Annotated in this window: 89 protein-coding genes, 1 pseudogene and 1 other annotated feature (2 of these 91 only partly in view); of the genes and pseudogenes, 15 read left to right on the top strand and 75 right to left on the bottom strand. The window is 45.6% G+C overall.

The window, feature by feature from the left end; all coding sequences use genetic code 11:
* The 7 genes from PPA03S_RS00905 to PPA03S_RS00875 all read right to left on the bottom strand — a co-directional run.
* Window positions 1-978, bottom strand: the 5' portion of a protein-coding gene (locus PPA03S_RS00905) for an aminotransferase class III-fold pyridoxal phosphate-dependent enzyme (RefSeq protein WP_062318891.1). 303 nt of this gene lie to the left of the window's left edge; only the first 978 of its 1,281 coding nucleotides appear in the window; the start codon lies at window positions 976-978; the stop codon falls past the left edge of the window.
* A 34-nt stretch (window positions 979-1,012) separates the two neighbouring features.
* Entirely contained in the window at window positions 1,013-2,167 is a 1,155-nt protein-coding gene (locus tag PPA03S_RS00900) for a glycosyltransferase family 2 protein (RefSeq protein WP_062318889.1), read from the bottom strand.
* 354 nt (window positions 2,168-2,521) lie between these two features.
* Window positions 2,522-3,088 (bottom strand): TetR/AcrR family transcriptional regulator, encoded by a 567-nt coding sequence (locus PPA03S_RS00895; protein ID WP_062318888.1) that lies wholly within the window; start codon window positions 3,086-3,088, stop codon window positions 2,522-2,524.
* Window positions 3,089-3,300: 212 nt separating this feature from the next.
* Window positions 3,301-4,779: an Lsa family ABC-F type ribosomal protection protein gene (locus PPA03S_RS00890; RefSeq protein ID WP_062318887.1), complete on the bottom strand. Its 1,479-nt coding sequence runs from the start codon at window positions 4,777-4,779 to the stop codon at window positions 3,301-3,303.
* Between the two features lie 539 nt (window positions 4,780-5,318).
* The gene (locus PPA03S_RS00885) at window positions 5,319-7,019 is read right to left on the bottom strand and encodes an NAD-dependent malic enzyme (protein WP_062318886.1); all 1,701 of its coding nucleotides are present in this window, start codon (window positions 7,017-7,019) and stop codon (window positions 5,319-5,321) included.
* A gap of 338 nt (window positions 7,020-7,357) precedes the next feature.
* Window positions 7,358-7,894, bottom strand: coding sequence for a GNAT family N-acetyltransferase (locus PPA03S_RS00880; RefSeq protein WP_062318885.1), 537 nt, complete (start codon window positions 7,892-7,894; stop codon window positions 7,358-7,360).
* A gap of 16 nt (window positions 7,895-7,910) precedes the next feature.
* Window positions 7,911-8,765, bottom strand: coding sequence for a MerR family transcriptional regulator (locus PPA03S_RS00875; RefSeq protein WP_062318884.1), 855 nt, complete (start codon window positions 8,763-8,765; stop codon window positions 7,911-7,913).
* A gap of 110 nt (window positions 8,766-8,875) precedes the next feature.
* On the opposite strand from PPA03S_RS00875, the gene PPA03S_RS00870 reads away from it, so the two are divergent.
* Window positions 8,876-10,381: an MFS transporter gene (locus PPA03S_RS00870; protein WP_062318883.1), complete on the top strand. Its 1,506-nt coding sequence runs from the start codon at window positions 8,876-8,878 to the stop codon at window positions 10,379-10,381.
* A gap of 143 nt (window positions 10,382-10,524) precedes the next feature.
* Here PPA03S_RS00870 and PPA03S_RS00865 read toward each other — a convergent pair whose 3' ends face one another.
* The 16 genes from PPA03S_RS00865 to PPA03S_RS00790 form a co-directional block, all read right to left on the bottom strand.
* Window positions 10,525-10,908 (bottom strand): hypothetical protein, encoded by a 384-nt coding sequence (locus PPA03S_RS00865; protein WP_062318882.1) that lies wholly within the window; start codon window positions 10,906-10,908, stop codon window positions 10,525-10,527.
* 138 nt (window positions 10,909-11,046) lie between these two features.
* Window positions 11,047-11,652, bottom strand: coding sequence for a pentapeptide repeat-containing protein (locus PPA03S_RS00860; RefSeq protein ID WP_062318881.1), 606 nt, complete (start codon window positions 11,650-11,652; stop codon window positions 11,047-11,049).
* A 189-nt stretch (window positions 11,653-11,841) separates the two neighbouring features.
* On the bottom strand, window positions 11,842-12,306 hold the full coding sequence (locus PPA03S_RS00855) for a hypothetical protein (RefSeq protein ID WP_062318880.1): 465 nt from the start codon (window positions 12,304-12,306) through the stop codon (window positions 11,842-11,844).
* The gene (locus tag PPA03S_RS00850) at window positions 12,303-14,336 is read right to left on the bottom strand and encodes an alpha/beta hydrolase family protein (RefSeq protein WP_062319860.1); all 2,034 of its coding nucleotides are present in this window, start codon (window positions 14,334-14,336) and stop codon (window positions 12,303-12,305) included. Before PPA03S_RS00850 ends, PPA03S_RS00855 begins: the two co-directional genes overlap by 4 nt.
* A gap of 26 nt (window positions 14,337-14,362) precedes the next feature.
* Window positions 14,363-15,268: an ABC transporter permease gene (locus PPA03S_RS00845; protein WP_411835328.1), complete on the bottom strand. Its 906-nt coding sequence runs from the start codon at window positions 15,266-15,268 to the stop codon at window positions 14,363-14,365.
* A 39-nt stretch (window positions 15,269-15,307) separates the two neighbouring features.
* Window positions 15,308-16,225 (bottom strand): ABC transporter permease, encoded by a 918-nt coding sequence (locus PPA03S_RS00840; RefSeq protein WP_062318878.1) that lies wholly within the window; start codon window positions 16,223-16,225, stop codon window positions 15,308-15,310.
* Between the two features lie 98 nt (window positions 16,226-16,323).
* Window positions 16,324-17,889: an ABC transporter substrate-binding protein gene (locus PPA03S_RS00835; protein WP_062318877.1), complete on the bottom strand. Its 1,566-nt coding sequence runs from the start codon at window positions 17,887-17,889 to the stop codon at window positions 16,324-16,326.
* Window positions 17,886-19,097 (bottom strand): M20 metallopeptidase family protein, encoded by a 1,212-nt coding sequence (locus PPA03S_RS00830; protein WP_062318876.1) that lies wholly within the window; start codon window positions 19,095-19,097, stop codon window positions 17,886-17,888. Before PPA03S_RS00830 ends, PPA03S_RS00835 begins: the two co-directional genes overlap by 4 nt.
* Window positions 19,097-19,846, bottom strand: coding sequence for a FadR/GntR family transcriptional regulator (locus PPA03S_RS00825; RefSeq protein WP_062318875.1), 750 nt, complete (start codon window positions 19,844-19,846; stop codon window positions 19,097-19,099). Before PPA03S_RS00825 ends, PPA03S_RS00830 begins: the two co-directional genes overlap by 1 nt.
* A gap of 217 nt (window positions 19,847-20,063) precedes the next feature.
* On the bottom strand, window positions 20,064-20,777 hold the full coding sequence (locus PPA03S_RS00820; RefSeq protein WP_062318874.1) for a glycosyltransferase family 2 protein: 714 nt from the start codon (window positions 20,775-20,777) through the stop codon (window positions 20,064-20,066).
* A gap of 139 nt (window positions 20,778-20,916) precedes the next feature.
* A complete protein-coding gene (locus PPA03S_RS00815) occupies window positions 20,917-22,014 on the bottom strand; it encodes a Gfo/Idh/MocA family protein (RefSeq protein WP_062318873.1) in 1,098 nt (365 codons plus the stop codon).
* Window positions 22,015-22,026: 12 nt separating this feature from the next.
* The gene (locus tag PPA03S_RS00810) at window positions 22,027-22,950 is read right to left on the bottom strand and encodes an AraC family transcriptional regulator (protein WP_245683478.1); all 924 of its coding nucleotides are present in this window, start codon (window positions 22,948-22,950) and stop codon (window positions 22,027-22,029) included.
* Window positions 22,951-22,970: 20 nt separating this feature from the next.
* The gene (locus tag PPA03S_RS00805; protein ID WP_245683477.1) at window positions 22,971-23,975 is read right to left on the bottom strand and encodes a Gfo/Idh/MocA family protein; all 1,005 of its coding nucleotides are present in this window, start codon (window positions 23,973-23,975) and stop codon (window positions 22,971-22,973) included.
* 329 nt (window positions 23,976-24,304) lie between these two features.
* Window positions 24,305-29,500: a S8 family serine peptidase gene (locus PPA03S_RS00800; RefSeq protein WP_062318871.1), complete on the bottom strand. Its 5,196-nt coding sequence runs from the start codon at window positions 29,498-29,500 to the stop codon at window positions 24,305-24,307.
* Between the two features lie 738 nt (window positions 29,501-30,238).
* Window positions 30,239-31,459 carry an RICIN domain-containing protein gene (locus tag PPA03S_RS00795; protein ID WP_062319856.1) on the bottom strand — a complete coding sequence of 407 codons (1,221 nt, stop codon included), beginning with the start codon at window positions 31,457-31,459 and terminating at the stop codon, window positions 30,239-30,241.
* A gap of 257 nt (window positions 31,460-31,716) precedes the next feature.
* The gene (locus PPA03S_RS00790) at window positions 31,717-33,174 is read right to left on the bottom strand and encodes an alpha-L-fucosidase (protein WP_062318870.1); all 1,458 of its coding nucleotides are present in this window, start codon (window positions 33,172-33,174) and stop codon (window positions 31,717-31,719) included.
* 123 nt (window positions 33,175-33,297) lie between these two features.
* Between PPA03S_RS00790 and PPA03S_RS00785 the strand changes: the two genes are divergently transcribed.
* Window positions 33,298-34,131, top strand: a complete 834-nt coding sequence (locus PPA03S_RS00785) for an AraC family transcriptional regulator (protein WP_157283887.1) — start codon at window positions 33,298-33,300, stop codon at window positions 34,129-34,131.
* A 298-nt stretch (window positions 34,132-34,429) separates the two neighbouring features.
* Here PPA03S_RS00785 and PPA03S_RS00780 read toward each other — a convergent pair whose 3' ends face one another.
* The 9 genes from PPA03S_RS00780 to PPA03S_RS00740 all read right to left on the bottom strand — a co-directional run bounded on the left by PPA03S_RS00780 (window position 34,430) and on the right by PPA03S_RS00740 (window position 44,073).
* Window positions 34,430-35,779 (bottom strand): glycoside hydrolase family 30 protein, encoded by a 1,350-nt coding sequence (locus PPA03S_RS00780; RefSeq protein ID WP_062318869.1) that lies wholly within the window; start codon window positions 35,777-35,779, stop codon window positions 34,430-34,432.
* Window positions 35,780-35,801: 22 nt separating this feature from the next.
* A complete protein-coding gene (locus tag PPA03S_RS00775) occupies window positions 35,802-37,445 on the bottom strand; it encodes a type 2 periplasmic-binding domain-containing protein (protein WP_062318868.1) in 1,644 nt (547 codons plus the stop codon).
* Window positions 37,446-37,475: 30 nt separating this feature from the next.
* The gene (locus tag PPA03S_RS00770) at window positions 37,476-38,363 is read right to left on the bottom strand and encodes a carbohydrate ABC transporter permease (RefSeq protein WP_062318867.1); all 888 of its coding nucleotides are present in this window, start codon (window positions 38,361-38,363) and stop codon (window positions 37,476-37,478) included.
* A 15-nt stretch (window positions 38,364-38,378) separates the two neighbouring features.
* The gene (locus PPA03S_RS00765) at window positions 38,379-39,368 is read right to left on the bottom strand and encodes an ABC transporter permease (RefSeq protein WP_174532098.1); all 990 of its coding nucleotides are present in this window, start codon (window positions 39,366-39,368) and stop codon (window positions 38,379-38,381) included.
* 118 nt (window positions 39,369-39,486) lie between these two features.
* Window positions 39,487-40,509, bottom strand: coding sequence for a LacI family DNA-binding transcriptional regulator (locus tag PPA03S_RS00760; protein WP_062318866.1), 1,023 nt, complete (start codon window positions 40,507-40,509; stop codon window positions 39,487-39,489).
* A gap of 86 nt (window positions 40,510-40,595) precedes the next feature.
* Window positions 40,596-40,934 carry a thioredoxin family protein gene (locus PPA03S_RS00755; protein WP_062318865.1) on the bottom strand — a complete coding sequence of 113 codons (339 nt, stop codon included), beginning with the start codon at window positions 40,932-40,934 and terminating at the stop codon, window positions 40,596-40,598.
* Window positions 40,935-41,356: 422 nt separating this feature from the next.
* A complete protein-coding gene (locus PPA03S_RS00750) occupies window positions 41,357-41,650 on the bottom strand; it encodes a DUF3817 domain-containing protein (RefSeq protein ID WP_062318864.1) in 294 nt (97 codons plus the stop codon).
* Between the two features lie 174 nt (window positions 41,651-41,824).
* Window positions 41,825-43,018: a macrolide family glycosyltransferase gene (locus PPA03S_RS00745; protein WP_062318863.1), complete on the bottom strand. Its 1,194-nt coding sequence runs from the start codon at window positions 43,016-43,018 to the stop codon at window positions 41,825-41,827.
* An 86-nt stretch (window positions 43,019-43,104) separates the two neighbouring features.
* Window positions 43,105-44,073, bottom strand: coding sequence for a LacI family DNA-binding transcriptional regulator (locus PPA03S_RS00740; protein ID WP_062318862.1), 969 nt, complete (start codon window positions 44,071-44,073; stop codon window positions 43,105-43,107).
* A gap of 163 nt (window positions 44,074-44,236) precedes the next feature.
* Between PPA03S_RS00740 and PPA03S_RS00735 the strand changes: the two genes are divergently transcribed.
* Window positions 44,237-45,670, top strand: a complete 1,434-nt coding sequence (locus PPA03S_RS00735) for a glycoside hydrolase family 1 protein (protein ID WP_062318861.1) — start codon at window positions 44,237-44,239, stop codon at window positions 45,668-45,670.
* Between the two features lie 123 nt (window positions 45,671-45,793).
* Here the strand turns inward: PPA03S_RS00735 and PPA03S_RS00730 are convergent, their stop codons facing one another.
* The 3 genes from PPA03S_RS00730 to PPA03S_RS00720 form a co-directional block, all read right to left on the bottom strand.
* Entirely contained in the window at window positions 45,794-46,798 is a 1,005-nt protein-coding gene (locus PPA03S_RS00730) for an ROK family protein (protein ID WP_062318860.1), read from the bottom strand.
* 112 nt (window positions 46,799-46,910) lie between these two features.
* Entirely contained in the window at window positions 46,911-48,074 is a 1,164-nt protein-coding gene (locus tag PPA03S_RS00725) for an MFS transporter (protein WP_062318859.1), read from the bottom strand.
* A 102-nt stretch (window positions 48,075-48,176) separates the two neighbouring features.
* Window positions 48,177-48,935 (bottom strand): TrmB family transcriptional regulator, encoded by a 759-nt coding sequence (locus tag PPA03S_RS00720; RefSeq protein ID WP_062318858.1) that lies wholly within the window; start codon window positions 48,933-48,935, stop codon window positions 48,177-48,179.
* 192 nt (window positions 48,936-49,127) lie between these two features.
* On the opposite strand from PPA03S_RS00720, the gene PPA03S_RS32120 reads away from it, so the two are divergent.
* The gene (locus PPA03S_RS32120) at window positions 49,128-49,256 is read left to right on the top strand and encodes a DUF4023 family protein (protein WP_082703947.1); all 129 of its coding nucleotides are present in this window, start codon (window positions 49,128-49,130) and stop codon (window positions 49,254-49,256) included.
* A 248-nt stretch (window positions 49,257-49,504) separates the two neighbouring features.
* Here the strand turns inward: PPA03S_RS32120 and PPA03S_RS00715 are convergent, their stop codons facing one another.
* From PPA03S_RS00715 to PPA03S_RS00705, 3 genes are read right to left on the bottom strand one after another with little or no spacing between them, the layout of a single operon-like run.
* Window positions 49,505-51,118 (bottom strand): type 2 periplasmic-binding domain-containing protein, encoded by a 1,614-nt coding sequence (locus PPA03S_RS00715; protein ID WP_062318857.1) that lies wholly within the window; start codon window positions 51,116-51,118, stop codon window positions 49,505-49,507.
* A 39-nt stretch (window positions 51,119-51,157) separates the two neighbouring features.
* Window positions 51,158-52,069 carry a carbohydrate ABC transporter permease gene (locus PPA03S_RS00710; protein ID WP_157283917.1) on the bottom strand — a complete coding sequence of 304 codons (912 nt, stop codon included), beginning with the start codon at window positions 52,067-52,069 and terminating at the stop codon, window positions 51,158-51,160.
* 25 nt (window positions 52,070-52,094) lie between these two features.
* Window positions 52,095-53,018: an ABC transporter permease gene (locus PPA03S_RS00705; RefSeq protein ID WP_062318855.1), complete on the bottom strand. Its 924-nt coding sequence runs from the start codon at window positions 53,016-53,018 to the stop codon at window positions 52,095-52,097.
* Between the two features lie 335 nt (window positions 53,019-53,353).
* On the opposite strand from PPA03S_RS00705, the gene PPA03S_RS00700 reads away from it, so the two are divergent.
* Window positions 53,354-55,105 carry a sensor histidine kinase gene (locus PPA03S_RS00700; protein ID WP_062318854.1) on the top strand — a complete coding sequence of 584 codons (1,752 nt, stop codon included), beginning with the start codon at window positions 53,354-53,356 and terminating at the stop codon, window positions 55,103-55,105.
* Complete coding sequence (locus PPA03S_RS00695; RefSeq protein WP_062318853.1) at window positions 55,086-56,696, top strand: response regulator; 1,611 nt, start codon at window positions 55,086-55,088, stop codon at window positions 56,694-56,696. The genes PPA03S_RS00700 and PPA03S_RS00695 overlap by 20 nt, the downstream gene beginning before the upstream one ends.
* Window positions 56,697-56,842: 146 nt before the next feature.
* Here the strand turns inward: PPA03S_RS00695 and PPA03S_RS00690 are convergent, their stop codons facing one another.
* The 6 genes from PPA03S_RS00690 to PPA03S_RS00665 all read right to left on the bottom strand — a co-directional run bounded on the left by PPA03S_RS00690 (window position 56,843) and on the right by PPA03S_RS00665 (window position 68,032).
* A complete protein-coding gene (locus PPA03S_RS00690) occupies window positions 56,843-58,486 on the bottom strand; it encodes an extracellular solute-binding protein (protein ID WP_062318852.1) in 1,644 nt (547 codons plus the stop codon).
* 118 nt (window positions 58,487-58,604) lie between these two features.
* Window positions 58,605-60,263: a response regulator transcription factor gene (locus PPA03S_RS00685; protein WP_062318851.1), complete on the bottom strand. Its 1,659-nt coding sequence runs from the start codon at window positions 60,261-60,263 to the stop codon at window positions 58,605-58,607.
* A gap of 4 nt (window positions 60,264-60,267) precedes the next feature.
* Window positions 60,268-62,076 carry a sensor histidine kinase gene (locus tag PPA03S_RS00680; RefSeq protein WP_062318850.1) on the bottom strand — a complete coding sequence of 603 codons (1,809 nt, stop codon included), beginning with the start codon at window positions 62,074-62,076 and terminating at the stop codon, window positions 60,268-60,270.
* A 19-nt stretch (window positions 62,077-62,095) separates the two neighbouring features.
* Window positions 62,096-62,986, bottom strand: a complete 891-nt coding sequence (locus PPA03S_RS00675) for a carbohydrate ABC transporter permease (protein ID WP_062318849.1) — start codon at window positions 62,984-62,986, stop codon at window positions 62,096-62,098.
* 15 nt (window positions 62,987-63,001) lie between these two features.
* Window positions 63,002-63,907, bottom strand: a complete 906-nt coding sequence (locus tag PPA03S_RS00670) for an ABC transporter permease (protein ID WP_062318848.1) — start codon at window positions 63,905-63,907, stop codon at window positions 63,002-63,004.
* A gap of 357 nt (window positions 63,908-64,264) precedes the next feature.
* The gene (locus PPA03S_RS00665; RefSeq protein ID WP_062318847.1) at window positions 64,265-68,032 is read right to left on the bottom strand and encodes an alpha-L-arabinofuranosidase family protein; all 3,768 of its coding nucleotides are present in this window, start codon (window positions 68,030-68,032) and stop codon (window positions 64,265-64,267) included.
* A gap of 386 nt (window positions 68,033-68,418) precedes the next feature.
* On the opposite strand from PPA03S_RS00665, the gene abnB reads away from it, so the two are divergent.
* Window positions 68,419-70,833, top strand: a complete 2,415-nt coding sequence (gene abnB, locus PPA03S_RS00660; RefSeq protein ID WP_062318846.1) for an arabinan endo-1,5-alpha-L-arabinosidase AbnB — start codon at window positions 68,419-68,421, stop codon at window positions 70,831-70,833.
* Between the two features lie 97 nt (window positions 70,834-70,930).
* On the opposite strand, the gene PPA03S_RS00655 is transcribed toward abnB, so the two are convergent.
* Complete coding sequence (locus PPA03S_RS00655; RefSeq protein ID WP_062318845.1) at window positions 70,931-71,485, bottom strand: helix-turn-helix domain-containing protein; 555 nt, start codon at window positions 71,483-71,485, stop codon at window positions 70,931-70,933.
* 130 nt (window positions 71,486-71,615) lie between these two features.
* Here PPA03S_RS00655 and PPA03S_RS00650 point away from each other — a divergent pair, with 130 nt between their 5' ends.
* On the top strand, window positions 71,616-72,197 hold the full coding sequence (locus PPA03S_RS00650; protein ID WP_062318844.1) for a LysE family transporter: 582 nt from the start codon (window positions 71,616-71,618) through the stop codon (window positions 72,195-72,197).
* Window positions 72,198-72,261: 64 nt separating this feature from the next.
* Here the strand turns inward: PPA03S_RS00650 and PPA03S_RS00645 are convergent, their stop codons facing one another.
* Window positions 72,262-73,236, bottom strand: coding sequence for an MBL fold metallo-hydrolase (locus tag PPA03S_RS00645; protein WP_411835327.1), 975 nt, complete (start codon window positions 73,234-73,236; stop codon window positions 72,262-72,264).
* Between the two features lie 169 nt (window positions 73,237-73,405).
* Here PPA03S_RS00645 and PPA03S_RS00640 point away from each other — a divergent pair, with 169 nt between their 5' ends.
* Window positions 73,406-73,939 (top strand): DUF1572 family protein, encoded by a 534-nt coding sequence (locus PPA03S_RS00640; RefSeq protein WP_062318842.1) that lies wholly within the window; start codon window positions 73,406-73,408, stop codon window positions 73,937-73,939.
* A 109-nt stretch (window positions 73,940-74,048) separates the two neighbouring features.
* A complete protein-coding gene (locus tag PPA03S_RS00635) occupies window positions 74,049-75,026 on the top strand; it encodes an alpha/beta fold hydrolase (RefSeq protein ID WP_062318841.1) in 978 nt (325 codons plus the stop codon).
* A 145-nt stretch (window positions 75,027-75,171) separates the two neighbouring features.
* On the opposite strand, the gene PPA03S_RS00630 is transcribed toward PPA03S_RS00635, so the two are convergent.
* The 4 genes from PPA03S_RS00630 to PPA03S_RS00615 all read right to left on the bottom strand — a co-directional run bounded on the left by PPA03S_RS00630 (window position 75,172) and on the right by PPA03S_RS00615 (window position 80,194).
* Window positions 75,172-76,653: a DHA2 family efflux MFS transporter permease subunit gene (locus PPA03S_RS00630; protein ID WP_062319850.1), complete on the bottom strand. Its 1,482-nt coding sequence runs from the start codon at window positions 76,651-76,653 to the stop codon at window positions 75,172-75,174.
* 63 nt (window positions 76,654-76,716) lie between these two features.
* A complete protein-coding gene (locus PPA03S_RS00625; RefSeq protein ID WP_062318840.1) occupies window positions 76,717-77,304 on the bottom strand; it encodes a TetR/AcrR family transcriptional regulator in 588 nt (195 codons plus the stop codon).
* A gap of 387 nt (window positions 77,305-77,691) precedes the next feature.
* The gene (locus tag PPA03S_RS00620; protein ID WP_062318839.1) at window positions 77,692-78,909 is read right to left on the bottom strand and encodes an MFS transporter; all 1,218 of its coding nucleotides are present in this window, start codon (window positions 78,907-78,909) and stop codon (window positions 77,692-77,694) included.
* Window positions 78,910-79,264: 355 nt separating this feature from the next.
* The gene (locus PPA03S_RS00615) at window positions 79,265-80,194 is read right to left on the bottom strand and encodes an NAD(P)/FAD-dependent oxidoreductase (protein ID WP_062318838.1); all 930 of its coding nucleotides are present in this window, start codon (window positions 80,192-80,194) and stop codon (window positions 79,265-79,267) included.
* Window positions 80,195-80,592: 398 nt separating this feature from the next.
* Here PPA03S_RS00615 and cyoE point away from each other — a divergent pair, with 398 nt between their 5' ends.
* Window positions 80,593-81,516 (top strand): heme o synthase, encoded by a 924-nt coding sequence (gene cyoE, locus PPA03S_RS00610; protein ID WP_411835326.1) that lies wholly within the window; start codon window positions 80,593-80,595, stop codon window positions 81,514-81,516.
* Between the two features lie 106 nt (window positions 81,517-81,622).
* Here the strand turns inward: cyoE and PPA03S_RS00605 are convergent, their stop codons facing one another.
* From PPA03S_RS00605 to PPA03S_RS00585, 5 genes are all read right to left on the bottom strand, one after another.
* A complete protein-coding gene (locus PPA03S_RS00605) occupies window positions 81,623-83,392 on the bottom strand; it encodes an ABC transporter ATP-binding protein (protein ID WP_062318836.1) in 1,770 nt (589 codons plus the stop codon).
* A complete protein-coding gene (locus tag PPA03S_RS00600) occupies window positions 83,389-85,134 on the bottom strand; it encodes an ABC transporter ATP-binding protein (RefSeq protein WP_062318835.1) in 1,746 nt (581 codons plus the stop codon). The genes PPA03S_RS00605 and PPA03S_RS00600 overlap by 4 nt, the downstream gene beginning before the upstream one ends.
* A 137-nt stretch (window positions 85,135-85,271) precedes the next feature.
* Window positions 85,272-86,003, bottom strand: coding sequence for a Stf0 family sulfotransferase (locus PPA03S_RS00595; protein WP_062318834.1), 732 nt, complete (start codon window positions 86,001-86,003; stop codon window positions 85,272-85,274).
* A gap of 452 nt (window positions 86,004-86,455) precedes the next feature.
* Window positions 86,456-87,274 (bottom strand): copper amine oxidase N-terminal domain-containing protein, encoded by an 819-nt coding sequence (locus PPA03S_RS00590; protein ID WP_082703946.1) that lies wholly within the window; start codon window positions 87,272-87,274, stop codon window positions 86,456-86,458.
* 126 nt (window positions 87,275-87,400) lie between these two features.
* Complete coding sequence (locus PPA03S_RS00585) at window positions 87,401-88,636, bottom strand: MDR family MFS transporter (protein WP_062318832.1); 1,236 nt, start codon at window positions 88,634-88,636, stop codon at window positions 87,401-87,403.
* 149 nt (window positions 88,637-88,785) lie between these two features.
* Between PPA03S_RS00585 and PPA03S_RS00580 the strand changes: the two genes are divergently transcribed.
* Window positions 88,786-90,552, top strand: a complete 1,767-nt coding sequence (locus PPA03S_RS00580) for an ABC transporter substrate-binding protein (RefSeq protein ID WP_062318831.1) — start codon at window positions 88,786-88,788, stop codon at window positions 90,550-90,552.
* 72 nt (window positions 90,553-90,624) lie between these two features.
* Here PPA03S_RS00580 and PPA03S_RS00575 read toward each other — a convergent pair whose 3' ends face one another.
* The 8 genes from PPA03S_RS00575 to PPA03S_RS00540 all read right to left on the bottom strand — a co-directional run bounded on the left by PPA03S_RS00575 (window position 90,625) and on the right by PPA03S_RS00540 (window position 100,951).
* Window positions 90,625-91,500 carry an SDR family oxidoreductase gene (locus PPA03S_RS00575; protein WP_062318830.1) on the bottom strand — a complete coding sequence of 292 codons (876 nt, stop codon included), beginning with the start codon at window positions 91,498-91,500 and terminating at the stop codon, window positions 90,625-90,627.
* A gap of 31 nt (window positions 91,501-91,531) precedes the next feature.
* The gene (locus PPA03S_RS00570; RefSeq protein ID WP_062318829.1) at window positions 91,532-92,011 is read right to left on the bottom strand and encodes a hypothetical protein; all 480 of its coding nucleotides are present in this window, start codon (window positions 92,009-92,011) and stop codon (window positions 91,532-91,534) included.
* Between the two features lie 121 nt (window positions 92,012-92,132).
* A complete protein-coding gene (locus PPA03S_RS00565; RefSeq protein WP_062318828.1) occupies window positions 92,133-92,690 on the bottom strand; it encodes a MarR family winged helix-turn-helix transcriptional regulator in 558 nt (185 codons plus the stop codon).
* A 230-nt stretch (window positions 92,691-92,920) separates the two neighbouring features.
* Window positions 92,921-95,557 (bottom strand): PAS domain S-box protein, encoded by a 2,637-nt coding sequence (locus PPA03S_RS00560; RefSeq protein ID WP_062318827.1) that lies wholly within the window; start codon window positions 95,555-95,557, stop codon window positions 92,921-92,923.
* A gap of 192 nt (window positions 95,558-95,749) precedes the next feature.
* Window positions 95,750-98,134, bottom strand: a complete 2,385-nt coding sequence (locus tag PPA03S_RS00555; RefSeq protein WP_157283883.1) for a polyprenyl synthetase family protein — start codon at window positions 98,132-98,134, stop codon at window positions 95,750-95,752.
* A 188-nt stretch (window positions 98,135-98,322) separates the two neighbouring features.
* Complete coding sequence (locus PPA03S_RS00550) at window positions 98,323-99,120, bottom strand: sulfite exporter TauE/SafE family protein (protein WP_062318825.1); 798 nt, start codon at window positions 99,118-99,120, stop codon at window positions 98,323-98,325.
* Between the two features lie 471 nt (window positions 99,121-99,591).
* Window positions 99,592-100,347, bottom strand: a complete 756-nt coding sequence (locus PPA03S_RS00545) for an SDR family NAD(P)-dependent oxidoreductase (protein WP_062318824.1) — start codon at window positions 100,345-100,347, stop codon at window positions 99,592-99,594.
* Between the two features lie 130 nt (window positions 100,348-100,477).
* A complete protein-coding gene (locus PPA03S_RS00540) occupies window positions 100,478-100,951 on the bottom strand; it encodes a DUF6376 family protein (RefSeq protein WP_062318823.1) in 474 nt (157 codons plus the stop codon).
* 144 nt (window positions 100,952-101,095) lie between these two features.
* Here PPA03S_RS00540 and PPA03S_RS00535 point away from each other — a divergent pair, with 144 nt between their 5' ends.
* A complete protein-coding gene (locus PPA03S_RS00535) occupies window positions 101,096-102,064 on the top strand; it encodes a bile acid:sodium symporter family protein (RefSeq protein WP_062318822.1) in 969 nt (322 codons plus the stop codon).
* A 330-nt stretch (window positions 102,065-102,394) separates the two neighbouring features.
* Here PPA03S_RS00535 and asd read toward each other — a convergent pair whose 3' ends face one another.
* The 6 genes from asd to PPA03S_RS00505 form a co-directional block, all read right to left on the bottom strand.
* Window positions 102,395-103,480 carry an aspartate-semialdehyde dehydrogenase gene (asd, locus tag PPA03S_RS00530; RefSeq protein WP_082703945.1) on the bottom strand — a complete coding sequence of 362 codons (1,086 nt, stop codon included), beginning with the start codon at window positions 103,478-103,480 and terminating at the stop codon, window positions 102,395-102,397.
* 117 nt (window positions 103,481-103,597) lie between these two features.
* Window positions 103,598-103,876: a binding site (T-box leader), on the bottom strand.
* Between the two features lie 191 nt (window positions 103,877-104,067).
* Window positions 104,068-104,913: a class I SAM-dependent methyltransferase gene (locus tag PPA03S_RS00525; protein WP_062318821.1), complete on the bottom strand. Its 846-nt coding sequence runs from the start codon at window positions 104,911-104,913 to the stop codon at window positions 104,068-104,070.
* A 148-nt stretch (window positions 104,914-105,061) separates the two neighbouring features.
* Window positions 105,062-105,934: a UTP--glucose-1-phosphate uridylyltransferase GalU gene (gene galU, locus PPA03S_RS00520; protein WP_062318820.1), complete on the bottom strand. Its 873-nt coding sequence runs from the start codon at window positions 105,932-105,934 to the stop codon at window positions 105,062-105,064.
* A gap of 1 nt (window position 105,935) precedes the next feature.
* On the bottom strand, window positions 105,936-106,373 hold the full coding sequence (locus tag PPA03S_RS00515; RefSeq protein WP_062318819.1) for a GtrA family protein: 438 nt from the start codon (window positions 106,371-106,373) through the stop codon (window positions 105,936-105,938).
* Entirely contained in the window at window positions 106,366-107,352 is a 987-nt protein-coding gene (locus tag PPA03S_RS00510) for a glycosyltransferase family 2 protein (protein ID WP_062318818.1), read from the bottom strand. The genes PPA03S_RS00515 and PPA03S_RS00510 overlap by 8 nt, the downstream gene beginning before the upstream one ends.
* Window positions 107,353-107,392: 40 nt before the next feature.
* Window positions 107,393-109,636, bottom strand: coding sequence for an ArnT family glycosyltransferase (locus PPA03S_RS00505; protein ID WP_245683476.1), 2,244 nt, complete (start codon window positions 109,634-109,636; stop codon window positions 107,393-107,395).
* Window positions 109,637-109,839: 203 nt separating this feature from the next.
* Between PPA03S_RS00505 and PPA03S_RS00500 the strand changes: the two genes are divergently transcribed.
* Window positions 109,840-110,523, top strand: coding sequence for a response regulator transcription factor (locus PPA03S_RS00500; protein WP_062319844.1), 684 nt, complete (start codon window positions 109,840-109,842; stop codon window positions 110,521-110,523).
* On the top strand, window positions 110,523-112,052 hold the full coding sequence (locus PPA03S_RS00495; RefSeq protein ID WP_062318817.1) for a sensor histidine kinase: 1,530 nt from the start codon (window positions 110,523-110,525) through the stop codon (window positions 112,050-112,052). Before PPA03S_RS00500 ends, PPA03S_RS00495 begins: the two co-directional genes overlap by 1 nt.
* Before the next feature lie 153 nt (window positions 112,053-112,205).
* On the opposite strand, the gene PPA03S_RS00490 is transcribed toward PPA03S_RS00495, so the two are convergent.
* The 6 genes and pseudogenes from PPA03S_RS00490 to PPA03S_RS00465 form a co-directional block, all read right to left on the bottom strand.
* Window positions 112,206-112,586 carry an HAD-IA family hydrolase gene (locus PPA03S_RS00490; protein WP_062318816.1) on the bottom strand — a complete coding sequence of 127 codons (381 nt, stop codon included), beginning with the start codon at window positions 112,584-112,586 and terminating at the stop codon, window positions 112,206-112,208.
* 131 nt (window positions 112,587-112,717) lie between these two features.
* Complete coding sequence (locus PPA03S_RS00485; protein WP_062318815.1) at window positions 112,718-113,293, bottom strand: GNAT family N-acetyltransferase; 576 nt, start codon at window positions 113,291-113,293, stop codon at window positions 112,718-112,720.
* A 27-nt stretch (window positions 113,294-113,320) separates the two neighbouring features.
* A pseudogene (locus tag PPA03S_RS00480) lies at window positions 113,321-113,669 on the bottom strand (VOC family protein).
* Window positions 113,666-114,241 carry a GNAT family N-acetyltransferase gene (locus PPA03S_RS00475; RefSeq protein WP_062318814.1) on the bottom strand — a complete coding sequence of 192 codons (576 nt, stop codon included), beginning with the start codon at window positions 114,239-114,241 and terminating at the stop codon, window positions 113,666-113,668. The pseudogene PPA03S_RS00480 and the gene PPA03S_RS00475 overlap by 4 nt, the downstream one beginning before the upstream one ends.
* A gap of 185 nt (window positions 114,242-114,426) precedes the next feature.
* A complete protein-coding gene (locus PPA03S_RS00470; protein WP_062318813.1) occupies window positions 114,427-114,726 on the bottom strand; it encodes a hypothetical protein in 300 nt (99 codons plus the stop codon).
* Window positions 114,727-114,824: 98 nt separating this feature from the next.
* On the bottom strand, window positions 114,825-115,343 hold the end of the coding sequence (locus tag PPA03S_RS00465) for an ATP-binding cassette domain-containing protein (RefSeq protein WP_062318812.1). It continues 1,242 nt past the right edge of the window; the window shows 519 of its 1,761 coding nt (coding positions 1,243-1,761); its start codon lies beyond the right edge, outside the window — the gene reads right to left on this strand; its stop codon occupies window positions 114,825-114,827.

Genomic DNA, 115,343 nt, shown 5'->3' with positions numbered 1-115,343 from the left:
AGCCTCCCGCCAGCTTGGCCATACTTTCGCGCTTTTCATCAATCGCTCACATGCAATGGCTGCTGCGAGTGCAGTCGTTTCGCTGGAATGAGCATTGCTGAACCGGACTTGTCCTGATAGCGACATCAAATGCTCTGGTCCCATCACGGCTGCGAGGGGCATTCCATTCGCCATACCTTTGGAGATACAGAGCAGATCAGGCCAGATGTCATACTCCCCTGCTGTAGCCTGCTTCCCCATTCGAATACCCGAAGTCACTTCATCAAAGATAACAATAATATCCAGCGAACGGCATAAGGATACGACTTTCTCCAACGGTTCACGTTTCCATTCATTTGGACACAGGACAATGCAGGCGATATCTTCAGGAGAGGCTGAAATTTGTGCTTCAATTCGCTCTGGCGACGGCTTGTCCACCCAGATGGTTGTGCGTTCAATATCGACCGGAATACCTCGCTCTTTCGTTTCGCGACCATAATACCCATAAGCAGACCAGTCATGCCATCCATGATAGGCAGTGGCAATGACCCTGCTTTTGCCGCTTCCGGCACGGGCCAGACGCACGGCTCCACTGACTGCATCGGCACCGCTCTTGGTGAAACGCAGTGAAGGATAGCGGCCTTCAAATCGCTCCAAAATCAGTTCAGCGCATTCAAGTTCAATATCAGCAGGAATGGAATAACTTGTCCCTTTTTTCAGCTGATGGATGACGGTCAGTTGAACTTCGTGCCGCGCATGTCCCCATGGTGCCGTACCCATGGCCATCTCGCAATCCAGCCATTCATTTCCATCGATATCTATAAACCGGGAATTACGCGCTTCGGCGCAGCATACTGGCGTATATCCCGGAAACAATCGTTCAGGTGCTTTGGCCAACGTACTGCATCCGCTCGGAATGACCTTTTTGACATGTTCCAACCACTCCAGATTCCGGGTAAATCTTACGGCACGATCCAGCGTGCTCTCTTTTGAATTCACCTTTGGTTCCTCCCTTGTTTACTTGGTTTATGAGTTATCGAACTTTGGTGCCAGGCCAGCAGCCATCATATATGCGATCCATCGTGATGACATTGCCATACAGATCAATAATCAAATCTTTGGCCCGATGGGCATGTCTCATTTCAATCCAGTAGCGGTTCTCCAGCAAACGGGCGAAGTTGTCCACCAGAAACAATAAACGGTTCTCGCTATGAATCAGTTCCTTGCCCAAGACCTGCGGCAGCCAGATGGCTCCATTAGAGTTAAAACGGTTGGAATAGTCACGCACCTCAGCCACAGGTGCAATGCCCGCTTCCTCCAGTTTGGTCCAGAACGTATCGGCGTCACTGCGAACTTCCGCAAGGTCAATTCCGATGATTGGCAGATGTTCGTATTCACTTTGGCGATCCAGCTGTTCTTTCAGATGACTGAAAACAAATGGCCAAACATCAGCCTCAATTTCCCCGCCCCACTTTTTCCAGAAACGTGCCAGATTGTTTTTCCGGTTGAAATTTCGGTGAATACCGCTGCTCCGCTCCCAATGATACGCACGAATATTCGGGTTAATGACCGTATCGTATCCGGCCGCTCGTGCCCGCATCTGATAATCAAAATCCTCATATCCGTTAAAGAACTTCTCATCCAGATTGCCAATGGTCTCATAAACTTCCCGCTTCATGCCAAACATCGCGAATACCACCAGTTGAACAGAGAAGGTGTCCTTCGGGATATCTTCAGGCGATGCGTTCAGGAACAGGTGCCTGCCGATGGTATCCGCAAAAGCAATGCCGCAATGCTGCACGCCTCCTGTCTGCGGATACAACAGAACCCCTCCAATCATGCCAATCGTGATATCGCTGTCCAGTGTCTCTTTCATCATCGGTTGCCAGTCCGGCTGGAGAATGGTGTCGGAATCCAGAAAGAAAATATATTCCCCCTTGGCAAGACTTAATGCGCTATTGATCGACACGGCGCAGCCGAGTGGAAAATCATGCTGAAGAATCTCGATGGTCACACCTTCTTTTACTTCTTGCTGCAATCTATCCAGATGTTGAAAGACTGCTGAGCCGGAACCGTCATTGATAAAAATAATCTGGGTGGATGGACTTACCGTCCGAAGCAGCGAATCCGTGAACAGGTTCAAAATGTTATAGTCCTGGTTGACGGGCACAATAATGGTGTAAAGCATGGAATCCCTCCTGTTGGATATGATGGAATGAGTACAAAAGCGGGTTAACACAGTAATCCGTTCAGCGCAGATGATCGACCTCCTTCTCGCAAATTCACTGTCTTAATTTGGTAAGTATTTGAATCTACTAGAAATTTATATCATTTTTTGTAAGTTTAAAATCTTAAATTCTGAACTCTGTTAAAATTTGAATATGTTCCCAGAAGAAAACTCAGCCCCCTTGGAGCAATCACGTTAGTTTTCCATACAAAAAAAACACGCCTAGAGCCATTCCGTATCTATTGATACGGTTGACTTCCAGACGTGCTTCCAATGCAATAATACATAATTTCATAAATGGAGCGGCTACTTATCTTATTTGGCTCTGAAGCCATGATAGAATGTATCCACGACCAATGAGGCTGCCGATTTACGAGCAATATGACCACTTACAACCTGCTGCCAGGTCAGGAACAAAATCGAATACAATACATCTACAATCCAGCCCTTGTCCACATGTTGACGGAAATATCCCTTTTGCTGCAACAAATCGACGGCATGCAGTATGGGCTCTCTCAGTTTCAGATCCGCTCCTTCTATGTCAGAATTGTATTGAATGGTTGCATCATGGGTAAGGAAATAGATCTTATCTCCTAACGGAATAAGCACTTCAATCAGCTCGGGAATATACGTTTCACAGTTTTCCTCATCCAGATGAACGTTTTGCATGGCCTCACTTACGACTTCAATCGCACGCAAGCCCAGATAAACCATTAATTGTTCGCGGCTCTCCACGTATCGGTGCAGTGTTGCAATGCCGATCCTCGCTGAATCAGCAATGTCATTCATCGAAGCATTCGGCTTTTCAATCAGCAATTTGGTCGCTTCGTCTAAAATAGAGTGAAGTCTGGTTTGCCTCATTGATGTCATTTCTTTTTTCAATGTGTGTACACCTCTTAAGGAGTATATTCTATAAATTGATTCAATGATCCATCATATGATGGAATATGACTATAAAAATTATAGCACAACACCTTTCAATACCAATGCCTGATGCAACAAGCGCCCCCTATTATTAGGTATGACCTTTCAAAAGTGTAAAACATAAAAGCCGCCATACGGCGGCTCTTCACATTTATATCATTTCCCGTTGCTTATAGCTCAATAATTCTCGTTGCGATATTTTCGCAAAATTCACTGTCATGTTCTACAAAAAGAAGGGTTGGAGAATACTCCAGCAGCAGCTCTTCGATTTGCATGCGAGAGATCACATCGACAAAGTTGAGAGGTTCATCCCAGATATGCAAATGAGCTTGTTCACTCAGACTTTTGGCAATCAGCACCTTCTTTTTTTGGCCTGCGCTAAATGTCGAGATATCTTTCTCCAATTGCAGCCTGGAAAAATCCAGCTTTCTTAGAATGGATTTAAACAGGCTTTCATCGATTCCCTGCATGACAGCATAATCTGATAACCCGCCTCCGAGATCAGAGGTGTCCTGTGAGACATACGAAATTTTAAGCTGGTGATCCTTTCGAAAATGACCTGTATAAGGGATAGGTTCATCACAGATCAGTTTGAGGATACTTGATTTTCCAGACCCGTTTTTACCGTAAAGCGCAATACGATCCCCTTTTTCAACGGTAAAACTGACATCCTCACATACCGTATTGGAGCCGTATGCAATCGATACATGATCCAATTCAACAAGTTCCTTCTTGTGAAAATCCAGTTGATGAATCTGGAGGCGTTCCGCATTTTCAATATTTTTGAGCAGTTTGGACTTTTCATGAATGGCAGATTGCTGCCTCTGCTCGATATGTTTGGAACGTTTCATCATTTTGGCAGCCTTGTGTCCAATATAGCCTTTATCCACCTTTGATCCGGAGTTTCTCGTACCATTTTTCGTTTTTTCGACTTCATGCGACCATCCCCCCGTCCGTTTGGCCGAGTCGGATAAACGTTTGATGTCTTTTATTAATTTCTCATTACTTGCAAGTTCGTACTGGTCCTGCCTTTGTTTGTTTTCCCACCAAGCGGAGAAGTTCCCCTTCTGAATCTCGATGTTATTTTTATTGATGGACAGAATGTGGTCTACGCTGTTATCCAGAAAGGATCGATCGTGGGATACCAAAATAAATCCACTTTTGCTGCGAAGATAATTACTGACGAGTTTTCTCGCATGCATGTCGAGATGATTGGTAGGTTCATCAATGAGCAGGAATCGATTATCCTTCAGAAACAAGGCAGCCAGCATGACCTTCGTTTGTTCTCCATTGGATAAGGAATCGAAAGGCCGATACAGTACATCTTCTGAAACCTTTAACAAGTTAAGCTCTCGTACCAGCTGCCAGTGCAGATATTCAGGATAAACCTCATCGATGACGTCGAGGGTCATTGCACCTTTGTTCTCAACCTGAAAAGGAAAGTACTCAAAGCTGACATTCGCAGAAATAGTTCCGCTGTATTCATATTTACCAAGCAACAGATTGAGGAAAGTCGTTTTGCCTCTGCCGTTCCTTCCGGTAAAACCCAGTTTCCAATCGGAGTCCAACTGAAAACTCACATTTTCAAATATATTATCGTAACTGCCATCATAGGCAAAGGTTAGGTTTGTAACATTGATTAAAGACATAAAGATCATCCTTTTTATGTGAAATATAAAAGTTAACCGACGGGATATTAACCACGACATGGTCCCTCACTTTATATTTGAACATAATCAGAATTTCAATCCGCTCTGAAAGAATGACATACTTCTCAATGTCTGATGGATCAGTATATCCTCGGATGAAAAAACGCAAAAAAGCCCCAGTTCACCGGTGCTTTTTATGCGTTACATCAACCTGACTATACGATAAAGGAACTTAGCGACATCCTATTCGGGCGCCAAGTGATCTATGCATAGGAGGATAAAGGGCCGGATTCTGATTAGTTATGTTGTGAACCATGCCAGTCTTCATGTTCGTTGACAGGTCCACATAAACATCTACAACCTCTAATTCAGTCATCGCGCTATCCCCCTTTAAAAACTCAACAATTTAATACCAAAAACTTAACATGGAATAAACCAGGGGTCAAGGTGAGAAATCAAGTAGACCTCCTTCTTCAAGTCCCCCTTAACAGACTCATATGGATTAAATAGCCACATGCACTGATTTAATTATTCAATGATTAAACAGCTGCATACAGTGGTTTGTACACCGGATGCCACATAGCAGCCTGGACAGCCTCTTCCACATCCTTGAGCTCCACACGTGCTACGCCATCTTCCACAGCCGCTTTGGCGACCGCGACTGCAACTTTGTACGAAACAGCTTGCAGTTCCTTGACTCTTGGCAGAAGCGGAGCGCCTGGAGCTGAGGGATCTACAGCACCAGCAACAGCTAATGCAGCAGCGGTAAACATGTTTTTTGTGAATCTGGAGGCCTTCGTCACAATAGCTCCCAGACCCAAACCGGGGAAAACAAAAGCATTATTGGATTGACCAATTTCATATAAAGTTTCGTTAAACATGACAGGTTCGAATGGACTTCCTGTTGCAATTAACGCTTTGCCATCAGTCCACTCAATCAGACTTCTTGGCGCAGCTTCGGCAAGTGATGTCGGGTTGGACATAGGCATAATGATCGGACGATTCACATGCTTCGCCATTTCTTTGACAACCTGTTCGTTAAAGGCACCTGTCACACCGGACGTCCCGATCAGGATCGTTGGTTTAATCTGTTTAACGGCTTCAAGCAGACTTACCTGTCCCTGCTCATCCAGAGCCCAATCCTTAATTTCAACAGCTTTACGTGCATAAGGTTTCTGGAATTCAAACAGACCTTCCGTCTCATCGGTAAGAATTCCGCGGTAATCGAATGCCCAGAACCGGTTCTCCGCTTCCTCCTGGCCAAGACCTTCTTCCATCATGGCATCACGAATCTGATCCGAATTGCCGATTCCGGCCGCCCCTGGACCAAACACAAGAACACGATGCTCGCGAAGAGGTACACCCGTCACTTGAACCCCGGACATAATCGCCGCAAGCGTTACTGCACCCGTCCCCTGTATATCGTCATTAAACGTAAGGAGTTCTTCCCCATACTTCTGAATAATATGTCTGGCATTCACGCTGCCGAGGTCTTCCCAGTGAAGAAGAACATCCGGGAACCACTTTGTTGTTTCTTTCACAAAGGCTTCGATAAATTGATCATATTTCTCCCCGCGGATCCGTTCATGTCGGTTTCCCACATACAATGGATCATTCAGCAATTTGGGATTATTGGTTCCAACGTCCAGCACGACAGGCAGTACGCGGCTTGGATCCACACCTACTGCTGCTGTGTAAACAGCCAGCTTGCCAATAGCAATATTAATACCGCCAACGCCCCAGTCTCCGATACCCAGAATACTTTCCGAGTCGGTCACCACAATCAGATCCACATCTCCAGCATGCAATCCACTGTTGCGGAAAGCTTCTTCCAGCCCGTCCATATCATTAATGGATAAATATAGACCACCGGGTCTATGGTACTGATGGCTATATTCCTGGATCGCTTGTCCGACCGTAGGGGTATACACAATCGGCAGCATTTCACTAAGATGATCCTTCATTAGACGGTAGAATAGGACAATATTTCGGTTGAACAGATCACTCAGCATGATGCTCTTGCGCAAATTATCTGATTCATTCTGCAATTGCTGATATACCCGACTTACTTGTTCTTCAATATTTAAAACCATCGGCGGCAGAATACCGTTTAGATTAAGCTCTCTTCTCTCTTCTTCGGTAAAAGCAGTACCCTTGTTCAACATGGGATTGGACAGAACATCCTTGCCTTTCAAAGAGGTTTTTACGTTTCCATTGGAATCTACAAAAAATGAGTTCATTTTACGGATTGCCTTCTTTCATGATGTCTTGGCGTTATAACGCTTTTGTATTCTTTTTAATTTATTTTTGATATTTAATAACTTTTGGTTAGCATCTAATCTTCCGATGACAATTATATGACATTTTTTATATCATGTAAACGAACTCATGAAACTTTCATGATTGCAATTCCATTTCAATTCGATAAACAAAATTTATCACTCGTCACCATTTCAACAAATTCATTTTATGATTGTATTGACATGATGCCAAAAAAGCCACGATTCTCGTGGCTCCAACTTTGCTCCATCTGATGTGTAATTCCTCCTGAAACTTCTCATGAGGTTCTCACCCGAAGTCAGTATAAATAGCCCAAGAAATCGAGTTCTCCCTCACTCCATGACAAGGTTCCAACTTCTTTTATCATTAATCCTTCAACCTTTTGGCATCCAATTCCGATGGTTGCTAAGGTTTCATGGTCAATTTTTAGCCATTTACATGTATTGTTTACCGCTTTGTATCCATGTTTACTATATAATTTCTCATGATCTGCAAATAAAAGTACAAAATCACTACTCTCCCGAGATCGTTTTTCCGCTTCAGAAAGCAACAGGGAACCGAGTCCTTGTGAGCGATGTGCAGTAGAGACACATAGATCGATGATGCCCATTACTCGTACTGCTTTTCCATTTAAATTCATCATTCTGTAATCTAATCCTACATGCCCAATCAGTTGATTATCTGAGGTGAATGCTAATATTCTGCAATGTGGAATTTGCTTGAAAAACAATCGCTCTTTCGGGTAAACCTCTGGAAAACTGGCAATGAGCAATTCCTGAAGATGCGTTGACCATTCTTCGTTCAAATCCATATCATAAGTTTTAATTAATTTCAAAAAGTATCCCCCTGGATTAAATCGATTTCTGTTCTGTATTTGTCTCAACAACCTTACACACTTCTACGTATATCTTGATGATATACTCATCCGGATTATTTTTCGCAAAATAACTGAGCAGATCCATGGCATACACGTTTCCACAGATTTCAAATCCCTCTCGTTCGATATGCTCTTTGATGATTAAATATGTTTTGGGCATGCTTTCATATGATCCTCGATGATTCAAAACAGCATACAGTCCTTTGGGCTTGACCAGCATCGATTCGCCAGGAATCGGTGCTTTTATTTGGTTGCAAAAGTAGTCCGGGTAGAAGTGTCCCGTCTCAAAACTCTCCTGACAAACTACAGTCCATACCGGAAACTCATATTCGATCATTCGCTCTTCACAATGGTTTCGATATTCGACAAACTTGCGGGTAAATTCCTTGTCTCCATCTCCCCGTTCCAGTTGAACGGCAATAAAATATTCTTTCTCGCATTCTTCAAAAGCCAGACCTTCATGTGAAGCACTCATAGCTTGTTGTGTCATGACAATGGCGCCATTCAAGAGCTTTTGCATACGTTTGATTCGGAGTTGTTCTAGCTCCAGTTCCTTCATTTTCTGTTCAAACAGCTCGATTAATAAAGGCGTATTTTGATTTTGAATAAAAGTCTTAATTTCCTCTAGAGAGCTTCCCGCCTTCTTCAGCACATGGATTATATCAAGTACATAGGTTTGCTGAATACCGTAATAACGGTAACCGTTGGAATTCGTAAACTCCGGCTTTAACAGTCCAATCTCATCATAATGAAATAAAGTATGTTTAGTGACTCCGCAGATTTTTGCAAATTCACTGGTAGTAAATTGTTGTGTATGGTTTCCCGACATAGTACAGGCCTCCGCTAGAATCTATAGTTCAAAATTAATTTGACTATAGGGTAACCCTATAGTTTATGGTTTAAAAATGCAAGTATCTATTTATATTGTTGGAGGAAAATATGTCAAAATTCAAACGTTGGATGATTCTTGTTATTGTATCAAGTGCACTATTACTTATTGTGATGGACATGACCATCCTGTACACTGCTTTACCCAGCTTAACCCATGATTTAGGTGCGTCAGCCTCAGAAAAATTATGGATTCTGAACGGTTACTCCCTCGTCATGGCGGGGCTTCTGCCTGCAATGGGAACGCTCGGGGACCGCTTTGGTCATAAAAAAATATTCACCCTGGGATTGCTCGTATTTTCTGTCGCTTCTCTTACTGCAGCCTTTTCTCCAGTACCAGCTGTACTGGTCATGAGTAGAATTCTTCTTGCAGTGGGCGCATCCATGATGATGCCAGCAACATTGTCGATCATCAGGGTTACTTTTACGAATGAGCGAGAACTCGCACTCGCGATTGGTATTTGGGGTTCCATTGCATCAGGTGGAGCAGGACTGGGACCGATTGTCGGTGGACTGCTTCTTCAACATTTCTGGTGGGGTTCTGTGTTTCTGATTAATCTCCCCATTGCCATCCTTGCGTTTATATTGGCCTTGAAAATGATTCCTACACATCAAGGGGATACGTCGAAAAAGTGGGATTTTACCAGTTCCAGTCAGATCATGATTGCCATGGTGGGAATTATCTATTCCATCAAGGAATTTACAAGACGTGAAGGATCTCTCACACTCGCCATCATTGCTGCAATGATAGGTGTTCTGTCCCTTATCATCTTTATTCGCCGTCAGAATAACAGTTCCAACCCGCTTCTGGATCTGACCTTGTTCAAAATCCCAAGATTCAGTACCGGCTTTATCACCGCGCTGATCGGTTTGTTTGCGCAAATGGGGGTACAATATATGGTCACTCAGCGCCTTCAGCTTGTGGAAGGCATGTCACCGCTTCAAGCTGGACTATTCACCGTGTCCATACCCGTTGCAGCACTCATTGCAGGACCCATTACCGGGTTCCTCATGCATCGTCTGGATGTCGTATATATCAAAAGTTTCTCTCTCTTGATCGCCGGTCTGGGCATAGGAATTTATCTGATGCAGTTTAATACAGGTTATACCGGGCAGATTCTCGGTTTAGCACTGCTTGGGGCAGGTCTTGGTTCAGGAATGACAGCTGCATCCCATTCCATTATGAGTTACGCTCCTCCTCATAAAGCGGGTATGGCAGCGTCGATTGAGGAAGTCGGTTATGAGTTGGGCGGAGCATCGGGTATTGCCATCATCGGAAGCATGTCGACGCTTGTCTACACACTCGCTATGAAGATTCCTGCAGGAATTAGTGTCCCCGCTAATGTGAAGGACAGTTTGGATGAAGCTCTTCTCGCTGCCGAAAGTTTACCTGCTGATTCTGCCGAATCACTTAAAATTGCCGCGTTTGCTGCTTTTGACCAATCCTTTTTTGTTGTCATTGCAGGGGTGACTTTATTTTTGCTTGTTGCTGCTCTGGTCATGGGCTTGGTAGCTTTGCACTTAAAACGATCAAAAAGCAAAGCGGCTAATGCCTGATGCACTTCACTTCATTTCATCAATAAAGCGAGGTATATAATCATGTGGTTTCCGATAACCAATGGAATTGTTATTTTAATCGGTATATTTGCTATTTTTCTGATCGTTAGAAATTTGTCAAAAGAAGAGGATTAATTATTAGTCTACGGAACATAGGCATCCTCTACCTCAACCTTTCGATCATTTCCGTTAACTATGTATCTTACGTTAATCACATTTCCTTTTTGGAATAGCGGAATATGTGTAACGGGGATATATGTCTCTACAATTGAGGGAAAGGTACGGCCGTCAACTTGGGTTACGGTCAAATCCAGTCGCACTCCAGGCCTTCCATCCATACTGGATGAAGTCTGCACAATATCATGAATAACTGCCTCTGCGGGAATTCCCTCCATCAAAATACTTTTTCGAAGGTGCTGTTTCTGTTGATTGTTACGCAGCAGTTTAAATGCCATAATCGTAGTGATCGTACCTGTAATAAGCCCAAAGCCAATAATAGCAACAATAGTAATTAATGTGGTCGTCATAATAGCCCCCCTTTTATTAGAAACGTATGTTTACTACTTCTTGTTTATATCTCTTATTCCTGCAAATTTGCTTGAACTGGAACGCCTCAATGCCAAAAAAACCGCCTTAACGGCGGTTTCTTGCTGTTTCTGTTCACCTTAATCCACTTTCGCACCATAAGAGCGTACAAACAGAACCGATTGTTCGCGATCCAAACGTACACCTTTGATATCCAATGATTTCAGGTCGATTCCTTCCAGATTAGCCCCTCTAAGATCGGCCCCTTGCAGCTTGGCTCTGCTTAAAACTGCTCTTGTGAGATCACAATCTCTCAAATCCGCTTTGGTAAAATCCGTGTCCGTAAAGTCGGCTTCATAGAAGCGAATTCCCCGCAAATCCTGTTTGCCCAATCGGGTATGTCTCAGATTCGTATAAGACCAATCGCCCTGACTTAGTGTAATACCATCCATTTGGGCACCCGAGAAGTCCGACCCCGTCATCTTGCAGGAACTGAATTTGGAAGCGAAGAGATTAGCACCACCAAACAAACAATTTTCAAAAGCCGACTCTCTATGCACGGAGCCATTCATGGATGCGCCTTTAAAGTCACATTCGATAAAACGGCAGTTGCTTGTCTCGATTTCTTCCATAGAAGCGTTCATAAAAGTACACTGTTTGAATACACAGCTGATCAGTTCTCCATAACGCAAATCACGTCCTTCAAAATGTACAGCTTCATATTCCTGATCCTTATATTGATACATCATGTACACCCCATCATTGTATAATTATCATGCGTTCACCATAAAAAGAACTTTTTATAATATACCACACGGCTGTCAAGTACCTGCTTATGAGCCTACAAAAGTCAAGATTCTTATTTTTCAAAGAAACAGTGCATTACAGTAAAAAAGCCGCGATCATCGCGGCTTTGGGCTTCCTACTATGGTTTGCTAGTACTTCAATCGGATGTGGACAGGGATGCGGGGCGATGCGTCAATGTCCTGGTCGGTATATTGCTTCTCTTTTTGCACCATCCACTGTCTGCCAACCAGCAATTGCAGCAACTCGATCTCTTTCAAGGTCAGGTGAACCTGTTTCAGTGACAGATCTTCCTGGATAAAATCCTGATCTGCCTTAAGGTCAAACCGGAAATAGAGTAATCTTTTCAAGGCATTCATATGCAAAAATTTAAACTCATAGACTCCTTCTCGTATGGCCTCTTCCCAGTTATCTCCTACTTCTGCTGCTATACCCAGTCTGTCCCCCAGATCCATCATGGGTTCCTTGACCTTGGATAACAAATGAGAAAAGTCTTTTCTCAGCAAGCCATCAATAATGACTTCACTCGGTTCTCCGCTCGTCAGTACGTTCTCTACTAACAGGGCTACAGGAATGGATAGCTGGACTCGGCTCATGCTCTGCCCTCTCCATCGCTGAGGTATTGATTAAACCAAGCATTAACCTGTTCAAAGCTATCTACACGCAGCGAGGGTTTCCCGGTTTTGAGCAAAGAATGATTGGATCCAGGATACCGAATCAGTTTGGTTGTTTTTCCATAACGCTTCAATGTCGTATATAACTCTTCCGCCTGTCCGATCGGTGTACGATAGTCCTGCTCTCCATGCATGATCAGTAATGGTGTCTCAATCTTGTGCGCATGAGCAAGCGGGGAGCGGGACCACAGCAAGTCAGCATGTTCAGCCGGATTCCCACCAATAACTCCCTCCACATAGGAGATTCCAATATCGCTGGTTCCATACATGGATAACCAATTGGATATGCATCGCTGCGTTACTGCCGCTTTGAAACGATTGCTGTGCGCCACAATCCAGTTGGTCATGACACCTCCATAACTGCCACCGCCTATGCCAAGACGTGTTTCATCCAGGAATTCGGTTGTAGCAAGTGCATAATCCACCGCCTCCAGCAGATCCCGGCAGTCTCCCCCGGCAAAATCGCCCCGGCAAGCTTTGGCGAATTCCTGCCCGTATCCCATACTTCCGCGGGGATTCACCCATAGAACAGCATACCCCTGCGCAGCAAGTGTCTGCATTTCGTGGCTGAAGATGCCTGTATACATCGCATGCGGCCCACCATGAATCTGTAATATCATCGGTACTTTCATGTTCGGTTCATCCATAACAGGCTTCAGTAACCAACCCTGAATCGGCCATCCGTCCGATGATGTGAATTCGACACGTTCAGGTACATTCACTTGCAGTCCTGCGATGAATTCATCGTTTCGCTGTGTCAGTCTGATCATATCCCCACTGTCGATATCCACACGGTACAGTTCCCCGGGGCGATCCTCAGTCAATGCGCCAATGACCAGCATCTTACCATCAGGGGACAGTGTATATTGATATACATCCTTCTCATCGCTTCCTGTCACCGATTGGCAATGACCATTTTCGGTGATTCGATACACATTGACACTTCCGCCATGAGTCCCCAGTACATAAGCCGTACGTTGCGCAAGACGGTCATCCATCAGAGGCGACGGAGATGGACTTGCCGCTTTCATGTCCCCGAGTGCTGCATTTCCCAACTGCATATCGATCTCAGGTGCAACCTGTCTTGGTATTCCTCCGGTGCTCGGCACATCATATAGTCTGTTGTGACTCCCACTGCCATACTCACGATCACTGGCGATCAGAATCAGGTGCTGTCCGTCGGGTGAATACGCGAATTGGCTCACCAGTAGGCTGGAATCCGTTACTTTGCATATCTTGCCGCTTGGCAACTGCACGGTATGTACATCTGCAAAATACAGCAGATCAGCATCCAGTTCCTCATCTTGCACTTGCTTTGAAATATAGGATATGGCCTGACTGTCCGGGGACCAGACTGGAGCAGAAACATTCCAATGTCCGGACGTAACCTGTGTAATGGTTCCATTTCCGATCTCATATACAAACAAATGGCTATAAAGACCATCCCACCAACCAGAGCCTTCCGCTTTGGGTGTTGTGCGTTCAAACACCTTACCCCTCAAGGGACTTACCTTAGGTGATTCGTCTATCTTGGATCCATTGTCTGCCTTCGCTTCTTCTTTACCTTCCACAACTTTGCTGGTGAATGCAATATATTTCCCATCCGGTGACCAGACAAATTGCGATAGCTTGCGCTCAGGCGAGATGCGATTTACAGCCGTTTGATCGTCTGATGCAATAGTCCATAGCCCCTTACCCCCGCTTTCCAATCGTAAAAAAGCGAGTTGTGTTCCATCCGGTGACCAGGCAGGAGATGAATCCTTCAATCCATCTGTTAGGGGCTTGTCCTCACATCCATCCAAGGAAACACTCCGAATATGCGTATGATACTCATTTTTCTGCGGATCAATCGTCTGTTCAACATATGCCACCTGACCATCCTGATTGATTACAGGCTGGCTAACCCAGCGGTAATGATATAAGTCCTCTGGCAAGATCGGTCTTCGGTTCATGTCCATGGCTCCCATCTCCGTTCCTCTTATTTCTTGTTCGTATCCGTACGTGGATCAAGCACATCGCGCAGCCAATCTCCCAGGAAAATGACACCCAGAACCGTCAGCGTAATTGCTAGTCCAGGGAAAGTTGCCACCCACCAGCTTGTCGCCACATATTGTCTGCCATCACTGAGCATGCCTCCCCAGGAAACGTCAGGTGGCTTAATGCCAAGACCCAGGAAACTGAGCGAAGCTTCCATAATGATCGTGGTCCCGACGTTCATCCCACAGATCACAATAAAGGAAGATAAAATATTCGGCAGAATATGTTTCAGAATCAACCTCCCATTCTTGGCACCGATGGATCGGGCAGCGTGAACAAAGTCCCGTTCCTTGATACTCAACACCTCACTGCGGACCACACGGGTGAAAGGCACCCAGTTAGTCACACCGATAACCAAAATCAGCGTCGTAATCCCTGGACCCACAATAGCCATTACAACGAGCATAAACAGAATGGTAGGGATGGCCATGAATGCATCACCTACGCGCATAATAACCGCATCCAGCCATTTTCCGTAAAATCCGGACAACAGACCAAGAATGGCACCAATGATTCCGGACACGATGACTGCACCCATGCCTACGATTAAAGAAACCCGCGCACCATATACAATTCGGCTCCACATGTCCCTGCCCAGATTATCCGTCCCCAGCCAGTATTCAGCCGTTCCCCCTTCAAGCCAAGCTGGCGGTTTAAGACGATTGAGGGGATTCACTGCACCCGGATCATGACTCGTTAACAGAGGTGCACATAGGGCAATTAACACAACCAACAAAACGAGCACAGCGCCAAATATTCCGGTCTTGCTGATGATCAGTTGTTTCCAGATATAGCGAAGTCCTGTTGGTGTACGTACATTCTCATGTTCCTGTTCTGTACCCGGCATTGGCATTTCATTGCTGCCTGTCATCGATTGCACCTCCATCTAATCGTATTTAATGCGTGGATCTAGCAGCCGGTAGGCCACGTCCGTCAAAATATTGGTTACAACGACGATAAACGCAATAACAAAAACAGCCGCCTGTACAATCGCCATGTCATGGGTGTTGACGGCAACAACCAGCAGCTGACCCAGCCCGGGCCAGGAGAATACCGTCTCCGTAATCAATGTCCCACCGATCAGGCTTGTAAACTGCAGACTCATAATCGTCACGACCGGGATCAAGCCGTTGCGAAACGCATGTCTGCCAATTACGACCATCCGGCCAAGCCCCTTGCTCCGTGCAGTACGGATGTAATCCTGACTCAGAATTTCCAGCATGCTGGAACGAATCAGACGAGTCATCTGTGCAGCCAAACCAACGCCAAGCGTAAAAGCTGGCAATATCAGATGTGATACACCTCCGCGGCCCGATACGGGCAGAACTCCCCACATGACGGAGAATAACAAAATGAGCATAATGCCCATCCAAAAGTTCGGCATGGCTTTACCAATGACCGATATCCCGGAGATGATCAGATCGGTAAATGTATTTCGTTTGACTGCTGAGGCAACTCCAAGCGGTACAGCCATAACAATGGCAAAAAACATCGCAGCGACAGCCAGTTCAAAGCTGGCCGGCAATCGTTCCAGTACAAGCTGTAAAGCTGGTTCTCCGTAACGGAAGGATTGACCAAAGTCTCCCTGCAATGCGCTGCCCAGGAACTTCATATACTGTGTGTATAATGGCTGGTCCAGTCCGAGTGCCTGCGTTAATACAGCGCGGTCTTCTGCAGTAGCTGTTTCAGGCAGCATTAGAGCAACCGGATCACCCGTGACGCGGACCAGTATGAACACGATTAATGAAACAATGAACAGAACCGGTATAACCTGCAGTAGTGACTTAAGTACATATTTGCCCATTCTCTGTCCACCTCCTTTTAAAAAAGAACGACAGGAACGTGGTACAGTCCCTGCCGTTCACGGCTTACCTTTGTCATAACAGGTTGTTCTATCTGATGTTACTGTGCAGATGTGATCTCGTCAGCATAGAACATCTCGTCACTACGCGGCTGGAAGTTCACACGACTATCTGTTCCATAAACCCCTTCCATCTGGTACAAATACACAGCCGGGCGATCTTCAGCAAGAATTTGCTGAACTTGCTGGTATTCCTTCTCCCTGGAAGCCGGGTCCATGTTAACCAGCGCAGACTGGAGCAATTTCTCCACTTCCGGATTGTTATAATCCGACTCTCCTTTGGCCTCTTCCAACATGTAACGATTGTAGTTATTGGAAGCATCAAAGAGGGAGTTACCAATGCCGATCATGAAAATTTCCTTGAATGATTTGGAACTGTAACGCTCACTGAAAGCACTTGGCTCAAGCACGTCCAGATTAATTTTGAAGCCCACTTGCTCCAGCATCGCTGCCACGACTTCGGCAGGCTCTTTGTACTGGGAGGATACCGAGATGGTCATCTCCGCTTCACCTTCCGCATACCCTGCTTCCTGCAACAGCTGCTTCGCCTTCTCTTGATCATACAGCGATGTTTTGTACAATGAAGGATCTGCCCCAAAGTTGCCTGGTGTCACGGATGTACGGGTAACGATACCTGCACCTCCGGCAATGCTGTCTACAATGCCCTGCTTGTCAATCGCCAGATCAATAGCCTCACGAACTTTCGGATCAGCTGTGACGCTGCCTTCTGTTTGACGGAAAATCAACTGAAGTACACGTTGGATCGGCGCTTTGACGATCTTCTTGTCCGCTTCGCCTTCAATACGAGCAATGTCTGTGGATGGTATGGATGCAGCGATATCAACTCCACCTGCCAGCAGTTCGGATACTCGTGTGGAAGCTTCCGGGATGACACGGAATACAACCTCATTCCATTTCGGTTCACCATCGAAGTAATTTTCATTTTTCACAAGTTCAACACGATCATCCTTTGTCCATTTGCTAAATTGGTATGGACCCGTGCCAACAGGTTGTTTCAGGAATTGATCAAAACCTTTGTCCTCAATATATTTTGCCGGCAAGATGCCTGCTCCCATTTTGGACAGGCGATTAAGCAGCAGCGGATCTGGCCCGTCTGTAATAATATCTACCGTATATTCATCGACCGGTTTGACTTCAACGATGTTTTTGAAGTAGCTGTTTTGTTTCAGAGTGCTGTCTTTGGCTACACGCTCAAGCGTATATTTCACATCCGCCGAGGTGAATGGATCTCCATTATGGAAAGTCACCCCTTCACGCAGCTTGAAGCGCCAAGTTGTGTCATTCACCTGTTCCCATGAAGTCGCGAGTCCTGGAACTTTCTTCTGTTCACTGTCATTTTTGATCAGGTAATCAAATACGTTGACCAGTACTGCTTCACTGGACGTATTATTGTTGTTATGGGGATCAAAGCTCTCAATATCTGTAGCAGCTGCGATGGTAAGCGTAGTGCTGGCAGAGGTTCCGCTTCCTGATTCACTTGATGCCGAATTGCTATCTGTACCAGTGCTCTTTCCACCGCAAGCGCTAAGCACCAGTACTACAGCCAATAATGTGATCCACATGCTTGTCCATTGTCTTTTTCTCATTGTCCATGCTCCCCCTTAGAAGTTGTGTTTCTTGCCAAAAATTCAAGCGCTACGGCGGACAGCATACCCACACCATAAGGCATTACCGTCTCATCGAGATCGAACATTGGATGGTGAAGCGGGTAACGGGTTCGCTCTTCCTCATTCCCTGAACCCAATCGAAAGAAAACACCTGGAATCTGTTCACAGTAGAACGCAAAATCCTCGCCGCCCGTGGAAGGCTGAATGCTGCTCCACCCCTTCGCCCATTCAAGACTATCAACGGTCTCCGCAAGCAGGTCCACCATGCCCAGATCGTTAACTACAACCGGGTAGCCATCGCCATAGATGACTTCGTAACCGGCGCCGAACGAACTGCATACCCCACTAACGACCTGTTCAATCAAGGCTGGCATGCGTTCACGAATGGACGGAGAAAGCGTCCGAACTGTACCAATCATCTCGACCTCTGGAGCAATCGCTGTCCCCATGTAGCCACCGGTGATTTTACCGATCGTTACCACAACCGGCTCAAGCGGGTCTACCATACGACTAGCCAGGTTCTGAAGTGCGGTGATGACCTGAGCAGATACGGCAATGGCATCGATACCTTCATGCGGACGGGCAGCATGTCCACCTTTGCCAAGTATCCGAATCACCAGACGGTCTGCCGAGGCAAACGCCACGCCTTTGCTTACCCCGACAGTACCCGTATCTTGCCCAGGAGTCATATGTAACCCTGCGATCGCGTCGACTTTCGGATTCTCCAGTACCCCATCCTGAATCATGGCACGTGCACCTGCCAATCCTTCTTCGGCAGGCTGGAACACAAACTTGATGTTGCCCGATTTCGGTCTGCCGAGGCTTGTTAGCAGCTCAGCCGCACCCATCAGAATGGTTGTATGCGCGTCATGTCCACACAGATGGGCTTTGCCTTCTACCTGGGAGCTGTAGTCAGCAACCTTTTGATCCTGAATTGGTAATGCATCCATATCTGCCCGAAGTGCGAACGTAGGCCCTTCCGTTTCTCCCCGCAGCACTCCCACGACTCCGGTTTTCCCGACATTACGTGTTACTTCAAGACCCAGACTTTCCAAATGTTTGGCTACAATCTCTGACGTTCGAAATTCTTCATACCCTATTTCCGGATGGCGATGGAAATCTCTCCGCCAGGCAATAAGTTGGGGCTGAAGCGCTTGTGCGCGCTGATATAGTTGTGATTGGTCCATTAGCTCTCATTCCCTTCTTTTTCATCGGATTCTGAAACGAGCCTGGCATAGATGGCGTCAGCCGAGAATTCGATATGTCTTTTCATCGTCTCCCGGGACTTGATGCTGTCATGTGCTCTCAATGCTTCCAGAATCTCCATATGTATCCCATGATTGACGGAGCGAATTCGGTCATCATAGGGCATCAAGTCCAATGCCGGATTAATTTTTGTCCGAATTTGTCTAACAGCGGCCTCACAGTAAGGATTACCGGACGCCTTGGCAATGGTCAGATGAAATTTCACATCCAGGGCCCGAAACCTTTCCCTCGTACAGTGAGGCTCAATACTTTGCTCCACATAAGCTTCAAGCAGCTCCAGCTCGCCTGCGGTGATCCGCTCAGCAGCCAAAAAAGCTCCCTCCGGCTCAATAATGGTCCGGTATTCAAATACTTTGAGCATCTGATCCCAATCTCGCATAATTTCTTCTCTTGTCCGTTTATGAGAATTCGTTGTCAGAGGCAACACAAAAGTGCCGCCTTTGGCCCCCACGCGTTTCTCGATCAAGCCTTTTTCCTCCAGCACAGATAACGCCTCGCGAACCGTAATTCGACTGGCATTAAATATCTCGGCAAGATCTCGTTCGGAAGGAAGTTGTTCTTCACTCATTAATTCCTTAAGAATGATGGCTTCTTCAAGTTGTTCCCTTATAAATTCACTGACCTTTTTGGTAGATACTTTCTCAAAACGAAATGGAAACGTACTGGACATATAAGCACTCCGATCTGTATATGGTCTAGACCTTATACCATTAATATAATTCCGACTAAACAGATATGCAATAGTTTTTTTCGTAAATGTACAAATCGTTGATAGCCTGGCCGGATTTCCAAGCAAAAAAAAGACGCATCTGCATAAGACAGATACTTCTTTTGATTGACTTTTCGTCGTTAATATTACTTTTTTCATTCCATTGAATCTCTCTTCTCTAGATCTCTTTATCTGCAAACGATCTGAAATCTTTCGTAATCGCTAACCGTTTGCTGCCTTCGAGGTAGAAGTGATCATCTGCCCTCCAGGTATGGCTTTTTTTATTTTGTCTCCGGTGATACACATAGTTATATGGTGATGTAGCATAGGTTTTGAATCCTCTTTTTCTGCACTGCCTCAGAAAGGTTACATCTTCTCCAATGGAACGGTCCGTGAACCAAACCTTCTTTAGTACCTCTTTTTTGAACAGAAGCGTACCGCCTTGTACAAATTCCACATATTTATTCTTTTCACTGGGGGATCTGACCAACAACGTTTTGGAAGCACCCAAGTAGACCAGACACGAGTGTTTACCAACGATATCACTTTGGGTCCGCTTGAGTTCTTTCACTTGTTCCTTCAAATAAAAAGGGGAGTAGTAATCATCATCGTCAAATTTGGCGATCAATGAAAGTCGGGCTCGGGTGATCCCGGCATTCAGGCTTTGTCCTAACGATATGCTTTCTGGAACTTGATAAACGGTAACATTAGCATGTTTTCGAACGCGGTTCCTATATAATTGCAGATTCATGCTGTCATGATTCAAAATGATGATAAGTTCTTTTCCTTTGTAGCGCTGTCGATTGTAATTTTGCAGAATGTTGTCAAAGAATTGTGGCCGATTCGTACATACAATGATGGAAACACCGTTTCCCGATTTATTTGCAGTCATGACATACCCTCTTTTCTGCACATATATGTTTTTTCATCATACGTTCAGGAGGAGGGAATGGTATAGACGAATCGATAGGGTGTATAACACCAAAAAACCTTTACCCTCCTGATGAGGATAAAGGTTTCTGAAATTCATACTAGGCTTGATTGGATTCGTTCATATATACAGCTTTACCTGTACGAGCGGATTCATAAAGTGCTTCCAGGATTTGCGAAACAACCAAAGCCTGTTTAGGCGTTACGACAGGTTCCAGATCCTTATCGATCGCTTCAATCCATTTTCTCATCTCTACATCAGGTGCGCTCTCGCTCTTTCCATCGTAGAAAGCGACCCCGCCTGCACTCAGTTCAATTTCGTTAGTGTACAGACGACTGAATTTCTCGCCATTGATGCGCAGGCCGTTCTTCATATCTGCGCCCGCTTCGCTTCCGCTCAAGCTGCATTTCGCTTCATCCACATCCAGTGAATTCAGTGCCCAGCTGGATTCCAGCATGATCGTCGCACCATTTTCCATTACGATCATGCCAAAAGCGGAATCCTCGACCGAGAATTTTTCGGGGTCCCACGGGCCCCATGCGTTCGCTGCATTTTCCCGTTGTGAAAGCTCATGATAGGTTGTGCCGAGAACAACCTTCGGTTGATAGTTATCCATCATCCACAGCGTCAGGTCAAGTGCGTGTGTACCGATGTCAATTAACGGTCCGCCGCCTTGTTTTTCCTCATCAAGAAAAACACCCCATGTAGGTACAGCTCTTCTTCTGATCGCATGTGCTTTGGCAAAGTAAATCGAACCCAGTTCGCCAGCTTCACATAGCTGCTTCAGGTACAAGCTGTCTTCTCTGAAGCGGTTATTGTATCCGATGGTCAGCTTTTTACCCGTCCGCTCGGCTGCTTCAAGCATTTTTTGAGCTTCGGCGGATGACTTCGCCATCGGTTTCTCACACATGACGTGTTTTCCGGATTCCAGCGCGGCAATAGAAATCTCTGCATGGGAGATATTCGGTGTCAGTACATGAACAATATCAATCGTTTCATCCTGAAGTAATTCTTGATAATCCGTGTATACCTGTGCTTCGGAAGTGCCATACTTTTCTTTGGCTTCTTCTGCACGTTCCTGAACGATATCACAAAAAGCAACCAGTTCTACATTATTAAGCTTGCTCAGACTTGGCAGATGCTTGCCGTTTGCAATCCCGCCACAGCCAATAATCCCTACACGATACGTTTTACTCATATCCATTCACCCTCACTTTTGGTTTGGTTGTTTCATTTTACGAAAAGCCGATGGGGTCATCCCCAGACGCTTGCGAAAAACAGCATGCAAATAATTGGCATTGGTAAACCCTGAAGCCAGGGCAATTTGTTCAATGGAAACATTGCTTTCTTCCAGGTTACGGCACACCGCACGCAGTCGGATATCCTCCAGCACACGGCTGAAAGGCATTTCCGGCTGAACCTGATAAAAGATTCGTTGCAGCTGCCTGCTGCTGATATGCAGTTTCTCCGCTACATTCTCCAGTGTCACTGCTGTGGGATGATTCGCCTCCATATACTGAATGGCATAATCGTACCTGTACACCGACATGTCCCGCACAGGGGCTTCCGCCCGATTTCCCCCGATATCGTAGGCTCGGACGGTCTTCAGCAGAATACTGATCACTTGCTGCTTGATTGATGTGTAATATCCGATGAGTTTACGATCACAAGCCTCATAAGCTTCCAGAAAACAGTTCATGGCGCGATGATAATCATGGACTGGAGCAAGAGGCAGTGTTCTAAGCTTTTCGATCGTTTCCTCGGATTCCGCTGCCTCCCACGGATCTACACCCTCTCTGGGATGTTCAATGATATCCACATGAAGACACAGCTCATCCATGGCCTCCTGGGAATCGGCCTCCTGATAATGAACAAGGCCAGGACCTGTCAAATACAGCATGCCTTCCGATAGCGGATGCATTTCATCTCCCAGAATGACTTTACCTTTCCCTCTCGGGATAAAATGGAATTCGAATTCCGCATGGTTATGAAAATCAACGACTCGGCCTGCCGGAAAAGAAGTCAGATGAAATCGCAGAACCCGGATCTCGTAGTGTCCCCACAGGATCGAGACATCCAGCCTTTCCAGGATATCCTGTCGTTCAAGCATTTTCTCAAAAGGATATCGGCTCAATACGGCACCTCCCAATATCCCTACCCCTGCAACTCATTCAAGGAGATTCTGCGCCCTTCCTTGGCAGAAAGGTTGGCCGCCTCCATCAGTCGAGTTAACTGTGTGGCCGTCTGCAAATTCTCGGTAGCAATCGTATCGTTTTGAATATGGGATACCCACTGGCTGAATGCGCTTTCTCTTCTGTCCAGCAAAGGGATCTCCGTCCATTCTTTTTGTTGATCTGAACCGGCATTCGTGCGAATCAACAGCTTATTCTCCGGTGTTCCGTATAACAGTGTGCCCTCTGTACCATGAACCTCGATCGTAAACGGCGAATGACTGTTCACAAATCCTGCCTCGACCACACCAATTGCTCCGGAATCCGTAAATAACGTGGCAACGGCGTTATCTTCGACCTCTTTGCCAGTGATATATCCAAAATTGGCATTAACACCTGTCACTTCTTGACCCAGGAACAGATTCGTCAGATACATCGGATGACAACCGAGATCAATCAATGCACCCCCCTGGCAATCTTCCAAATTATAAAAATGCTCAGGCAACCAGTTGCCTATGGCCCCGTTATGGGATAGGCGTACACGAACATAAGTCACTTTACCAAGTAGTCCTTGGCTCAGAACATCTTGAATCGTTAATGTATATCCATCATTCAAACGAGGCAAAGAAACCGTCATTTTCACTCCGCTATCCTGTATATCAGAAATGATCGTATTAACCTCTTTTACAGTTGAAGCAATAACTTTCTCTGTGAAAATATGTTTGCCTGCTTTTGCAGCAGCTGAGATTACCTCTTCATGAAGGCGAGTCGGTGCATCCACAATGACAGCATCGATGTTGTCCTGTGCCAGCATATCTTCAAGCGATGCATAGAAGGGTACGTTCAGACGTTCAGCTGCTTCCTGACCGCGCACGGCATCTTCATCCCACACCGCGGCCATCTCCGTATCTTCATGCTCCTCAACCTGCTTGATATAATCCCAGGCATGGACGTGCCATAAGCTTATTTTGCCTATTTGAATGGTCACTATGATTAACCTCCATACTATATGATATTCTGACATCTAAGTATAAAGTAACACAGACCTGATCTAATTTTAATAGGAACTTACGACAATAACTATATAAAATCACGACATGATTTAGAACATTCTTTTAAAATAACAAACAAAAAGCTTCCTGCTCACGCCGTCGTGATGCTGGAAACTTTCTCTTCATTTCAATCGCTTGATTGAGCAATGCGTCATATGCAATATCATTGAACGAATCTTAGGCAATACCTTTTGAATTTACACACGAAAAGCCGACAAGCCACTATCTCTTGGCTTCTCGGCTTTTCGTCTTACATGTTCATCGATTAAGGCAACAGATTATCGTCAGCTGGCACATTCGTTTCGGGAGCTTCTGCTGCGGATACGAACAACCGTCCTGGCGCTTCCGCCTCGACCTTGTTTCCTGCTGCATCCTGAGCACGGATCACAATCACTCCACCCTCAAGCACCAGCGAAGAAGCTGTAGTGTAGGTGCCTGTATAATGACCAGGTTCCGTTTCCACCAATGGAATCTCAGTCCCTGCCTGTGTGCTCAGATTGGATGGCAGTTCAATCCGGAAAGAAGCCTGCAATTGAGGGATACTGTCGAACGAAACCGTTACGGATTCTCCTGCCACAATCCGTACATCCTCCGCTGGAGAAATATTCGTAAGCTCCGGCAGCGCTGTTTCCACAGTAACGACACGGGTCACGGTTGTTTTATTCCCGGCAATATCAGTCGCCGTTATTGTAATGGTGTTTTTGCCTTCATTTACGAGCAGGCGGTGATTAAAGCTTCTGTTTTTCTCCAATTGTACCTTTTGTCCGTTCACAGTCACCTTGTCGAGGAATTGGTCCTCTACATGGCCGGTTACATGCACTACTTCCGTGTTGGTTCGGCTTCCTTCCTCAGGTGTGAGAACCGTTAACACAGGTGCGGTCTGATCCAAAATGATTATAATTGGAAGTGAACGGTCTGTTGTCTTTCCGTTAATTACCGCCTCGGCAGTAAGGGCGTTAATGCCTGCACGGAGTTTTACATCAAGCTTAAACGTTCCATTCTCCACAGTGGTTGTTCCAGCAACCTCTTTCCCGTTATAAATCTTGATTTGGGCTCCATTAGCTGGAGAAGTTCCCGATACGGCATATGTCGATTGGTTCGTATAAGTGTTCGTCGGCTGCGTGAGGACAGGTGCATTCACAGGGTATCTCACCACTGCACGAATCATATAGTTCCCCTCTTCTGCGGGCGCAGTACTCCATACACCCCCGACACGCTGCCAGCTCCGGGCCGCATTCACACCCGTTTCATCGGTTGCAAGACCCGGTGCGCTAGTTCCGGCAGCCGTCTGTACATACACGATGTAGAAATCACCTTGCACCACCACTGGTTCTGGAAACTCAACGGTTGTCCACTGATCATTGCGCAGTGCCGTACCGTCGAACGGTCCCGCCAGCAATCGTCCTGGTTCTCCACCCGAACCGGAGGCATCATAGACAGCATATTGGAATGCTGTCCCACCCGGCACAGGCCACTCTGTATTCCAGAATCGAAGGGATGCACCAGTAAGCTGCGCAGTCTCCATTTCCGGCGTCATACGTACAGCCCAAGCATTACCAGCTGCAACAAATGCTCTTGCATTTTCAGCTGTTCCATCGTCATAGGCGATTTCTCCGGGAAACCCGATAAATGGTTTTAACGCCACTTTCGCTTCGACTTTTCCATTTCCAGGCACCGTTACACTTACCGTTTGGCTGTAATAATCAGCAGCCATTATCGATAGCGTATAGGTTCCTTCCAGAACATCCAGAACGAATTTGCCGTCTGACCCTGTCCGAACAGCACCTACCTGAGCATCTTCCAATACAAGAACGGAGGCTCCAGCTATAGGTTGTCCTGTTCGTTCATCGCTCACAATACCTTCAATCTTGCCTTGAGGGATGGTCTCCAGATTGAAATTGGCTGTCGCTCCACTACCGTCCGTGATGGTTACCGTCTTGGTCTGAGGATAATAGCCATAAGCCTCAGCCTTCAATGTGTAATCGCCCGCCACGTGAGTAAAGCTGTATTTGCCTGTCGTTGGGTCGGTCTTCACGGAACGCCCTGTTTCCAGAACGGTGACCGTTGCACTTGCAGGCAAGCTTTGCGGCGTAACAGAGCCTGTTCCAGGTTTCTGTACTTCGGGCTGTTCCTGCTTGGTTTTATTGAATTCAGCCTTGTCCGTGCTTGAAATTTTGTACCAAGGATTATCATATTCCGGCTTAGGCTTATCTCCGTTTAGAACAACCGCTGTATCTTTCGTAACGGTCTCAGCTGCGATCCCCAGAATGCGGAAGTCATCGATGTACCAGCCTTGCTTGACGAAACTGCTGTCTGAAGTCAATCTGAATCGGAATTGAACTTCACTTCCCTTCAATGCGGCCAAATCGTAGAATACCGGAGTCCATTGTTTCCCGTTTGAAGAATGAGAGAACTTCCCGAGCTCCGACCATGTGCTTCCACCGTCTTTCGTCGCCTCGACATACCCGTAATCATATCCACTTTCAATCTCATACCAATGATTAAAGGTCAGTGTGGCTTGATCCACCTGAGTCAGATCCACCACTGGAGATACCAGAGAATAGTTCGACCCGTTCTCATACGTACTGTCCAGGTCCGTTGCCCACACATTCGGCGAAGATACGGCACTGGCAGGTCCAACGACCGGTACGCCGCGCTCCCACTCGTCCTTGGTGCCCGAATGAGTCCAATCATTGTCGTTATTGCCATCGAAATGGTCGATATAGATATCTTCAGGGACCTCCACGGTCACGGATACCTCATTCGACTTGTCACTTTCATTGCCGCTATAATCAAGAGCGGCTACCGTATAATAATAAGTCGAATCGGTCACCGTAGCGGTATCCGTAAAGGTTGTTGCCGAAGTATTTCCGATGGCTTCATAACCGCTTCCTGAGCTTGTTGAACGATAAATGTTGTAGGATTGCAAATCCTCATCGTCTGTTCCGGTCCAGGACAAGTTTACATTTCCCAGTATGTCGGCTGAAGCGGACAATCCGCTTGGTGCTCCCGGAGCAATATCATCTGGTGCTTGAACGGAAAAGTCATCGATATACCAGCCAGCCTTTTGAACGGAATTGTCACTCGTCAGATTAAACTTGATAAACACCTGCTGACCGGCATATTCACGCAAGTCCACATACTGTGTCTTCCATCCTCCACCAGCACCCGTAAAGCTCAATACCTCTTGGAATGCATAGTCACTGTCCTCAGTGGCAATGTACACTTTGCCAAAATCGATGTTACTCTCCAAATCATACCAGTGTTTGAAGGAAACCAATGCTCCTTCTGTGCTCTGGGTGAGATCGATTGGCGGTGCAAGCAAATAGGCATTGCTATTGGCTGCGTAGGTACCGGTCAAGTTGGTCGCAACCACTTTATCACCAGAGAAGGCACTTCCCGGACCACTTGTTGGTGCTCCCCAAGCCCAGTTACCAACGCCGCCTGAGGTAAAGCCGAGATTATCTTCCTCAAAATCCTGCAGATATCCAGGCTGGACTCCATTGGAGACAGCAACCTTATAAACTTTACTCTCGAATCCGTTGTTACCGTAATCATTGACTCGGATGTAGTATTCCAAGCCCTGCGACTCGATTAAGAATGACGGGATCGTCGCTGTGTAGGTGCCGTCTTTGGCATCCCCATCGATCCGATTCATTGGCAGATATACATATTGGCTCGTGCCTGTTGTTTTGGCAAACGCTTCGACTGCAGTTACACCGACATTATCGGTAACATGCGCAGTAAGAGGAATATCCAGCCCCGTAAAAGCAGAATTTACAGGCGTATGCTCCAGGACTGGTGCTTCCAGATCGTCACCTGCTGTGACTACCCTGCCGGATACTGTTCCTATGCCTTCGAGTACGGAACCTACTGCATCCAATGCATTAATGATGCCGTGCCCGTATCCGTTATTTGGCGATGTTGGGTACTGGCTGTCTGTTCTCGGTGTCGCTGTATCCATAATAATCTGCTCCAACTGATCAACCGTAAGGGAATGATTGGCTTGAAGCAGGAGTGCGGCCAGTGCAGTGGTATGCGGGCCTGCCATAGACGTGCCGTTCCAGCCACCCTCATATACTCCACCCGGAACAGAAGAACGAATGTTAACACCTGGTGCCGAGACTTCGGGCTTTATCTCCTCATATGGGGACGGACCAAGAAGGGAAAATGAAGCCAGATTCCCGTTGATATCCGTTGCCCCGGTAGCGAAGCTCTCTGGATAGTTCGCAGGGTTCGCAACCGAACCAGGACCTCCCGGATTCGTCAGTGTCGTATTCCCGGCTGAAAATTCCGGAAAGATCTGTGCATCACGCCAGGCTTGAACCATTGGACGGAACCACTCGTCCAATCCTGCACCGCCACCCCAGGAATTGTTCACCACATCCGGGGCAAGCTCAGGATGCAGGTTTCCTTCGGCATCCACTGGAGCAATCAGCCATTGCCCGCCATCCAGTATAATGGCATCGGTGGTTTCCGGATTGAAAATCCGGACGGCAATCCATTTTGCTCCGGGAGCAACCCCGATCTTGTTGGTACCGTTGGCTTCGGAACCTACCATTGTACCCATCGTATGTGTACCATGACCGTCTCCATCCGCAGGAAGGGAGGCATGGCTATGGGGATCATACCAGCTTAGCTCGGGATCAACGATATTTCCCGAAGCATCAAGTCCTCTCCATTTACTGCGGAGCGCCGGATGGGTGTAATCGACCCCGCTGTCCAGGTTGGCAACAACGATTCCTGTACCGTCGATTCCTCTATCCCAGACGGCTGGCGCGTTGATAGAATCGATATTCCATTCAACGTTCTCTGTCTGCAAGCTCTTATTATCAGCCGCTGCATTTTCCTTCGCTGCTGCCTCTTTGGCTGGTGCCTTGGCAGACTCTGTTGCTGGAGCTGCTGTTGCATTTTCGCTGCTAACCTCGGTTTTCTGCATATAACGCTGCTCGTTAGGCAGGATTTTATCCACCTCGGGAAGAAGTGCAATCTGTTCCATAACTTCCTTCGTACTTGTTACTGCGAGTGCATTAACGATGAAATAACTTTTATATTCTTTGACTTTGCCAAGGTCAAGTTCCTTTTCAAGAAAACGTTCCAGGGTGTACTGGGATCGTGAGGCCGTTTCCCGCAGAGTACTGACAACCGTGCTTCGCACAGACAATTTCGTTGCAGAAGCCGTTTGCTTTTCAATCGTCGCCTTTTCCATCGCTAGCTTGGATACTGAGGCTGTGTCTACCTGTTCTTTCATTTTGACCAGATAAGTTACATAATCATTGCTCTCAAATTCCTTGCTCAGCTTGGCGTTGATTTTGGAGGTGGTGGTTTTTTCCAAACTGGATTTCATGTCGATCTTCTGCGATGCAGCGTTTTCAGCTGAAACCGGATGAATGATAGAAAATGCAAGGAGAAGCGACAGGCCCATGGAAAGCGGCTTGCGTAAACGGTTTATCTTTATCAAACTTTTCCACTCCCTTTACCCGGTTTTTTTAATACAGCGATTCACTGTATCCATTTCTTTAAACGAAATGATGAAACGGCCTCAATTGGACAGACATATTGCGTTTATCTACATCGAGCCTCACCTCCTTTACAGGACAGGTTATTGGTAAGTAAGTTACATCGTATGTGAAAGATTGTAGGTAGCCATTTTCAGTGTATAAGGAAAAGGTGGATTTCAGATCAATTCATCTTGTGAGCGGAAAAGCGCATGCATTATGGAGGGTAATCACCAGCGTTAGCAAGAACGCATACTTTACATGGGAGTATTATGGAACCGGGTAGATCAGAAGTTTTCTTTACATATGTACAAACTCTCTCTTAAAATAACGTATAATATAAAATTTGGAATTTAATTGTATTTTTATGGTATATTATAGAGTCATAAAAAGAGATATACAAGTACTTTTATAGAAAAATATAGAAAATAAGCCTTTTTAATGCTTTTATAAGTCTAATGTCTCTCTACTATTTATCTTTTTTTCGTAAATGCGAACCACCTTGGCTTTTAGATGATTCAAAGAGTTCTTTATAACTACGTCTGATTCATTCTGACACCAAAAAGAACGACGTGAGAAACTTCACACCGTTCTTTTTAGGTTCATGGCAATGATCAATTGGTCTTTGTTGGCAGAGATGTTTACAATATATTAGCGCCAATGAATTTCGTGATTGGTTCCCCTGAAGTTATTGCAATTATTTAATTCAATTTGTTAAATGACCATCTTTGCGCATCTGTACCGTTATCATTCCATTGTTGAACTGCGGCCCCATCCGCTGTTGAAGAGCTCGATACATCCACCGCCAATCCATTCACCTTGGAAATGATTTTATAGTAACCGTTACCCGTCTCCTGGATGCTCCACCTTTGGGCGTTAGAGCCGTTATCGTCCCATTGTTGAAGCTGTACACCAGGAGATGCTGTCGAGCTCGGCACATCCAGTACTTTGCCGCTGTGAACAGCCGTGAGTTTATAGTAACCATCACCTGTGCTATCCACCCTGAACGTTTGGTTAGTTGCACTGTAATTGGTCCATTGTTGCACCTTGGCTCCACTTGCCGTAGACACATCTACAATATCCAGCACTTTACCGCTGGCTTTGGAACCGATCGTATAGAGGCCACCGCTGACAATATTGGGTGTACTCGCTGCTTGATATACCCGTACATAATCCACAAGCATTTGTGACGGGAAAGGTGTCGCATTATTGGGGCTGCCAGGCCAGTTTCCGCCCACAGCCATATTTAACAGGAGGAAGAACGGACGCTGGAACTCTTCGGTGTTTCCTGTTCCATTTTCGATGTAAAATTCATTGAATTGCTTGCCATCCACGAACCATCTTATATATTTGGAATCCCATTCGATGCTGTAGACATGAAATTGAGAAAAATCAAGATTCTCCGAAATCTTTCCATAATCGGCATGCCCGTTAGCATCCCAGTGTACGGTACCGTTTACAAAAGCGTTGTTGTTGACCCGTTCCATAATGTCGATCTCTCCGCTCTTGGGCCAGCCAACGGAATTAATATTGCTTCCCAGCATCCAAAAAGCAGGCCACAGCCCCTGACCTGACGGCAGCTTGATACGTGCTTCCACTTTCCCGTAAGTAAAATCCTTCAAACCCTGGGTCTTGATTCGTGCCGAGGTATAACTGCTGCCGTTATAATTTTCTTTGCGAGCAGTAATGACCAGGTTCCCGCCTGTAACTTGCAGATTCTCGGTGCGATTTGTATAATACTGCAATTCATTATTTCCCCATCCGCCGCTGCCGGTACCTATCTCTGCTGACCAATTCGACGTATTCAGAGAGCTTCCATTGAATTCGTCACTCCAAACCAGGTTCCAGTTTGTCGCTGCGTTTGTCGTCGTACCAGGCAGCAACGCAACCAGCAAACTGAAAAGCACAAGCAGACTTATCATTTTTCCCTTTTTCAACCATTTTCCCTCCTCATGTTAATGGACTGACTTGAAAGGGAACACCCCATTTTTATCAATCCATCGCATCTTTTACATTATATGTATTCCGAAGACGGCTCGAAAATTCTCCAAGTGAACAAGATATGTAAAGGACATGTCACTATTTGAAGTAATAGGACTGCATGGACGAATTCTTGACAAAAACAGGACGAAGGGCCATAACCAAAGAGCAGCACTCCTGGTTATGGCCCTTCGTCCTGTTAATCCAGTTCTAATTTGAAAACAACGGGGGCGGTGCTTCGTACATTCGTTGTTCTAATCGACAATGCATTTTCCGTTCTGTTCCATTCCGGCTGTTCATCAAAACCAAGAACCTGTATGTCCTTGATCAAACCTTGAAAATGATGGGAGTTTTCTTTCAACGCATTAAGGTGAACAACTCCATTGTCAGGGTAGGCAAGAACCGTCGCATACAGGATGTTTTCTTTTACGGTATAGCGAATATCCTCACTTGTAAAAATCTTGGTATCCCCATCTGTGAACTGGCCTTCTTTCACCAGGGTTGGCCCTTCACCAAATATGCGCCAGAACGTCGTATCGTAGATGGCTTCGCCATTCACGTCTAGCCATTTGCCTATGGCAAGCAAGATGTCCCGATCTTCATCGGGAATGCTGCCATCTGCTTTTGGGCCAATGTTCAGCAGAAGGCTTCCGTTTTTACTTACAATGTCGACGAGATCTCTAATAATTTCATCCGCGGATTTATAGTCATTATTTTCCGTGTAACACCATGAATTTTTGGCTACAGCGGTGTCGGTTTGCCAGAAGTAGGGCTTAAGATCGGCGAATTGCCCTCGCTCCACATCCGGGACGGCACAGCCGAGCATAAATGCATCATGTTTATAATTAATAGCAACAGGAGTCCCCCATTCTTCCCCTTTATTATAGTAATAGGCACTGAATTTTTTCAGGTAAGGTTTAAACGCAGCCGTCTGAATCCACCAGTCGAAATAAAATACTTTGGGCTGGTACTGATCAACCAGTTCACAGCAGCGAATCAGCCAATCTTCCAGGAATTCTTCGGACGGAGGCGAACCATACAAATCATGATGATCCGGTTCAGGCATCGCAGGCCAGTAGAAATCACCCCTTGCAAGCGGTTCCTTAATATCCGAATCAAACGCCTTTCCATGAGACATAAAGAACCAATGCTCTGCCCGATGTGAGGAGACACACAAGGTCAACTCCTGTTTCTCATACGCAGCCTTCATCTCCCCCAGAAGATCCCGTTTGGGTCCCATTTCAACTGTGTTATAGTGAGAGATGGAACTTTGGTACATCTGAAATCCGTCATGGTGCTCGGCGACGGGCATGACATATCTGGCTCCAGCCTTTTTAAAAAGCTCTGCCCATTCATCAGCATCAAACTTCTCCGCCTGAAACATGGGAATAAAGTCTTTGTACCCAAATTCCTTCGGATGTCCATAAACAGCAAGATGATGTTCATAGGCTTTGGAGCCTTCTATATACATATTTCGAGAATACCATTCACTATCATAAGCGGGAATAGAGTACAGCCCCCAGTGAATGAAAATACCGAATTTTGCGTTCTTATACCACGCTGGAACCTCAAAGGCACTAAGCGAGCTCCAGTTGTCTTTGTACTTGCCTTCCGCGATTGTTGCTTCGATCTTTTGCAAATATGCGTTTTTGTCCATGATTCATTCTCATTCCTTCCGTTATCATCTCCACTTGTATTGTAGTGGCTGGGTCAACAGATAGACATGCAGAACATTAACTTTGAGATGGACAATAATAACCTTTGTAAGGAGATGAGACCCTTGAAAGAGAAGACACTACTCACGAACCATTTATCCAATTTGCAGGTTGATTTGTTCATGGTCAACTACAATCGTTGTGAAACCGACTGGCGTGATATGAATTATACCCCCGATTACAGCAAGTTTTACTTCATATGTGAAGGTGAGGGCTGGCTCAAGATCGGGAATCAGGAATACTATCCGGCACCCGGACAGCTTTTTTTAATGCCAGAAGGAGAGCTTCAGTCCTATTCTGTCATTAGTGATCGTCCATTCCTCAAATACTGGTGCCATTTTAGTGCAAAGGTTGGCGGAATCAACCTGTTCCAGATTCTGAAGTTCCCACACTGTTGTGACGTAAATGATCCAAAGCTGATTCAGGAAATCTTCGACAGCATCCTTGCATATGCCAACTCCGGCGAAGTCTATGCTCATATGATGGCCAAGAGCAAACTGGTAGAATTATTGTCTCACTATGTGATGAATCTGGATCTGCAGCAGATCTCTTATGTAAACATGCCTATTATGGAAAAAATGTCCGCGATACTGGCTTATATTGATTCCAATATTGAAGAGAACATTTCGGTGCAGGATCTGGCTCAGATCGCCTACATGCATCCGAATTATTTCATTCGTTTCTTCAAACAGCAGATCGGTGTTCCTCCCATTCACTATATAACAGGCAAGAAAATCGATAAAGCCAAGGAGCTTCTCACATGTACTTCGAACACAGTAACGGCAATTGCCGAGCATCTTGGGTTTAGTGACTTATACTATTTCTCCAGGCAATTCAAGAAACATACAGGCCTTAATCCGACGGAGTACCGCAGACAAACGACACTGCTGACGACATAAAGAATTAATGTCAATGCAAATGCCAAGCCAGTATGTTCTCTTTATTGATGAGAGCGGAGGCACACCGAATCTGGCGATTCAAAGAATATAAGCAGTTTAGATGTAATATCGAACGTAACGATAGCAAAGGGATGTCCCATAAGTCATGAATATGACGAGGGACATCCCTTTGCTATCGTTATTTTGTTTTTAATGTACTGGCAAACGCTATTTGCTCTTATATGCCAGGTCTGCAATCTAACGAATCACAGAGACGTTATTTCGTTAATGGGGTCGATTTTTTAGAGATGAAGACGACTTATTCATGGTTGATCAAGATGGACAAGGCACCTTTGGATTCCAATTGCAGATGTAACAGCTCATCATTGCGAAGACTTACCTTCACATTTCCGGATTGATCCCCATCATTGAAGAGAACAAGCGCAGTGGAACCATCCGTATTTCTGAATGCAACGGAATATATTGATACATCGCTGGAGGTCGATTCGATCCGAACAGCGTTCGGACGAATCAATGCACTGAAATGAGCCAAAGCATAATAATCCAATGTATAGGTTAGCTCTTTCGTTTGCTGGTTGACCTGTACAATACCGCGACATGTGCTTTTTCCAAAGCCAGGAACGGTCGGGCCGTTATTCTCATCAAGCGCCATATTCCAGAGTACCAAAGACTTGCTGTAATTCCGCAAAATCTGAATCCCGGTTCGGATCACATTGGAGAAGGCTTGTTCGAATGGAGGAATCCATTCCCCTCCTGAACCTTCTGTGAAATGCACCTCTTTACCCGCAACCGCTTCATATACCTTTGTTTGAGCCGAGGCTTCTCCCCCATACCAGTGCCAAGCGACTCCGTCCACTTCATCTCCCGCCTGTTCCAGCACGGTCAGCGGATAATCCGGTTGGTCCCAGTTGTGGTCATAACATAGGATTTTGGTATGGATATCGTTGCGGACCAAGGCTGGCTTCAGATGATTTTTGATGAAATCCGCTTGCACTTCCGCGGGCATTAACATGCCTGGATAATGTCCTGGCTCATATAGTGCCTCATTCTGCGGGGTAACGGCATAGATCGGCAAACCGTTCGCTGCATAACCCTGGATATACTTCACAAAATATTCGGCATATGCGGAATACCACTCCTTTTTCAGCTGTCCTGTAATCATTGAACCACTCGTTTTCATCCAACCCGGAGCACTCCAAGGCGAAGCGAACAATTTCAGTTCGGGATTCAATTCCAACGCCTTTTGAGTCAGAGGAATAACATCCGCTTCATCGTGTGCAATACTGAACCCGGTTAATTCCGGGTCCGTTTGGTTTTCTGGCAGATCATTATAGCTGTACACCGTTCTGGCATAGTCTGAAGCCCCCATCGGATTGCGGATGACCGACAATCCAATGCCTTCTACCGGATGGAACAGCCGGGTCATGACCTCTGCTCTCTGCTCCTCACTTAATATTTGGTTGATCAGATAGGCAGATGAGTCGGTAAAAGAAGCCCCAAATCCATCCATTTCCTGATAGGTTTGCTGATCATCCAGATGGATAGTCGTTGCTTCCATATCGGATGTCAGCGGTTTCAATTGATCCGGGGATACCGATACAAATAATTCATCTTCTCCCGTGGATTTGTACATTTTGAATGTTGTCATATGATTTCCCTCCACATTTCTCTTATTGAATACCCAGTTTCTCTTTATTCAGTTTCATCTTTTCACTGCGAACTTTCACAATGTCATCCCAGCGATTTTCCCCCAAGAAGGATTTATAAACAGCAAGCGCATTGTCAAAAGCGGCATCATCTTTGGCACGTACCATACTTACCAGTGTCGAATTCCACTTGGCGTTGATTGCCGACAACGCACGTGCTTCAGGTGTTCCTTGATTCGGACTAATGTTTTCCAGAATGAAGTGTGGTTTCAGTTTTCCTTTGCCCCACTCCTGCATTTGTTTAATAGCTTCCGGGAAAGCATCCGCGCTCAGTGCTTTGTGACGGTCATGACCAAAGAACATAAACTCGCCCATACGGTAATCCTTTTTAAATTTATCCGCATTATGCAGTTGCAGGTCTTTCACAGCTGGCAGCAGCTCAACCGTACCGTCTGCATTCTTTTGATACGTCTCGCCTTCAATACCATAGTTCATCAGAAGCTGACCTTCTTCACTCAGCAGGTACGTAAAGATTTGAATTGCTTTCGCCGGATCTTTGGCGTCCTTGGAGATGAAGTTGATCATCCAGCCTGTAATACCGGATTGATTGAGCGTCGGTGCATTCCCCTTCGTGCTTTGCGGTCCATCAATGGCAACATACTCTTTGCCTTCATTGGCACTCATATAAATTTGCAGATTTCCTCCCTGTTGAGGTGTGCCATCCAGCAGCATCGTTGCATATTTGCCGGATTTCACTTTTTCTTCAAAGGCCGTACCATCATCCGCAAAGCTGTCATCACTGATATTTCCGTCTCTGTAAACCTTATTTAACGTCTTCAGCCATGTAAGATAATCTTCATCCTGATTGCGATCGTAGAATTCTCCATTTTCAGTTTCAAGCGGTACGCCAATGAAGTCTTGCAGCGTATCTCCGAGTGAACCTGTTCCTTCACCAATAGAGTTAAAACCAAATGGAATCAGCGTCGGGAACTTCTCCTTGATCTGTTTCATCACACTTTCGAATTCCTCTGGCGTCCCCATGACAGGACTTCCCAAAGCTTCGTATACATCTTTGCGGATGATAAATGCCGTTTTGGCCGGAATGTTACCACTATCATAATCGGCTTGCGTATTGGAATAGTTCGGATAGCCATACGTTTTGCCGTCAGCCAACTGGAACCAGTTGAGAGTATCGGCTGCCGCAACTTTGTTGAAGTACGGATCATATTTTTCCGCAAGGTCATTTAAGGGCATGGCCCAGGTTGCAGCTTTTTGTACCACAGGAGAGTTGGAGTCAAACACCGTCAGCAAGTCAGGCATATCTCCACCAGCGAAAAACGTATTTAACTTGGTATCATCACCTGTGATGAATTTGATGTTAATATTCAGATCTTCTTTAATCTTTTTGGTGACAATGTCTTTGCCAAAATCCGTGTTCCACCAGTCCGCATTGACGTACCAGGTCAGGTCCGTAGCTTCTTCCTTTTTATCCAGCTGCCAGGCTGGCTTTTCCGGATCGACTGTATATCGGTCTTCAATGGAGACCCAATTCCCCTCACTTGAACCACCTGAACCGCCACTGCAACCGGTAATCATCAGCACCGCTGTCAGCAGTGCCGCACACAGTTTTACTCCTTTTTTACCTGCTGCTGCATTCATCTTGAACATGTTGTTTCCTCCTTATGGTTAGGTAAGAAATTACTCCTTGACTGCTCCCAGCATCATCCCCGAGATAAAGTATCTTTGAAGGACGGGATAGATCAGTACGATAGGTAATGTAGTAATTACAATTGTGGCCAGTTGCACGCCTTTGGTCGTCGTTTCAATCACAGCGGACCCACCAATATTTTGCATGGATTGCGTCTGGGACTGAACGATAATCTCATATAACATCATTTGCAGTGGATATAGGGACTGATCGGTGATGTACAACTTGGTTGTCATAAAGTCATTCCATTGCCCTACCCCATTAAACAGTGCGATGGTTGCCATCGCTGGCATGGACAGCGGAATGAAGATTTTCAAGAAAATATGCCAATCCCCTGCGCCATCGATTTTGGCCGACTCTTCCAGGGAATCGGGTACATTTCGGAAGAAATTCATCAGGATGACCACATCATAGAAGCTGAACAATGCGGGAATAATGTACACCCAGAAACTGTTAAGCAAGCCGAGTGATTTGATCAACAAGTACGTCGGGATCATTCCGCCCGAGAAGAACATGGTGATAACCCCCATGGCAACGTACAGCTTACGGCCACGTATGTACTTTTTGCTCAGACCGTAACCGACCATGGCACAAAAGAACACGTGCGTAACCACTCCAATGGTCGTTTTGGAAACGGAGATGAAGAACGCCTGCCAGATGCTTGAGTCGTTGAACACGGCTCTATAATTCTCCAGCGAAAACTCCGGTGACCAGAAGATGAACCCGCCTTCCGCCAAAGCTTTGCCTGAGCTAAAGGAAGAGATGATGACATTCCAGAGCGGAACCACAATAATGACAGTACAGATCGTTAGCAAAATAATATTTAAGGTATCAAAGATCCGACTATCGAGATCTTCTTTAGCCACCTTTCCATTCACACGGGATGCCTCCTTCTACAGCACAGATTGATTATCGTTTAATTTGCTTGTAATTTTATTCGCGGTGACCAGGAGAATAACAGACACGATCGAGACGCCCAGACCCACCGCAGTAGCATACGAAAAGTCACCCTGTGACATCCCCATACGATATACATACGAATTGATAACTTCTGCCTTGTCACGGTTTTGAGAGTTCATCAGAACCAGGGTCTGATCCAGATTTGAACCTAATAAACCGCTTACAGTAAGGATCAGGTTAAGGCTAATGATCGACTTCATGTTGGGCAGCGTGATATTCCAGATTTGTCTAAGACGGCTAGCACCATCGATTTTGGCTGCTTCATAATACGTGGGATCAATCTTCGACATGATCGCCAGATACAGAATTGTTCCCCAGCCTGCTTCTTTCCAGATATCCGACAAGGTTGCAATCCACCAGTACTTGCCTGCATCCAGAAGGATGTTCTGCGGCTGAGAGATGACTCCCAGACTGAGCAGCAGCTGATTGAACAATCCCGTTGTTGAAAACCAGGTGATGAGCATTCCGCCGAGTACGATCCAGGAGAGAAAGTGAGGCAGATATGAAATCGTTTGCACAAATTTCTTGAATCGGCCGCTGTTTAACTCATAGATCATGATGGCCAGAATAATAGGGATTATGAACCCGATACCCAATTTCAAAAAGCTGATTCCCAGCGTATTCACGACCGCATCCCAGAAGTATTTGTCAGACATAATGATTCTGAAATTTTCCAAACCAACCCAAGGTGCACTGGACAGTGTATCAATGACGGTGTAATTTTTGAAAGCGATCGTCAATCCGTATATTGGAATGTAACAAAATATAATCATAAATAGGATGCCGGGTATGATCATCGATTGAATTTCCCATTGTCTTCGATAATCGATGACGAACTCTTTCATCCGTTGTCCGACGGGTTTCTTTCTGCCCGGCCTTACTGGCTTTTTACCGGTTGATGTCTCTACGGCTAATTTACTCACGTTCCTTTGCTCCCCTCCAACTTGACCATTTTCTTATAAAAACGTTTTTATTTTTTGGCATAAAAACCCCCTTGACTCATATCCAGGTTTAAAAAAAGACCGGAGACAACTCCATCAGCTATGTACGATAATCACTCCGGTCGATCTTTACATGACTTGAACCCCTGACAACAAGTTCACCCGTCAACTTTTGGGCAACGCCCTGTTCCTTCTTCTTGATCATGCCCACCAGATGATTGACCGCCAAGATCCCCTGCCTTGCAATCTGATTTCTTACCGTTGTCAGAGGTGGGGAGAAGTACTGGGCAATATCAATATCGTCAAAGCCTACAACACTTACATCCTGAGGAACCTCATAGCCATGTGACTTCAAAGCATGAATACAACCAATGGCACTCACATCATTTCCTGCCAGAAAAGCATCAGGAAGCTTGCCAGGATGCAGATGGAGGAACGATTTTACCGCACTATACGTGCCCTCTTCCTCAAAATACCCCTGTATAATGTAATCATCATCCACCGGAAGCTGATACTCACGCAAGGCCGCCAGATATCCATCTCTGCGCTGCACACTGTCAAACATGGTGTCAACGCCTGAAATGTAGGCAATTTTCTTATGTCCGAGCCCAATTAAATACTTGGTTGCTTCATAGCCCGCCACATACGAGTCAAAAATGACGCTGCCCATCCGATCACTCTGATAGACCCGGTCCAGAAAAACAGCCTTAATCTTGTCTTTCTCCATGGCGAGGATATCCTGCTCATCAATCCGAAGCTCTTCGTAGATGATGACGCCATCCACGCGACGCCCAAGAATATTGCTCATAATGACCTGTTTATCCTTGGTGACAAACACATTCAGCCCGTAACCCAGACGGTCGCATTCACGAGACATGGATTCAACCAGTTTATAAAAATACGGACCCGACACACTTGTGGTGAAAAAGCCCAGCATCTTGGTTTGCCCGGATTTCAAGAGCTTGCCGTTCAGGTTGGGAACGTAATTTAAACGCTCTGCTACCTTCAGTACATGCGATTTGGTCTCCGGGTTTAAAACATCCACGCCGTTTAACGCGTTAGAAACCGTAGAAATGGATACGCCGGCTTCCCTTGCAACATCCTTAATCGTAATCTTTCCCATAATTTTTGTTCCTTTGCTATAAAAACGTTTTTATATATTTTAAATTAGCATAAAACCGTTTTCAATACAACACTTTAATTATTTTATTATTTTTGCATGTACAAATTGTAAATCTGCTGCAGCTGTTCTTCCAATCGTTCTAAGCGAACAAATCGATCCTCTCGAATAAACTCTTTCCGCTCTACGAGCAAGAGCATGGTTGGAACTGTGAAAATGAGAAACCTGGATGCCACCTCTTCCACAACATTAGCGTCAATGCAGCCAAGATGAACCATCGGGTACGATTCAAGCAGTTTCCGGATTTTAGGAAGTAAGGCGTGGCATACGCTGCACTCAGACCGGGATACATACAATAAAACCAATTCATGTTGTTGAATAAACTTCTCTACCATTTCAATGGATGTTAATTCTTCAAAATCTTTCATCGAGATCCCCCTTTCGGACAGCTGGCAGCTTTAACTGAAGTACAGTTTATCATGAATGTCTGTCTGGACAAACTTTACTCTCTTAAACATTTACTTTTCAAAAGCAGCTCATCTGGATTAAAATAAATATGGAATATCATCCCAAATGAAAAGAGGTTCTTGTATGAAAAAATCTTTTCTCTTTCTGTTTACCGCTCTGGTTACAGTAGTTTCCTTCTCCGCATTTGTCCCAGCGTCTGACGCATCTGGCGACTTTGGGGTCAGCCTGCTATCGGATCGTCAGCAAGGCACTGTTAAATAGGCTCTGTGCATCGTCAATAACCTCTTCTACCTATAAGGAGCTTTTAACAGAAACAAGCAGGCGGCCAGTTCGGATAACATCCGAAATTGTCGCCTGCTGTCATCTTTCTGATCTGCAATCCTTACTTCCAGTCTCTTGTTCGGAGATAGGATTCAAATACAAACGTCCCAAAAGGCAGTAAGCCTGCTATCACTCCCATGAACCAGCGTGAAGCTTTCCATTTCTTCACCACAGCCAAATGCACAAGTGCAATCAGATATAGCGGAAATAGAATCCCGTGAATCATGCCCATAATAGTTACTGGGGATGACATATCGGCAAAATATTTTAGCGGCATGGCAATAAAAATCAACAGCAGCAATGATATACCTTCCCATATGCCCGCAATTCTAAATCGACCTGTCACTGTCTTCATTCCGTTCAATCTCACCTTTCCAGCGGTTAGTTTGTGAAATATGTAACTTATTACAAGACGTTTCAAATTGAAGTCACATCGTCTATGCTGATGCAGCTTCTTGAAACGTCCTGTTCAGTATACCGCATGGTTCTGGCTCAGAAATGCTTTAATTTTGAATAATTAATGACTGAACTATCCCTGCCTTTTTTCAAAAATGGCATCAACAGCATCACGATACCCGCCTGATTCTCGAAAGGACTCCCTCATATTCGCAGCAGCTGATTTGTATGAAGAGGTGCTTAACACATCATCTACAGCTTCACGCAAGTGTTTTGCAGTTAAGTTTTGCATTTGTAACCGAATGCCCGTTCCCGTATTGACAACCTGTTCAGCGATGATTGGCTGGTCGGCGCTTTGCGGAATCACAATGAGGGGAACCCCGAAATATAGACCCTCACTAGTACTGTTCATCCCCCCATGGGTGATAAATAATTGAGCTGTCTCCAATACATCCATTTGCGGAACATACCTTTTAACGATGAAATTGTCAGGAATTTCTCCCAAATCAGTAATTTGAGTCTTAGCCCCTACTGACATGACAATCGTGTGATCAGTATTCCCCAATGCCTCAAAACAAAGCTTATAGAAATCGATGGCTTGGTTAAAAATAGTCCCCAGTGAAATGTATATAGGTTTTTTCCCTTGAATTGCTGTCATGTCGAATGGTTCATGCGTTAGTCGTGAAAAAAGAGACGGGCCTACAAATTGATACGTATGGTCGAAGGCTTCTCCATTAGGCTGGAATTCCCTAGTTGTATATACAATTGTAAGCGGCGCGGGATTGCAAAACACTTCGTAGGGGGAAGAGATTTCCACCTCATATTTTTTCTGCAGCATGGTCGCCAGGGCATGGAATTTCTCGTATATAGGCCCCGTAATTTCGGAAGGGACATTCAAGAAGAAATCTTGCATCACATGATCAAATGATTCTTGTGTCTGCGCAAAAGTAGTACAAGAATTGATTGCAGGAAGTTTCAGTATTTGCGAAAGCAAACGTCCGCAACCGAACATGGAATCATGGATCATATAGTCAAAATGTTCATTTTTAATCTGTTCAAGAACGCTTGGTATAACAATATCTGCCGTAAGCAGAAGTCCATTAATTCGTTCAAGTACATGCTCTCTCCCACCCGAGATGAAAGCTTTTATGAATTTTTGCTCGTCAAATGTTCGGACAGTAGCTCCCGTCTTCTCCATACGCTCCCTATAAGCTTCTATACAAAAGTACACAACCTCTTCTCCGCGCGATACCAGCTCTTTCACCACACCAATCGTTGGATTAATGTGTCCCTCTGACCCACCATTAATGAATAATACCCGCGCCATTTCGACCACTCCTTCGTTATACTGCTGTTCTCTAAATGATGTACCCATTCGCAAATGATCTATTGCGAACCTCTCTCACCCCACATTTAGGTAGTTGCACGTTCTATCAGTTGAAATTCCAATTGCTGAGCCTGTACCTCCTGCTTGCCAAGGACGGCCCATAATCGATGAAAAGCCTGCGTAGCCTGTTCTGCAATCGGATTATGTATGGTGGTGATTCCAAGAACACGGGACAGCTCAATGTCATCGAAACCAACAATGGCAAGTTGTTCGGGAACCCGTATATTCTGTTTGCGTGCCTCAGACCAAATTCCGATCGCTGCATAATCATTCGAACATAATACCGCTTGAGGAAGTTCCGGCCCACTCGTCATTCTTCGCATCGCTTCTTCTCCGTCCGATGAACTGAATATGGAATATTGATAAGCTTCACGCAATACAGGCAGACCCTTCTCTGCCATAAAGGATTCATAGGCCTGCCGCCGACTCTGTGTATTCAGACTTTCTGCCCTGCCAAAGGCATTCGCAATGCGTGTGTACCCTTTGGATACCAGGTGCTCAAGAGCAAGCCTGTAGCCTTGCGCCTGATCCATGGCAACTGACGGAATTTCGTCACTCCCCATTCTCTGCCAAGATACGATTGGACCATACTCGCAATATGCTTTCAATTTATCCGGGTGATTTACACAAGTCATAATAACCAGTCCATCTACCCGTTTGCTCCTCAGGTCTTCAAATGCCTGTAATTCAATCTCTTTATCACCACGTGAAGTATAGATCAGGGTCTGAAATCCAAAATCCATTGCCGTATCAATTAACTGATTCATGAACGTAAGAATAATTTCATTGGTGGCGGATGTGACAATACCGATTTGTTTGGTCTGACCTGTGGATAATGATATAGCATTCCGGTTTGGAATATAATTCAGCTGTTTCATGATGTCCGTTATTTTCTGGCGTGCCTCGTCACTCACATGTGGTGAATGATTAATCACTCTGGACACAGTTGCTTTCGAGTAGCCGGACCGCTTCATAATTTCATCGAACTTGGACACATCAAGTCTCCTTTCTTGCTGATTTTCTATGATGAATTACAGTTTGCCTCAAAATAAATAAAAAGTAAAACTTGACGTGTAACCCGTTCCAACGCTTAAGCTTTTTTTATGCAGTGCTGCTGTATGTAAACACAACGAATTCACAATGATTGGAGCGATATGCATGAGCCATTCTCAACCTGCATCATTTCATTTCCCCGAAAACTTCCTGTGGGGTGGTGCCATTGCTGCCAACCAGGCAGAAGGCGCATATAATCAAGGTGGCAAAGGATTGTCCACCCAGGATGTGGCACCTAAAGGTATCATGGGTCCGATTACTGAAGAACCTACCGAGGATAACATGAAACTGATCGGAATTGATTTATATCATCGTTACAAAGAAGACGTGAAATTGTTCGCCGAGATGGGATTTAAGGTATTCCGTACTTCCATCGCCTGGTCCCGCATCTTTCCTAAGGGTGATGAGTTAGAACCCAATGAAGAAGGCCTTCAATTCTATGACGACCTCTTTGACGAGTGTCTTAAATACGGAATCGAGCCATTGGTCACCCTTTCACACTACGAGACACCTCTCCATCTCTCCAAAGAATATAATGGCTGGGTCAATCGGAAAATGATTGGATTTTACGAGCGTTATGTGACTGCCGTGTTCAAACGTTATCAAAATAAGGTTAAATACTGGCTCACATTTAACGAAATCAATTCGATTCTGGAAGCACCATTCATGAGTGGTGGCATCTATACACCGAAAGAGAAGCTCAGCAAGCAAGATCTGTATCAAGCGATACACCATGAGTTTGTAGCCAGCGCTTCTGCAGTGAAACTCTGTCATGAGATCATCCCAAGTGCCCAGATTGGTTGTATGATGCTCAGTATGCCCACCTATCCGCTCACACCGAATCCCGATGATATGATTAAAGTGATGGAATTCGAACATAGCAATTATTTCTTCGGAGATGTACATGTGAGAGGACGCTATCCAGGATACATGAAGCGTTATTTCCGGGAAAATGGAATTCAGATTCAGATGGAAGATGGCGACGAAGACATGCTGCTCCATACCGTCGACTTCATTTCCTTCAGCTATTACATGAGTATCTGCCAAACGGCTGACCCGGATAAACAAGTTGCGGGCGAAGGTAATCTGCTTGGCGGTATCCCTAACCCTTACTTGCCTGCAAGTGAATGGGGATGGCAGATCGATCCGCAAGGTCTGCGCTATGTGCTGAACATGTTCTATGACCGTTATCAGAAACCACTATTTATTGTGGAAAATGGTCTGGGAGCCGTGGACGAGCTTATTACCGGACCCGATGGTGTAAAGACAGTGGAAGACGATTACCGTATTCAGTATCTGAATGATCATCTCGTTCAGGTCGGGGAAGCCATAGAAGACGGCGTTGATATCATGGGATATACCTCATGGGGTTGTATTGATGTGGTCAGTGCTTCTTCTGCACAATTGAAAAAACGTTATGGCTACATTTATGTTGATCGTCATGATGATGGTTCAGGAACACTGGAACGGTATCGCAAAAAGTCGTTCCATTGGTATAAAGAAATCATCAGCAGTAATGGGAAAAGTCTGCAGCGTTAAGGAAATGATCAACATCTAGCAGATCAATATGCTGCTCTCCCCCAGTAGAAGATACGGACATGCATTGGCTATGCAAAGTTCTGTTTTATTTTCTGCCGGGGGATTTTTTTTAATGGGATGAATTCAACTGAACTGAACCAGAGCCGGTTCCAACGATTTTAACGTTAACCAGCGCATCCCGGCTTCAAAATCTTCCTGGAAAGAATCAATCAGAATAACGTTAGGATACGATGGCATCAACAGTTCAGCCTGATACATGTGCCATGCGCGAACAACTTCATCTTCTTCAACCATCCGTTGGTAAATCACAACCTGGTCCGGTGCGAGAATCGCATTTACCGTTTGAATCATTTTGCATACCGCTTCAATAAACGTTTCCTTTTCCAATGAATTATACCAATCAAGTCCCATAGGAAGATATTTGACTTCCCCGGCCATGCCTAATTTTCCTTTGATGACTCTATCGCCCAGATAAATGCCCATGCCTGGAGGGTATTTGGTTGGAAAATAGATTCCGATTACACACTGATCTTTGTCTAAATCTTGCCTTGCACAATATCCGCTGATTGCAGCATTCACATCATTTTCAACTATAACTGGCAAACCGAATTGCGCTTCAAGATCTTCAATCATTCGAACACCTTCTAGCTGCCGATGACTGCTCACCGTAATTTCCCCATTCACAGTTTGCCCCGGAATACCGATACCGATCACTTTAATGGAAGCATATTGGGCCAGCACGTTCCCAATGATTTCATAGAAGCGTCTCTGATCAAAGGTAGGCATCTCATATTGTTCTTTGAACACTGTTTTATCTTCTAAATTAATGACGGTGGCCGTGATCAGATCCTTTCCCTGCTTCTCGTTGATATACATGACCAAGGCCAAGCTGAAATCATAATTATATCGGTAGGTTAATGCTGGTCTTCCCCCATTGGAAGGCACCGTCTCATCCTCAAACAATTCACCCAGATCACTTAACTCTTTTACCAGTGAGTTAACGGTAACTACACTAAGCTTGGTCAAGGAGGCCAGTTGTGGTTTGGTTGCTGTTTCCACCCGTTTCATGACCTGGCGTACATGGTTTATATTGATTTCTTTCATCAAATACGCATTGGCTATTTTCATAAGCACCCCTACTCCAAATTTCAACGTTAATATAGTTACTATACAATATCTCCAAAGGTATTAAAAACACCCGATGAAAAACATCGGGCATCAGCTAAGGAAGTATCAAAAATCAAATAGCGGTCTGAATCGCTTGCTCCTTGCGGCGAATGGCATAAATGGCTGATACCAAACCGAGAAAGATCAGAACAGCACCTACCCATCCTGTATACAGAATGGATGATTGATCAATGACCACTCCACCAATATAGGTTCCCATCGCAATCCCGGCATGTGCAATGCCTGAATTCGTGCTTATTAACGTTTCGGCCGTTGCCGGGGAGGTTTTGATAATCAGGCTGTTCTGTACCGGGGTGACCGTCCAGCTCAGCGCACTCCAGATACTTAGCAAGAGCAGGAAAGCAATCAAGGGCAGTTCTGTACTAAAAGGAATAACCGCCATGCTCATAATAAAGGGAACAAGAACTAACACAATCGCTTTGCCCGGATGCAAGCGATCGGACAACATGCCTCCAATCCCTCCCCCTGCCACAGCAGCGATGCCAAACATCATATAAATAAAGGTGACCATCGTTGAGCTGGCTCCAAGTGTTTCTTGGAGAAATGGTGTGAAATACGCATATAACGTCAAATGCCCTGCAAGCACAAGCAATGTCGTAACATGAATCGCCAGCATTTTCGGATTCCATAGAGCTGCAAGCTGTTTCTTCAATGACACTGCCGGAATTGGCTGCACACGGTCCATGGCAATGCCGATGGCTACCATGACAACCGCAGTGAGAATCGCGATCAACATAAACACTTCACGCCATCCGGCCAGATTTCCAACAAAGATGCCAAGAGGAACACCCAGAATCAGTGAAGCGCTGCCTCCCATCGTAATGATCCCTACCGCACGCCCTTTATACTGCGGCTCTACAATGCGGGCTGCGAGCGTAAGAGACAGGACAAAAATCAATGAACCTGTTGCAGCTCCCAGCGCTCTACCCGCCATGAGCATATAAAAATTGCTACTGAATGCAGAAACCAGATTACTGACCAGGAAAACAAACAGAGTAGACATGTATACTTTTTTACGCTCAAATCTGGCCGTCAAGTTTAACAAAATGGGTGCAGACAAGGCATAGACCAGCGAAAAAATGGAGATTAAATACCCTGCTTTAGCCAAGGATAGATGAAGATCTGTAGCGATCAGGTCCAGGATCCCGCCAAGAATAAGCTCAACGGTTCCGACCACAAAGGCTGCAATGGCAAGGACATACACTTTTTTATTCATTTTGAATCCTCCTCAAAAGTTACAACTACGATAGTAACTTATTAGAGGGAAGATTTCAATAAAAAAAACTATTCTCTGAAAGAATAGCTTTTTTTATGCTTTTTAATAAATTAATCGTGCCAGCAAACGTGCAATTTCTTCATCCTGCAGCAGCTGCTCCCCATACTTCTTGGTGATTTGAGTAAGCGCGACATCATGATAGAAATAATCGGTCATTGCTTTTACGATCGGCTTGGACATGGTCTTGATGGCCTTCCATGAATCATGCTCTATACCCGCAAATAAAAGATAGGCATGGTCCACAATGAGCAGCTGCGAAAGTTCAAGCTTATTGGCCTCAAGTATGGGGATTAACGAATACTTATGAGTCAGAGAAGTTTGTAACCCTCCAACAGCCAGTACCTCCACATATACCCCTGCTTTTTCTTTTTGCTCCAGAAGCTCCCGGTACTTCTCCATTTGCTCGTTCCAAGCCAGAAAAAGGATGGATGAATCGGCTTCTTCAATGAGCTGTTCAATGTTTGAAGCAATAGATGAAGCATCCTTCAACGTCCATATATGTTCGTCTGTAAACGTACGTTTAATTTTATAGGTGTTTAGCTCTTCCATGTCTTTTTCGAAGTCCGATCTTATTTTGAGAATGATGGACTGCAGATCAACGGCCATATACAATTTCTTCTTCCCATGCATGGTCGTTAGCACAGTACCTTTGTCAATAAGTCGATTGAGCACTTCATAAATCTTGGCTTTGGGCACATTGGAGTGATTGACGATGGATGTCGCATCCAGCGGTTCACCCTGCGCAAATATGGCCTCATATACCTGACTTTCATATTGTGTAAAACCGAATTTCTGCAGCATGGTTCGATTCGGGCTCCTTCTTGTTTTGTATCGTTATATATCGTTTTATACAGTTTAGTCCCCTTCACTTCCCGTGTCCAGTTTCTCCCACGTGATATTACGTCCAAATGGGGCATCCAAATATAATGAGCTCTCAATGGTTATATTAAGATTCAGGCTACACATTTTGATTTTGAGGAGGTGTGCTTACACATGGAGAGTACCCATGATTTTGTGAAAAAAGTAAACGAAAATGCCGAGAAAGCACGTCATAACAAAAACAACGGTAAAGGTACGCCAGCGGATAAACTGCCATCCAAACAGCATAGCACCAATAAGTAAGCACATATTGGATTACAGAATTCATTAGGGGCACCTTCACACTGGTACCTGGTGCATTACTGATCAATACCTTAAACTGCTTGCTAGACAATGATATCGGCTTCAAAGTGGTCTACAGCAAAAAAACATCAAACATCAGTGGCGTTTTATTGTTGAAACGCAGATCATAAACGAACAAACAGGTGCCCTCCTTCAATAAGGAAACGCACCTGTTTGTTATTTATTGAAATACACGACTAAACTATCGCCTATTTGACGTTCATATAACGCTCATAAGCATCATTACGGATGGTCAGTAACTGTTCAAGTCCCATGTCATTCAGCTTTTTGACATAAGCATCCCAGCCCTCTTCAATACCGCCTTTGGTTACCCACTGGGCACGCATCGTTGCCACATAACCGTCAATATCCGTTGTCAGCGTTGGCAGCTCCTGAAACTCATCTGCATTGTACATGACCTTTGGATATGGCGTCGTTACATCTGCACTGCCCAACTGATCAATTTGCAGTTTGAGACCGTCACCCGCCTTAGGATTGAGCTTAATTTTCTCTTCAAAGGAAGGGCTTACATATTTGGGACCAAAATCACGCAGGGACTGATCCCAGTACCAGGCATCGGCGCTGGTACCTGCGGGCGGGTCCATCAGCGTGTATGTGCCATCATCATTTTTCGCAATGACAGTTCCGATCGCACCCCAGAAATTCTGAATGCTGGCTTCACTGGAATAGAACTGATCGGCCCAGCGTGCCGCTACTTCCGGAACAGTACATGAGCTTGTAATGAGCAGTTCATTACGGGCCAGATTCATGCCGCCAGGGTCACCTGGCTGATAACGTTTGCCATCAGGTCCGGCAATAGGCGCAATCGCTTCGTATTGGTCACTCCACTTGCCAAACACCGCGTCAGGCGTCCATTGGTTGCTGAAGCCGACAATTGGAATGTCTGCATTTTGCCACTTGGCGGATGTCATGGTGTTGTCTTGTGTGAACAGTTCCTGATCGATCAGACCTTCTGAATACAGCTTGTGTGTGTAAATAAGTGCTTCTTTATAAGCGTCCGTTGTCGGAAAGAAGACCGGTTTGCCGTCCTGAACAATCATGCTGCTGGCATTAATGTCGGTGATTCCAAATGGATTCAGGAAGTCCACATTCAGACCGGTTTCGGTGTATGGGATTTCATCCTGTTTACCGTTGCCGTTCGGATCTTTCTCCTTAAACGCTTTCAACACCTGATACAGTTCCTCTGTCGTCGTAGGTGCCTTCAACCCCAGCTTATCGAGCCATACCTTGTTGATTACAGGCTGATTCCGGCTCTTCGGGCGAGCGGGTAATCGGGTTGGCATCGAATAGATTTTGCCGTCAGGGAATGTGCTGATTTTCTTCATGTCTGGCGTCTCTTCCATCGCTGCCTTCAAGTTGGGCATATACGAGTCAATATACTCATCCAGCGGACGGAAATAGCTCAGGTTATTGACAATGTCCGAGTCGCTGAACACCTGGTCGCCCAGAATAATGTCCGGGAGTGTACCGCTGGCAAGCATAATGGATTTCTGCTCACCCCAGTCATTGGAGGACATCACCTGCCACTCAATATGCACATTGGAGTCCTTCTCCAAATCCTTAAGCCACTGATTTTGTGTAAAGGTATCGCCCATGTTCCCCCAGCGAACCGTCAGTACTTTGAGTGTTACCGGATTATTGACAATGGGCAGACCTTCTTTATTAAAATCGCTTGATATCGGCGTCTCAGCGCCCTCACCGCTATTTCCACTACTACATCCAACAACGCTTACTACCATAGCTGTGGCGAGGAGCAAGCTGCTCATTTTGGTGAAAAACTTCGTACCTATCTTTTTCCCCATGTGGGAACCCCCTTGATTCGTAATGAATTACAATCCGCCTTATTCTTTCACTGCGCCGATCATCACCCCCTGATTGAAATATTTTTGGATGAACGGATAAACACACATAATTGGAATGGTAGCGATAATAATAACGGAATACCTCATCAGATTCGCAAGACGCAGGGCGACTTGTGCTGCCTCCCCGGTTCCCATGCCGGATTGCATCTGATTCGTGATGAGAATGTTACGCAGAATTAATTGAAGCGGGTACAGATTAGGGTCTTTCAGGTATATCAGGGCGTTAAAATACGAATTCCAATATCCTACAGCAATCCATAATCCCAGAACCGCGATGATCGCTTTGGACAACGGCAATACAATCAGCACGAAATATCGCAGATTTCCGCAGCCATCGATCTGGGCCGCTTCCCACAGATCTCCCGGAATGCTGGTTTGGAAGAAAGTACGGGCGACGATCATATCGAACACCACGACAGAGAACGGAAGCACCATCACCAGGAACGTATTGTAGAGATGAAAGTCGCGAATAGTCAGAAAAGTTGGAATCAATCCGCCACTAAAGAACATCGTAAAGATAAAGAACAGCGAGAAAAATTTTCGTCCGACCAGATCTTTTCTCGATAAGGCATAAGCCGCCGAGATATTAACAACAAGTCCGAAGAGCGTTCCTACCACCGTGTATAGAATGGTGTTTCGATATCCAATCCAGATATTCTCATGTCGCAGCAGTTCCTTATACCCTTCCAGTGTAAAACCTTTGGGAAAGACCCACACCTGTCCGTTAGCTACGGCGGAAGGATCACTGAATGAGGCTATGATAATAAAATAAATCGGATAGATGACTGCAATCAGGAAAAGTATAGCAAAAGCATACAATATGGCTTCCGCAATCGTAATGCGTGATCGTCGTTTAACTTTGGGAGTTCCGGTCACTGCTGCTGGCTCCATAACGCTCATTTCGTTTGTCTCCCTTCTACCATAGACTGTTCTCACTGTATTTCTTGGACAACTGATTGACCAGAATTAGCAAAATAAAATTAATGACCGTGTTAAACAGGTTGATTGCCGAGGAGAAGCTGTATTGACTGCTCAGCAACCCGATTTTGTATACATAAGTGGACAAAATCTCACTTGAGAGAATATTCAGGTCGTTCTGCATCAGATAAACCTTTTCAAATCCTACGCCAAGTAATCCGCCCATCCGTAGAATAAGCAGCGTGATAGCCGTCGGCAGCAGCATCGGAATATCAATATAACGAACCTTGTGCCAGCGGCTTGCCCCATCCACAGTTGCCGCTTCATAGAGGCTAGGATCTACGGCAGACAATGCCGCAATATAGATAATGCTGTCCCACCCGACATGCTGCCACACGTCAGACCACACATACACACTGCTGAACAGAGCCGATGAACCCATTAAATCCGGGGCTTGTGCCCCAAACAACTGATACATATTACCAACGAGTCCTGTACTCGGCGAGAACAGGATCAGCATTAACCCGACCATAACTACCGTCGAAATAAAGTGAGGCATATAGGAGACGGTCTGGAAAAATCGCTTAAACCTCCCCGCTCTCATCTGGTTCACCAATAGTGCAAGCATAATTGGGATCGGAAACGTAGCCAAGCTGTACAGGCTGATCACAAGTGTGTTGCGTATCGTATTAGTGAATTGATAGGAATGGAAAAATTTCTCAAAGTACTTGAATCCAGCCCATGGGCTGCCTCCGATTCCTGACGCTGGGCTATAATCCTTAAATGCAATGATCACGCCGTACATCGGCTTATAGGCAAATAAAATCGTCAACAGAACAGCTGGAAAAAGCAAAACGTAAAGCCCCCAGTTTCGCCTAATTCTCTCCATCGTTTTTCCGATATATAGCGGATTGGTCCTCATGGTTCTTTCTTCCCTCCTGTAAGTATACTGATGCTGCTTTTCCGATTGGACCTGTCTTCTCTGGAATAGCTTCAGTATAAACTGCTTCCCCTTCTCTTTATCGGACCCCTAAGGACGGAATTCGGACTTCTGTCGTTCCCTTTTGGCTTTTTACTAGAAAATCAGATTACTAGCGAGCAAAAACATATCGTTATCCAGACTTTCATGTGTGTATTCCGGACTTCTGAACCAAAAGAGGCAAATCTTTATGCTTTTTTCCCGCAAAGGTTTTATACTATTCCTGAGATATTAAAGCGCATTCATAACGAAACAATCCAGAAAGTGGTGCATTGTTCATGGCAAACTTGAACGCCATCAAGCCCTACCCCATTCGGCATTATATCCGCATGATGTTTGTCATTTCATTTGTCGTGTTCGTACTGGATCTGATTATCAGCATCGCTTCGATCTCCCTGGTCAAGCAGCAATCTGCCCAATATTTGCAGGACACTGCAGATCTGTACATCAATCGCATTAATCATGATTTTGCCTACATTAATCATTTCATGGGATGGACGCTAGCCAATGACGAGAATCTCGACAACATGAATACATATGGCGTGAACAGTATTCCGTTCCTAAAGGCCAACGAGAAACTACATTTGCTCTTCGCCGAACTACAGCGAAACTACGGGCAGTCGTATAATTTCTTTTATTATTTGGAGAACAGTGAGTACTTCCTCAACTGCGCGCCAATAAGCATCTCTTATTCGGATTATTCAGAAGTGAAAAGACAGATCATCACATTAACCCGTGATAAAGGGGTATATGAGAAGTTCTACTCCCATTGGACACCGCTTCATGTAAACGGTACTTCTTATCTTATCAATATTGTGCCGTACTACAATCGGTATCTTATTGCGTTAATATCCGCGGATGATCTGATTGCTCCTTTGCAACAAATTAATCTGGGTGCTAACGGATACGCCTCTCTGGTGGATGAAAGTGGCATGCAGCTTTCGGGACCTGCCAGAGGAGAAATCACAGTGGAACCGAAGCCTTCCTTCATGGATGTGCTCCAGCCAAACAATGTCGTTAGCAGTGACTTCTCGAATGCGGATTTCAGCGCGCGAATGGTCATCAAATTTGGTGCTTTTGAGAAAATCATGGTGGCTCAGCTGCTCATAATGCTGCTTTTCCTGATTGTAACCTCCTCGTTAAGCGCAATTATGATGTTTTTCAGAAAAAATCTGCTTGTTCCCATTCAGCGATTTTCCAAAAATCTCGCGCGTATCAACGAAGGCGATGAAGCAACAGACTTCAAGAGCAGCCGGATTATGGAGCTCGAGCAGGTCAATGCACAGTTCAAGGAACTGGTGGTCCAGATTAAACGGTTCAAGATTGATCGCTATGAGCAGGAATTGGAGAAACAGAAAATACGTTTGGACTATATGAAATTGCAGATCAAACCCCACTTCTTCCTGAATTGTTTGACGAGCATGTATAGTATGGCACAGATGCAAATGTACGAGGAGATTGAAAGTATGGCCTTGGCTACGTCCCGATACTTCCGTTATATCTTTCAAAGTGGCGAGAATTTCGTTCTGCTGGAGGATGAGATTGAACATGTGAGAACGTTTCTGGACATCCAGAAATCACGTTACCGCGATGCTTTTTCCTACCGGATTGAACAGTCCGAGGCGATCACGGGTATCGCTGTGCCACCTCTCGTTATTCAGACCTTCATTGAAAATGCCGTCAAATATGGAGTCTCCCGAGACCGGGAATTATGTATTACTTTATCCGTAACTGAGCAACAACAGGAAAATGATGATCATGTGCTCATCGAAATCTCCGATACAGGACCGGGTTTCCGGCCGGAAATTCTTGATGCACTGATGCGCGGAGAAGCACTGGAACAAACGGGTGGCCACCGGATCGGCATTATGAATACCATTCAACGTTTGGAGTTGCTTTATCGAGATGAAGCGACTATTACGTTTGCAAACGACGCAAATGGCGCTCGCATTACGCTTTCCTTGCCTAAAATAATACTGAATTCAGAAGCTTCGGGAGAGGTGACAAACCATGAATGCATTGCTGGTTGATGATGATTACTTTGTTGTAATGGCTTTGGAAAAGAAAATTGATTGGGGAGCCTTGGGGATCAACACCATATTCACAGCCTACAATATTGCACAAGCCAAAGAGATTTTGCAAAACCATCCGGTACAGATCCTCATTTGCGATATTGAGATGCCCCAAGGAAGCGGTCTGGAACTGCTCGCATGGGTCCGGGAGGAATCGCATAGCGTACAAACGATCTTTCTCACCAATTATGCCGACTTTAATTATGCGCAAAAAGCAATTGAACTGCAAAGCTTTGATTATTTTCTGAAGCCTATTGAATTTGACAAGTTGACTCTCATTATTCAAAAGGCGGTTGCCAAAGCCCGAGACCAGCAGTTCATTGAGAAAGCCATTCATGAGGGTGAACTGTGGCAGAAAAATAGAAGCAAACTGATTGAGGACAGCTGGCGGAGGCTAATCTCCGGTAAAGCCTTTCCTTCCAGCCCTGGCGACGTTTCTGCCTTTTTAACCGAACAACATCTGCCTTACGAAACAACGGATTTGTTTGTACCTATTCTGGTTAACCTGTTTCCGTATGATCATACGCTGGGCAAGACGGACAAAAACCTGTTTGACTACGCTTGTTTGAATGTAATGGTTGAACGGTTTCAGAATGCTTTGTTCACCATTGAAGCCATTACCGAAATCAAGGATCATAACTGGATGATCATTATAAAGTGGAACAGAGCTCCGGATGCACAGCTCATCGAATCCATGTGCGGTTCGTTCATCCCGGAGGTTAACAATTACCTAAAGTCCGATGTTTGCTGTAGTATCGGGTTTTCTCTGCCGCTGGGTCAGATTCGTCATACCATTAATGAGTTGCTGCTTATGAATGAAGAACGTATCAAACACCGCAACCAAACCTTTTTACTGGAAAACTATAATAGACCCGAATTGAATTACACACCCCCTGATCTGGGACTACTGGAGCAATTGCTGAATGAAAATCGCTTCCAGGCTTTTCTGGATGAAACAGGACGTTATATGCATCAACTTGTCCGTGAAGGTGTGGTAGGTACTGCTGTTCTGAGTCTGTTGCGTCTTGATCTGGTACAACTCGTGTATGCCCAATTGAAAAGTAAAGAGATCGAAGTGCATAAGCTGTACATGGGCAAAACGAATGATCAACTGTTCATGCAATCTCTGCATTCTATTGAAGATATGCAATCCTATATTGCCTACCTGGTTAATACGGCTGCAGAATATCTGAATGCTGCCGAGCAGCCCAAGTCGGTTGTACATGAGATTACCCATTATATACGCAATCACTATGGAGAAGATTTAACGAGGAATAATCTGGGGGAGATGGTTTATCTGAATCCGGATTATCTGGCAAGGCTGTTCAAGAAGGAGATGGGAATTTCACTGGGACATTATGTCATTCATACCCGTCTTGTGGCGGCCCGACATTTGCTGGAGACCACCGCACAATCGGTACATACCATTGCTGGCAATGTCGGCTATACCAACTACTCTCACTTCACCAAACTGTTTAAGCAAGAGATGGGCTGCAGCCCCAATGAATATCGCAAGAAGCAGAAAGAAGGCGCTCATGAAACGGGCTGAACAGTGTACCCGATGCGAAAAGCGAAATAACATAAGGTCATACTCTGTTTGTGGATATAATTCTTCTGATTCATATGTTTCTCGCTGCAGTAAAAAATGCCACTCTGCGTATCGTACGCAGAGTGGCATTTGCTGTGCCTTAAGCTTTATTTATTCGCATTAATGACTTCATTCACTTCCTGAGTGATCTGGTCACCACCAAGCTTTTTCCAATTTGCAACAAAGTTATCGAACTCGTCAATAGACAGGTTGCCGTAGATGATTTTCAGAAACGTCTCAGCACGCAGTTTATCCAGGGTTGCCTGTTTCGTATTCATGGTTCTCGTTGGGGCGTAGATAAATTCATTCATGACAATCAGGTCGTTATCCCGATAATATTTAATTACGCCCTGCGAGCTTTCCGGTCCAAAAATACGTTCCATATGCCACTTATCCAGATTCCCATTGCGGTAATCCATAATATCATCGTAGAACAGCTTCGCTTCAAGCTCTAATCCAGATGTATCTCCCGTTTTGAGCGCCTGCTCAACCTCATCCTGTGCCTTCACGTTTTTGTTGGCAGGCAGATTGGATACGGTCGCATTATGAAAACCAAGTCCGGTCAAGCCATTTAAATACGCAGCACGCTCTTCCTTGGCCGACTCACCAAACATTTTCTCTGCCTGGAAATTCAGCAGCTTGATCAATGCTTCCGGATGCTCATAGCCTTTACGTACGGCAAATATGCCACCCAAGCTTAAGTGATTCTGCGTTTTGGCAGGTTGATCGTCGATCGATTGAACCGGGTATGGCAGCCAGTCCACATTCTTATCCTTCTTGATCATGCTGCTAACCTGAAATGGCGCCCATTGTGGCAGGAAGAACATGCCTGATTTGCCTGCATTCACATCTTCCATCATCTTCGTAAAATCCTTAACACCAAACTCGGGATCGATTACACCCTTCGAATACAGATTTTGCAGTTCACGTAATCCTTCCTTCACCTCAGGCTGAATGGTACCATTCACAACCTGACCCGAAGCATCCTTAATCCAGGTTTCGAGATAACCATGATAACCGAGCAGGAACGCATTAATTGGCAAATCCTTGTTGAGTGCAATACCATACGTGTCATTTTTGCCATTTCCGTCCGGATCTTCAAAGGTGAAGGCTTCCGCAATCTGGATAACGTCCTGCATAGATTTTGGTGCTTCAAGTCCGACCTTCTTCAACCAATCCTGACGAATCCAGATCATATCCGAGGAATCCAGCGAGCCTGGGAAACTGACCATTGCATATATTTTCCCTTCCTTGGTTACTGGCTTCAAACCTGCTCCATCCTCAGCAGACATAAATTCCTTAACCAGATCGGATGCATACTTATCATAGACCTCGGTTAAATCTTCCAGCATCCCCGCTTCATGCAGCTGCTCAAACTGCACAGCACTCACTTTCAATACATCCGGCAAATCGCCACTAGCCAGGGTGACGTTCATTTTGTCGTTATAATTGGCATCCGGGACAATCCAGTCGTAGGTGACATCGATTCCCAGCTCGTCCTTGTATCCTCTGATCCAAATGTTATTGGCGTGTGTATCGCCTTCAGCAAGCGATTCTTTCCCGGTTTCATTCATGGTTGATGTTAATTTGATAGGTGGATCATATTTCGTAAGCGGCCCTCCGGCATCCTGCTGTGCATTCGGCTGGACTTCATTCTCAGCACTACCCGTACCGGATGAACAGGCTGCAAGCGTGGTTGCCAGTACCATGGTTAAGGTTAACAATGAGAATTTCTTTAGTGACATGTTCATGCGAATCCCCCTTTTTATTCCCCCGTGAGGTATAATTTTATTGTATAAAGAAAGCGCTATCACTTCGAGTGTACCCCGTTGACATTCGGTATCTTTGATTTACCATTTCAGACTTGATCTAACTTTTCAGATCCCGATATTCCTGCGGCGTGCAGCCAGTGGCCTTTTTGAAGAATCGATAAAAATAATGCTGATCACTAAATCCAACCTTGGCGGATATTTCATGCATTTTGCAGGTGGAGCCGAGAAGTAATTCCTTGCTGCGCTCGATGCGCCGGTCATGGATATAGTCGGATATGCCTTTGCCAGTAATACGTTTGTACCAACGGGACAGATATGACGGATTGAGGGAAACCTCCTGTGCAATTCGGGTTAGTGAAAGGTCATCCTCCAGATGGTGCTTGATATAATGATGAATAGTAATGAGAATCTGCGACTGGTCATGGATGCGTGTAACACTTCTTTTGGAGATGATCCATTCATATGCCGATTGATAGAAAACTACCAGATCAGACCAAGGCGTATGGATGTCAAAATGAAGCATTCGAGACAGCGCAATTTCCTTCATCGCCGATTCGAACAGGCCAAGTTCATGAAGAAGCTCAATCAGTCCATTACCTGCGCCTGAATAGATCTTCATTCGAAAGAATGGATCTTGAAGTCCTTCTTTTGAAGCCTCTGTCCACTTGTGAAACGACTCCACCCACTCCCGATCTCCTGCTGTAACGTGCTGCCTAATCTGATCCAGATGAAGAGTCGCAACACTCTGCTGATTCAAAATATTGGGGGTGTATGGCGAATCATGCTGCACCTTGACCCGAAGAAGTTTCTCCATCCCAAGTCCTGGGCCCTCATGGATCGACAGGCGCAGCTGTGCAATGGCCTGACTTAGCTCCATCCACTCCACCGCCTGTTCGCTCACCATAATGGAGACGGACAGATTTAGACAATCCGCACAGGATTGCTGCACGGACTCCAGCGTTCCATAGACGAAACGCAGTGTCTGTTCCCACTTCTCCTGCTGTCCTGTATGGAAGCTCGATGGCTCCGCATTGGGCTGAACAAAGCAAGCGATCACCTGATAATCCAGATCAATAGCTTTGACTTTGGCCTTATCCTGAAGCAGTTCCTCCGCAACGTTGGCAACCGCATAACGAATTAAACTCCGGTCCGCCTGGGATTGATAGTTGTTCCACTCCTCAACCCGTATGATGACCGGGATTACCGGCTCGTTGGACATGAAAGGTAACTGGACTGCATCAAATTCTTCCTGAACCGAGGCGATATCATGTCTTTCTGTTCGTTTTAGGAGATCCAGTAGCAGCTGTCTTTGCAGCTGCGGCAGCGCCCTGGGCAGCTTGCTGCGAAACCAGGCATGCTGGTAACGGAAATCATTTTCCTCCGATATTTGTGTTAACGCTCGCTCTACCGCTGCACGAATATGACTCATGCCCTCTGTCTTTAACAGGTAATCCACAACACAAGGGTTGCGTATCGCTTGATGCGCATAATCAAATTCGTTATGACCTGTCAGCAACAAAACTTTGCATCGTGGCCAACGATCCATAATCTTCTCGATCAGCTCCATGCCATCCATGCCAGGCATACAGATGTCGCTGAGTACGATATCAATTTTGACGGAATTCAACCACTCGATTGCTTCAAAGGCAGAATATGCCTTAATGATCTCCATATCCTGAAAATCCGCTTTTTGAAAGAAAGCATAAAGACCATCCAAAATTACCGGCTCATCATCTACAATTAACATCCGCTGCATACGACTACTCCCGTCTCCATGGAATATTTAAAATCATGCATAAACCGCCCAACTCACTGCGCTGCGCACAAAGGCCATAGCCCGCCCCGAACTTGATCTGTAAACGTTGATTCACATTCATTAGTCCCGTAATCTCTTCATTCCCATGTCTCTGATTCGCAGATTCCTGAAAGGATGCTTGCAGGTTGCTCAAGACTTCATCCGTTAATTGATCTCCATCATCCTCTATCCGAATGGACAATTTGTGGTGGTCCACTTGATAAGATAATTTCAGAATCCCGCCCTGACTTCGTTTGGCAAGGGCATGTTCGAAGACGTTCTCGACAATTGGCTGAATAATGACTCTGGGAATGGCGATGTCTCGATACTCCTTACTTAGCTCCTCCAGTTGTAGTTGGACTCTTGAGCCAAATCGAATTTTCTGAATAGACGCATAGATCAAGGCATGATCCACCTCTTCACCGAGCGAAACCTCGGAATGAGAATCCCTGGACATATACCTGAAATATTGGCCCAAATAATCGGTAAACTCCTGAATCAATTCAACATTCTCGACCTCAGCCATTTGCTTGATGCTGAACAGACTGTTGTATAGAAAATGAGGCTGAATCTGGGACTGCAAATGTTTGAGTTCTGCCTCGCTGGTTCGAATCCGGGCAACATAATTTTCATCAATCAAAATATGTAAGCGCTCTATCATATGGTTGAAGCGAGAATATAAATAACCGAATTCATCGCGCCTGGATTGCGGAATATGAATGCTCGTCTGACCCTGCTCCGCCTTTCTGAACCCCCGAATAAGGACAGATAACGGCTTGTGAATTGACCTGTAGATCGAAAAGGAGAAGATCATAATGATAACAATTGAAATAAGCGTCAGTACCCACAACCACAGATTGTATTGTTCCATAGGGGCTTGGAGCACATCACTTGGAATGCTGGCCGTTAATGTGAACGAGTGATCGGGATCGTATAGCGAATAATACAGATATGGATCAGATTGATATCTCGTCACTTGCATGGATTCTGGTGATTCCGGTGATACCTTTTGCAATTGTGCTGCCGATACAGGTTCTTCCGAAGAAGAAATGAGCACATTGTGCTGCTCACCGAAGCTCAGTGTAATATCACTGCCTCCTGTTTCCGCGAGCTGCTGCAATCTGTGCTTCAGTTCTTCTGCAGACAAGCGTATGCCTAATATAAAATTGGGCGGTTCCTCATGATTCATGTTATACGGATTGCTTTTGAGGAAATAAAGATTGTTATGCGAATATGACAACTCCCCATTCAAATTCCCCATTGTTGCGAGCAGATCTTTCCATTCTGTATCCTCCACATTACGAATTCCGTCCACTGCACTGACCCGTTTGTGCAAAGCTGGTACGTAATAGACAACATCGCTGATATAGGGACTTGTCACCATGATCTGGCCCAGCTTGTTGTGGATATTATTAAGGCTGGAAGTTACCTCATATCTGCTCATAATCGCAGCTCGTGTACTTAGCGTAGACATTGTTTCATCGAACGAAAATTCGGTAACAAGCCCACTCATTCGCTCCAGTTCAAATTGCAGATGATTGTGATAGAAATACAACTTCGACTCATGCGCCTTCTCCACTTCCGTCTGCATTTGCTTGGAGCTGGTATGCGTAATCATAATGCTAATCACATATAAGGGCAGAATGACGAGCACAAAGGCAATCATCACTTTGACGACGATGGATGCATTTTTCCAGCTACCCACTGCGAATCTCATTTCCCCTTCACTCCTCTCCTCAACGGCAAAAAGGAGCCGGAAATCGGCTCCTCCCATTGGTTTTCCTCCATCGATCTTATCCCTTTACACTACCGACAACAAGTCCATGAACGAAATACCTTTGCAGGAACGGATACACGAGCAGAATGGGTATAACGGACAAAAAGATTTGGGATGCCTGGGTCGTTCTATCCGACACCTGACTTAATAGTGTTGCATCCTCAAGGGTCATCATCTCACTCTGAATCATCGTCACTTGCTGGAGCATCGATTGCAGGTACGTGGCTAGTGGATAGCCTTCCGGACTCTTCATATAGATCATGCCATCAAACCAGGCGTTCCAGTGTCCCACCATGGCAAACAATGTGATCGTTGCGATACTGGGCAATGAAATGGGAAGGTAAATGCTCCATAACGTGCGGAAATGGCCTGCCCCATCCATCCAAGCCGCCTCTTCCAACTCCTTCGGCAAACCCCTGAAGAAATTCAGCATAAGCAATACATTAAAGATCGGAACGGCTCCCGGTAATATCAGGGCCCAGATCGAATCCAAAAGACCTGCTTCCTTAACAACCAGATAACCCGGGATTAATCCTCCACTAAATAGCATGGTAAAGACAAAAATCCACGCATAGAACGTTCTTGAACGAAACTTCGCTGCCTCTTTGGAGAGCGGATAGGCCACAAGAATCGTGAAAATTAGGTTGGTCGCAACTCCGAGTACCACACGGAGAAGACTTGTACCGAATGAATTTAGAAACTGCTGATTTTCGAGAATGTATTTATACGAAGACAAGGTAAAGTCCACCGGCCAGAATGTCACGCTCCCCGCCTTGACTGCATCACTTGAACTAAACGAAATCGCCAGAATATTCACAATGGGAAACAGGCATAACAAGGCAAGAAGGGTCAGGATGACATAATTCAATCCCAGAAACCAACGGTAGGCTCTCGAAGCGTGATGCATGTTCTTGCCTCCTTTCTAAAAAATCCGATAATTGGCTAACCGATAGGCCAGGAAATACCCAAGCCCGATAAAGATAAACGAAACCACTGACTTAATGAGACCCAATGCGGTTGATACCGAATATTGCGCATCCTGCAGACCAATCCGATAGATCATCGTATCCAGAATGTCTCCTGATTCATAGACCAGCGGGTTGTAGAGGTTGAACACTTGGTCAAAACCACCATTAAGTACATTACCAAGACTCAAAGTTACCATCAGAATTACGATTGGACGAATGCCAGGCAGCGTAATATGCCATGTCTGCTTCCATCTTCCCGCACCATCCATAACGGATGCTTCATACAGGGATTTATCGATGTTGGTCAGTGCGGCCAAATATATAATTGTGCCAAATCCGAATTCTTTCCATTGGTCCGTAATGACGAGTATGTAAGGAAACCATTCGTTACTGGCCAGGAATTGAACAGGTTCAACCCCTATCGCCTTAAGCAGCATATTTACAATTCCTGTGCTGGGGGACAATACGTCTACAATGATACCGGCCAATATGACCCAGGAAAAGAAATGCGGCATATAGATCACCGTCTGAATCGTTCGTTTAAATCCTGTTTTGCGAACCTCGTTCAGCAGCAAGGCCACAAGTACCGGAATGACCAGACCGGACACAATTTTCATAACGGAAATAAATACGGTATTCCATACGACCTGTGAGAAACCAGGCAGATCGAACAGATACCTGAAATTGTCCAGGCCGACCCAGTTCATATTTTTGAATCCGGCAATGGGAGAGAAATTCTGAAAGGCAATGGAGAGTCCCGCCATCGGAATGTAACCGAATACAATAATGATGATCAGTCCAGGCAATATCATGAGATGAAGCGGAACGTTTCGTATAAATTGTCTGTAGTTGGAACGCATAAGCTGTCTCCTCCTTCAGATTCATTATAGAATCCGTCAGGAATCGGAAATAGTGTAGGCTATTTACTTTAGGTATCTTTTATTGACTCTCTTCGCGGAACGCCAAAAAACCGCGATAATCGCGGTTCTAAGGCTGCATCAGGTTATTATTGAGATATTAATTATATAATTTGAACTAGACGTTTACATGATAACGGAGAGGTCAGAAGGAATCTGGAGAAGCGAAGCGTTCGCCTTTATCACCGGATTTCCCCCTTTAAATCAGGAATTCAAAAAAATCTGGGGATAACAGCGATCGGAAGATGGTTCTGACCACGTAGTGACTTCGTGTGAAAATTATTGGTTTAACTTATATAATCATTTCCGGACATCCATAACCAGTACATTGACCGAATGGGCAGGAAGTTGCAAGACAACCGAATCCTCCTGCAGATGTATCACTTGTTCTTGTGGAACAATTTTCTCATCATTCTTCTGGTTCACATTAGGAACATGCAGCAATTCTTCATCTCCGCCAAGTGTTATCAATTTCGCAACAGAGGTAACGCTTAGATTCTGAAGGCAAATTTGGGTTGCTTTATCCACCCCATCCGCGTTCACCAGCTTCACATACACATGCTGCTCGTCTCTCGTAACGGAATGGAATACATCCCGGTTGTACGCTTCCAGCTTGTAATCCAGAATTCTGCTTGTAGTGTGGCCATCGGTATAAGAGCAGATCAGATTCTTCCCTGTGTCACCACCATAATTGACCGTAATCGTGTAATTCGTATCGTCTTCCAGCGGTTCATAATTGGCTGCACGGAGATTCCCCGCCGCTGAACTGGAAGAATAATCACCAAGGGTATAGCCTTCTACACCTTGTTTATACACTTTGACTCCCGTTGCATTGCCGCCATATCCGATTGCGTATTCGATGACATCCTTTTTCTCAGGGGATATATCCGTCAATCCCACACCGATGGTGAAGCCATCCTCACCCGCTATGCGCTCCGCCTCGACTTCCACTTTATAATTCGACCATTCATCGTTCAGTAGATATAACCCATTAAGGCCGCTTGCCTGCGCTTTCAAAATCAGTCCTTTTCCCGTCTCCAGCTTGTATCCTGCCGATCCGGGAATCCAATTCCACGCCTCATTCAGCGCTGTCTGCTCCCTGAAATCTTCTGTAAACAGCACGCTGCCATCCTGGTTCGATGTGATCGTAATCCGTTTCACCACAATATCGGCATTGCTTGTCGCGATCTCGATGCCGCCACGTGGAATGAGTTCCATCGGTTGACCTTTGCTGTACGTTGAAAATGAAGTGCCCAGCACCTGCTCACCCACATACTTGGCAAAAAGCTGCTGTACGTAGTAATTCGGTGTGTACCACACCGTTTCATCATCAAACCAGATGCAGTCCGGCGTCCAGCGGTAGGTGCCGTCCGTCAGTACTTTGTTGAACAGCGGCGCATAGGCAGCCAGGCGAACAACATCCGCATTATTTTCAAAACCGGTCATGACCGCCGCTTCTGCGATCGCTCCTGCCAGTGTATTTTTGTCCGTGGATGCATATTCTCCCACAAATACCTTGGATGTCTCTGTCCAATTCATACTGCCGTCTTCATGATAAGCCCGCTCATAATAGTTGTACCGATCCACGTTGTTCAGCAAATAGTCATTGGAGCGATAGTAGTGCTCATCCGCAATGGTATCCATATAGTTGTCCTGGTTCTCATACCAGGTGACCGTCTCTTCGATCACCTCTTTGCCATCTGCAAAAGCCACCTGAGCTGATCCGGTCAGGTTGCCGCTCAGGAATTTCCAGCCCTGCTGGTACGCATCATCATCCGCCTGGGCGCCGACTGTCGATATGATATGAAGTTCATGCTCAGGATAATTACGTTTCATATAGTCATCAATTGACGTCTTGAACACTTCAAAGTTGGCGAAAAATTCGGTTCCCCAGTTCTCATTGCCTACGCCAAGATAACGCAGATCAAACGGTTCAGGATGTCCCATGCTGCTCCGGATGGCAGCCCATTCGTTATGTTCAATATCCGTGCTGAGCGCGAAATCGATCAGATCTGTAAAGTTTCGGATATAGTAATCCCTCAATGCGCCACCCGCCGGGTGTGCGTAATCGGAACGCGCCTGGCACAGAACGCCACAGGCCATGACCGGAACCGGAGCAGCATTCAAATCTTCTGCCAGTTGGAAATACTCCATATAGCCGAGACCCATCGTCATCATGTAACCCCAGACGTTATAGTTCTCTTTGCGAAGCTCCACCGCTCCCACCGAATCCTTCCAGTCATACACATTGTCCCAAATGAATGAACCTTCGGAAATACATCCCCCCGGAAAACGCAGAAACTTCGGATGCAGATCGACAAGCGCCTGAACCAGATCTTTTCGGAGTCGATAGTTCGGATTCCCGGTATAGTTGGCATGTGCTGAAGCGGACACTCCCTGCTCTTTTGGATCGGCTCCCCATACATCCTGCGGAATCAACGACACCATATCGATGGAAATATCCCCTTCAAAGGTGAGTACCAATTGCCCCAACGCGGTCTCCGTTCCGGTCAGGGTCACGTTTGAACAGTTATCCGAATAGGCGATCCCGTACTTTTTCCATCTGTTACCGCCTTCAACTTGCAGCATAACTGAATCACTGATGGCAGCACCGTCTCCATCCTGCAATTGAATCCTAATTGTACCTGGGGATACTGCCTTGGCCCACACGGTAAAATCATATTTCTCACCCTTCTTGATGGACATGGCACAGTGTTGATTGGAATCCGAGAATCCGCGATTTCGAATCGTGGCACCCGCCTGAACCGTTACATAATAAGCATTCACTTCCGGGTCTTCCACGTTAAGATGAGTGTTGATTCCATCAGTATTCTGTACGATCATTTTATCGGTATCCCCGGACCAGGCAAACAAAGGATCACGGTTCCGACCTGTCGAACAACCACATTCGCCAGAGTCATGCGAGTACGTATCGAATGCAAAGGATTCGAACGATCGGTTCTGAACTAACTCCGCATAGATACCCCCATCCGCTGCATTGTTAATGTCCTCGTAAAATAGGCCATACATTACTTCACTGATATCCGCCACCTTTTGATCCCCGTGAATCGCGAGGGTATAAGGCGGGATATGCTCTGGTACAACAGAGACATCAAAACTTTTGTTCAACGTACTTCCACCCTTGGTCAAAAGCGCATTCAAATGAACCTCCTGTGCCGAGCTTAGGGGTTGAACCTCTCCATTCGCAGACAGAACCTCTGGCTGACTTGAATTCCATTGAACGTTTACCTTGCCCCCCAGTAAATCTACAGGCAATGACACATCTTTGGTAATAATCCGAGCTGGAGCAGACAAATATTTATCTCCTGCCAGCTTCACAATCTCTTCATCCGTCAGGGACTCGCACATCACTTCAATCACTTCATCCATGGACAGGGCCGCCTGATATATCCGAAAGTCGGAAAGTGAACCTGCAAAGTCCACATCTGCGGCGTACTGAGACCGACCAATATAATTACGGCTATAATTCGCAGGCTCCACGAACGAATCAAACCATCTGCGCAGCTTGGCATAATTGCCACTGGATGTCTGGCTGATGGAGCCATCTGCTACTTTCTCTCCATTCACATATACAATAGGACCTGCACTGCTGCGTGTGCCGCCCTGACTGCCTGCCACCGACAGGGCAATATGCATCCATTCCCCGCCGGCAAATCCGCGTCCCGGGTCTACAACCAGATCATCGCCTGCATATAACGTGCCTCGCATCTGACGAGTCAGAAATAAATAGGGGCCCTTGTCGCCTTTGCCAAAGTCGAAAATCCGCTCCCACACGTTCGATCCTTTGCCCAAATGGACCCATGCTGTAACAGTCACTCCAGTGTTGTCGCTTACATTTTGCAGCAAATTCGATGGCAGCTCCAGATACGATGTTCCGTTCGATCCACCGGTAAAAGTCACCGCCCATCTGCCATTCACTTCGGAAATGTTGGGAACTTTCTCTCCCGCGGCGGCTCCAACGTGTCCGTTCCCTGAACTATCCTTGCCAATGTCGGCGGCATCTTCAAACTTGTAGTGTGCAATGAGTTGATTGTGAAATGTAGTCATGTTCATTCCTCCTATGAAGGTTAAATTATCGTAGATGAGCTCTCTTTGATTCGCATAAATATAAATTAGTTAATAAATATATAAACTTATGATCTAATCAGTATAGTATCTTATTCTAAGTAAATATTTCAATCTAAAATTACAAAAAATCTATTGTACTATAGGAATTCCTACGAACATATCGCCCTTTAGCCTACCTCACTTTCAACTCTAAACACCCTCTAAGCCTGATATTTATGGTTTACAAATATATAAATTGATTGATAATATAACAAATGAAAGCGCTTGATAATGTGGTAATCAAAAGGAGGGCTGTCCGGCCAAATAACGTTTAGGGCAATGAATAAGGTTATTTTTCATTTCAGGTATTGGGAAAGGGGAAACGTATGAAACGTTATTGGGTAAGTGTACTTCACATTTCTGTACTGAGCACTGCATTACTTACGACAACAGCTTTGGCTCCCATCTCCGTATTGGCGGAAAGTCCGGAGGCAGTCCGTTCCAACCCGCAAGTTTCCACATCCACTAAGAATGCGGTTCCTTCATTCAGGAATGTTTCCGTTCATGACCCTTCCGTCATTAAGGTGGGTGATACCTTTTATATTTTCGGCTCACATTTACAAGTAGCAAAGTCCAAGGATTTGATGAATTGGGATTTGGTCGCTTCCGGGGTCACGGATAACAACCCTGTTGTGCCCAATGTGACCAAAGAATTCGCTGAAGCCCTGGAGTGGGCGCAGACCGATACATTATGGGCAGCAGACGTCATTCAGTTGGCGGATGGCAAATTTTATATGTACTACAATGCGTGCAAAGGTGACTCTCCCCGCTCTGCGTTAGGCGTTGCTGTGGCAGACAACATTGAGGGGCCATATAAGGATCAGGGTATTCTGCTGAAATCCGGCATGTGGGATGAGATCAGTGAGGATGGCACCATATACGATGCGACCATACATCCGAATGTGGTCGACCCTGATGTATTTTTCGATAAAAACGGCAAGCTCTGGATGGTGTACGGTTCCTATTCCGGGGGGATTTTCATTCTGGAGATGGACGAAACGACAGGAAAACCACTGCCGAACCAGGGTTATGGCAAAAAGCTTACCGGAGGCAACCACAGCCGAATTGAAGCACCTTATATGCTCTATAGCCCCGAAACCGACTATTATTATCTGTATCTGTCCTATGGTGGACTGGGTGCTGACGGGGGATATAACATTCGCGCAGCTCGCTCCAAAACACCGGACGGTCCTTTCCTCGATGCCGAAGGAAACGATATGATCAACGTCAAGGCGGATAAGGACAAGCCCTTGTTTGATGACCGCTCAATCGAGCCTTTTGGCGTCAAATTGCTAGGGAACTTCCTGTTTCAAAGACAAATCGGTGACCCAGGCACAGGTCAAGGTATCGGCTATGTATCACCAGGACATAACTCCGCTTATGTTGACGCTGCAACGGGAAAACAATTTCTGATCTTCCATTCCCGCTTTCCGGGACGCGGAGAAGAACATGAAGTTCGTGTACATGAGATGCATATGAACTCTGAGGGATGGCCTGTTGTTGCTCCCTACCGCTATGCGGCAGTAGAAGAAAACACGGCCCAACTGACAACCCAGGACATCGCTGGTCAGTACAAATGGGTGAATCACGGGAAAGAAATCACGGCCGAGATCCAATCTTCACAGACCGTTCAGTTCACAGCAGATGGGCAGATCAGCGGTGCAGTCACGGGAACATGGAGTCTTGAAGCAGACAATCAGGTCCAAATCACATCAAATAATGTTGTGTATAAAGGTGTCTTCACGCATGAATGGGAACCGGATTCCCAGAAGACGGTCCTGACCTTTAGCGCGCTCTCCTCTTCTGGCGTGGCCATCTGGGGAAGTCAGATGGCTGCAATGAAGGATCAGGATATTGTTAATGCGGTGAAAAAGGACCTCAGCATCGGCGACACGGGCAGCGTATTCTTCAACCTGTCCCTCCCGACCAAGGGAACACGCGATGCAGAGATTACGTGGAAATCATCCAATGCCTCTGCCCTGTCCGCTACCGGGGTAGTGAATCGGCCGCGCGCTGGTAAGGGAGATGCTAAAGTGGCATTAACGGCAACGATTCGCAAAGGAAGCGCAGTAAGCTCCAAAACGTTTAACGTTACCATTCCACAACAGGCGGTAAGTCCATTGCTTGGGGAATATACGTTTGAACAAAAGAAACTGGCAAAAATCGCACAGGATTTCAGCAAAAATGAATACCACGGTCAAGCCTTTAATGTGACGACTTCTGCGGTTAATAGCAAAAATCAGGCTGCTGCTTTCAATGGAACAGACAGCTACATTCAGCTGCCCGGAATCATTACCGATACGACGGATTTCACCTATAGTGCATGGATCAACTGGAGTGGCGGCGGAGCCTGGCAGCGAATTTTCGACTTTGGAAATGGCCTGACCAGACATATGTTCCTTACTCCCGCCCAGCATACTGGAGCTCTGCAATTCACCATTCATGATCAGGGACGGGATCAGAGCCTCATTGCCTCTGAACCGCTGCCCACTAATCAATGGGTGCATGTCGCTGTTACCCTTCAGGGAGATACCGGAACTCTGTATGTGAATGGAAAAGCTGTAGCAAGCAGCAGCGAAATCACGTTTAACCCGAAAGATCTGCAAGTGACGGAAGCTTATATGGGCAAAAGCCGATATGCAGCCGATCCCTTCTATAAAGGCTCAATGGATAACGTCAAAGTATATGATAAAGCGTTAACCTCCACAGAAATTCAGCGTCAGGCCAAAGAAAAGCCTTAATTCCATTCAAACCCTTACGCATAGAATTGATTTGAAATAACAAAACGCCAGTATATCAGTCGAATTCACAGACTGTTGTATTGGCGTTTTATTATTTTCACTTTGAATAATGGATGACCATGCTTAATTTGTTCGCAGCAGTACCGGTGTTGTGATACGCATGAGGCTTGTCCGCGCCAAAACGAATCGACTCCCCTTGTTTTACCGTATATTCCTCTGCCCCAATCCGAATCGTAATTTCCCCTTCAAAAACCGTAATAAATTCCTCCGCCCCTTCTATATGCGGTTCAGCATTCATAGAAGACCCTTCATCCATCTCCATCATGTACATCTCAAAGCGGCGTCCCTCTTCAAAAGGAAAATGCGGATAAATTCGAATTCGTCCCCCATCCTCCACCAATGCTTGAATATCATCACGCGTTACCACGGTCGTATCCGACTTGGGCTCGTGGATCAAAGTAGTAAAGGAAATTTTCAGACCATTTGCAATCTTCCATACTGTAGCGATTGTAGGGTTAGATTCCCCCCGTTCAATCTGACCAAGCATCGTCTTGCTGATTCCAGACAACTCGGCAACCTTGTCCAGACTAAGCTTCCGTTGTTCCCTGAGCTGCTTCAAGTTCTGGGCCAGAACCGCATTAATGTTTTTCATTATTACAGTCACCTCTTCAAAAATATATTGTGCTGTATAACGCACATAATGTACAATGATAAAGAACAAACGTTATAACGCACGATTTAGTTAACTATATCATACAAACAAGATCCAATGTGGAGGGCTTATGGATATTATATCGTTACTGACTTATGCAATCGTAGCTTCATTCACACCCGGTCCCAATAACATTATCGCCATGACGCATGCAAGAAACGAAGGATTCAAAAAAATTGTTCCGTTTATTGCCGGCGTAGCAGCTGGCTGCCTGCTTATCATGTTTCTGTCCAGCTACTTCAACCTTATTCTGCATCAATACATTCCAAGGATCAAACCCGTTCTAAACGTGTTGGGATGTGTATACATGGTCTATTTGGCGATCAAAATCATGCGAAGTAAACCTGCGAATGCCAGAGATCCCGAGGTCAATCGTTTTACGTTTCTCTTTGGCTTCACCCTGCAATTCATCAATCCCAAAGTCATTCTGTATGGTCTTACGGCCATCTCGGTATTTGTTATGCCTCTTGGAGAGTCTCATGTTCATATAATCGTATTTTCGTTGGTTCTAACCATCATTGGCATCAGTGCCAATATGACCTGGGGGTTATGCGGGATGTTATTTCAGAGCTTTTTATTGAAATATGAACGTCCTTTTAATATCGTGATGGGCGTTCTGTTAATCTACAGTGCCCTATCCATTCTAAAATAAATGCAAGAGAAAAAGCGTCCTCCCAACTAATGGCTGGACGCTTTTATGTTAATTCCAGATGAGCTCAGATGGATCTCCACCACGGATGGCTCGGGTAATTCTCGTTATACAGTACAACCTTCTCACCGATTTTGGGTGTTGCAATGGAGACATTCAAGGCATGTGCAGCCTTGACGATTCGTTCAACCGGCTCGTTCCAGGCATGATAGGCCAACGTAAATGCTGCCCAATGAATCGGAATGAGCAGCCCTCCCCTTACATCCAAGTGTGCCTGTACCGTTTCTTCTGGCATCATATGAATGTTGGACCAACGCTCATCATATTGTCCGCATTCCATCAGGGTCAGGTCAAAAGGTCCGTACTTATTGCCGATTTCCTTGAAATGAGGACCGTATCCGCTGTCGCCACTAAAGAAAACCTTCGTTTCTTGTCCAGCAATGACCCACGAACACCATAAGGTCGAATTGCGGTCCAACAACCCCCTGCCCGAGAAATGCCTCGCCGGCGTGCAGGCTAATGTCAGACCTTTGAAGGATAACTCATCCCACCAGTTATGTTCGGTAATCTGTTCCGAGGGCACACCCAGTTGAATCAGCCGCCTGCGCACACCAAGGGGGACGATAAACCGCTGTGTTTTATTCTTCAATCTGCGGATCGATGAATAGTCCAGATGATCATAGTGGTCATGCGATATAATGATGGCATCCAAGGATGGAAATTCCTCGGGTTGCATCGGCAGATTCGTGCTGTATCGTTTCGTACCCGCCCAGGATACGGGAGACGGTCGCTTGCCCAACATTGGATCAAAGAGCAATCGGTGTCCTTCGATCTCAAGCAAAAAAGCCGAATGACCAAACCATGTCACCTGCGGATGATCGGATACATGTAACGATTCTGCTGGCTCATATTTCTCCATGGGGATGTGGCCTGCAGGTCTCCGCTCTATACTTCTGCGCATGGAATCCCTCAACATGCTCACGAGGGAGCTGAAGCTCATGCCTGCGGATGTCGGAACCTGATTTTCGTATTTTGTCATTATTCATACCTTCTGTTCTTTATAATCAACACTTCAAGCAATAATTCAATCTGGAGTAAAACAGGAGCAATATTAGACTTTATATTAAATCATTGTTCGTTTATAATCAATTCGCCTTCGGTTATCTGAATTTGATATACAATCAACCCTAATGAATGGAGGACATGTGATCATGATTAAACTTATTCAGGACGTAGTTGAGGACATGAACAAGCAGCTGGAACGTATTGAAACCAGCTTGAACAGGTTGAACGAGGAACAGATTTGGACTAGACTTCAGCCTGGTATGAACAGTGTAGGAAATTATTGTCTGCATTTGGCGGGCAATGAATATCAGAACCTGGTGACTGGTATAGGGAACCAGCCTCTAATCCGGGAACGCTCTGCCGAATTCAATACCAATGGCGGTCTGAGCAGGAAGGAATTGTTAGCCAGACTCCGCCATGTTCGAACAGAATCAACCGCGATATTATCAAGTCTGGACGAAGAGGATTTATCCAGGGAAGTGACCATCCCCTATGAGCTGACAGATTGGAATCGCATGAACCGCAGCAAGGATGAAGCCAAAGATGCGTATGAGCATAAAATCGTACGTTCTCTGCTCATAAAGGTCGCTACCCATTATGGCTACCATGCTGGCCAGATCGTACTGTTGTCGAAGATTTTACAGCCCACCGACGAACATCTCACAGGACTATATCACTAAAAACTATAAAAGAAATACAGAATTAAGATGGAATTAAGACTCTGTTTTCTATCTAATAAGATTGAGCATATAAGATAGAGAAAAATACACAGAGAGTATGTGAGACCTAATGAAAAAATGGCGCAGAAGATTAGTTAAAACGTTGATATTCGGGGTGGCTGCCGTTCTTCTCCTGCTGGGTACAGGTGTGATCTACCAACAAGTGAATACCCGGCAGGATGCAAAAACATTTACCCCTCCAGGCAAGCTGTACAAGGTACATGGAGACAATATGCATTTATATACTGGGGGAAAAGGTGATGCAACCGTAGTCCTGGCTTCCGGATGGGGTACAGCTGATCCATATGTGGATTATTATCCGCTGTACGAAAAACTTGCTCCCTACACCAAATTCGCTGTTTATGATCGTTTTGGCTATGGTTATAGCGATATGACCGATAAGAAACGGGATGTCGATACCGTCGCCGATGAATTGCACGAGTTATTACAGGTTTCTGGACAAAAGCCTCCTTACGTGTTGGTTGCCCATTCACTGGGCTCACTCGAAACAATCCGTTTTGCGCAAAAATATCCGGATGAAGTACAGGGTATTGTCATGATTGATGGTGGAACTCCAGAACATTATGCGAATGACGATGGCCAGTTGGCTGATGTGATCGGCGGTTTTGGTAATCAATTCCGAATTCAAACAGGACTTTTCCGTTTGTCCATGCAGTCTGACACTGTTATAGAAGCCTCCAATGCCAATCGAAACGGCCTGAAGCTTGTACCAGATGAATTGAAGAAAATAGATACAACGGCTCTGTTGCTTCACTATGGGAATGCCAATACTGTGGATGAGCTGCGCGAGATGAAAACCAATGCAAAGGTTGTCGTTGACAACAAAAAGCCCCTCCCGTTCCCGCTTACCATACTGACAGCAGATTACTTCGGAGCCAGTGAGCCGATATGGGATAAAACCCAAGCGGAATTTACGTCCTGGTCGGAACATTCCAAACATATAACCGTTAAGGATACCGAGCATTATATTCATCAATATCACCCGGATCTTGTAGCTAAGGAAATATTGGAACTCATCAAAAAGTAGTTTCCTAATAGTGCGGCTAAAATCACATTATAATATGTCACATGATGAACCCCTAGTGATTCGATATTACTAGGGGTTTTATGTACAAAAAAACGATGCTCCCCCGTAGAAGGAAGAGCATCGTTCAATTCTTCAATAAATGCAATCAATGCATAGGACCTTGTTGGCCGTCTCCAGCACCAACCTTAACTCGTTTCAGGAACAGTGAAATGATCAGTCCAATTACAGCAAGAACCATTGCGAAAACAAATGCATTTTGTACACCGGATGTGAAACCCGCCAATTGATTCTCTGGACTTTCGGGATCCGTCACACCTCTTAAGAAGCGAAGCTGTCCTGCGCTCAGGATACTTACCGCAACCGCTGTACCGATAGCTCCGGATACCTGCTGCAATGTATTCATTATCGCCGTCCCGTGAGGATAAAATGCAGGAGGCAATTGATTCAAGCCATTGGTTTGTGCAGGCATCATGATCATTGAAATCCCGACCATCATGAATACATGCAGCGTAATAATCTTGCTCAAGGTCGTTGTCGGAGTGATTCCCGTATACATGAAGAGAACAACAGTCACGATAACCAGACCGATAATCACAAGCCACTTCGGACCGAATTTGTCAAACAGACGTCCCATCACCGGGGACAAGAATCCATTCAGCAAACTACCCGGCAGCAAAACCAAACCAGCAGTCAATGCCGTAACCGCCATACCTTGTTGCAGATACATCGGAAGAATCAGCATGGAAGACAGCATCATCATCATACATAGGAAGATCAGGATCAAACCGATCGTAAACATCGGGTATCTGAACGCCCGCAGATCCATCATCGGTTGTTTCATTCTCAATTGACGGATGCTGAACAGCAGCAAAGATAACACGCCAATAACCAGTGTAGCCACAACTACAGGACTGGTCCAGCCACCGCCGCTTTCTCCATGTCCCCCTGCACTACTGAATCCGTACACGATTCCGCCAAAACCAAGTGTGGAAAGGATAATGGAAAGGATATCGATTTTGGGCTTGGTCAATTTCGAAATATTCGGCAAGAACAGCAAGCCGCATACCAATGAAATAATGAAGAACGGCAAGGAGATCCAGAAGATCCAGTGCCAGCTCAGATTGGCCAGAATCAGACCCGAGATACTCGGACCACTTGCTGGCGCGAACATGATAACCAACCCGATCAGTCCCATGGCAGCACCACGTTTTTCGATTGGGAAAATAACCAATATGGTGTTAAACATCAGTGGCAATAACAGAGCCGTACCTACAGCCTGCAATACCCGTGCCACCAACAGAATTTCAAAGCTCGGTGCAATTGCAGCCACAAGCGTTCCTGCAATTGAAAAAATCAAAGAAGTGGTAAACAGCTGTCTTGTCGTAAACCATTGTAACAACATACCGGAAACCGGCACCAAAATACCCAATACAAGCAAATACCCTGTCGTTAACCATTGAATCGTTGTAGGCCCAACTTCCAGCAACCCCATAAGTGGTGTCAAGGCCACATTAAGCGCTGTTTCACCGAACAGCCCAATAAAGCCGCTCAGCAGCATGGCAAATAAAATCGGAAATACCTTATATTGTTTTGTTTCTTGTTGATCCTGTACAGAATCAGCCTTCATGGCAACGTCCACAATCCCATCCTCCTCAAACAATCTGACAATTTCTATTTCTCTCTACGAAGCTTATTGCTTCTCTCTTGCATTCTTCGCCACAACGGACAAATAATCAGCAGCCGTCAGCAAAGGCTGTTTGTCCTGGTTGGTCAGGCTGATAATCAATGCACCCTCCATTAAGGAGATGACCAGAAGACCCATCTCTTGTGCTTTTTCTTCACCTATGCCATCCAAAATCAGATGCTTCGTAATGATTTGCTGCCACCCTGCAAACACGTCCTGACAGGCAATTCGCAATTGATGACTGATGCACGAGGTCTCCACGGCTGCCCAGAAACTAAATGGAAGAAAACCCGTAAAACCTGCCGCCTCCGTTTCAACCGCCAAGTCATGAATAAATTGCTGAATGGCATCCCCCGTATTATCATGAGCAGCAAACACTTCTTCAAACTTCTGCAGAATGTTTTCATTGGCTTTTTGAATGCACTCGTGAGCGAGCTCTTCCTTGCCGTGTGGGAAATAATGATATAACGAGCCTTTCGGCGTACTGCTCTCCTTAATAATCTGATTTAGACCGGTCGCATGATATCCTTGTGAAAAAAACAGTCTGGCTGCTGTGCTGACGATTAGTTCTCTAGCATTAGACTTTTCACTCAATAAAGCCACATCCTTAAATGAATTATAACAATCGGTCTATATAATTAAAACTGTTTCGAAAAACACTGTCAACCCTAATATTTGGGCCAATTCTTATGAAAGCGCTATGAAAAAAATGAATTGCAAATGATTGTGCAAAATAAAAAAGCGAGAGCAGCTTCTCGCTTCTTTCTGTATTACGATATGAATGGTAGAGCTTATTCGAAGAAATCATCGAACGACCGCACTGGTTTTACATCCATGGGCTGCTTGGACGCAGCAAGACACCCATACGCCCCCACATATACGATCAAGCATAACAAAATTAATGATAGCATGTTAAACATCTCCCTTTTCTTCATCTCATATTTTCATGACCAAACCTGCCCCTGTTACATCCCACCAGCTCTACTCATTCAGAATCCTCTTTTTCAAAATACGATTCACTTGTTCTGAGCTGGCCAGCATCAAGATAAGGAAGACAAGTACAACCAGCGGGAAAAAGCCGATATTGGTTTTCCCAGCGAGTACGCCAAAAAGCGGAGGAAACACTGTGGTTCCAGTGTACGCCAGTGCCATTTGATACCCCATCAATCGGGCAGAATTCGCTTTGCCGAACCGAGCTGGAGTTTCATGAAGAAGTCCGGGATAGATGGGTGCAAGCCCCAAACCAATCAGAACGAATCCAGCCAGTGCAAACGAAATCGATAATGGAAGCAATAAAATGATTCCACCCACAATGGCGGTCACTTGACCGGCCAGGATTAACACCCGATTTTTTATTTTTAACGTGATAAAGCCTGTAATCAATCTGCCTAGCGTAATACCACCGTAGTATAGGGAGATCCAGCCCGCAGCTGTTTCTGCCGAGACATCTCTAGCTCCTACCAGATAGCTGGCACCCCATAAACCCACCGTTGTCTCCACGCCACAATAAAACAGAAATGCGATCAGTGAGTTTTTGACTCCCTTAATCTTCAATACATTTTGTTCGGGCCTGTTCTCACGCTGTACTAACGTGTTGTCCACTTGTACATTATTTGATCCGTTTATCCGACCCGCACTCTCCCGACTTGCAGCAACACGCTTCCACAAAGGCAATGTGGCAAACAAAATCAGAACGAGACAGCACTGGACGACGGCTACAGCTGTATACCCGCTTCTCCAGGAATGATGTTCGGCAATGTAATACGACATAATGATAGGGCCTGTCGTCGCGCCCACACCCCAGAAACAGTGCAGCCAGTTCATATGGTGTACTTTGTAATGTTCTGCGACATAATGATTCAGGGCAGCATCAACGGCTCCGGCACCTAAACCCAGAGGAATGGCAAGAATGACGAGCCATACCAATGAAGGCGCAAAGGAGAATCCAAGGAGTGCTCCGGCAGTTAGACAACAGCTAATTAACGTAACCTTGCCTGTTCCCCATTTTTGAATCACCGTGCCGCTTGCCAAGCTTGAAACGATAGTTCCTCCGGCAACGACCATTGACAGAATTCCTGCTGACCCAAACGAAGCACCAAGTTCAGGCCACATGACTGGCCAGGCTGAACCTAGCAAGGAGTCAGGAATCCCCAGACTGATAAACGCAAGGTAGATAATGATAAGAAACCAAGTTGCCATAAATAGATCCCTTCCCTGCATATAAATTGAACGTAAATGAATACAAGAATACAGATTAAGTCACTTTATTCATATACTTTATAAAGTTTATTTATTTATATTGCGTCAAAAAAATTTCTTTGTCAATAGATCGGATCAGCCAAATTAAAACAGCCGCCAATCTGGATGAGAAACTCCCGATTGACGGCTGTTTTTTTGGAAATAAGTATTATTTATATGTAAGAGTTCCCCGATACGGATCAACATTATGTTTCTTGTAGTTGTTCTCTTTTGCAAAGCACAAAAAGGGAATTGCATCTGCAATCCCCCTTCGTTCACATTCTCTAAGATGAAACGAGTGAGTAACTCCCGAGACCTATCGGTTTAAATGTTTACCGCGCTCATCCCAAGCTTCCATATTAAGCTCACTGTTGATCGTTACAGCGGTTAAAGCTCCTAGGGACGCCGCAGTAATAGCCTGGTATAACTCTGATGCTGCATCTCCAGCGCTAAATATACCTGGCACGGTCGTTTTACCGTAATCATCAACGACGACCGTACCGGCATCCGTAACCTCACAGCCTATCGCCTGCGGCAATTCTGATCCACCCGTTAGTTTCGGTCCAAAGAAAATTCCCGTGCATGAGATTGCAGTGCCATCCTCCAATACGACCTGCTGCACCATCCCATCACTTGATTCAATGGATCGAATCGGAGAGTCCCATACCGGAACACCGTGCTGCTTCAATTCCTCCCGCTGTTCGTCCGTTAATTCATCAGGTCCATTCGTGCAAATGGTAAACTGGCTTGTCCAGCCGGAGATCGTTTTGGCCATGTGAACTGCCTTGGCTCCATTAACAATGATGACGAGCGATTGATCCCTTAATTCCCAACCATCACAATAAGGGCAGACAAAAGCACTCTTTCCATACACCTCTGTCAACCCGTTTATATCCAGCGGAAGGTCTTTTTTACCAACTGCAAACAACACTTTCTTCGTACGATAGACCGCTCCTTGGGCCGTTGTAACTTCAAAAACACCATCGGTTCCTGTCACAGAGGTCGCTGTGTCCCCTGCAAAATGAACGGACGGGTAGGCGCTAATCTGTTCCTTCGCAACCTTCCGAAATTCACGAGGACTGGCACCATCTCTTGTCAGAAAACCGTGTGTTTCACGTGTGACCCAATTGCGTGGGCGTTCATCATCTATGACCACCACCTGTTTGCGCGCTCTGCCTAGTACAAGTGCTGCATTAAGACCTGCAGGTCCTCCTCCAATAATTAATACATCTACCTGTTGATTCATATTTAACACCCTTTCCAGATATTTAATATCTTTTATTATCTCAAAAAAATAGATCCATCCTTTTCTTCCTTCCTCCTGCCAACAAACTGTTCTTATAATAATGTAAGAGGAGAACTCTCAATACTATTAAAGACCTCTTATATCTACAATATACATATAAAACTTATAATGCAAGAAAAATTTTCTTTTTCCTGTCACGAATCGCGTTAAGATTCTATGACGCGTATCACATAAAATCATTTTTAACAATTGAAAAAAACCTTGTTTTTAAATTGTTCACAATCAAATGACATTATTTTAAATACTAAATCGTTAATTAATTCACATACTGTATTGAGTGCTATAATAAAACCACGAGATATATAAGTATAGATATAGGAAGTGAGTTCTTGAAAACATTGAATAAAGGGTCACGGCCCGAAATCAGCCTGGAGTATACTAGCTCGATTCCAAAAGTATTTTTTGATACGATCAAGATCGGAATTATCAAATCCAATCTGATCGCCATGTTTGCCGGTTTAAGTTTGGCTTTGTATGTATTTGATGCATCCATTTTAGCTAATATTGTACCTATTATCCTCTCTGTTATCGGGTCTTCCCTGATTATCGGAGCAGCCGGAGTGTTTAACAATTTGTATGATCGGGATATCGATGCCATTATGGAGCGGACCAAAACACGCCCTACGGTAACCGGTCGTGTAGATACCAAAACCGGGTTGATCCTCGGTATTGCCATCACGATCATCGGGGGCGTCATGTTGTATATTGCATCCCCATCCGCTGCCGTATTCGGCATATTGGGACTGCTGCTGTATGTGTTCCCCTATACCATGTGGACCAAACGAACAACCGTATATAATACGGAAGTCGGAAGCCTTTCAGGCGCTGTTCCCCCGCTCATCGGTTGGGCAGCCATTTCACCAGAGCTGGGTCATTATGAAATTTGGGCTTTGGTCATTACCATGCTGTTGTGGCAGATGCCTCACTTCTATGGCATTGCCATCCGGAGATTTGATGAATACAAAGCGGCTGGTGTCCCCATGCTTCCTGTCGTAAAAGGAATCAGACGGACATACATCCAGACGAATGTTTATCTGGTATTGTTGTTATTCTCCAGCTTCTTGTTCTGGCCGATGAGTCCGTTCATTGCCATTGTTGCGTTTCTGGTAAGTTTGGCCTGGCTTATTCTTAGTGTGGCAACTTTCGATAAGAAAGAAACCAAGAAATGGTCACATAAAATGTTTATTTTCTCCATCAACCACATCACGATCATCTTCCTGGTCATCATTGCGTATTCATTGATTGCACCATTGATCAAATAAAGGTTGACCAAATGAGCAATAATAAAAGCCGTACAGATTTAACTCTTGCACAAAGAGTTGTCTGTACGGCTTTTTTCATTTGTTATAGTATTCACCTTTTCTCAAGCTATCCCACTTTAACCGGTGTTTGCTCACCTTGCCAAAGCAGTTGCATCTCTTCATTTGTAGCAAGCAATTCGGAAAGGCTTCCTTCGGCCTCGATTCGTCCATCCTTCATAACGATGATATGATCGGCCCTGGCAAGTGCTGCTCTGCGGTGAGACACCGCAATACATGTGACATCCGGCTCCTGGAACAAACCTTCCCAGACCTGTTGCTCGGTTTCCACATCCAGCGCACTGGACAGATCGTCGAAGATGAACAGGTCCGCTTCCGTCATGAGCATGCGTCCGGTTGCTGCGCGCTGAATCTGACCACCCGACAACATAACACCTCTTGGACCTACGGACGTTTCGAGTCCTTGATCCAGGTTTTGAATATCTTTATCCATAACAGCCAAGCGAATCGCTTTTGCAAGAGCCATTTCCGTACGTCCCTGTTTGCCCTGAACAATATTTTCTTTCAGTGTATCACTGAACAGTCGGGGCACTTGAGGTGTATATGCTGCTCTTGGAGGCATCAGGAAGGTAGCGGGATCAACATCTGTCCCATTCCAGCGAATTGTGCCCTCTTCTTTGGGTAGCAATCCCAGAAGGGTACGAACCAGAGTCGATTTTCCAGACCCAACCCGTCCAGTGATGACCAGAAATTGTCCCCGCTTCACGCGGAAGCTGATATCCTGTATTCCATTTGCAGAATGAGGATAGTGGTACGCCAGATTGCGGATTTCCAGCTCTCTTAGCTTCTCCTTGGGATCTCTCTGTTCATTAGGAAGCTCAGGCGGATCTTCATTCAGATAAGTCTCTCTGAAGTCCATGATCCGGTCTTCCTCACCAGGACGAAACAAAGTTCGCATGCGGTCAAAAGATACTTTGAGCCGTTTATGCTGAAATACCATATATCCGAATAAAGAAATACTAAAGCCAATGTTGGCCAGATAACTCGTGAACAAGGCAAAATTACCTACGGTGAAATTGCCGGATTTCATCTCGGCTGCACACATCAGGAGAATAAGACCGGTACAGATGCTGAGCACATGCTGGTTAAGTGATCTCATCCACTGTTTGAACAGATTATCCCGGAGTGCTGCCTGACGACGCTCTTCATTCAGTTGGTTAAAACGAGTAGAGACATGCTCTTCCGCCTGCCCCAGTTTTAGTGCCTGCACAGCTCCAAAGGTCTCGGCAATGAAGCTGGTGATGCGCCCCGTCGACTCACGATTGACTTGGGCATATCGACGAGCCCGATTACCAGACAAGTTATTCAGCAACGTTACGACTACCAGTGGCAATACCGCAACAAGAGTGATCTTCCAGTTAATATTCGCCATAATGATGACGGATACAACGGCGAACACGAGCCTCCCCCAGAAATCCACCCAGGATTCCACGTACTCAACCACCTCATCCACATCATCCCGAAAGCGACTCATCGCCTCTCCCGGTGAAGCTGGCAGATTACGTCCTGGCCAGCGCATAATTCCGGCCAGCATGTTGGTACGCAGAATGGCCTGAATATGATAGATATATGTGATCCATGCATAGAAAGCAGCAAAAAACGTACCTACTCTTGTTGCTCTGACCAGAGCAATGAAGATCAGCGGAGCGGCCAGCCACATGTAATCACTGGAACCCACGGTTGCCCGATCAAAGAACCACTGCATCCCGATCCCTATGGCCAGCGGTAAAGAATGAAATATACACCATAACAATCCGTTGATCAAAAATAGAAAAGGCCTAAAGCGAAACAAGCGGCCTATAAATCCTGTTACTGTCACGCCAATTCCTCCTCTCGCCCCGTAATCAGCAATCTGGCATAATGGGAAGCCGGATCACTGGCGAGTTCTTCTCTGGCTCCGAATTCCAGTACCTTGCCATCCCCCAGTACCATAATCTGATCGACCTTCTCCAAAGTAGCCAGGCGATGTGCAATGATAATTCCGGTACATTGCTTCATCAACTGATCGATCGCTGACTGAAGCATGCTCTCTGTTGCAGCATCCAGCCTTGAGGAAGGCTCATCGAGAATAACCAGGCTTGGTTCAGTCAGAAATACTCGCGTCAGGGCGAACAATTGAGCTTCCCCTGCGGACAATGAAGAACCACCAGCCTTCAGATGTGTATCCAACCCTCCGGGCTGTGATTCAATCCAGTGACTTAATCCCAGTCGATCCGTTGTCTCCTTAATGATCTGATCCGAGACGTCCTGGTTGAACAGCGTTAAATTCTCTCGCAGCGTACCATCGAACAGCTGTACATCCTGCGTCACCATACCCACCCTGCGGTAAAGTGCAGGTAAGGTAAGCTCTGTAATATCTTTGCCACCCACACGAATTGTTCCGCTATCCAGATTGTACAGGCGCAGAAGCACCCGACTCAGACTTGATTTTCCGCTACCAGTACGACCGATGATGCCAAGCCGTTCGCCAGGTTTAATGGCAAAGTTAATATTCTGCAATACAGGTTTATCCTCGTTATAACTGAAGTTCACCTGCTTGAATTCCAGACCAAGCGGCCCTTCTGGCAGCTGGTCCTCTTTTCCGTTTTCGATCTCACTGCGTAATGACAACAGTTCTCTTGACCGAAGCATACCTGATTTAGCCTTCTGAAACTCTTGAACCTGATCGCCTAACATCTCAATCGGATCATTAAGCATCTGTGTGTATTGATATATCAGAAACAGGGTTCCGATGCTGATGATGCCTTGCATGTAGTAATGAACACCGAGCAGAAGAACCGCAGTGACTGCAAGGGCGAACAGAATGACCGTCGTATTCCATGGAATAACCCGAAGCAGCCAGGCTTTCCTTCCCTTTTGAAATACAACACGCATCGTGCGATAAAATCGATTCATCACATACGGGACATGCCCGTTGGCTTGAACATCCTCAATTCCCGCAATACGCTCTTCAATTAATCCGAACAAGGAGGCACTCGCTTCCCGCTCATTTTTGGAAGAGTTTACTCCCAGATTCCGAATGAACACCATAAACAGAATCGATACCAGTGTAAACACCGTCATGACGATCGCAATCGGTACGTTTACAGTGAACATAAATCCGAGGATTCCGGCAAGCAAAACAAAACTTCCAACCACCTGCACAATGAACATCGCGAAGAAGTTGGAGATACTCGTCACATCGCCATCCACCCGTTCAATCATTTCTCCAGGTGTCTTCACATTATGGAATCGCATATCCAGTCGCAGGCAATGCTTCAGGAGATCTCCACGCAGTTGATTCGTTGCCCTCCAGGCAACATCATTGCCGAAATAACTCACTGCTACAGTGATCAATTGATTAACTACAGCAACAATCAGGAACAATCCGGCAAGCTGGATCAGGTTAGAAAGCACTCCCCCACTTGCCGCCGTATCAATGAACCGTTTAATAATCTGTGGACTCACGAGCTGAAGCCCCGTTGACGTCAGCAGCATCACCATAAGCAAGGCCAATCGTCCTTTGACGGGTTTTAGATATTGCAGCAGCCAGGACATGGAGCGTTTCTCTGTTTTGGGCATAGCCCCTCACCCCTTCTTATACCGTTTCTATTCCCATTTTCTAATTCAAAACATCGTGGCCTCTCACTAAGATGAATCATACATAATAACAATAAATGCAACATTTCCAGCCCATGGATGAATTTTTCCGAGTGTGTTTACCATCTTACATTCTCCCAATCTCTCTGGCATTCTTTCCGAAATCGTTGCACCCATTGTTCAGCAATCTCATCTGCAATCGGGTCAAAGGACGGGGGTGATACGGTCACACCGTCAGTTTGAACATCCAAAAATTCTAGCACTTTCATAACGGTCCCTTCGTAATCCTGTATAAAATCCTCATAAACAATCGTCAGCGGCACAATGCCCGACTCGGACAGAAAATCTTCGATTGCAGCTTCGCACATGTTACTCTCCACCAGCAGATGCTTAATCGCATCAAAGTTATATTGATCTGCAATATCTTGTAACTGAGGACTGTCTCCGTGCTTGCGGTGCCATTCACCCGAGACGATGGCTCTCCACCATGACACAGCCAATCTGACTTTGTTGCGACGCGTCATGTAGATATGCTTGGTGCAATTAGGGAAGCCCGTACTCCATACTTCAGCCCGCGATAACGCTGTTGGCAGATTATAGAGATTACGGAATGCGTCAATCCATCGTTGTTCAAAATTAATCTTGATTCCGAAAACTCCGTTCGGCGTTGTTCCCTGATCCCAGATCTGCTCCAAATCTTCACACTTTAATGTGTCTGGGCTCTTATGCTGATCATGCAGCCATTCCCTCGGATATCCTGCAACCCCCGTAGAACTTAAGGCTTCACCCAGCAGAGTACTGCCGGTTCGTTGGGAGAACCAAATGGTATAACTTTGTGCAGGTCGTTTCATATCGCAACCTCTCTTTCTCCCTTTGGGGTAGTTTCATGCCAAAAATCACTGCAAAATCTCCCTTCCATATGCAACAAATTGGGTGGAATGCATGCAAAAAAGCCATAGATGAACTAATGTTCATCTACAGCTTGTAACAATAAGAGAACCATATGAAATAAGAAGCGTTTCCGGATTTCTCCTCTGCACGCAATAATGATGAGCGTCCACGACAGGGGTGCATAAACATGACTGTCCAAACGCCAACACAAAAAACATGGGTTAAGTCACTTGCTCATGCGTATTCAGTTATCGATTCAGAATGCGCCCTGTCTGGAACATGTTCATCTTAACCACCCGTCACACATATTTGTTGTTTATTGTATTCGCTCCGCCGTAATCCGTCAAGATAATATTAACTGAATTGTTATTTCCTTCATGCTATTGACCATCATATGCTGCGATTTCATCGATCATAACCCCAAATAGGGAATCTCTCTGAGATTAAATCTCAACTGATTCACTTTCCATACACCATTACTGTATACAAGTTCAATATTTCGGTCATTTACATAATGAGAATCTCCCGTTAATGTATTTCCGATTACGAACGATTGGGATAACATCGCTGTTGTACTGCTTGTATAATAAACAGTGGTCTCTGGAGCATCATGCAGCATCCAATCACTTACTACATCCTGCCTCTTGAGAATAGATTGGATTAAATCTTCTGTAAAATAGGGCTTGAAATACGTACCGACCTGCTTAATCTGAGACAATCCTGAAATTTCGTTCAATTTCTCAGACAAAATATTTAATCGCTCCTGGGTTATTTTCGCAGAATCAGGTATCTGGATGGTCTCCTCTTGCATACTTACAATCATATTTTGATTATTCAAATGGATGGTTGCCTGTTTAGTTAGTGGATTCCACCCCAGTTTGGCTCCTAACGTTTGGCTGACAAATCGCAGCGGAACATATGCTGTATTGCCAATTAATTCAACAGGAGAATCCATTCTGATTATCTGCTCATTCACTCTCGCATTTTTAAAGTTAACTACAAGCCAGATTTCTTTTTCATCCGTTTTTATTCGAATGCTTTTCCCTTCCTTATCCCACATTACGTCTGCCCCCAAGTTGCTGGACACGACCCTCAAGGGAATGAGCACCCGATTATTGGACAATACGCCAGTCCCAATCTCTAGCGAGGCATCCTCAGCGAAACTCGATGTTGAAAACGCGGCAAACATAACACACAACAGCAAAGGTATAGTGAACTTTTTAAATATCATTTGGAACCCCCATGAGGAAATGTTTAACTAATTAACGCTGATTTCTCAATGAAAGTTACCTTTCTCCAAAAAAAAGTTAAAAAAGCTAATGCGTATAAGCACTGCAATGTAACTGGTAACGCTTAGCTAGACACTCACTTGTATTGGTGTTGTTTCCTTCTCCCTGACCACAAGTCGCTTATGCGCTACGATAAGAAAAGGGAGTCCGAGCGCAGTGGTCAGCGCGAGCGGTACAAAAACGAATAGGCCATTTCCCGTCCCAAATTGAGTTAACAGCAGCCCTCCCAGAATCGGTGCCATAACGCTGCCCAGGTTATTGAATCCAATGGTGCCAAAGTAGGTCCCTTTCCATTCTGGTTTGGCAATACGGTCAATCAGCATATCCATCATCGTGAACATAAGCACTTCCCCAATGGTGAACAGAATGACGCTGATCATCAATACCGTAACGCTTGTTGCGATGCCGAACAGGAACAAGCTTGTAGCGACAAGCAAGTTTCCTAGAATGAGGGGCACAACCGGCGGGAATTTGCTGGCCACCCGCACAATCGGGAATTGAATGACAAGCACCGTCAACGCATTGAGTGAAAGCATATAGGAAAACACTTGACTTCCGTGCTCAAAAAGAGGATTCTGCGCCACATACTGGGCCAGCGTCGAGCTGAAATGTCCGTAACCAAGCACGCAAAAAGTAGTCCCGATCAGTACCGGCAAAAATACTCGATCGCGTCCGGTGGTAGCGAGCGCATCTCGTAAACGGGGGGCAGTGACTTGAACGTGTACCGGCAGGCTGGCACGCTGCAATTGAAATTGCAGGAACAAAACAAGGCCGTAAACGATATATACCATCCCGGAGATCATAAACGGAAACGTGGATTGTGCCGAGCCGAGCTGAAGGCCGATAATGGGTCCGAACACAACACCCAGATTAACGGCGGCATATCTTAGATTGAAGACAAGCAGCTTATTTTGCGGTGGAGTAATATCCGATAGAAGCGCACGTGACGTAGGCTCAAACACGGCGCGGCACAATCCATTTAAGGTATTGGCGACAAAAAATACCCACAGATGCTCTGCTGCTGAAAAGATGAAAAATACAGATGCCCAGCCAAATACGGAGACCATCATAACTATTTTGCGGCCAATTCGATCCGAAATATAACCTCCGTAAAAGCTGATCATGACTCCAGCCAGAGAACTGACTGCGACGGTAACTCCAGTCTGTGTTGGTGTAGCCCCTAATACCTGGGTCAGATAAATGGATAAAAACGGGATACTCATGGATGTAACGAGACGTCCAAACATGGTTCCAATAATGATGGTCCATGCTAAAGGGTGAATCTGCCGTAAATGTTGCTTCATTGCGTATGGTTCTCCTGTTCTTGTTGTTTTGTCTCAGAGGGGCTGTCTTTCCCTGTCTCTTTATATGTATAATTGTATCAATCAAAGGGGGAAATAAAAGTGTAAGATTGTGATGGCACTTTTCACCTTTTATGAAGGAGCATCTACACATGGATACTACAACAACCCATTATGTACGTCTTGCAACAGCAAAAGAACTTTCTCTTACACTTGATGAACCCGTTCCTGTAACCATCGACAGCCTTTCCGATGCCTTATGCTGTACCCCACGCAACGTGAAGTTTATTCTTCGCAAGCTGGAGGAACAAGGATTTATTCATTGGCAGCCTGGGCGCGGACGAGGACATCATTCGCAGATGACGCTGCTGCGCAGCGTAAATGAAACGCTGGAGAATCACCTGCGGGAACTGATTGGGAGAGGTAAAATCAAAGAAGCAATCGAGCTGATCGGCACGATTGACATCCATAAAACACTTCAGGAACAATTGCTGCGATCACTTAACAAGCATATGGGATTCCACAGTCATGCCGAAACGGCATCCGGTCAGGATGTGCTGCGCATGATGCGATCACGTAGACTTACAGGGCTTGACCCCGCTCATGTATATACCGCTTTTGAAACCTATTTACTCGGTCAGGTTTGCAGTACTCTTATCACATATGATGCCAAAACGGAAAGCTTTCTGCCTGAACTAGCACATATGTGGGAGTCCAGTGAGGATCATACGATGTGGACTTTCTATCTGCGTAAAGGCGTGCGGTTCCACCATGGACGAGTGATGACCTCTCGAGATGTCAAAGCAACCTTGCAGCGAATTCAGGATGTCAACAGCCCCATGAGCAGGCACTATCGGGATATCGAGCGTGTTGAAACTGATGGAGATTACTGCATCCACTTTTATTTAAGTCGCCCCAATCTCTTCTTCCTGCACTTGTTCAGCTGTATTCCCATGACGATTCTTCCCTATGATATTGATGTATCCCAAAAATTGATCGGTACCGGACCTTTTCAGATCAGTGAAATGAATGAAGATGTTTTGGTGCTCCGTGCCTTCGATGGATATTATGGCATCCGTCCGCATCTTGACCAGGTGGATATTTGGTTCGTACCAGAGCTAGGGCCTAATGAACATTATTATGAATTACCAAGAACTGACCGATTAAAGCTCGATACAGACAGCAAAGAAACGACACTTGTGAATTATCCGGCACTGGGTTGTCGATATATATTATTTAATTTCCACAAAGAAGGAATTCATCACCAATTGAAATTTCGACAAGCACTTAGACTTGTCTATGATCCAGTTCGTTTAGTAAAAGAGCTTGGCGGAAACCGAATTACACCCGCGAACAGCTTCCTTCCCTGGAAAAGTGCAGCAGCAGCCTGGCATGAAGCTTCGCTTGCGGACGCCAAGAAGCTGCTGATGCAATGTGGTTACCAGGGAGAGCCCATCATCCTGTCATACCCGATGAATAAAGGCTTAAAAGAAGCCCGTTGGTTACAACAACGTGGTAAAGCGATTGGTTTGATCATTGAGCTCCGCCTCTCTGCTGACTACCCTCATCCTGATAAATACAAGGAGGCGACATTGATGATGGCTGAGGAAATTTTGGAGGATGACTGGCAATTTGGTATGATTAATTACTTCAAAAACAAATCCAATCATTTGCACGCTTACCTAACGCCTGCTGTACAGTTCATCCTGGACCAGAAATTAGACCATTTCGCCCAGCTGGATAACGAGAAACGATCGGTACTGCTGGATGAAGCAGAGGGATTGCTGCGAGATAACTGTTGGATTTTACACGGTTGTCACATGAACAAAAAAGCCCAGCTGGACCAAAGTATCTTCGGCATGCAAACGGCTGAGTTTGGGTTCATGGATATCTCCAAACTATGGATCAAAAATCAGTAGTGAGGTTTGTTTCACACCCAAAAAATCCCCCTAAAGAATTTTTAGGGAGATTCTCCTTAGTTCACTGCATGGTTATGGCCTCGGTTTAAATGCATCCCGATACTCTTCCAGGAATGCATCGAGCGAGCGAGGCTCTCTGCCGAGCAAGCGTTGAACGGTATCTGTCGGCTTCTCAGACACAACGGTAGACATCGTCTGGATTTCCACAACGTGGTCTGCGAGCCAAGAAGGCATCTGTCCATGTTCGATCAGATCAGCTCGCAAGGCCTCAGGTTTGAGGTTAACGAACTCGATCGGTCGATTGAGCACGATGGACAATTTATCTGCAATCTGTGGATAGGTGAACGTTTCGGAACCCGTCAACGTATATATGCTGTTAACCGACTTGAACCGTGTCATCACTTCTGCGGCAACATCTGCGATATCCCGGCAATCGATGAAGTTGCACGGTGAATCTCCAATACAGCCGAAGAACATATCCTGGGTTGTTATGGTTGGTGCGAGACTCAGCAAATTTTGCATGAACGCATAAGGTCGCAATATTGTATACGTAATTCCTGATGTCACGAGAGCTTGCTCGATATCGGCATGCCATTTTGCTATAGCTACAGGTGAACGTTCCTCATAAGCTGGACTGGATATTTTGACGACATGCTTCACTCCCTCTTGCGCAGCTATCTGGATAATGGATGTCTCTAATTCCACTTGTCTGGGATTGTTGGATAACGCAAGGAATAGTTGGCTGGCACCCGCCAAAGCTCTGCGCATCGATTCAGGATCATTCGCATCGGCAATACGAAGTTCAACACCGGACAATGCCAAGTCCACGATTTGTTGACGAAGCTGATCCGGCTCTCTGCTTATTGCCCGAACGGGAACGCCGCCTTCCATCAAACGTCTCAAAAGTGCATTTCCAATCATACCTGTTGCTCCAATAATAGTAATCATGTTCCCATATCTCCTTATCTAATGAATTCATTTATTTTGTAAAGGAAGCTCTCCAACGCCATGTCATGATTGTGCAGGCTAATGCACCGGACAAGGGAAGATCGAACCCGACATGATCCAGCCAAGTCCATGAAAGACTCGGGTTTACGAAATGCAGCACGTTGGAAATCCCCCACGAGGCCATAAGGCCAAGCATTGCGCCTGCAAGAGCAAAGCAACCCACGACGATCACATGAGGCGTTTTCGCCACCCAGCGTGTACGGCTTCCACGATTACGCAGCCAGAGTCCAATACCTAAAGCCATCAGAAGGGACGCCCCTCCAATCGTTGTTAGGGCTCGTAACTGAAGCACTTTATCATCGGTAACGATTCCCCCTATGCCTGCCATAATGGCAGGCGACAAGTAAGCTAAGATTAATTCTCTCCATAACACAAACGGTTTTTGGCGAGGCTGTGCGGATCGAACAGCATAACTTTCCTCTGATCGAACGGGGTCTTTTTGGTTAAACATATCACTACTCCTTTTATTTGAAATTAAACCCTATTGTTACACTATGTAATTAGGAGCCTAACTATATGGTGATGAAAATGGGCTAGCTAATCTAGCCCGTTTCACCTTTCTTGCTATGCTCCTAGGATTGGGGTTCAGAGAAGTCGATTGACTCATCTGTAAGTGCCGAAATACCTTGGGTTACACGCCCCAGCAGATCGAGAAACACACTCCGTTCCTCAATTGTAAGCAAGCCGACCATCGCTTCCAATCTGGCAAAATGCTCCGAAGCCATATCCGTCAGCTTTTTGGCGCCTTTGGCTGTCAAGATGACTGACTTCTGACGGCCATCGACGGAACTCGTCCGACGAGCGACCAGTCCGTCGCGTTCGAGAATCTCAATTAGACCCGTTACGGTTGCACGAGTAACGCCCAGATTTTCCGCGAGTTGCGAGGGCAGCTCTTCGCCATCATTATCCTCTAGATCTGCTAACAGACGATAGCGACCTGTCGATAAACCAAATCTGGAGAAGTGAATTTCCGCGGCATGCCCAAGCTTGGCTCCCGCTACCATCAGCCTGGATGCGACAAGCACGGCTTGTGCATCAACATCTAATTGATAGCGATCAACCTGTCGCTTCGTTTGTACTAACGAGGGGATGAGATACATGTCATTTGTTTCTTTATTATGGTTGGTCATAGATATAGTATGGCGCCTAATTATATAATTGTCAACTTTTATTCAGCACTTTCTATCCACTCCGATTTCCGTCTAACGTTAAAGAGCCGTTGACTTATCACAAGGATAAGTCAACGGCTCTTTTGTCCAACAAAAGAGAATCCGTTCATACACATAAAGAAATCTTAAACCATGGGCATGTCTGTAATGGTATATACTATATATTCTCCATAGTCATGTTCGATTGCAAATCATAAACGATCCGTATGTTTCTTGATTTTGTAATACTCCTCCATCACTTGCATAATGGATTCACTTTTAATCGGTTTGCTTACATATGCATCCATTCCAGCCTTCAGACATTTGTCCATATCCCCTCTAACCGCGTTCGCAGTAACTGCCACAATATATGGGCAAGCGTCTGGTGTCAGGGCTTCCTTAATCGCTTTGGTGGCTTCAAATCCATTCAGTCGAGGCATGTGTACATCCATAAAAACAATATCGTACCTATTTCGTTTAACAGCGTCCACCGCTTCAATACCATTCTCCACGTAGTCCACGAGGTGTCCTTTTTTCTCAATCATTCGCCGCAAGACAAGCTGGTTCACTTCATTGTCTTCTGCGATCAGAATTCGCAACAGATCCGTCTTATGCTTATTATGTTGAAGATCGTAATTGTTGATTTCCTCGGTGTTACTGGTTTTAAACGAAACTGTAAAAACAAATGTTGTCCCGGGATCATTGGAATCTTCAATCCAGATTTCTCCCTCCATGAGCTCTATAAGCTTCTTGCTGATCGCCAGCCCAAGCCCCGTACCTTGAGGCTTGCGAGTCATGAAGTTCTCCAATTGGTAGAAGGCTTCAAATAGATGCCCTCTCTTCTCAGCGGGGATTCCAATTCCCGTATCTTTCACTTTGAATTGAAATTGAACATCATTATATTCTTGTCCAATAACCTTCACTTCGATCTCAACACTGCCTTCCAAGGTGAACTTTACTGCATTCCCAATGATGTTGGTGAGGACCTGTTTAAGACGGTAAGCATCCCCGAATACGGGAGTAGGAATCGCATCATCCAGGCTGAGACGAATATCCAGCTGCTTCTCTCGAATCATTGGTGTTACGATATTCACCGTCTCGGTCACGATTTCTCCGAGATCAAAGGGTTCATCCACCAGATCGGTTTTACCCGACTCTATTTTGGAAAAGTCCAGAATATCATTAATAATCGCAAGCAACGAATCCCCGCTCTTTTGAATAATTTCAATGTATTCCTTCTGTTCTCCGCTGAGTCCAGGTGTGTCCAGAAGCAAATCCGTCATTCCGATTACCCCGTTCATGGGAGTGCGGATCTCATGGCTCATCATCGCCAAAAATTCACTCTTGGCCTTATTCATTCGTTCGGCAGTCTCTTTGGCTACAAGCAATTTTTTTTGCTCTGTAATATCTTTCGCAATCAGGTAGAAACCTACGTTTTGTTCATTAATAATGATGGGAGCAAGCGTTGCCAGCACTTCTGTCTCAGAACCATCGATGTGCTGAATAGCATTGATTTCTTTTTCAGCCAGCTCATAATGGCTATTGAGAATCAGTCCAAGATGATACCGCCCGATAAACCTGCAAATACTTGTTCCAATCATTTCCGCAACCGGACATCCCGTCATTTTTATGGCTACCGGATTGGCATTTATAATATTGCCCATCATGTCAAACGAAATGATGGCATCATGATTATATTTTTTGAGTGAAGTATAACGTTCCACTGATTCCTGAAGTTTGAATTCGACATGTTTACGTTCCGTGATATCCTGCAATGTTCCGTTCAACTGTATTGGTTGTTGATCTTCATCATAGGTAATTAAGCCTCGCAGATGGAGATATTTTTCCTTACCGTCTGACCCCAGATGCCGATATTCAAAATCAAGCGGCTCTCCTTGTTTCACGGATTCGATACATTTCTTCAAACGCTGTTCCTGTGACGGATCCATGCAGGCAAAGATCTCACTGGCTTTATAGGTTTTGTTCATGCCTAATTCAAACATTTCAAAGATTTGATCCGACATGCAAACATGGTCACTGAGTATGTCCCACTCCCAACTGCCGATCATGGCTATCCGCTCAGCTTCCGCACTGATGGCCTCATGCTTCTTTCGCTCCGATATGTCCCGACCAATTGCCAGAATCTGTTGTTCTTGCCCGGGTTCCCCGATAATTTTATATGTGGTTTCAAACCAGAGATGATGCCCGTCTTTGTGGCAAACCTGTATATCCAGCAGATGTCCTTTGCTCATATCGATCTGAGAAGCACCTTCCATATCTTCTGGATGGAACACGAGGGTATTGTTATTCCCAACCACTTCTTCTGGCAAATAACCAAGCAGATTATATATGGAAGGTGAACAGTAGCGACAAACGCCGTCAAGGGTGGATATATATATGATTTCCTGGGCATTGTCGGAGATGAGCTTGAACATTTCTTCCGTTTGGAGAAGTTTTTGTTCGGTTGTTTTACGGTCTGTAATATCGACGACATGACAAATAAAATAAAGCGGCTCATTGTTGATTTCATGTCGGACCAATGTTACATGCAACGAAACCCATAAAATATCTCCACTTTTTTGAATATAACGCTTTTCGTATCTATATTCTTTCGATTCACCCTCACTAAGCTCATGTTCACGGATGAGATCCTGTGCATAATCATCTGGATGGGTGATATCTTTGTAGTTTAGAAGTACTAACTCTTCAGCTGTATAACCCACCATATTGCAAAAAACAGGATTCACCTTCGTCCACTGTCCTGTCGGAGCAAGAAGTGCAATCCCAATAGGTGCTTGATTATAAATCTGCTCAAACAATTCGTGATGATCGACCTTTTGAACCTGCATCTTAAGCTCTCCTTTTGTGTAAAAACGCAATATTTGCTTAGTACCCGGTTTTTCTAATGTTGAAACATCTCATTTTCTAAAGGTTTGTGTCATTAAAGCAAAATAAGACCTGGATTCTATTCGTAGAATCCAGGCAACTTTTATTTTTTTTCATATATCCATGCTGAGCAAGGGATTGGTCAGTGTAAATTCTCACCGCTCCCGTCCAATGATGTAATCCAACAAATGCCTCAGAAAAGAAATCGGCTTCGGCATTTCGTTCAGCGCATCGGTTGCGAGACAATAATGCTTCCACATCTCTTTCTTTGCATCTTCCTCACCCAGAATCGACACAAAAGTTGAACTGTTATTCCGCACATCCTGACCTGACGGCTTGCCAAGTACAAGGTGGTCTCCTTCCAGATCCAGCAGATCATCCTTGATTTGAAAGGCGATACCCGCATGATATGCATATTTCTTCAAGGATGAAATCTCCACTTCTTTTACCTGAGCGAGAATGGCCGGCATCACAAGTGCTGCCTCAAAAGCAATACCTGTTTTGTAGAAACAGATCATGTTCAATTGTTCCAATGTCAGTGCTTTTCCTTTGGCGTTCAGATCCATCGCCTGTCCCATACACATATCTTCTGCCTTTTCAGCCGAATATTGAATCAGGGTAAGTACAGTTGCAGCATCAAACTGTTTGAGGGATGATTGCTCTCCAATGGCTTTTTGGATGAGAAATAGACCCGTTAATTCTGCTGTCGAACTATTATGAACCTGATGCAGGGTGGAACGACCTCGCCGGGTCGAAGCATTATCCTGGGTCGGCAGATCATCAAAGATCAATGAGGCTGTATGCATGTATTCCAGTGATCTTAGCAGAGGAGTGATAGACGATTCATGCAATCCATACTCACGCACGCCCATCACCCATGTCAGTATCGGCCTTAGCCGCTTTCCATCTCCTTGCAGACTGTAGTTCGCGGCATCAATCAGCGTTTCTTTCATTTCTGGAAGCCCACTCGGCTTGGAAATCTGTAATTCAATATTGATCTGTTCACGAACCGTACGAATCGTATCCAGAAAGTCCTGCTTTTCCTGCTTGTCGTTCTGCAATTGGATGATGACCTGATCCCGCAGCAATTTATCCAGGAAATCCACATCATCGGCTTTGCGTACCATTTGCTGAATTAGGAGATTGAATTCCGGTTTTCCGGAGGCAAAGATGTTCATCACTTCATTGTATTGTTCTTGACCTAAACGTTCTTTGCAGCGCTTAAGACCATTAATCGCACGATCCAGTATAACCTCACGGGTCTTCGCATCGGAATGGTACACCTCATGAATCAGATAAGAGATTACCGCCCAATATAGCTCATACGGATTGATTAGATCAGGCCGCAGTTCACGATACTTCAGATAGTAGGTATACGGGGTCACCGCCTCCTCCTTCATATCATCAAACATATCAGCGAAATCGTCTGCGAGCTGATTGTATATGCCATAATAGAATGTCCGCAGATCAAAACCTTCATCCGCAGAGGCACTGAGGACAGAACGAACAATGAGTCTGGAAGAAGAGGATTTGATAATAATCGGAATATACAGTTCTTCATTGGAATAATTGGCGTTGGACAGTTTCTTGGCCCGGTCTATTTCCTGGGACTGAAAGAATACATAAGATTGCTCCAGGAATGTCCGCTGTGTCTCAGGACGCTGATAGTTCTTGATATATTCAAATGCTTCCCGCAGTTCGGAATGAACATATTGAATGACTTTGAGATTGGCACCGTTCCATTCCCCGATGTCCGGTACTATTCCGGTTAGAAGCGCATCCCGGATCAGGCGCGAATACTGTTCCTTCTCTTGTGCGGTCAGGGCCTGTGAATCCAGAAGGTCATCAATAAATGGATAGGTTAAACCGTAAGAATAACCAAGCCGAATCGCAGCATCCAGCCTTTCGGAACGTTCAGCACGGGGTGTATCCTCATTCATATCATCGTTCACATGCAGAACTACACCAAGGATGATCTTGAGCAGCTTGCGCTGTGCCTGCTCTGCATTCAATTCCTTCGGGATATTGGAAGCGACATGCTTTAACTTGTGAACTACCCAGATGACGGCTGTTTCCACGTTCTCCTTCTGTGCCCAGCGATACAAGGTAGCCAGACTGATATAATCCGGTTGTTCCTTGCGATGGGGCGTATTCGAGCGCATAAAGTATGCTTTGGTATCCTGAACGACGCGCTGGATTCGCTCCTGTGTCTCTGAACTATCCAGCGCTTTGCCCAGATCTCGCATATAAATGTAAGAAATACTGCGATCCAGGTAATGATCCAGTTTGCCTGTAACATTCAGCCACTGGATATATCTATGAATATCCCGGGAATCCGGCTTTCGTCGACTTGGTGCTAAAAAAGATAACCAGGAAAAAGGTTGAACATGATTTTTTTGCCATACGTTAATATCCCGCGTCAACGCGGCGATATAGGTGTTATCCAGAAGTGTTTCTTGAAGAGAAGTAAAATACTGAGCTGCCTTCTGCTCAGCCAGCCGATATCCTGCATCAGCATGATCTGTAAGTACGTTATTCATAGGATGGATACCTCAACTTCTAATAATGTTAAACATGTATCCATGAAAGGAGTTTGAGGGTGCTCCATGGACGAAAACTGATGTGAATTCATGCTGCAACAAATTCGCCAGCTCATGTTCATAACCTTTATACGGCATTCCATCCGTTTGGTTACGAAATCGTCAGGGAGCTGCCATCCGATATGGTTTTACAAAATGGACGACCATACCTTCACTGCTGTAATCGCGATGAGAATCATTAGTCCGTATCGAAGCAGTCTCACATTAATCATCGAACTTACTTTGGAACCGAGAGAAGCTCCGATCAGACTCCCGATAACCGTATACACAATGGGTTCTAGCGGAATGTCCCCACCCAGAACCTTTCCCGCCACTCCACCAATGGCGGAGATGAACACAATAGCTAACGAGGACGCAATGGTTGTGCGGGTAGGGATCTTGAGAACGGTAAGCATGATTGGAATTAAAATAAAAGCACCACCCGCACCAACAATGCCAGAGACAATTCCTACGGCAAGAGCAGAACCTGCCGCAACATAGGTATTGAATATGAGCTGTTCAGTCGAGCCCGCTGTTCCCTTACCCGGGATCAGCATGAGTACAATCGCGATTATGGCCAGAATGCCATAGATCAGATTGATGACTTCTCCATTCAGATGTCCGGATATGAACCCGCCAATCAGACTGCCGACCAGAATACTGGAGCCCATATTAGCCACCAGACCTTTATGAATGAGAACTTCACTCTTTTTCCCGTTCCCTGTTCTTCTAATGTAGGCAATCACACCAGCGAGTGAGGCAAAAAACACCTGAAACATGCTGATGGACGACACCTCATGTGCCGAGAACGGTTCCAGCCCCATAAGAGAAGGTACATATAACAACAGCGGGTAATTAATTATGGCTCCACCAATACCCAACAAACCGGAGAAGAAGGAACCGACCAGACCCAGTATAAACATGATGATAAAAAGCAGAGTATCCATCGGTTTTTCTTCCTTTCTTGCAGTGTAAAAAATGATGCAAAAAACAGTATACGCAGTTAAAATAATGGGTTATAATTAAAACCAAGTAAATTAATCCGAAATGAGTGATTAAGCATGTTTAACGTGTTGAAGACTCTTTTTGAAAATAAATGCCCGCTATGCAACGAAAAATTACAAGTTCACAGTGATGCGCTATGCGCTACAAAAACATGCTCCCAATGTCACTACAAAGAAGAGAGCTATGGCTCTCTTGGTGTGCGTATTGTCTATGACACCACAAAATGATAAAAGACGCATGCCTGCTTATTGTATCATGATCTCTGAACTACCGGGATGACTATATAGATAATTTCATAATAAATACTCTTCTTATGTAGGAGGCAAAAAAAACGGTGCAGAACGATTTATTCGTTCGCACCGTTTTTTTCTTTTATTTTTCAGAGACGGACTTGGATACCTGCAGCTCAAATCTTATTTTGTTTTGAAGCTGAGGAATCCATCATCTACCGCAACCGTCGTCCCATTCACTGCACTGGCAGCGTCACTGAACAGGAAGGTTACAACACTCGCAACTTTCTCCGGTTGGATGAGCTCTCCGCGCATATGTTGGGTAGCAAGTGCATCCTTCATTGCTTTGTCATCACCCAGAATCGGTGTCTCAATGAAGCCTGGCGCTACACCGACCACACGGATGCCATGCTCGGCAAGTTCCAAGGCGCCGGATTTGGACATCATTACGACAGCCGCCTTGGCTGCATTGTAGTTAAAACTTCCCACAGCGGCAATACTTCCATAGATCGATGCTGTATTTACGATTGTGCCTTGTACATTCAGTTCAACCATTTTCTTGGCGCCATAATACATGCCGTAATACACACTGTGCTGGTCAACATCGATTACTCTGTGATAGGATTCCGGGTCCATCTCCAGAAATGGCTTCACAAGTCCAATGCCCGCGTTGTTGAATATGCCATTCAATGTTCCATATTTCTCTACAGTCCAGTCAATCAGTGCCTTGATCTCGTCCCCTCTGGACACGTCGACTTTGTATGCTCCGGCTGTGCCACCACCTGCTTCAATCTCAGATGCAAGCTTTCTCGCACCCTCTTCGTTATAATCTGCTATGACAATCGTTGCACCCAGATCCGAAAGCTGAAGCGCTGTTTCTTTACCAATACCACTCGCTCCGCCGGTGATAATGATTACTTTTCCATTTTGTTCAGACATCACACAAGTCTCCTTTGATAAAAACATGGTGTATACACTAAAGTAATCCACTACCTAGTCTTGCTTGTGTGAAGCTAAATATTCATTCATTTGCATTTGCTCAAGAAATCAATCCAGCCTTGGCTGAGATTTAATTGGATTCGTTTCCAAGTCCGCTTAACGGATCTTTTAAGCTGTTGATATTATGGATCAGATCGGGAATCCCGGTCTTCTCCCAATTTTCCGCAGTGAAGCCCTGCTCTGCAATTGTATTTTCAAACCGATCGACCACTTCAGTTAATTGATTATTGTAACTGACCAGATTCTCATGAATGCTTTCCCCAATTGCTGGGGCTGACAGCTGAGAAAATTCGCTGGCTTCCGCCTGAATCAGATCAATTTTCTCCTGAACCTGAGTTGTTATTTCCGAGTTACTTACCGCTCCTGATGCGAGTTCTTGCAGATCTGCCCCGGCATTCGATACTTGCTCTATATATTCAGTAGCCCCGCTGACGTAATTCAAACTTTGATTCGCCTGTTCCACAACGGAACAAGCCGAGATCACAAGAATACTTGACGCAATGAGGCCTGCCATCATTAACGTTTGCTTTCTTTTCCTGATCATCAACATCATCTCCCTTTTTTCAAATCGTCGTGCTTCTTCCAGATGTATGATAACCGCTCTGACAGCTTCATTGCAAATGGGTCTGCATTCATCATTATTAACATGTATAATAAAGGAATCACACGGTAAAGGGATGTCATGAATATGCTTCAGGCCTTAAATGTACGCTTGAACCGCATCATGCCACTGATTACTCCAATCAGCATTATTATTGGCGTTCTTTGCGGGAGTCTCCTTTCTTCTTATACCTTTTTGTCACCCTGGCTGTTTGCGTTCATGACGTTTGCCGGAAGCATCAGTCTTGGGATACGAGATTTTGTGAACGTGCTGAAGAAGCCTTTTCCACTGTTTGTATGTCTGTTTATTTTACATCTGGCCATGCCATTGATTGCTATGGGAATGGGTCACCTGGTCTTTCCAACGGATGCCTACACGATAACGGGTCTTGTTCTGGCCGCCGTGATTCCAACAGGTGTGAGCAGCTTTATCTGGGTCAGCATCTACCGGGGCAATATCGCTCTGACGCTCTCGATTATTCTTATTGACACGATGCTCGCTCCTTTTGTTGTACCTGGCGTATTATCCATGCTGATCGGCACTAGCGTATCGCTGGATATAGCAGCCATGATGAGCAGTCTGTTCTGGATGATCGTTGTGCCCTCCTTGCTTGGGATGCTTTTGAATGAATGGACCAAAGGGGCCATTGTCCCGGTCTGGGGGCCAAGACTGAATCCGTTCTCCAAATTGTTCATGGCAGCAGTAGTCGCAATTAATGGCTCTGTGGTTGCTCCCTATTTGGCTGACTTTAACTGGCAGCTCGCTGGTCTGGCAGCCATCATTATTTTTCTGGCCTCATTCGGTTATGCTTTGAGTTATTTTATTGCCCGAATACTCGGCTGGAATGAAGCGGATCAGGTCGCACTTGTGTTCAACGGTGGCATGCGCAATATTAGTGCGGGAGCGGTGCTAGCGGTATCATATTTCCCTCCACCTGTTGCCGTTCCGGTTGTACTTGGCATGGTATTTCAGCAGATGTTGGCCTCGCTGGCAGGATATCTGCTTGGGCGCCGCTCGCAGAGTCTTCACAATACCGATAAGACGTCTGCGGCCTAGTACAATATAGAGCAAATGAAAAACGCCGACATTATTTATTGTCGGCGTTTTTTGTACATAAAGAACCTGCAACGAGAGACACTTATGATTAAAGTACTTCCGACAGGTCCCGGACTCGACGCAATACCAGCTGGCCTTCCATCACAATCCCCTTCCTCTTCTGGAATATTGGATTCAAGTGTTCCTGCTTCACATGGATTGACATAAAAATACCCCTCTGTTCAACAAAAATGAATTCATCTTCTTAGATGCTCATACTCTTGTCTACTAAAAGGGGTAACCTGTCAGTGATATTCTATTACTTCTATTCCTATTTCCACCGTGCCCTATTTATTTCGGCTGAATATACCCTTCAGCTTTGAGCAATTCAGCGATCAGAACAGCACCGCCTGCTGCTCCGCGCAGCGTGTTGTGGGACAGTCCTACAAACTTGTAATCATACAGAGAGTCTTCGCGCAGTCTGCCTGTTGATACGCCCATCCCGCGCTCGATGTCTCGATCCAATTTGGTTTGTGGTCTGTTTTCTTCTTCAAAATACGTAATGAACTGTTTTGGTGCACTTGGCAGTTCCAGTTCTTGCGGACGGCCTTTGAATTGCAACCAACGGTCCAGAATTTCTTCTTTCGATGGTTTTTTCTCAAAAGATACAAACACTGTCGCCAGGTGACCATCCGTTACCGGAACACGAATACATTGTGTTGTAATTAATGGTGAGGACGCTTTTACAATCTCATTATTTTGAATGCTTCCCCAGATACGCAGTGGTTCCTGTTCACTTTTCTCTTCCTCGCCACCGATGTATGGAATCACGTTATCCAGCATTTCCGGCCAGTCGGTAAAGTTTTTACCTGCTCCAGAGATCGCTTGGTATGTGGAAGCCACCACTTGAGTTGGATTGAACTCGCGCAACGCGTGGAGGGCAGGCACATAGCTCTGAATCGAGCAATTTGGTTTAACTGCGATGAATCCGGTTTTCGTTCCTAGACGTTTGCGTTGAGCTTCAATCACGTCCAGATGTCCCGGGTTAATTTCCGGAATGACCATGGGCACATCCGCTGTCCAGCGGTGAGCCGAGTTGTTGGAAACCACCGGAGTTCCCGTTTTGGCATAAGCCTCTTCGAGCGCTTGAATTTCATTCTTTTTCATATCCACAGCACAGAATATAAAATCAACCTGGCTTGCAAAAGCTTCCACTTGGGAAGCATCCTGCACCACGATGTTTTTCACTGCTTCCGGGATCGCAGCAGCGAGCTTCCATCTGCCTTTAACAGATTCTTCGTATGTTTTGCCTGCCGAGTTGGCACTTGCTGAAATTGCCGTTACTTCAAACCATGGGTGTCCATTTAGCAGATCTACAAAGCGCTGACCTACCATCCCCGTTCCTCCGACGATACCGACTTTCAATTTTGCTGACATACAATCATCATTTCCTTTCGGTGTGAGTTTTCCCTAATTAAACACTATTCAGGCATTTCCAAAGCGTGTAGCCAACATCCCGGAAAAACCAAAAAATCCCATCCCCAAGACAAAAGTCTCAGGGACGAGATTGTTACTCTCGTGGTACCACCCAGATTCACCAATATGTCGCCATATCAGCCTCTTCGAGTTCAGGATAACTGCATTCAATTATGCCGCATCCGCATATACTCTCGCTCTGTAACAGGAGCTCCTGTCACACCATCCCTCAAGCCTTAAAGTTCCGATGTGCTGCTCTGAGTCTTTATTCAATAAAAGATTCTTTACTCCTTTTCAGCTGCCGGAGCTCTCTTTGAAAGAATGATTTTTATCTACTCATCTCTTCATCGCATTTGATATTGCGACTATAATATCAAAATTACCATCATGAAGTAAACACCTTTTTTTAGAAAATGGAATTTATACGTTTTCAGCAGAGCTGAACAATTCAATTATCGCAAGAAAAACTTCAGCTAAACGCGGTCTGTCTTCTGTGAAAGTACATCGATAGACGTTTTTCTTATAAATTGCTGCAAATAGCTATTTCTCTACTGCTTTTTGGCAACAATCGCATACGTTCCCAGCGGGCTCCCAGGCCCCGCAGCATGATGTGTCCTAAGTAATTTCAGTTCGGAAAGAAGAAGTGTTTTTACTTTGTCCGGGATCGGAAGCATTTTCAGTTCCACAGGCGCTTCTGCCAGTGTCATTTCGGTTTCCCAGCGACCGTCCTGCAGTTCGGGAGAATGGATCGAAATCTCTTCCTTAATTGTCCAGCCCGCCGCAGAGACATGCTCTTGGATATCCTCCGGTGTAAAGAGCGTGCGCACATTGGAGAAGCTGTTCTCCTTGTAACATTCGACCTGGGACTGAATCAGAACGGATAACCAGTGCGAGAGCTGGGTCACATCTGTAACTCGTGCATCCCATTCGGCAAAACATAATTGATGTCCCCACGTCCTAACCTTGCTAAGAATCTGGGCGAGTTCGTCAAACGATTTCAAGTACCAGGAACAATGGGAAAGTACAATCACATCAAACTCATTTTCAGCGAATTGGACCTGATCACTTAAAATGTCGAAATTATAATCCATTCGAATTCGGTCACCCAGCGGAGATTTTCGCAGCTTGGCCGCCGCTTCACCTACGGTCAGCGGTGCACCATAATCCTCTGGTGCAATATCTACACCATGAACATACCCGTGCTCCCCCACCAGATGTGCAAGCACAGCCGTTGTATCTCCCTGACCACAACCGATTTCCAGAACGCGGCTGCCTTCCTTGATTCCCCAAAAGAGTCCCAGTTTCAACCGATGCTCGGTCTGAATGTATTGAATGGCGGCGTTATCCTCCACGTCCATATACTGAATAAGATCTCTGATGGTAGTCTCACTCATGATTCCTCACTCCTCAAAGAGCAACTTGAACTTCTTGCTCATTGTAGCGTTACAGGAACCATTGTACAATGCTGGAGTCTATGGCAGAACCATGGCACGGAGGAGCCCCATCCTACAGCAGATCTAAACCTCTGCTACATATCAATTCCTATCCCCATTGTGTTGCAAGCTGCTGAAGATATGGCGTCAGCATGGGCTGCAACTCCTTGCGCATCAATCCCATTTCCAATATCGCCTGGATATATCCGAACTGATCACCAATATCATAGCGGCGCCCCTCAAGTTCAAGGGCCAGCAGCTCTTCCACCTGGCTTACTTCTTTCAGCGCATCCGTTAGCTGATACTCTCCTCCAGCCCCTCTCTCGATTCGATCCAGAATGGGAAAGATGGAAGGTTTCAGAATATAACGTCCCATCACGGCTGTTCGGGAAGGCGCTTCTGCAATGGAGGGTTTTTCTACCAGAGTGTTGATTCGGTGAACCCGATCCTCTGCCCCCTGTGAATCGATAATTCCGTATTTACTCACGTCAGCAGCCTGCACTTGCCTTACGCCAACAATCTGGCTGCCTGTCTTTTCATATAAATGAATCATCTGTGCGAGCGCCGGGGGATCAGACACCATAATATCATCTCCAAGCAGTACGGCGAATGGATCATCCCCCACAAACTGACGTGCACATCCAATCGCATGGCCCAACCCCAGCGGTTCTTTTTGACGGATAAAATGAATACTGGCCATTTCGCTGATCGCTTGCACTTCTTCCAGTAAAGCTTGCTTGCCTTTGGCATATAGGGAATGTTCCAACTCAACCGATTTGTCAAAATGATCCTCAATCGATTTTTTATTGCGTCCGGTTACGATGATGATATTTTCAATGCCCGATTGTACCGCTTCTTCCACAATGTATTGGATGGCCGGTTTGTCTACGATCGGCAGCATTTCCTTGGGTTGTGCCTTGGTTGCAGGCAAGAATCGGGTGCCAAGTCCCGCTGCCGGAATGACTGCTTTTTTAATTCTCATTTCATGAAACACTCCTTTCGTTCGCATCAGATGAAGGGTCAGATCTTTGAACGGGATTTGTCCGGAACACCCAATACCGACTGGCGATATAGTTTATAACCATGCCCGAGAGAGTCACCAGTATTTTGCTCATGACAATGCCCCAACCTAATGTGCTATTGCAGATGTACAGAATCAGGGAGGATAACGCCAGAACCACCAGATTGGTGATTATAAAACGCATGAATTCGGTTTTCTTCCCCTGTCTTCCCGCATCCTGGAAGGTCCATCTGCCGTTCCACCAGTAACTGTTCACGACCCCACAGCTATATGAAATTAGCTGGGCAATCAGAGCAGATGTGCATGCGGCAGCAAGCAGCGTGAACACCATTGCATCCACCACCGTATTCAGGACGCCCACAATTCCGAACTTCAATATAATGGCCAACCGATTAGTCATGATGAGCAACTCTGCCCGTTAACCTTGACTGACTCGACTGACTTTCGAACTGATACACATCTCTTACGATATATAACGGACGCGCCTTCGTTTCATCATAGATCCGGCCGACATATTCCCCAAGAATGCCCAGCATAATCAGAGTGAAGCCGTTAAAAATCAGCATGATGCTGACCATCGAAGGCCATCCTTTGATCGTTGAATCTGTAAATATCGCTGAAGCGATGACACTTAACATATAGATGAAGCCGCCGATGGATAGAACACCGCCCACGTAACCTGCAAGCTTGAGCGGTTTGTGTGAGAATGATGTAATGCCGTCCAGACTCAGCTTCAACATGCGTTTCAGCGGGTATTTCGTCTCCCCTGCCAAACGTTCATCCCGTTCATATTCAATGGCCGTCTGGCGGAACCCCACCCAACTGACCAGTCCACGGACAAATCGATTCTTCTCTGGAAGACGTTTCATCTCATCACATACCTTACGATCAATTAAGCGGAAATCCCCGGTATCCACCGGAATATCCGTATCCGTCGACGCACGCAGTACGCGGTAGAACAGGCTAGCCGACCATTTCTTGAAGCGGGTCTCCCCACTTCGTCTGGTCCGACGGGCATAGACAACCTCATAGCCCTCTCTCCACTTGGCGATCATGTCCAATATCAGCTCGGGAGGGTCCTGAAGATCCGCATCAATAATGACGACTGCATCGCCAGCTGCATAATCCATCCCTGCCGTAATAGCGATCTGGTGACCGAAGTTGCGTGCAAAATCAATCAGCTTCACACTCTCGTCCCAAAGGGCGTAGTCATGGATCATCTGTGCACTTTGGTCCACGCTGCCATCGTTAACAAAGAGAAGCTCGTAACTCTCTCCCGTACTGCCCATGACTTTTTTCAGACGCCGATAGGTCTCCTCAATCACTGCTTCTTCGTTATACATCGGAATGATAATGCTGTAACGGCACTTTTGAGCCATGTTCTTTCCCTCCCTTATACCATGCATGCGATAACGCTTATCATTTCACTTCATATAAAGTGGTTTGACCACCGAAACCGGAACCGCTATCCGTACCTGTCTTCCACTCTGACGTTGGAATTTCGGTACCATGCTCCTTGATCCAGTCGCCGATATCCGAACTGCCGCCTCGACCGCCCCTGCCACCTACCATGAAGTATTTCACTTGTCCACTCTTCACGAGTTGTTCCAGTTTTTCTGTGGTATACACCGGATCTGAGCCCGAGAACCCGCCAAGCGTAATAACTGCTTCATTCTCATCGATGATATATGGAGCTGCCTGGTTATAGTCCGTCGTTGCGAAGAGATAAGTTTCACCCGTGTTATGCTCTCTCAGATACTTCAGTGTTGTGGTGTCCACTTCTTCGTTGCGGTTTCCCGCTCCACCTCGACCACCTGTCGTCGGCATGCCTCTTTCGCCATTCATGTTTCCGCCTGAATCCGGAGGTGTCCCCATGCCGATATTGTTCGAATCAGCTTCATCGGACGATGGGAAAGCCTGATCGGTGTCGGTGTCATTTGATGCATTCGGCTGAGCCATACCCATACCGCCACCATTGCCATCACCTTGTCTCTCTCCCATAGCCATGCCCATTCCACCGAACATTCCATTGGAACCTGTAGGTCCAGCCGCCGGAATCATGCTGTTGCCTCCATACGTGATAGGTGTGAATGCCCAATAGGTCGGACCGATCAACATGACCATGAAGCCTGCGATAATTAAACCCTGTTTCCATGGGTGTGCACGATTAAGCATCACAATCAGGATCACCGTGATCAGAATGCCCGCAATTAATTCACCTATGGACCAACCCGCCCCTATAGTTTCGTTATACACCTGCATGATGTACCAGCCGAAGAAGGCCGTAAGCAGCACGGATAACGGAAGCAGCCAGGATTGCCAGCCATTGCGTTCACGATACGCCGTCCACATGGCTGCAAATCCTGCTCCGGTTAATGCTGCTACCGGAGGTGCGAGCATGATCAGATAATATTGATGGAAGAAGCCTGCCACACTAAAGAAAGCAGCTACCGGAAGCAGCCAGGCCAGCCAAAACAAAGCTTCCTTATGCTTATCGGTTATATTTCTCCGTCTTAACCCTGCAAACATCGCGATGCAGCCAAGCAATACAATCGGCAAAAGCCAACTGGCCTGACCGGAAAGTTCAGTCTGAAATAACCGCAGAGGACCTTTTTCCCCGGTACCAAACATGCCGCCCATGCCTCCACCACCGCCTCCGAAATTCCTTCCATTCGGCATCTCGCCACCGTTAGGCATCTGACCGCCCGGGAAAGTCATTCCGTTCATGCCACCCATTCCACCACTTCCCGATGCATTGCCTGTTGGATTCGAGCCGTTGCCCGACTGATCGGATGCTGATGTCTGGGAAGTAGCGTTGCCACGGGCCTTGCCATCATCAGAGACGTTTGGCATGCCAGCATTCGCTGATCTGTTCTGTTGCCCTGTGAGACGGGATAAGCCGTTATATCCAAAAGCCAGCTCCAGCACCGAATTGGTTTCACTGCTGCCGATATAAGGCCGCTCATCTATCGGTATAGAATCCACAGTGACTGCCCAGGATAAGGAAACGACGGCCAGCACCGCCGTACTTCCGATCAGCAGGATGATTTTTCTTCTCCACTTTGCGTTGAATGCCAGCAGATAGAACAAGTAGAACGCCGGAAGAATCATGTAGGCTTGCAGCATTTTCATATTAAAAGCAAGTCCAATGAGAGCAAAGGCAACCAGGATTCGCCACGTACTGCCTTGTTTGCTTCCCTTGAACAAAAACCATGAACCAAGCAGCAGCGTGAACACCAGCATGCTGTCAATATTGTTGGTACGGCTGACCGCTGCCACAACGGGAACAGTCGCCATCGCAAGTGCCGAAATTCGCGCTGCGGCAAGACCATATGTAGGCTTGACCATGAAATAGATCAGCAGCACCGAACCGATCCCCGCTAACGCTTGCGGTAAAATAACACTCCATCCATGTAATCCAAAAACATAAGCAAAAGCAGTTTGGATCCAGAAAACAACCGGTGGTTTGTCTACGGTTACCGAACCCGCCGAGTCGAGCGATGCATAGAAAAAGTTATGGAAATTTCTCAGCATGCTCCCAACGGCGGTCGTGTAATAGGAATTGGCATATTGATCGTTCCAGATGCCATATCCATTCAGAAATGCCGCCAGTAAAACAATCGGCAGAAGGACCAGATCCATCCTTCGTTTGGCGTTATTCAATCTCAATCACTCCTTCAAGTTCTTCATGTCTACTATTGTGACAGGCCAAAGTAAAACTGGGATGAGTGCCCGCTGAATGTTGCCTGAGGATACCGTGCAAACTTTTCAGCTAAATTTCAGTTTGGCAAGCGATAATACAGCATATAGACCTCTAGTATTGAGGGTATGTAATCGATGGATTCAACGGGGAGGAACGCATGCTTATGAAGCTGAGTACTGGTATTAAAATACTTTTGGCAGATGATGAACCACATATTTTGCAATTTCTGGAGCTGGGACTGAGCAATGAAGGCTTTGATGTGCGTACGGCCCCGGATGGAGCCGCTGCGCTTGAATTGGCACTCGACTTCCGTCCGCATATGGCCATTCTGGATGTCATGATGCCCGAGATGGATGGGTTTGAGGTCGTTGAACGGCTGCGCAAGAGCGGTACTCAGGTCGGGGTGATCATGCTGACAGCCAAAGATGAAGTTGAGAATCGGGTAAAAGGCCTATGGCTTGGTGCTGACGATTATATGATTAAACCCTTTGCTTTTGACGAGTTACTTGCACGGATTCAGGCAAGGCTGCGTAATCAGTTTCCTTTATTAATAGGCGCAGTAACTCATGGTCCATTCCGAATTGATGATCAACGCAAAGAGATTACCTATCATGATCAGATTTTGGAGTTATCTCCAACCGAATACGAACTATTAAAATTCATCGTACTTAATCATGGCATTGTCCTGAGTAAAGCGACCATTCTGAACCGCGTGTGGGGATACGATTTTGGTGGAGAAGAAAATATCGTGGAGGTGTACGTCCGCTCCTTGCGTGACAAACTGGGGGATAAAGAGCATAAACTCATTCGTACACTTCGAGGTGTCGGATACAGGGTGGATCTCTGATGGTCTCTTTATTTAAGAAAGATAAACATCTTTGGACATGGTTGCATCGATGGATCTCACCACGGTCGCTACGCTCTCAATTACTCGCGCGATCCCTGTTCATTCTGGCTGCTCTGCTCTTGTTAATAGGTATCCTTCAATTCTGGATCATGGAGAGCTTTCTGTATCGCAACCAGGCAAAAACCATGGAAGAGCAGCTGATGTCCATGCCCCCTGTGTGGCTTGGACCGTCCTCGCGTAGTGGAGGTGCGACCAATAATCCTTTTGGTGGGCAATCTGGATCGGATTCAAGAGGACCAGGCAATCGTTTCTTGTACATTCCTGACCGTTCACTGGCCTTATTTGATAATAAAAGTGGCTACGAGGATATCTTTGGGGAAGACGGTCTGACCGCTCCTCGCTTGACATCAGCTGAATATCAGAACATTACGGATCAGATTAACGATAAACAACATGTTCCGTACCGGATTGAAACGGATAGCCGAGGCAATGAGCAGCTCATCGTCTTCTCCTCGCCTGGACCACGTAATCGCGGCTTACCCATGGTGCAGATGGGGACCGCTACGAAACCGCTAAAAGATGTAATTGTGAAACAGCTCCTGATCTTCTTGATGTTATCCTTGTTGGCCATGGTAGCCGGACTCGTTCTATACACCAAGGCACTTCGCCGGACGTTGATTCCCCTGTCCAGTATGGTAGATAGGGTGCAACAGATCGATGCCGGCAGTTTGGCTGAACGCCTTCCTGCTATCCAGGGACAACAGGAAGTAGATCAACTGGCGCTTTCATTTAACGGCATGCTAGAGCGGCTGGAAGACTCGTTTGAAGCAGAGCGGGAGTCGAAAGAGCAGATGCAGCGTTTTCTGTCTGATGCTTCGCATGAACTTCGCACCCCTCTTACCTCCATTCACGGATTCATTGAGGTGCTTAAGCGGGGCGCAGCTACCAACAGCGAGCAATTATACAGCGCCTTGAACAGCATGTATGGTGAATCTATACGGATTAACAAACTTGTAGAGGATCTGCTGATGCTGACCAAGCTGGACCAGGCGCCTCAGCAAGAGCAGGAGGTCATCCAAGTCGACAGTCTGCTGCTCGAAATGCAGCCGCAGTTGGTCATGATGGCTCAGACAAGACAAGTTCATCTCGACCTGACCGCTGAAGTCTATGTAATGGCTGATGCGCACAAATTGAAACAGGTTGTACTTAATCTGTTCCACAATGCTGTACAGCACACCGATTCAGACCGGGGAACCGTCAGCATTACGTTATATGCCGTTCAGCATCAAGTCGAGTTAACGGTAAAAGATAACGGCTCCGGGATTGAACCCGAACACCTGCCTCATATCTTTGAACGCTTCTACCGCACAAGCTCTTCCCGTTCAAGAAAACAAGGGGGCGCGGGTCTTGGACTTGCCATCACCCGTTCGATTGTAGAATCGTATGGCGGGAAAATTACAGTGCGTAGCCAACTAGGTGCAGGAACGGAATTTACGATTGTAATGCCATTGATAAAGAATGAAGCCTAGGCTGAACGAGGCTTGCAAGACGCCGCATTTTCATTATTTAATTGCCGCTCTTATCGCATGCTAAATAACCCTCTCATCTCTGCGGAGAAATGAGAGGGCTGTTTGTTTAGAATCGAATTGACTTATTTGTACGTAGTGCATCTGTATCGGGAGTTATCGTTGATCTGCGAGCCATCCGTCAATTTCAGCAGTCCATTGATGCTGTTCATCTGCAAGTAAAGTTTCCCATCCCAGCTCAGCAGCAGGCTTCAAGTTTTTAGCCTGATCATCCACATATATAATAGGTACATCCCTGTGTAGATGAGATTGCACAAGTTCATATATCTCTATATTTGGCTTGCAATATCCGACCTGATTGGAAATCGTTATGCTCTTGCAATACGGCTGGATCAACGGCAAAATAGGTTGAATCCATTCATGACAATGATTACTCAAGAGATGAAGTTCTGCCTGCTCGCTCCATCGTTCAAGACAATGCATGGCAGGTAGCAACTCTGTTGTTTGTTCAAGCAATTCATAAAGGCGTACCTGCATACCTAGCAAGCTCCTGCCAGAATGAAGAGGAAAGATTGGTGATCAGAACACCCGCCAGATCTAAAATAAGCTGCGGTTTGGAATCCATGGGACCACTCCTGTACAGTCATCTTGAGCTAATTACAGTAGGGTTATCGTTGGTGTTTCAACAGTTGATAATAGTTGTACGGTTCATTCTCGATTTCGATTAAACTCAGCCATTCAAAATTGCATTTCTGTATTACCTTATTCGATGCCTGATTCGTTAATAAAGCGATGGCATTCAATACGTCAACGTTTGTATTTTCAAATAAATACTGTGTTATTCCTTGAACTGCCTGCGTTGTATAGCCGCGGTTGCGGAAGTGTTTCGAAATGCCGTACATAACCTCCCGATTGGGCGCTGGAAGTTCGTCCTTGATCCCCGAGCAGCACCAGCCTATAAACTCATCATTTTCTTTGAGCACGATAGCCAAACGTAAACAGAGGTCCCCAATGTCTCCTCCCGCAAAAACAGCCTGCTTAAAATTCTGATTCTCAGGGATTTCGTATTGAGTAAGCCAAAGTGCCCTCTCTTCAACCGTAGCATTCCATCCCGGCAAAAATTCGTAAATCTCGGGTTGCCAGGTGATTTCCTGCAAATTCTCCAAATCCTCGGGTCGATACTCGCGCAAATAAATATCTTTACAATCAATGATTAATTCATTGCTTTGTATAATTTGTTTCATATATGCCTCCTAGACTAACTTCCCCAACTAACATTGGCATACCATCAACCAATTCCCGTCCGGGTCCTGAAAATTAAACCAGTGTTCATGTTCGATGGCTGTTCTTATATTCACATTTTTGGAGAGCATAAACGCATAGGCTTCCTCAATGTTGTGCGTATCAATGAAATGCCGGGGTTTTAAATGTGTGCTCCTCGGAGTAAATTTTGCTGTCCAGCACAATACGTGTGCCACTCATCGGAATAATATACAGATGTCAAAATAAAATTTCCCCATCGGCAGGCAATCCCAATATATCGCAATACCACTCACGTGCCTTCTCAATATCACGAACAGGAATAAACACCGTACCGATCTGATTTAGAAAGGGATTCATGCCAGTCCCTCCTTATCAATAAACTCGTCTTTGGTTAATCCGAACAGGATCATATCCCGGTATTTTCCATCGGTATAAATCACCTGACGACGCACGCCCTCCTGCACACAGCCAAGCTTTCTCATCATGGCTGCGGAAGGTTCATTACCTTCAAGAACAGAATCATTGAATTTATGAAGCCGGCGCTCGAAAAAGGCATATTTCAGTAAGATTCGTATGGCTCTCGTCCCATATCCTTTTCCGCGATGATCCCTGTCAATTTGAATTCCAATGCTAAAGGTACCATTCCGCTCATCGATACTGTTCAGGTTCACGCCCCCAATATTCTCACCATCCATGTTTTCAATCGTGAACATAATTCGTCCTCTTTCTAGAGAGAAATCGGAGAAGGCTTCCGTAAATTTCTTCGCCTCCGCATTCGTAGGTGGCAGCTCTACTGCACATTCCAGTAAACGACGAGCGGGTGTATCAAACCGGTTATAATAATGATCCTCCCAATCTTCCTCACGCAAAGCACGCAATCTGACCTGATCATCCTGCCAAAAATAATCGCTATAGTTAATCTCTCTCATTTGGATATCCCCCCGTTTGGCAATGACTTGCTTTTCATTTTAATATGAGCTACGCCTATGATAACCCATATTGTGGAATTTGAGGAGATTTGTTTTCCTAAACGAAACAACTACAAATAGCCCCCGGACAGGAAAATCTGCCGGAGGCTATTATCTATTTTATATAATACGCCAGTGCCATTGTACTATTCTTCTTCCGGGTATTGTGGTTTGGTTACATTATCGGGGACCGTTTCATCAAAGACGTCCTGACCGGGATAATCCCGAACTTCCCCTTCGTGCAGTTCATGATTTTCATAATCGAAACGGTGTGCAGTCCTTTGATCCACCCGCCAAGGCGAGCTTTTGCCAAGAGATTCAGACATTAGAGATGAGCCGTAAGGACCTTCAGGGAATTCTTCGAATGTGATATCATTTCGCTGCGACTCCACAGTGGACACATCGGTATATTCTCGTCTTTCTTCTTGCAGAAATTTATCCTTCATCGTTCGTCCCTCCATATCTGCTTCGTAATGATCAAAGCAAGTTTATTTTGAACGGAAATGAAAGGATTTATGCATGAACAATGGCAAACACTGCGTTTTTAGTCTCTGATCCAGATATAAAATACAAAAACAATAAGTCCAATCATGCAAATCCCTGTATCTCGTTTGGACCATAACAATAAGGATGAGCGCGCTCCAAGCAGGGAGTTCTCTCTGACTTTCCGCATTTCCATTGCAATCGTCATATCTTCTGCACGCTGAAACAGCGCCATGAGCAGGGGAATAACCATCGGACCCAGATCACGCACACGCACCGTATTCGGTCGTAACGCAGCTTTGCCGCGTGCCCGGACAATCAGCGAGAATCGCTGCCATTCACTCCAGATCATCGGGATAAAACGGAAGATTAACGACACGGCAAGTGCAAATGAAGAGACGGGCAGCTTTATTTTTTGTCCGACGCCGAGCACCCAATTCAGTCCCGCCACCATGCGCCCATAAGGCGTGGTCAGTGAGAACCAAAGACTTGCCAACGTGACAATAAACAAACGATATACATTCAGTAACGTCGCCTCGGCCTGATGCAGGGAAAATCCGAACTGTAGACCGCCCCCTTC

Source organism: Paenibacillus pabuli NBRC 13638 (genome assembly GCF_001514495.1).
Lineage (GTDB): Bacteria > Bacillota > Bacilli > Paenibacillales > Paenibacillaceae > Paenibacillus > Paenibacillus pabuli.
The sequence above is the reverse complement of the archived record's forward strand: the minus strand, read 5'-3'. Positions and strand labels throughout refer to the sequence as shown.

Excerpts from the sequence above, each read along its gene's own strand:
- PPA03S_RS00900 (WP_062318889.1), bottom strand. The coding sequence starts at position 2,167 with ATGCTTTACACCATTATTGTGCCCGTCAACCAGGACTATAACATTTTG.
- PPA03S_RS00890 (WP_062318887.1), bottom strand. The coding sequence starts at position 4,779 with ATGTCTTTAATCAATGTTACAAACCTAACCTTTGCCTATGATGGCAGT.
- PPA03S_RS00885 (WP_062318886.1), bottom strand. The coding sequence starts at position 7,019 with ATGAACTCATTTTTTGTAGATTCCAATGGAAACGTAAAAACCTCTTTG.
- PPA03S_RS00875 (WP_062318884.1), bottom strand. The coding sequence starts at position 8,765 with ATGTCGGGAAACCATACACAACAATTTACTACCAGTGAATTTGCAAAA.
- PPA03S_RS00870 (WP_062318883.1), top strand. The coding sequence starts at position 8,876 with ATGTCAAAATTCAAACGTTGGATGATTCTTGTTATTGTATCAAGTGCA.
- PPA03S_RS00865 (WP_062318882.1), bottom strand. The coding sequence starts at position 10,908 with ATGACGACCACATTAATTACTATTGTTGCTATTATTGGCTTTGGGCTT.
- PPA03S_RS00860 (WP_062318881.1), bottom strand. The coding sequence starts at position 11,652 with ATGTATCAATATAAGGATCAGGAATATGAAGCTGTACATTTTGAAGGA.
- PPA03S_RS00855 (WP_062318880.1), bottom strand. The coding sequence starts at position 12,306 with ATGAGCCGAGTCCAGCTATCCATTCCTGTAGCCCTGTTAGTAGAGAAC.
- PPA03S_RS00850 (WP_062319860.1), bottom strand. The coding sequence starts at position 14,336 with ATGAACCGAAGACCGATCTTGCCAGAGGACTTATATCATTACCGCTGG.
- PPA03S_RS00845 (WP_411835328.1), bottom strand. The coding sequence starts at position 15,268 with ATGCCGGGTACAGAACAGGAACATGAGAATGTACGTACACCAACAGGA.
- PPA03S_RS00840 (WP_062318878.1), bottom strand. The coding sequence starts at position 16,225 with ATGGGCAAATATGTACTTAAGTCACTACTGCAGGTTATACCGGTTCTG.
- PPA03S_RS00835 (WP_062318877.1), bottom strand. The coding sequence starts at position 17,889 with ATGAGAAAAAGACAATGGACAAGCATGTGGATCACATTATTGGCTGTA.
- PPA03S_RS00830 (WP_062318876.1), bottom strand. The coding sequence starts at position 19,097 with ATGGACCAATCACAACTATATCAGCGCGCACAAGCGCTTCAGCCCCAA.
- PPA03S_RS00825 (WP_062318875.1), bottom strand. The coding sequence starts at position 19,846 with ATGTCCAGTACGTTTCCATTTCGTTTTGAGAAAGTATCTACCAAAAAG.
- PPA03S_RS00820 (WP_062318874.1), bottom strand. The coding sequence starts at position 20,777 with ATGACTGCAAATAAATCGGGAAACGGTGTTTCCATCATTGTATGTACG.
- PPA03S_RS00815 (WP_062318873.1), bottom strand. The coding sequence starts at position 22,014 with ATGAGTAAAACGTATCGTGTAGGGATTATTGGCTGTGGCGGGATTGCA.
- PPA03S_RS00795 (WP_062319856.1), bottom strand. The coding sequence starts at position 31,459 with ATGATAAGTCTGCTTGTGCTTTTCAGTTTGCTGGTTGCGTTGCTGCCT.
- PPA03S_RS00790 (WP_062318870.1), bottom strand. The coding sequence starts at position 33,174 with ATGGACAAAAACGCATATTTGCAAAAGATCGAAGCAACAATCGCGGAA.
- PPA03S_RS00780 (WP_062318869.1), bottom strand. The coding sequence starts at position 35,779 with ATGACAACATTCAAAATGTACAAATCCACGGGAGAAGATGAATTATTT.
- PPA03S_RS00775 (WP_062318868.1), bottom strand. The coding sequence starts at position 37,445 with ATGTTCAAGATGAATGCAGCAGCAGGTAAAAAAGGAGTAAAACTGTGT.
- PPA03S_RS00760 (WP_062318866.1), bottom strand. The coding sequence starts at position 40,509 with ATGGGAAAGATTACGATTAAGGATGTTGCAAGGGAAGCCGGCGTATCC.
- PPA03S_RS00755 (WP_062318865.1), bottom strand. The coding sequence starts at position 40,934 with ATGAAAGATTTTGAAGAATTAACATCCATTGAAATGGTAGAGAAGTTT.
- PPA03S_RS00750 (WP_062318864.1), bottom strand. The coding sequence starts at position 41,650 with ATGAAGACAGTGACAGGTCGATTTAGAATTGCGGGCATATGGGAAGGT.
- PPA03S_RS00745 (WP_062318863.1), bottom strand. The coding sequence starts at position 43,018 with ATGGCGCGGGTATTATTCATTAATGGTGGGTCAGAGGGACACATTAAT.
- PPA03S_RS00735 (WP_062318861.1), top strand. The coding sequence starts at position 44,237 with ATGAGCCATTCTCAACCTGCATCATTTCATTTCCCCGAAAACTTCCTG.
- PPA03S_RS00730 (WP_062318860.1), bottom strand. The coding sequence starts at position 46,798 with ATGAAAATAGCCAATGCGTATTTGATGAAAGAAATCAATATAAACCAT.
- PPA03S_RS00725 (WP_062318859.1), bottom strand. The coding sequence starts at position 48,074 with ATGAATAAAAAAGTGTATGTCCTTGCCATTGCAGCCTTTGTGGTCGGA.
- PPA03S_RS00720 (WP_062318858.1), bottom strand. The coding sequence starts at position 48,935 with ATGCTGCAGAAATTCGGTTTTACACAATATGAAAGTCAGGTATATGAG.
- PPA03S_RS32120 (WP_082703947.1), top strand. The coding sequence starts at position 49,128 with ATGGAGAGTACCCATGATTTTGTGAAAAAAGTAAACGAAAATGCCGAG.
- PPA03S_RS00715 (WP_062318857.1), bottom strand. The coding sequence starts at position 51,118 with ATGGGGAAAAAGATAGGTACGAAGTTTTTCACCAAAATGAGCAGCTTG.
- PPA03S_RS00710 (WP_157283917.1), bottom strand. The coding sequence starts at position 52,069 with ATGGAGCCAGCAGCAGTGACCGGAACTCCCAAAGTTAAACGACGATCA.
- PPA03S_RS00705 (WP_062318855.1), bottom strand. The coding sequence starts at position 53,018 with ATGAGGACCAATCCGCTATATATCGGAAAAACGATGGAGAGAATTAGG.
- PPA03S_RS00700 (WP_062318854.1), top strand. The coding sequence starts at position 53,354 with ATGGCAAACTTGAACGCCATCAAGCCCTACCCCATTCGGCATTATATC.
- PPA03S_RS00695 (WP_062318853.1), top strand. The coding sequence starts at position 55,086 with ATGAATGCATTGCTGGTTGATGATGATTACTTTGTTGTAATGGCTTTG.
- PPA03S_RS00690 (WP_062318852.1), bottom strand. The coding sequence starts at position 58,486 with ATGAACATGTCACTAAAGAAATTCTCATTGTTAACCTTAACCATGGTA.
- PPA03S_RS00685 (WP_062318851.1), bottom strand. The coding sequence starts at position 60,263 with ATGCAGCGGATGTTAATTGTAGATGATGAGCCGGTAATTTTGGATGGT.
- PPA03S_RS00680 (WP_062318850.1), bottom strand. The coding sequence starts at position 62,076 with ATGGGAGGAGCCGATTTCCGGCTCCTTTTTGCCGTTGAGGAGAGGAGT.
- PPA03S_RS00675 (WP_062318849.1), bottom strand. The coding sequence starts at position 62,986 with ATGCATCACGCTTCGAGAGCCTACCGTTGGTTTCTGGGATTGAATTAT.
- PPA03S_RS00670 (WP_062318848.1), bottom strand. The coding sequence starts at position 63,907 with ATGCGTTCCAACTACAGACAATTTATACGAAACGTTCCGCTTCATCTC.
- PPA03S_RS00665 (WP_062318847.1), bottom strand. The coding sequence starts at position 68,032 with ATGACTACATTTCACAATCAACTCATTGCACACTACAAGTTTGAAGAT.
- abnB (WP_062318846.1), top strand. The coding sequence starts at position 68,419 with ATGAAACGTTATTGGGTAAGTGTACTTCACATTTCTGTACTGAGCACT.
- PPA03S_RS00655 (WP_062318845.1), bottom strand. The coding sequence starts at position 71,485 with ATGAAAAACATTAATGCGGTTCTGGCCCAGAACTTGAAGCAGCTCAGG.
- PPA03S_RS00650 (WP_062318844.1), top strand. The coding sequence starts at position 71,616 with ATGGATATTATATCGTTACTGACTTATGCAATCGTAGCTTCATTCACA.
- PPA03S_RS00640 (WP_062318842.1), top strand. The coding sequence starts at position 73,406 with ATGATTAAACTTATTCAGGACGTAGTTGAGGACATGAACAAGCAGCTG.
- PPA03S_RS00635 (WP_062318841.1), top strand. The coding sequence starts at position 74,049 with ATGAAAAAATGGCGCAGAAGATTAGTTAAAACGTTGATATTCGGGGTG.
- PPA03S_RS00630 (WP_062319850.1), bottom strand. The coding sequence starts at position 76,653 with ATGAAGGCTGATTCTGTACAGGATCAACAAGAAACAAAACAATATAAG.
- PPA03S_RS00620 (WP_062318839.1), bottom strand. The coding sequence starts at position 78,909 with ATGGCAACTTGGTTTCTTATCATTATCTACCTTGCGTTTATCAGTCTG.
- PPA03S_RS00615 (WP_062318838.1), bottom strand. The coding sequence starts at position 80,194 with ATGAATCAACAGGTAGATGTATTAATTATTGGAGGAGGACCTGCAGGT.
- PPA03S_RS00600 (WP_062318835.1), bottom strand. The coding sequence starts at position 85,134 with ATGCCCAAAACAGAGAAACGCTCCATGTCCTGGCTGCTGCAATATCTA.
- PPA03S_RS00595 (WP_062318834.1), bottom strand. The coding sequence starts at position 86,003 with ATGAAACGACCTGCACAAAGTTATACCATTTGGTTCTCCCAACGAACC.
- PPA03S_RS00590 (WP_082703946.1), bottom strand. The coding sequence starts at position 87,274 with ATGATATTTAAAAAGTTCACTATACCTTTGCTGTTGTGTGTTATGTTT.
- PPA03S_RS00585 (WP_062318832.1), bottom strand. The coding sequence starts at position 88,636 with ATGAAGCAACATTTACGGCAGATTCACCCTTTAGCATGGACCATCATT.
- PPA03S_RS00580 (WP_062318831.1), top strand. The coding sequence starts at position 88,786 with ATGGATACTACAACAACCCATTATGTACGTCTTGCAACAGCAAAAGAA.
- PPA03S_RS00575 (WP_062318830.1), bottom strand. The coding sequence starts at position 91,500 with ATGATTACTATTATTGGAGCAACAGGTATGATTGGAAATGCACTTTTG.
- PPA03S_RS00570 (WP_062318829.1), bottom strand. The coding sequence starts at position 92,011 with ATGTTTAACCAAAAAGACCCCGTTCGATCAGAGGAAAGTTATGCTGTT.
- PPA03S_RS00565 (WP_062318828.1), bottom strand. The coding sequence starts at position 92,690 with ATGACCAACCATAATAAAGAAACAAATGACATGTATCTCATCCCCTCG.
- PPA03S_RS00560 (WP_062318827.1), bottom strand. The coding sequence starts at position 95,557 with ATGCAGGTTCAAAAGGTCGATCATCACGAATTGTTTGAGCAGATTTAT.
- PPA03S_RS00555 (WP_157283883.1), bottom strand. The coding sequence starts at position 98,134 with ATGAATAACGTACTTACAGATCATGCTGATGCAGGATATCGGCTGGCT.
- PPA03S_RS00550 (WP_062318825.1), bottom strand. The coding sequence starts at position 99,120 with ATGGATACTCTGCTTTTTATCATCATGTTTATACTGGGTCTGGTCGGT.
- PPA03S_RS00545 (WP_062318824.1), bottom strand. The coding sequence starts at position 100,347 with ATGTCTGAACAAAATGGAAAAGTAATCATTATCACCGGCGGAGCGAGT.
- PPA03S_RS00540 (WP_062318823.1), bottom strand. The coding sequence starts at position 100,951 with ATGATCAGGAAAAGAAAGCAAACGTTAATGATGGCAGGCCTCATTGCG.
- PPA03S_RS00535 (WP_062318822.1), top strand. The coding sequence starts at position 101,096 with ATGCTTCAGGCCTTAAATGTACGCTTGAACCGCATCATGCCACTGATT.
- asd (WP_082703945.1), bottom strand. The coding sequence starts at position 103,480 with ATGTCAGCAAAATTGAAAGTCGGTATCGTCGGAGGAACGGGGATGGTA.
- PPA03S_RS00525 (WP_062318821.1), bottom strand. The coding sequence starts at position 104,913 with ATGAGTGAGACTACCATCAGAGATCTTATTCAGTATATGGACGTGGAG.
- galU (WP_062318820.1), bottom strand. The coding sequence starts at position 105,934 with ATGAGAATTAAAAAAGCAGTCATTCCGGCAGCGGGACTTGGCACCCGA.
- PPA03S_RS00515 (WP_062318819.1), bottom strand. The coding sequence starts at position 106,373 with ATGACTAATCGGTTGGCCATTATATTGAAGTTCGGAATTGTGGGCGTC.
- PPA03S_RS00510 (WP_062318818.1), bottom strand. The coding sequence starts at position 107,352 with ATGGCTCAAAAGTGCCGTTACAGCATTATCATTCCGATGTATAACGAA.
- PPA03S_RS00500 (WP_062319844.1), top strand. The coding sequence starts at position 109,840 with ATGAAGCTGAGTACTGGTATTAAAATACTTTTGGCAGATGATGAACCA.
- PPA03S_RS00495 (WP_062318817.1), top strand. The coding sequence starts at position 110,523 with ATGGTCTCTTTATTTAAGAAAGATAAACATCTTTGGACATGGTTGCAT.
- PPA03S_RS00490 (WP_062318816.1), bottom strand. The coding sequence starts at position 112,586 with ATGCAGGTACGCCTTTATGAATTGCTTGAACAAACAACAGAGTTGCTA.
- PPA03S_RS00485 (WP_062318815.1), bottom strand. The coding sequence starts at position 113,293 with ATGAAACAAATTATACAAAGCAATGAATTAATCATTGATTGTAAAGAT.
- PPA03S_RS00475 (WP_062318814.1), bottom strand. The coding sequence starts at position 114,241 with ATGAGAGAGATTAACTATAGCGATTATTTTTGGCAGGATGATCAGGTC.
- PPA03S_RS00470 (WP_062318813.1), bottom strand. The coding sequence starts at position 114,726 with ATGAAGGATAAATTTCTGCAAGAAGAAAGACGAGAATATACCGATGTG.